114 protein-coding genes, 1 other RNA gene, 1 pseudogene and 1 riboswitch (1 of these 117 only partly in view) are annotated in these 115,343 nt (G+C 36.7%); of the genes and pseudogenes, 50 read left to right on the top strand and 66 right to left on the bottom strand.

Annotation, left to right across the window (positions count from 1 at the left end; genetic code table 11):
* Positions 1-167: 167 nt before the first annotated feature.
* The 4 genes from asnS to B7E07_RS08670 all read left to right on the top strand — a co-directional run bounded on the left by asnS (position 168) and on the right by B7E07_RS08670 (position 3,523).
* Entirely contained in the window at positions 168-1,460 is a 1,293-nt protein-coding gene (gene asnS / locus B7E07_RS08655; protein WP_176215291.1) for an asparagine--tRNA ligase, read from the top strand.
* Between the two features lie 134 nt (positions 1,461-1,594).
* Positions 1,595-2,302 (top strand): DnaD domain-containing protein, encoded by a 708-nt coding sequence (locus B7E07_RS08660; RefSeq protein ID WP_080845487.1) that lies wholly within the window; start codon positions 1,595-1,597, stop codon positions 2,300-2,302.
* A gap of 29 nt (positions 2,303-2,331) precedes the next feature.
* A complete protein-coding gene (gene nth / locus B7E07_RS08665; protein WP_080845488.1) occupies positions 2,332-2,991 on the top strand; it encodes an endonuclease III in 660 nt (219 codons plus the stop codon).
* Positions 2,984-3,523, top strand: a complete 540-nt coding sequence (locus B7E07_RS08670; protein ID WP_139785596.1) for a YpoC family protein — start codon at positions 2,984-2,986, stop codon at positions 3,521-3,523. The genes nth and B7E07_RS08670 overlap by 8 nt, the downstream gene beginning before the upstream one ends.
* A gap of 502 nt (positions 3,524-4,025) precedes the next feature.
* On the opposite strand, the gene B7E07_RS08675 is transcribed toward B7E07_RS08670, so the two are convergent.
* Positions 4,026-5,249, bottom strand: a complete 1,224-nt coding sequence (locus B7E07_RS08675; RefSeq protein ID WP_080845490.1) for an IS110 family RNA-guided transposase — start codon at positions 5,247-5,249, stop codon at positions 4,026-4,028.
* Positions 5,250-5,511: 262 nt separating this feature from the next.
* Here B7E07_RS08675 and B7E07_RS23580 point away from each other — a divergent pair.
* Positions 5,512-5,784: pseudogene (locus tag B7E07_RS23580) on the top strand (YpoC family protein); the annotation flags it as partial.
* Positions 5,785-6,286: 502 nt separating this feature from the next.
* Here the strand turns inward: B7E07_RS23580 and B7E07_RS08685 are convergent.
* From B7E07_RS08685 to recU, 3 genes are all read right to left on the bottom strand, one after another.
* On the bottom strand, positions 6,287-7,510 hold the full coding sequence (locus tag B7E07_RS08685; RefSeq protein WP_080845490.1) for an IS110 family RNA-guided transposase: 1,224 nt from the start codon (positions 7,508-7,510) through the stop codon (positions 6,287-6,289).
* A gap of 257 nt (positions 7,511-7,767) precedes the next feature.
* Positions 7,768-10,452: a penicillin-binding protein 1A gene (locus B7E07_RS08690; protein WP_080845492.1), complete on the bottom strand. Its 2,685-nt coding sequence runs from the start codon at positions 10,450-10,452 to the stop codon at positions 7,768-7,770.
* A 140-nt stretch (positions 10,453-10,592) separates the two neighbouring features.
* Positions 10,593-11,207 carry a Holliday junction resolvase RecU gene (recU, locus tag B7E07_RS08700; protein ID WP_080845494.1) on the bottom strand — a complete coding sequence of 205 codons (615 nt, stop codon included), beginning with the start codon at positions 11,205-11,207 and terminating at the stop codon, positions 10,593-10,595.
* A gap of 117 nt (positions 11,208-11,324) precedes the next feature.
* Here recU and B7E07_RS08705 point away from each other — a divergent pair, with 117 nt between their 5' ends.
* From B7E07_RS08705 to B7E07_RS08715, 3 genes are all read left to right on the top strand, one after another.
* Positions 11,325-12,329, top strand: a complete 1,005-nt coding sequence (locus B7E07_RS08705) for a DUF2515 family protein (protein ID WP_139785598.1) — start codon at positions 11,325-11,327, stop codon at positions 12,327-12,329.
* Between the two features lie 441 nt (positions 12,330-12,770).
* The gene (locus tag B7E07_RS08710; protein WP_080845495.1) at positions 12,771-13,025 is read left to right on the top strand and encodes a hypothetical protein; all 255 of its coding nucleotides are present in this window, start codon (positions 12,771-12,773) and stop codon (positions 13,023-13,025) included.
* A 391-nt stretch (positions 13,026-13,416) separates the two neighbouring features.
* Positions 13,417-13,782, top strand: a complete 366-nt coding sequence (locus B7E07_RS08715; protein ID WP_257391418.1) for a YppE family protein — start codon at positions 13,417-13,419, stop codon at positions 13,780-13,782.
* Between the two features lie 130 nt (positions 13,783-13,912).
* Here the strand turns inward: B7E07_RS08715 and yppF are convergent, their stop codons facing one another.
* Positions 13,913-14,128: a YppF family protein gene (gene yppF / locus B7E07_RS08720; protein WP_373886048.1), complete on the bottom strand. Its 216-nt coding sequence runs from the start codon at positions 14,126-14,128 to the stop codon at positions 13,913-13,915.
* A gap of 256 nt (positions 14,129-14,384) precedes the next feature.
* Between yppF and B7E07_RS24425 the strand changes: the two genes are divergently transcribed.
* From B7E07_RS24425 to B7E07_RS08735, 3 genes are all read left to right on the top strand, one after another.
* Positions 14,385-14,957, top strand: coding sequence for a YppG family protein (locus B7E07_RS24425; RefSeq protein ID WP_257391419.1), 573 nt, complete (start codon positions 14,385-14,387; stop codon positions 14,955-14,957).
* Between the two features lie 243 nt (positions 14,958-15,200).
* Complete coding sequence (locus B7E07_RS08730) at positions 15,201-16,064, top strand: ABC transporter permease subunit (RefSeq protein ID WP_080845496.1); 864 nt, start codon at positions 15,201-15,203, stop codon at positions 16,062-16,064.
* The gene (locus B7E07_RS08735) at positions 16,057-17,118 is read left to right on the top strand and encodes an ABC transporter permease (RefSeq protein WP_080845497.1); all 1,062 of its coding nucleotides are present in this window, start codon (positions 16,057-16,059) and stop codon (positions 17,116-17,118) included. Before B7E07_RS08730 ends, B7E07_RS08735 begins: the two co-directional genes overlap by 8 nt.
* A gap of 308 nt (positions 17,119-17,426) precedes the next feature.
* Here B7E07_RS08735 and B7E07_RS08740 read toward each other — a convergent pair whose 3' ends face one another.
* Positions 17,427-17,888: an Hsp20/alpha crystallin family protein gene (locus B7E07_RS08740; RefSeq protein ID WP_080845498.1), complete on the bottom strand. Its 462-nt coding sequence runs from the start codon at positions 17,886-17,888 to the stop codon at positions 17,427-17,429.
* A gap of 248 nt (positions 17,889-18,136) precedes the next feature.
* Between B7E07_RS08740 and hcp the strand changes: the two genes are divergently transcribed.
* The gene (hcp, locus tag B7E07_RS08745) at positions 18,137-19,429 is read left to right on the top strand and encodes a hydroxylamine reductase (RefSeq protein WP_080845499.1); all 1,293 of its coding nucleotides are present in this window, start codon (positions 18,137-18,139) and stop codon (positions 19,427-19,429) included.
* Between the two features lie 145 nt (positions 19,430-19,574).
* A complete protein-coding gene (locus B7E07_RS08750; protein WP_373886070.1) occupies positions 19,575-20,417 on the top strand; it encodes a pentapeptide repeat-containing protein in 843 nt (280 codons plus the stop codon).
* Between the two features lie 543 nt (positions 20,418-20,960).
* Here the strand turns inward: B7E07_RS08750 and B7E07_RS08755 are convergent.
* Positions 20,961-21,638, bottom strand: a complete 678-nt coding sequence (locus tag B7E07_RS08755) for a Crp/Fnr family transcriptional regulator (protein ID WP_080845500.1) — start codon at positions 21,636-21,638, stop codon at positions 20,961-20,963.
* Positions 21,623-21,865: a hypothetical protein gene (locus tag B7E07_RS23900; protein WP_080845501.1), complete on the bottom strand. Its 243-nt coding sequence runs from the start codon at positions 21,863-21,865 to the stop codon at positions 21,623-21,625. Before B7E07_RS23900 ends, B7E07_RS08755 begins: the two co-directional genes overlap by 16 nt.
* A gap of 106 nt (positions 21,866-21,971) precedes the next feature.
* Here B7E07_RS23900 and B7E07_RS08765 point away from each other — a divergent pair, with 106 nt between their 5' ends.
* From B7E07_RS08765 to B7E07_RS08800, 9 genes are all read left to right on the top strand, one after another.
* Positions 21,972-24,257, top strand: a complete 2,286-nt coding sequence (locus B7E07_RS08765; protein WP_080845502.1) for a DEAD/DEAH box helicase — start codon at positions 21,972-21,974, stop codon at positions 24,255-24,257.
* Positions 24,247-25,527, top strand: a complete 1,281-nt coding sequence (locus B7E07_RS08770) for a ribonuclease H-like domain-containing protein (protein WP_080845503.1) — start codon at positions 24,247-24,249, stop codon at positions 25,525-25,527. Before B7E07_RS08765 ends, B7E07_RS08770 begins: the two co-directional genes overlap by 11 nt.
* A 310-nt stretch (positions 25,528-25,837) precedes the next feature.
* Positions 25,838-26,212, top strand: a complete 375-nt coding sequence (locus B7E07_RS08775; protein ID WP_080845504.1) for a CotD family spore coat protein — start codon at positions 25,838-25,840, stop codon at positions 26,210-26,212.
* A gap of 435 nt (positions 26,213-26,647) precedes the next feature.
* Positions 26,648-27,217: an SLOG family protein gene (locus B7E07_RS08780; RefSeq protein WP_080845505.1), complete on the top strand. Its 570-nt coding sequence runs from the start codon at positions 26,648-26,650 to the stop codon at positions 27,215-27,217.
* 67 nt (positions 27,218-27,284) lie between these two features.
* Positions 27,285-27,587, top strand: coding sequence for a cell division regulator GpsB (gpsB, locus tag B7E07_RS08785; RefSeq protein WP_080845506.1), 303 nt, complete (start codon positions 27,285-27,287; stop codon positions 27,585-27,587).
* A 79-nt stretch (positions 27,588-27,666) separates the two neighbouring features.
* Positions 27,667-28,047, top strand: an RNA gene (gene rnpB, locus B7E07_RS08790) — RNase P RNA component class B.
* A gap of 144 nt (positions 28,048-28,191) precedes the next feature.
* Positions 28,192-29,334: a THUMP domain-containing class I SAM-dependent RNA methyltransferase gene (locus B7E07_RS08795; RefSeq protein ID WP_080845507.1), complete on the top strand. Its 1,143-nt coding sequence runs from the start codon at positions 28,192-28,194 to the stop codon at positions 29,332-29,334.
* 88 nt (positions 29,335-29,422) lie between these two features.
* On the top strand, positions 29,423-29,593 hold the full coding sequence (locus tag B7E07_RS23585) for a hypothetical protein (RefSeq protein WP_176215135.1): 171 nt from the start codon (positions 29,423-29,425) through the stop codon (positions 29,591-29,593).
* A 574-nt stretch (positions 29,594-30,167) separates the two neighbouring features.
* Positions 30,168-32,087, top strand: coding sequence for an ATP-dependent DNA helicase (locus B7E07_RS08800; RefSeq protein ID WP_080845508.1), 1,920 nt, complete (start codon positions 30,168-30,170; stop codon positions 32,085-32,087).
* Between the two features lie 29 nt (positions 32,088-32,116).
* Here B7E07_RS08800 and B7E07_RS08805 read toward each other — a convergent pair whose 3' ends face one another.
* Positions 32,117-33,253: an MFS transporter gene (locus tag B7E07_RS08805; RefSeq protein ID WP_080845509.1), complete on the bottom strand. Its 1,137-nt coding sequence runs from the start codon at positions 33,251-33,253 to the stop codon at positions 32,117-32,119.
* A 407-nt stretch (positions 33,254-33,660) separates the two neighbouring features.
* Here B7E07_RS08805 and B7E07_RS08810 point away from each other — a divergent pair, with 407 nt between their 5' ends.
* Both B7E07_RS08810 and B7E07_RS08815 read left to right on the top strand, forming a co-directional pair.
* Positions 33,661-35,175: a carboxypeptidase M32 gene (locus tag B7E07_RS08810; protein ID WP_080845510.1), complete on the top strand. Its 1,515-nt coding sequence runs from the start codon at positions 33,661-33,663 to the stop codon at positions 35,173-35,175.
* Between the two features lie 57 nt (positions 35,176-35,232).
* Positions 35,233-36,147 (top strand): DMT family transporter, encoded by a 915-nt coding sequence (locus B7E07_RS08815; RefSeq protein WP_306807551.1) that lies wholly within the window; start codon positions 35,233-35,235, stop codon positions 36,145-36,147.
* A 60-nt stretch (positions 36,148-36,207) separates the two neighbouring features.
* On the opposite strand, the gene B7E07_RS08820 is transcribed toward B7E07_RS08815, so the two are convergent.
* From B7E07_RS08820 to B7E07_RS08830, 3 genes are read right to left on the bottom strand one after another with little or no spacing between them, the layout of a single operon-like run.
* Entirely contained in the window at positions 36,208-37,866 is a 1,659-nt protein-coding gene (locus tag B7E07_RS08820; protein ID WP_080845512.1) for a b(o/a)3-type cytochrome-c oxidase subunit 1, read from the bottom strand.
* A complete protein-coding gene (locus B7E07_RS08825; RefSeq protein ID WP_080845513.1) occupies positions 37,863-38,342 on the bottom strand; it encodes a cytochrome c oxidase subunit II in 480 nt (159 codons plus the stop codon). The genes B7E07_RS08820 and B7E07_RS08825 overlap by 4 nt, the downstream gene beginning before the upstream one ends.
* Positions 38,343-38,365: 23 nt before the next feature.
* On the bottom strand, positions 38,366-38,515 hold the full coding sequence (locus B7E07_RS08830) for a cytochrome c oxidase subunit 2A (RefSeq protein ID WP_080845514.1): 150 nt from the start codon (positions 38,513-38,515) through the stop codon (positions 38,366-38,368).
* 381 nt (positions 38,516-38,896) lie between these two features.
* Positions 38,897-38,998: riboswitch (purine riboswitch) on the top strand.
* 138 nt (positions 38,999-39,136) lie between these two features.
* On the opposite strand from B7E07_RS08830, the gene B7E07_RS08835 reads away from it, so the two are divergent.
* The 8 genes from B7E07_RS08835 (at position 39,137) to B7E07_RS08865 (ending at position 49,326) form a co-directional block, all read left to right on the top strand.
* Entirely contained in the window at positions 39,137-39,733 is a 597-nt protein-coding gene (locus B7E07_RS08835; protein WP_080845515.1) for a xanthine phosphoribosyltransferase, read from the top strand.
* Positions 39,730-41,043, top strand: a complete 1,314-nt coding sequence (locus tag B7E07_RS08840; RefSeq protein WP_080845516.1) for a nucleobase:cation symporter-2 family protein — start codon at positions 39,730-39,732, stop codon at positions 41,041-41,043. Before B7E07_RS08835 ends, B7E07_RS08840 begins: the two co-directional genes overlap by 4 nt.
* Positions 41,044-41,216: 173 nt before the next feature.
* Positions 41,217-41,363: a hypothetical protein gene (locus B7E07_RS23590; protein WP_176215136.1), complete on the top strand. Its 147-nt coding sequence runs from the start codon at positions 41,217-41,219 to the stop codon at positions 41,361-41,363.
* 179 nt (positions 41,364-41,542) lie between these two features.
* A complete protein-coding gene (locus B7E07_RS08845) occupies positions 41,543-42,625 on the top strand; it encodes a type III polyketide synthase (protein WP_080845517.1) in 1,083 nt (360 codons plus the stop codon).
* A gap of 4 nt (positions 42,626-42,629) precedes the next feature.
* Positions 42,630-43,151, top strand: coding sequence for an isoprenylcysteine carboxyl methyltransferase family protein (locus B7E07_RS08850; protein ID WP_306807552.1), 522 nt, complete (start codon positions 42,630-42,632; stop codon positions 43,149-43,151).
* Between the two features lie 382 nt (positions 43,152-43,533).
* Positions 43,534-47,172 (top strand): dynamin family protein, encoded by a 3,639-nt coding sequence (locus B7E07_RS08855; RefSeq protein ID WP_080845518.1) that lies wholly within the window; start codon positions 43,534-43,536, stop codon positions 47,170-47,172.
* Between the two features lie 103 nt (positions 47,173-47,275).
* A complete protein-coding gene (locus tag B7E07_RS08860) occupies positions 47,276-48,121 on the top strand; it encodes a sulfurtransferase (RefSeq protein WP_257391421.1) in 846 nt (281 codons plus the stop codon).
* Between the two features lie 314 nt (positions 48,122-48,435).
* Positions 48,436-49,326 (top strand): 5'-3' exonuclease, encoded by an 891-nt coding sequence (locus B7E07_RS08865; RefSeq protein ID WP_080845520.1) that lies wholly within the window; start codon positions 48,436-48,438, stop codon positions 49,324-49,326.
* 65 nt (positions 49,327-49,391) lie between these two features.
* Here B7E07_RS08865 and sspL read toward each other — a convergent pair whose 3' ends face one another.
* Positions 49,392-49,529 (bottom strand): small, acid-soluble spore protein L, encoded by a 138-nt coding sequence (gene sspL / locus B7E07_RS08870; protein WP_080845521.1) that lies wholly within the window; start codon positions 49,527-49,529, stop codon positions 49,392-49,394.
* A gap of 98 nt (positions 49,530-49,627) precedes the next feature.
* Here sspL and B7E07_RS08875 point away from each other — a divergent pair, with 98 nt between their 5' ends.
* Positions 49,628-50,089 (top strand): divergent PAP2 family protein, encoded by a 462-nt coding sequence (locus B7E07_RS08875; protein WP_066444376.1) that lies wholly within the window; start codon positions 49,628-49,630, stop codon positions 50,087-50,089.
* A 60-nt stretch (positions 50,090-50,149) separates the two neighbouring features.
* Positions 50,150-50,431 carry a DUF6123 family protein gene (locus tag B7E07_RS08880; RefSeq protein ID WP_066444380.1) on the top strand — a complete coding sequence of 94 codons (282 nt, stop codon included), beginning with the start codon at positions 50,150-50,152 and terminating at the stop codon, positions 50,429-50,431.
* Positions 50,432-50,565: 134 nt separating this feature from the next.
* Here B7E07_RS08880 and B7E07_RS08885 read toward each other — a convergent pair whose 3' ends face one another.
* Positions 50,566-51,474: a DMT family transporter gene (locus B7E07_RS08885; protein WP_080849150.1), complete on the bottom strand. Its 909-nt coding sequence runs from the start codon at positions 51,472-51,474 to the stop codon at positions 50,566-50,568.
* Positions 51,474-51,881: a reverse transcriptase-like protein gene (locus B7E07_RS08890; protein ID WP_066444383.1), complete on the bottom strand. Its 408-nt coding sequence runs from the start codon at positions 51,879-51,881 to the stop codon at positions 51,474-51,476. The genes B7E07_RS08885 and B7E07_RS08890 overlap by 1 nt, the downstream gene beginning before the upstream one ends.
* 115 nt (positions 51,882-51,996) lie before the next feature.
* Here B7E07_RS08890 and B7E07_RS08895 point away from each other — a divergent pair, with 115 nt between their 5' ends.
* Together B7E07_RS08895 and B7E07_RS08900 are read left to right on the top strand one after the other, a co-directional pair.
* A complete protein-coding gene (locus tag B7E07_RS08895) occupies positions 51,997-52,653 on the top strand; it encodes a ribonuclease H family protein (RefSeq protein ID WP_080845522.1) in 657 nt (218 codons plus the stop codon).
* A 20-nt stretch (positions 52,654-52,673) separates the two neighbouring features.
* Positions 52,674-52,850, top strand: coding sequence for a zinc-finger domain-containing protein (locus B7E07_RS08900; RefSeq protein WP_080845523.1), 177 nt, complete (start codon positions 52,674-52,676; stop codon positions 52,848-52,850).
* Positions 52,851-52,920: 70 nt separating this feature from the next.
* On the opposite strand, the gene cspD is transcribed toward B7E07_RS08900, so the two are convergent.
* The gene (gene cspD, locus B7E07_RS08905; protein ID WP_057771282.1) at positions 52,921-53,121 is read right to left on the bottom strand and encodes a cold-shock protein CspD; all 201 of its coding nucleotides are present in this window, start codon (positions 53,119-53,121) and stop codon (positions 52,921-52,923) included.
* A gap of 279 nt (positions 53,122-53,400) precedes the next feature.
* Between cspD and B7E07_RS08910 the strand changes: the two genes are divergently transcribed.
* The 10 genes from B7E07_RS08910 to B7E07_RS08960 all read left to right on the top strand — a co-directional run bounded on the left by B7E07_RS08910 (position 53,401) and on the right by B7E07_RS08960 (position 62,998).
* Positions 53,401-53,694: a hypothetical protein gene (locus tag B7E07_RS08910; protein ID WP_080845524.1), complete on the top strand. Its 294-nt coding sequence runs from the start codon at positions 53,401-53,403 to the stop codon at positions 53,692-53,694.
* 237 nt (positions 53,695-53,931) lie between these two features.
* Positions 53,932-54,867, top strand: coding sequence for a metal ABC transporter solute-binding protein, Zn/Mn family (locus B7E07_RS08915; RefSeq protein WP_080845525.1), 936 nt, complete (start codon positions 53,932-53,934; stop codon positions 54,865-54,867).
* A gap of 12 nt (positions 54,868-54,879) precedes the next feature.
* Entirely contained in the window at positions 54,880-55,629 is a 750-nt protein-coding gene (locus B7E07_RS08920; RefSeq protein WP_080845526.1) for a metal ABC transporter ATP-binding protein, read from the top strand.
* Between the two features lie 10 nt (positions 55,630-55,639).
* The gene (locus B7E07_RS08925) at positions 55,640-56,572 is read left to right on the top strand and encodes a metal ABC transporter permease (protein WP_080845527.1); all 933 of its coding nucleotides are present in this window, start codon (positions 55,640-55,642) and stop codon (positions 56,570-56,572) included.
* Entirely contained in the window at positions 56,569-57,456 is an 888-nt protein-coding gene (locus B7E07_RS08930; RefSeq protein WP_080845528.1) for a metal ABC transporter permease, read from the top strand. The genes B7E07_RS08925 and B7E07_RS08930 overlap by 4 nt, the downstream gene beginning before the upstream one ends.
* Before the next feature lie 129 nt (positions 57,457-57,585).
* The gene (locus B7E07_RS08935; protein WP_080845529.1) at positions 57,586-59,745 is read left to right on the top strand and encodes a DNA topoisomerase III; all 2,160 of its coding nucleotides are present in this window, start codon (positions 57,586-57,588) and stop codon (positions 59,743-59,745) included.
* 310 nt (positions 59,746-60,055) lie between these two features.
* Entirely contained in the window at positions 60,056-60,478 is a 423-nt protein-coding gene (gene mntR, locus B7E07_RS08945) for a transcriptional regulator MntR (protein WP_066444398.1), read from the top strand.
* Between the two features lie 97 nt (positions 60,479-60,575).
* On the top strand, positions 60,576-61,139 hold the full coding sequence (locus tag B7E07_RS08950) for a sugar O-acetyltransferase (RefSeq protein ID WP_080845531.1): 564 nt from the start codon (positions 60,576-60,578) through the stop codon (positions 61,137-61,139).
* A gap of 472 nt (positions 61,140-61,611) precedes the next feature.
* Positions 61,612-62,322, top strand: coding sequence for a class I SAM-dependent methyltransferase (locus tag B7E07_RS08955; RefSeq protein WP_080845532.1), 711 nt, complete (start codon positions 61,612-61,614; stop codon positions 62,320-62,322).
* Positions 62,303-62,998, top strand: coding sequence for an AIM24 family protein (locus B7E07_RS08960; protein ID WP_080845533.1), 696 nt, complete (start codon positions 62,303-62,305; stop codon positions 62,996-62,998). The genes B7E07_RS08955 and B7E07_RS08960 overlap by 20 nt, the downstream gene beginning before the upstream one ends.
* Before the next feature lie 8 nt (positions 62,999-63,006).
* On the opposite strand, the gene B7E07_RS08965 is transcribed toward B7E07_RS08960, so the two are convergent.
* From B7E07_RS08965 to B7E07_RS09050, 20 genes are all read right to left on the bottom strand, one after another.
* Positions 63,007-64,629 (bottom strand): recombinase family protein, encoded by a 1,623-nt coding sequence (locus B7E07_RS08965; RefSeq protein WP_080845534.1) that lies wholly within the window; start codon positions 64,627-64,629, stop codon positions 63,007-63,009.
* Positions 64,630-64,952: 323 nt separating this feature from the next.
* Entirely contained in the window at positions 64,953-65,951 is a 999-nt protein-coding gene (locus B7E07_RS08970) for a peptidoglycan recognition protein family protein (protein WP_176215137.1), read from the bottom strand.
* 58 nt (positions 65,952-66,009) lie between these two features.
* Positions 66,010-66,240 carry a phage holin gene (locus B7E07_RS08975; RefSeq protein WP_080845536.1) on the bottom strand — a complete coding sequence of 77 codons (231 nt, stop codon included), beginning with the start codon at positions 66,238-66,240 and terminating at the stop codon, positions 66,010-66,012.
* A gap of 19 nt (positions 66,241-66,259) precedes the next feature.
* On the bottom strand, positions 66,260-66,631 hold the full coding sequence (locus tag B7E07_RS08980) for a hypothetical protein (RefSeq protein ID WP_080845537.1): 372 nt from the start codon (positions 66,629-66,631) through the stop codon (positions 66,260-66,262).
* Positions 66,632-66,933: 302 nt separating this feature from the next.
* Entirely contained in the window at positions 66,934-67,086 is a 153-nt protein-coding gene (locus tag B7E07_RS23595) for a hypothetical protein (protein ID WP_176215138.1), read from the bottom strand.
* 88 nt (positions 67,087-67,174) lie between these two features.
* A complete protein-coding gene (locus B7E07_RS08985; protein ID WP_080845538.1) occupies positions 67,175-70,003 on the bottom strand; it encodes a polysaccharide deacetylase family protein in 2,829 nt (942 codons plus the stop codon).
* A 31-nt stretch (positions 70,004-70,034) separates the two neighbouring features.
* Positions 70,035-71,525: a hypothetical protein gene (locus tag B7E07_RS08990; protein WP_080845539.1), complete on the bottom strand. Its 1,491-nt coding sequence runs from the start codon at positions 71,523-71,525 to the stop codon at positions 70,035-70,037.
* Positions 71,526-71,568: 43 nt separating this feature from the next.
* Positions 71,569-71,706, bottom strand: coding sequence for a hypothetical protein (locus B7E07_RS23600; protein ID WP_176215139.1), 138 nt, complete (start codon positions 71,704-71,706; stop codon positions 71,569-71,571).
* A gap of 3 nt (positions 71,707-71,709) precedes the next feature.
* On the bottom strand, positions 71,710-72,039 hold the full coding sequence (locus tag B7E07_RS08995; RefSeq protein ID WP_080845540.1) for a hypothetical protein: 330 nt from the start codon (positions 72,037-72,039) through the stop codon (positions 71,710-71,712).
* Between the two features lie 9 nt (positions 72,040-72,048).
* Positions 72,049-76,290 carry a DUF7359 domain-containing protein gene (locus tag B7E07_RS09000; RefSeq protein WP_080845541.1) on the bottom strand — a complete coding sequence of 1,414 codons (4,242 nt, stop codon included), beginning with the start codon at positions 76,288-76,290 and terminating at the stop codon, positions 72,049-72,051.
* A gap of 12 nt (positions 76,291-76,302) precedes the next feature.
* A complete protein-coding gene (locus B7E07_RS09005) occupies positions 76,303-77,061 on the bottom strand; it encodes a phage tail domain-containing protein (protein ID WP_080845542.1) in 759 nt (252 codons plus the stop codon).
* A 59-nt stretch (positions 77,062-77,120) separates the two neighbouring features.
* Positions 77,121-81,371: a phage tail tip lysozyme gene (locus B7E07_RS09010; RefSeq protein WP_139785599.1), complete on the bottom strand. Its 4,251-nt coding sequence runs from the start codon at positions 81,369-81,371 to the stop codon at positions 77,121-77,123.
* Positions 81,372-81,620: 249 nt separating this feature from the next.
* Positions 81,621-81,890, bottom strand: coding sequence for a phage tail tape measure protein (locus tag B7E07_RS09015; RefSeq protein ID WP_080845544.1), 270 nt, complete (start codon positions 81,888-81,890; stop codon positions 81,621-81,623).
* A 185-nt stretch (positions 81,891-82,075) separates the two neighbouring features.
* Positions 82,076-82,279 (bottom strand): hypothetical protein, encoded by a 204-nt coding sequence (locus B7E07_RS23905; RefSeq protein ID WP_218970405.1) that lies wholly within the window; start codon positions 82,277-82,279, stop codon positions 82,076-82,078.
* 265 nt (positions 82,280-82,544) lie between these two features.
* Entirely contained in the window at positions 82,545-83,978 is a 1,434-nt protein-coding gene (locus tag B7E07_RS09025) for a phage tail tape measure protein (RefSeq protein WP_080845546.1), read from the bottom strand.
* A gap of 51 nt (positions 83,979-84,029) precedes the next feature.
* Positions 84,030-84,695, bottom strand: coding sequence for a hypothetical protein (locus B7E07_RS09030; protein ID WP_080845547.1), 666 nt, complete (start codon positions 84,693-84,695; stop codon positions 84,030-84,032).
* Positions 84,696-84,815: 120 nt separating this feature from the next.
* Positions 84,816-85,403, bottom strand: a complete 588-nt coding sequence (locus B7E07_RS09035; protein ID WP_080845548.1) for a nucleotidyltransferase — start codon at positions 85,401-85,403, stop codon at positions 84,816-84,818.
* Positions 85,404-85,424: 21 nt separating this feature from the next.
* Positions 85,425-85,622 carry a hypothetical protein gene (locus tag B7E07_RS09040; protein ID WP_218970406.1) on the bottom strand — a complete coding sequence of 66 codons (198 nt, stop codon included), beginning with the start codon at positions 85,620-85,622 and terminating at the stop codon, positions 85,425-85,427.
* 166 nt (positions 85,623-85,788) lie between these two features.
* Positions 85,789-87,081 (bottom strand): PDDEXK family nuclease, encoded by a 1,293-nt coding sequence (locus tag B7E07_RS09045; protein ID WP_080845550.1) that lies wholly within the window; start codon positions 87,079-87,081, stop codon positions 85,789-85,791.
* Positions 87,082-87,229: 148 nt separating this feature from the next.
* Positions 87,230-87,442: a hypothetical protein gene (locus B7E07_RS09050; protein WP_080845551.1), complete on the bottom strand. Its 213-nt coding sequence runs from the start codon at positions 87,440-87,442 to the stop codon at positions 87,230-87,232.
* Positions 87,443-87,639: 197 nt separating this feature from the next.
* Between B7E07_RS09050 and B7E07_RS09055 the strand changes: the two genes are divergently transcribed.
* Positions 87,640-88,008, top strand: coding sequence for a helix-turn-helix domain-containing protein (locus tag B7E07_RS09055; RefSeq protein WP_257391539.1), 369 nt, complete (start codon positions 87,640-87,642; stop codon positions 88,006-88,008).
* A 315-nt stretch (positions 88,009-88,323) separates the two neighbouring features.
* Here B7E07_RS09055 and B7E07_RS09060 read toward each other — a convergent pair whose 3' ends face one another.
* From B7E07_RS09060 to B7E07_RS09200, 30 genes are all read right to left on the bottom strand, one after another.
* Complete coding sequence (locus B7E07_RS09060; protein WP_139785602.1) at positions 88,324-89,460, bottom strand: homing endonuclease associated repeat-containing protein; 1,137 nt, start codon at positions 89,458-89,460, stop codon at positions 88,324-88,326.
* Between the two features lie 64 nt (positions 89,461-89,524).
* On the bottom strand, positions 89,525-90,553 hold the full coding sequence (locus tag B7E07_RS09065) for a tyrosine-type recombinase/integrase (RefSeq protein ID WP_080845553.1): 1,029 nt from the start codon (positions 90,551-90,553) through the stop codon (positions 89,525-89,527).
* Positions 90,554-90,582: 29 nt separating this feature from the next.
* Positions 90,583-91,005 (bottom strand): hypothetical protein, encoded by a 423-nt coding sequence (locus B7E07_RS09070; RefSeq protein WP_080845554.1) that lies wholly within the window; start codon positions 91,003-91,005, stop codon positions 90,583-90,585.
* Between the two features lie 15 nt (positions 91,006-91,020).
* Entirely contained in the window at positions 91,021-91,503 is a 483-nt protein-coding gene (locus B7E07_RS09075; protein ID WP_080845555.1) for a hypothetical protein, read from the bottom strand.
* A gap of 105 nt (positions 91,504-91,608) precedes the next feature.
* On the bottom strand, positions 91,609-92,346 hold the full coding sequence (locus tag B7E07_RS09080; RefSeq protein ID WP_080845556.1) for a hypothetical protein: 738 nt from the start codon (positions 92,344-92,346) through the stop codon (positions 91,609-91,611).
* A gap of 48 nt (positions 92,347-92,394) precedes the next feature.
* Positions 92,395-93,111: a hypothetical protein gene (locus B7E07_RS09085; RefSeq protein WP_080845557.1), complete on the bottom strand. Its 717-nt coding sequence runs from the start codon at positions 93,109-93,111 to the stop codon at positions 92,395-92,397.
* Positions 93,108-93,611: a hypothetical protein gene (locus B7E07_RS09090; RefSeq protein WP_139785603.1), complete on the bottom strand. Its 504-nt coding sequence runs from the start codon at positions 93,609-93,611 to the stop codon at positions 93,108-93,110. The genes B7E07_RS09085 and B7E07_RS09090 overlap by 4 nt, the downstream gene beginning before the upstream one ends.
* A gap of 6 nt (positions 93,612-93,617) precedes the next feature.
* Entirely contained in the window at positions 93,618-94,274 is a 657-nt protein-coding gene (locus tag B7E07_RS09095; RefSeq protein ID WP_080845559.1) for a hypothetical protein, read from the bottom strand.
* On the bottom strand, positions 94,261-94,506 hold the full coding sequence (locus B7E07_RS09100; protein ID WP_080845560.1) for a hypothetical protein: 246 nt from the start codon (positions 94,504-94,506) through the stop codon (positions 94,261-94,263). The genes B7E07_RS09095 and B7E07_RS09100 overlap by 14 nt, the downstream gene beginning before the upstream one ends.
* Complete coding sequence (locus B7E07_RS09105; RefSeq protein WP_080845561.1) at positions 94,503-94,898, bottom strand: hypothetical protein; 396 nt, start codon at positions 94,896-94,898, stop codon at positions 94,503-94,505. Before B7E07_RS09105 ends, B7E07_RS09100 begins: the two co-directional genes overlap by 4 nt.
* A 13-nt stretch (positions 94,899-94,911) precedes the next feature.
* A complete protein-coding gene (locus B7E07_RS09110) occupies positions 94,912-95,376 on the bottom strand; it encodes a hypothetical protein (protein ID WP_080845562.1) in 465 nt (154 codons plus the stop codon).
* Between the two features lie 72 nt (positions 95,377-95,448).
* The gene (locus B7E07_RS09115) at positions 95,449-96,465 is read right to left on the bottom strand and encodes a hypothetical protein (protein WP_080845563.1); all 1,017 of its coding nucleotides are present in this window, start codon (positions 96,463-96,465) and stop codon (positions 95,449-95,451) included.
* Between the two features lie 35 nt (positions 96,466-96,500).
* A complete protein-coding gene (locus tag B7E07_RS09120) occupies positions 96,501-97,016 on the bottom strand; it encodes a hypothetical protein (protein WP_080845564.1) in 516 nt (171 codons plus the stop codon).
* A 28-nt stretch (positions 97,017-97,044) separates the two neighbouring features.
* Positions 97,045-98,469, bottom strand: coding sequence for a prefoldin domain-containing protein (locus B7E07_RS09125; protein ID WP_257391423.1), 1,425 nt, complete (start codon positions 98,467-98,469; stop codon positions 97,045-97,047).
* 32 nt (positions 98,470-98,501) lie between these two features.
* On the bottom strand, positions 98,502-100,028 hold the full coding sequence (locus B7E07_RS09130) for a hypothetical protein (protein WP_080845566.1): 1,527 nt from the start codon (positions 100,026-100,028) through the stop codon (positions 98,502-98,504).
* A gap of 16 nt (positions 100,029-100,044) precedes the next feature.
* The gene (locus B7E07_RS23910; RefSeq protein ID WP_139785604.1) at positions 100,045-101,838 is read right to left on the bottom strand and encodes a hypothetical protein; all 1,794 of its coding nucleotides are present in this window, start codon (positions 101,836-101,838) and stop codon (positions 100,045-100,047) included.
* Positions 101,822-102,751 carry a hypothetical protein gene (locus tag B7E07_RS09140; protein ID WP_080845567.1) on the bottom strand — a complete coding sequence of 310 codons (930 nt, stop codon included), beginning with the start codon at positions 102,749-102,751 and terminating at the stop codon, positions 101,822-101,824. Before B7E07_RS09140 ends, B7E07_RS23910 begins: the two co-directional genes overlap by 17 nt.
* A gap of 175 nt (positions 102,752-102,926) precedes the next feature.
* The gene (locus tag B7E07_RS09145) at positions 102,927-103,202 is read right to left on the bottom strand and encodes a hypothetical protein (RefSeq protein WP_080845568.1); all 276 of its coding nucleotides are present in this window, start codon (positions 103,200-103,202) and stop codon (positions 102,927-102,929) included.
* 149 nt (positions 103,203-103,351) lie between these two features.
* Positions 103,352-103,687, bottom strand: a complete 336-nt coding sequence (locus B7E07_RS09150) for a hypothetical protein (RefSeq protein ID WP_080845569.1) — start codon at positions 103,685-103,687, stop codon at positions 103,352-103,354.
* A 30-nt stretch (positions 103,688-103,717) separates the two neighbouring features.
* Entirely contained in the window at positions 103,718-104,956 is a 1,239-nt protein-coding gene (locus tag B7E07_RS09155) for a hypothetical protein (RefSeq protein ID WP_080845570.1), read from the bottom strand.
* A 3-nt stretch (positions 104,957-104,959) separates the two neighbouring features.
* Positions 104,960-105,169: a YonK family protein gene (locus tag B7E07_RS09160; protein WP_080845571.1), complete on the bottom strand. Its 210-nt coding sequence runs from the start codon at positions 105,167-105,169 to the stop codon at positions 104,960-104,962.
* 129 nt (positions 105,170-105,298) lie between these two features.
* Positions 105,299-105,955 (bottom strand): PhoH family protein, encoded by a 657-nt coding sequence (locus B7E07_RS09165; protein ID WP_080845572.1) that lies wholly within the window; start codon positions 105,953-105,955, stop codon positions 105,299-105,301.
* Between the two features lie 122 nt (positions 105,956-106,077).
* A complete protein-coding gene (locus B7E07_RS09170) occupies positions 106,078-106,350 on the bottom strand; it encodes an HU family DNA-binding protein (RefSeq protein WP_080845573.1) in 273 nt (90 codons plus the stop codon).
* Positions 106,351-106,425: 75 nt separating this feature from the next.
* Positions 106,426-106,623 (bottom strand): hypothetical protein, encoded by a 198-nt coding sequence (locus B7E07_RS23615; RefSeq protein WP_218970407.1) that lies wholly within the window; start codon positions 106,621-106,623, stop codon positions 106,426-106,428.
* A gap of 60 nt (positions 106,624-106,683) precedes the next feature.
* The gene (locus B7E07_RS09175) at positions 106,684-107,502 is read right to left on the bottom strand and encodes a hypothetical protein (RefSeq protein ID WP_080845574.1); all 819 of its coding nucleotides are present in this window, start codon (positions 107,500-107,502) and stop codon (positions 106,684-106,686) included.
* Complete coding sequence (locus B7E07_RS09180) at positions 107,492-110,272, bottom strand: RNA dependent RNA polymerase (RefSeq protein ID WP_080845575.1); 2,781 nt, start codon at positions 110,270-110,272, stop codon at positions 107,492-107,494. Before B7E07_RS09180 ends, B7E07_RS09175 begins: the two co-directional genes overlap by 11 nt.
* Before the next feature lie 13 nt (positions 110,273-110,285).
* Positions 110,286-112,133 (bottom strand): competence protein CoiA family protein, encoded by a 1,848-nt coding sequence (locus B7E07_RS09185; protein WP_080845576.1) that lies wholly within the window; start codon positions 112,131-112,133, stop codon positions 110,286-110,288.
* A 168-nt stretch (positions 112,134-112,301) separates the two neighbouring features.
* Positions 112,302-112,589 (bottom strand): hypothetical protein, encoded by a 288-nt coding sequence (locus B7E07_RS09190; protein ID WP_080845577.1) that lies wholly within the window; start codon positions 112,587-112,589, stop codon positions 112,302-112,304.
* Between the two features lie 157 nt (positions 112,590-112,746).
* A complete protein-coding gene (locus B7E07_RS09195; protein ID WP_080845578.1) occupies positions 112,747-112,944 on the bottom strand; it encodes a hypothetical protein in 198 nt (65 codons plus the stop codon).
* A gap of 106 nt (positions 112,945-113,050) precedes the next feature.
* Positions 113,051-113,263, bottom strand: a complete 213-nt coding sequence (locus tag B7E07_RS09200) for a helix-turn-helix transcriptional regulator (RefSeq protein WP_080845579.1) — start codon at positions 113,261-113,263, stop codon at positions 113,051-113,053.
* 215 nt (positions 113,264-113,478) lie between these two features.
* Here B7E07_RS09200 and B7E07_RS09205 point away from each other — a divergent pair, with 215 nt between their 5' ends.
* The 3 genes from B7E07_RS09205 to B7E07_RS09215 form a co-directional block, all read left to right on the top strand.
* The gene (locus B7E07_RS09205; RefSeq protein ID WP_080845580.1) at positions 113,479-113,763 is read left to right on the top strand and encodes a hypothetical protein; all 285 of its coding nucleotides are present in this window, start codon (positions 113,479-113,481) and stop codon (positions 113,761-113,763) included.
* Positions 113,763-114,887 carry an FtsZ/tubulin family protein gene (locus tag B7E07_RS09210; RefSeq protein WP_080845581.1) on the top strand — a complete coding sequence of 375 codons (1,125 nt, stop codon included), beginning with the start codon at positions 113,763-113,765 and terminating at the stop codon, positions 114,885-114,887. The genes B7E07_RS09205 and B7E07_RS09210 overlap by 1 nt, the downstream gene beginning before the upstream one ends.
* A 191-nt stretch (positions 114,888-115,078) precedes the next feature.
* Positions 115,079-115,343 carry the 5' end (the start) of a M23 family metallopeptidase gene (locus B7E07_RS09215; RefSeq protein WP_080845582.1) on the top strand. Its footprint extends 317 nt past the window's final position, so the window shows 265 of its 582 coding nt (coding positions 1-265); it begins with the start codon at positions 115,079-115,081; the stop codon falls past the right edge of the window.

Raw genomic sequence — 115,343 nt, forward strand, 5'->3', positions numbered from 1 at the left:
AAGCCCGCCATAAGCTAGAAATGGTTTATGGCGGGAATCTTGTAAATAGCAAGGCTAAAGACAGGTAATCACAGGCTGAACTGAGCAAAGCATTGCTTGAGTTCACTGCGAAAGGTATAATATATTACGATACATAAGAGCGTTTCGTTTTGGAGGGAACATTAGTGATAAAAACAACAATATCAGAAGTGTACAAGCACGTAGAAAAAGAAGTTAAAATTGGCGCTTGGATTGCGAACAAACGGTCCAGCGGTAAAATAGCATTTTTACAGCTTCGCGATGGATCTGGATTTATTCAAGGGGTTGTCGTGAAAGCGGATGTAGCTGAGGAAGTATTCCAAACAGCTAAAACGGTTACACAAGAATCATCTGTTTATGTAACAGGTGTTGTCCAAAAGGATGAGCGTTCTCCATTAGGATTTGAGTTGCTTGTCACAGGTGTTGAAGTATTACATAACGCAGTGGATTATCCGATTACTCCTAAAGAGCATGGCACAGAATTCTTAATGGATAACCGTCATTTATGGCTGCGTTCACGCAGACAGCATGCGGTAATGAAGGTTCGTAATGAAATTATTCGAGCGACTTATGAATTCTTTAATGAAAATGGCTTCTCAAAAGTGGATCCGCCTATTTTAACTGGCAGTGCACCTGAGGGAACGTCTGAACTATTCGCAACAAAATATTTCGATGAAGACGCCTATCTTTCTCAAAGCGGCCAATTGTATATGGAAGCCGCAGCAATGGCATTAGGAAAGGTTTTTTCTTTTGGACCAACCTTCCGTGCGGAAAAATCAAAAACTCGACGTCATTTAATTGAATTCTGGATGATTGAACCAGAGATGGCCTTCACTGAATTTGATGAAAACCTTGAAGTGCAGGAACAATATGTAGCATATATTGTACAAGCTGTTCTAAAGAATTGTCAGCTGGAACTAAAAACATTAGGACGCGACACAGAGAAGCTTGAAAAGATTACAGCTCCATTCCCGCGTATCACTTATGATGATGCGATTAAATTCTTGCAGGAAAAAGGCTTTGATGATATTGAATGGGGAGACGATTTCGGCGCTCCACATGAAACGGCTATAGCTGAAAGCTACGATAAGCCTGTTTTTATTACACATTATCCAACTTCGCTAAAACCATTTTATATGCAGCCTGATCCAAACAGAGATGATGTTGTATTATGTGCAGATTTGATTGCTCCAGAAGGATATGGAGAAATTATTGGGGGATCTGAAAGGATTCATGATTTTGAATTGCTGAAACAGCGTTTAGAAGAGCATAACCTTGAAATGGATGCCTACAAATGGTATCTAGAGCTCCGTCAATACGGTTCAGTTCCGCATTCAGGTTTTGGTCTCGGCTTAGAAAGAACAGTAGCTTGGATCAGCGGCGTGGAGCATGTGCGCGAAAGCATTCCATTCCCGCGTTTATTAAACCGTTTATATCCATAATCCACATAGACAAAATGAAAATCCGCCAATGCGGATTTTTCATTTTTTACAGACCTTACTGAAAAAACTTACCTATATTTCTAACAACCAGTATGTAAATCTTCGTGATATACTAATAGGGAGGTGTCCTATTCATGGCAAAAGAACATTTAATTAAATGGCTTCAGGAAGGAAATATAACTATTCCTGCTGTCTTGCTTTCCAATTATAAGGATTTAAATTTGAACGAATGTGAATTAGTGTTAATGCTCCAAGTTATAGCTTATATCGAAAAAGGAAATGATTTTCCTACCCCTGTTGAGTTATCCTCTAGAATGACGATTTCCGTTTCAGAATGTACAGATCAATTAAGGAAACTCATTCAAAAGGGCTGCATAGAAATAAAAGATGAAATTTCAAAAGATGGAATCCGTTATGAAAAATATGATATAGAACCTCTTTGGGGAAAGCTTATTGAGCTTTTTCTGCAGAAAGAGAAAAGAGATAGCCATCTTAAACATCAGCAGGATGAAACAGATCTATATACTTGTTTTGAACGAGAATTTGGTCGTCCGTTATCTCCTTTTGAAATTGAGTCTCTAACGTTATGGCTTGATGATGATCATCATGATCCTCATATTATTAAAGCAGCTTTAAGAGAAGCAGTTATGTCCGGAAAGCTTAATTTCAGATATATTGATCGCATATTATTTGAATGGAAGCGAAATGGCATTAAAACGATTGAACAAGCGAAAAGCTATGGGAAAAAGTTTAGACAAAACCAGCAGCAGACAAGCCGCCAAGAAAAAGATTCTTCCGTACAAGCTAAATCAGTCCCATTTTACAACTGGCTTGAGCAATAGCGTATAAAGAAATTGAAGTGGTGAGAGTTATGTTAAATAAAACTGAAATAAGATACTGTCTGAATACATTTGGTGAAATGTTTCCAGAAGCTCATTGCGAACTTGTCCATGAAAATCCATTTGAATTGGTAATAGCTGTCGCGCTTTCTGCACAGTGTACCGATGTACTTGTGAACAAAGTGACAAAAAGCTTATTTAAGAAATACAAAACCCCTGAAGATTATTTGGAGGTTTCCTTAGAGGAACTGCAGCAGGATATCCGCTCGATTGGATTGTATCGCAATAAAGCTAAAAATATTCAAAAGTTATGCCGAATGTTAATTGATGATTATAATGGGGTCGTGCCTAAGACGAGAGATGAGCTTGTTAAGCTTCCTGGTGTTGGCAGAAAAACAGCCAATGTCGTCATGTCTGTAGCATTTGGAGTACCCGCGATTGCAGTTGATACGCATGTAGAGAGAGTGAGCAAAAGGTTAGCTTTTTGCAGATGGAAAGACTCTGTACTCGAAGTCGAAAAAACATTGATGAGGAAGATTCCAAAGGAAGAATGGTCGGATACGCATCACCGTCTGATTTTCTTTGGCCGTTATCATTGCAAGGCTCAAAACCCGCAATGCCCGCAATGTCCTTTACTGGAGATGTGTCGCGAGGGTAAAAAGAGAATGAAAGCAGCACGAGCAAGTGGCTGAAAGAATGGTTGAAATACCGCATCGATTTTGTCACCCTGTTGTATATAAAAAAGGAACGATCATTTCTGTTGTGAGAGACAAGACAACAGATTTGAGGGTTCCTTTTTTGGCGGATATTTTGTACATGGAAGGATTAACGGATCGCTTTCCTCCAGATCATGCTGCTAGGGATATTCCAGTCATGCTTAATCAATGGACATCCATTAAAGAAATACTGGCTGATAAGTTTGAACAGCGCCAGCTAAATGGAGCAGAAGAAGAGATGAGATTCGGAATTGCCTTTGCTATTCAATGGATTCATTGGATGAATGGAAAAACAGTAGATATGGAGAATATCCAGCATTTTGATCAATGGAAAGTACACCCAGTCAATTGCTCGGAAAGAATTCAATTTATCCTGTCAAGACCTGTCTTATATCATTCATATGTTCAGCTTTGTGAATTAATAGAAGAGTTGGAAAAACAATTCTATAAACTCATAGCTATAAAAGGAATTAGAAAAGCACCTTCTGCAGTGAATAAAGAGGATTGATAGATACACAAAGGAAAAAAGAGGCTGGGACAAAACGAAACTACTATTTGTAAAACACGAATGTTCATTTTCAAGGTTAACGTGTTTACACAAGCCCGTTCCATTGCGCTCCAGACCCTCGCTTTCCGTTGGGAGGAAGCTGAGCCTCCTCGGAGCAAGCTCCTGCGGGGTCTCACCTTTTCCTCTATTGCCCAAAGGAGTCGAGTGTCCTCCGCTCCATTTCACTCATGCTAATAAAACACATTTTATAATCGTAAAAAAACCGAATGATTAGAAAGATGACTTCCTAACCATTCGGTTCTATGAGAGTGTTAAATACTTATGTCCCAGCCTCTTTCTTACCTCCAGTCAATAGTTTTTTTAAAAATTATTTGCTCGAGGTTATGTTTTTTGTCTAGCAGGGGGACAGCCCTCTAGTAAATAAATCATGTGTATGACAAAAAGACCTAACGAGTTTACTTTTTTTCGCAAGGCCATTGTGCTATAGTTTAATTATCCTTACTTACGATTTTTGAGCTGGTAGTGCGGACTCATAGTCGTATAATATGCCGTGTGTAATAAGATGAAATGCGACTTTCAAAAACTTATTCATACACGCTACAATCGCAACCTTATGGGGCTTACCTTGAGGTTGCTTTTTTAGTTTGTAGTAATAGTCAACGAGATGATTAGGCACTTTTTTTCTCATAAGCATTGTTTTCATCATAAAGAAAAGAATCTTTCTTAATTTCTTATTCCCTCGCTTATTGATACGATCTTGATAATGTGTATTCCCAGATTGATACCGCATGATATCGATCCCAACATAAGCGTTTATTTGCTTCGAGTTTTTAAAGCGTCTAATATCACCTAGCTCCCCAATTAATCGGCATGCCGTTGCGTCACCAATTCCAGGAATAGAACGTAAAATCTTAAACTCCTTTCTTTTCATAGATAGCTCAGCCATTTGTCTAATGAGCTGTTCCTTTTTGTCCTTTAAATCCGCAATCCGACGTGCGTAATCTCTTACCTGCTCACAGCGAATGTCACTGGATTCAATTGCCGGATACGAATGTTGTGCAGCTTCAAGTAAAACAATGGCTTTTTTCTCAGCACGTTCTGCAGATAAGTTCTTTTGTGTATTCCTCTTTAAGTTATTTTTGATGACTGTTTTTGAATGGGCCAACAATAATGCCGGATGTGGGTACAGCTGGACAAAATTTAAAAACAGAGCTGATTTAGGTGTAATTAGCCGTTCCAATTCTGGAAATGATAATTGTAAAATTGCATGCATTCGGCTGCGTAAGTAGGTCATCTCTTCAGCTGTTTCATCATAATACCGTGTTATTGCACGCATTTGTTCATAATACTCATCTTGCGTATAGGTTTTCTCGCGTTCCATTTTAAAATGTGATTTGGCAAGTTCGTGTGCATCATTGATATCTGTTTTATGGCGACGCATTGTAGCCATTTGTAAGTTCGCTTCTAGTGGATTCATTCGGTAATAGGTATAACCGTAATCACAAAGGAACTTTTCTATCGGTTTTGAATACACGCCTGTTGCTTCAAACACGATTTCAGGTTGTTCCCCATCGAGAGAAGATAGCTCCTCAATACGACTTTGAAGGCGTTCAAAATCAGCACGTGTATGATGTATTTCTCCTTCAAATTCACAGCGCTTATAACGGTTGTAAATGACAAAATGACTTTTGCCTTTACTTATATCTAAAGCGATGACATGTTGCATAAAACCTTCTCCTTTTTAGCCAATCATAGAAGTCTTCACATTGCCTTACCGATTCCATTTTCTTATACACGATCTCTATGGACCCAACATACTAAACTGATTCAAATAAGGGTGTGAAGTTGGTCTGTTTTTAATACGGACTCTTATGTGGCCCCAGAGGCTGTTCGACCTTCCTTCACTTCTACTATATAAAAATAGTAGCACAAACCATGGCCTTGGTCTGTGCTACTAATCTTAGTATGTTTNAAATGGAGCAGAAGAAGAGATGAGATTCGGAATTGCCTTTGCTATTCAATGGATTCATTGGATGAATGGAAAAACAGTAGATATGGAGAATATCCAGCATTTTGATCAATGGAAAGTACACCCAGTCAATTGCTCGGAAAGAATTCAATTTATCCTGTCAAGACCTGTCTTATATCATTCATATGTTCAGCTTTGTGAATTAATAGAAGAGTTGGAAAAACAATTCTATAAACTCATAGCTATAAAAGGAATTAGAAAAGCACCTTCTGCAGTGAATAAAGAGGATTGATAGATACACAAAGGAAAAAAGAGGCTGGGACAAAACGAAACTACTATTTGTAAAACACGAATGTTCATTTTCAAGGTTAACGTGTTTACACAAGCCCGTTCCATTGCGCTCCAGACCCTCGCTTTCCGTTGGGAGGAAGCTGAGCCTCCTCGGAGCAAGCTCCTGCGGGGTCTCACCTTTTCCTCTATTGCCCAAAGGAGTCGAGTGTCCTCCGCTCCATTTCACTCATGCTAATAAAACACATTTTATAATCGTAAAAAAACCGAATGATTAGAAAGATGACTTCCTAACCATTCGGTTCTATGAGAGTGTTAAATACTTATGTCCCAGCCTCTTTCTTACCTCCAGTCAATAGTTTTTTTAAAAATTATTTGCTCGAGGTTATGTTTTTTGTCTAGCAGGGGGACAGCCCTCTAGTAAATAAATCATGTGTATGACAAAAAGACCTAACGAGTTTACTTTTTTTCGCAAGGCCATTGTGCTATAGTTTAATTATCCTTACTTACGATTTTTGAGCTGGTAGTGCGGACTCATAGTCGTATAATATGCCGTGTGTAATAAGATGAAATGCGACTTTCAAAAACTTATTCATACACGCTACAATCGCAACCTTATGGGGCTTACCTTGAGGTTGCTTTTTTAGTTTGTAGTAATAGTCAACGAGATGATTAGGCACTTTTTTTCTCATAAGCATTGTTTTCATCATAAAGAAAAGAATCTTTCTTAATTTCTTATTCCCTCGCTTATTGATACGATCTTGATAATGTGTATTCCCAGATTGATACCGCATGATATCGATCCCAACATAAGCGTTTATTTGCTTCGAGTTTTTAAAGCGTCTAATATCACCTAGCTCCCCAATTAATCGGCATGCCGTTGCGTCACCAATTCCAGGAATAGAACGTAAAATCTTAAACTCCTTTCTTTTCATAGATAGCTCAGCCATTTGTCTAATGAGCTGTTCCTTTTTGTCCTTTAAATCCGCAATCCGACGTGCGTAATCTCTTACCTGCTCACAGCGAATGTCACTGGATTCAATTGCCGGATACGAATGTTGTGCAGCTTCAAGTAAAACAATGGCTTTTTTCTCAGCACGTTCTGCAGATAAGTTCTTTTGTGTATTCCTCTTTAAGTTATTTTTGATGACTGTTTTTGAATGGGCCAACAATAATGCCGGATGTGGGTACAGCTGGACAAAATTTAAAAACAGAGCTGATTTAGGTGTAATTAGCCGTTCCAATTCTGGAAATGATAATTGTAAAATTGCATGCATTCGGCTGCGTAAGTAGGTCATCTCTTCAGCTGTTTCATCATAATACCGTGTTATTGCACGCATTTGTTCATAATACTCATCTTGCGTATAGGTTTTCTCGCGTTCCATTTTAAAATGTGATTTGGCAAGTTCGTGTGCATCATTGATATCTGTTTTATGGCGACGCATTGTAGCCATTTGTAAGTTCGCTTCTAGTGGATTCATTCGGTAATAGGTATAACCGTAATCACAAAGGAACTTTTCTATCGGTTTTGAATACACGCCTGTTGCTTCAAACACGATTTCAGGTTGTTCCCCATCGAGAGAAGATAGCTCCTCAATACGACTTTGAAGGCGTTCAAAATCAGCACGTGTATGATGTATTTCTCCTTCAAATTCACAGCGCTTATAACGGTTGTAAATGACAAAATGACTTTTGCCTTTACTTATATCTAAAGCGATGACATGTTGCATAAAACCTTCTCCTTTTTAGCCAATCATAGAAGTCTTCACATTGCCTTACCGATTCCATTTTCTTATACACGATCTCTATGGACCCAACATACTAAACTGATTCAAATAAGGGTGTGAAGTTGGTCTGTTTTTAATACGGACTCTTATGTGGCCCCAGAGGCTGTTCGACCTTCCTTCACTTCTACTATATAAAAATAGTAGCACAAACCATGGCCTTGGTCTGTGCTACTAATCTTAGTATGTTTTTAAAATACGGATTATTGTCCACCACGGTTATTGCTTCCTTGCTGGTTGTTGGAGCCGCTATTATCTCCTCCACCTGAGTTGCCGGTGTTTTCGCCACCTTCATTTCCGGCTCCATCTTCTGATCCATTTTGGTCTTCTTCACCATTACCGGATCCTTCTTCATTCTCATCTTCATTTCCCGATTCATTGCCGTTCCCATTGCCATTTCCATTCCCATTTCCATTCCCATTGCCATTTCCATTCCCATTACCGTTCCCATTGCCGTTACCTGGGTTTTCCCCATTTTGATCACCAGGATTTTCACCTTCATCTTCTGAACCCTGATCATTTTCATTTGTTTCGGCTTGTGGAATTTCAATGCTGGTAGCAGCCGGGTCACTTTGCAGCGACTCACGTATTGCTCTGACCGTGAAACGATAAATCGAGCCAGGTTCAATGTCTTGAAGTGTTAATGATGTGTCGGATATGGTACCGATCTGCTGTTCTGCACCTTCATTTAATGATACGCGTATATCAAATTCCACACCTTCCAGCTCTTCTGGATAGGTCCAAGACACATTTATCTGATTTGTTTCAGCGTCATACTGAGCGTCAAGTCCGCTAGGTGCATCCAGTTTCTCGAATTTATCAGATACCTCATTTGGTGCCGAACCTTTTACAGCATATTCATAAATAATTTGATTTTCCGGAGTGAAATCACTTGCACGTTTAGCAGGATTGCTTCCTTTTTCAATGGCAACACGTTCCACACTGCTCGGTTGTTCAAAATCAGGCGTTTCAATTCCTTCTGACACATAGCTCATAATATTTCTGAACAGCTGCTGTGCAATTCTTTGGTCATTGCCCGCTTTAATAAAGTTCTTTCGTTCTGTATATCCAGTCCAGATCGCAGCAGTATAATTGGTTGTATAACCTGCAAACCATGCGTCTGGAACTCCGCCATTTGTGACCCCGTATTCACTGATCTCTTGAGCCGTATAGTTTGTAGTACCTGTTTTTCCTGCTACAGGCAAACCAGAGACGTTTGCTTCACGACCTGTACCATATGAAGAATTGACTACACTTTTCAGCATATCGCTTATCATAAATGCCGTATAATCTTTCATCACAACTTCGGATTCAGGTTTTAAATCAATTTTTGTTCCGTCACGCATCTCAATTTCTTTCACAGAATATGGTTCTGTATAGAATCCATTATTGCCAAAAGCACTATATGCTCCTGCCATCTGCAACGGTGAAACCTCAAAGGCACCTATTGAATAAGATTCTAGCATCGTTTCAATTGGAATGCCGAGATTATTTGCAAATTCCTTTGATTGATCAAGACCAACTTCCTGTAATGCCTTTAAGGCAGGAATATTACGAGAGCGGGCAAGTGCTTCACGCATGGACATTGGCCCAAGGTGGCGGTTATCCCAGTTATTAATGGCAGTGCCGCCTGAATACGTGTATGGCTCATCTACAATGGTTTCATATGTGCCCCATTGTTTATATTCAATAACAGGTCCATAATCCACGATCGGTTTAAATGTTGAGCCAGCATGCCTTCTCAAATCGACGGCATAGTTAAATCCGCGTTTGACTTCCAGATTTCTGCCGCCGCCAATTGCTTTAATTTGCCCAGTTTTCGTATCCAGCAATGTGATTCCTGCCTGGAATTCGTCATCTGGATATTGGATAACGTCATTTCCATTCAGCAATCCTTCAACATGCTTCTGTGCATTTACATCAAGTGTCGTGTAAATTTTTAAGCCGTCAGAGAAAATATCTAAATCAGGATATTTGTCTTCCACTTCATCAATCACAACATCAACAAATGAATCATAAGGCATGTCATCTGTTTCCCGCTGGTCCTCTGGTACAAGAGAGCTTTCAACAGGTATTTCCTGTGCTGCTTTCATCTCTTGTTCGTTAATAAAACCATGCTGGTTCATTAATGAAAGAACAATGTTTCGGCGCTGTTCAGCGCGATCTGGATGTTTAAATGGATTGTAATTTTCAGGACTTTGCGGCATTCCTGCCAATAATGCCGCTTCATGAAGTTCTAGCTCATTTAAGTCTTTGTTAAAATAAATTCTTGATGCTGTCAGAACACCATGGCTGCCTTGTGACATCCAAATTTTATTTACATACATCTCAAAGATTTCTTGTTTTGTATATTTGCGCTCCAGCTGAAATGCCAGCCATGCTTCTTGAGCTTTACGGCTAATCGTCTTTTCATTATTTAAAAATGAATTTTTGACAACCTGCTGGGTGATGGTACTTGCACCCTCAGAGCCAAAGCCATCTGTAACGTTGGCAATTACAGCTCCGCCTAAACGGATTAAGTCCATGCCGTTATGTTTATAGAAGCGGACATCCTCTGTTGCAAGAAATGCATTTTCAACTAAATCAGGAATATCCTCGTAATTCACATAGTCCAATTTTCCAGATCCAACCTTAGCAATTGTATTACCTTCGCTATCGAAAATTTCAGAAGGTATTGGATCTTTTAAGGCGGATTCATCAAGTGGAGGTGTATCCTTTACCATAAATGCAAAAGTAGCAGCACCAGCAATCATGCCCACAATACCAAGGACAACTAAAGCGAGAAAGATCCTCTTAAATATGTTTTTTGGATTCTTTTTGCCCTTGTTTTTTGGCTTGGAGGTAAGCCCTTTGCGACGTTCCTCCCTAGATTGGAATTTTTCTGCCATATATGTTCATCCTTTCTTACAAAAGCCGAATGTTTTTCATAAGAATATTAAAAATGTTGATCGTTATCTTATGGCCCTGTTTGCACCTTTTAACTCTAATGCTCTCAGTGCGAAGCTAGGCGTATTAGCTTTTCTTCCTATTAAAGGTTATAAATATAATCTATTATTTTAATATAGTCAATTGTCGGGTGAAAACCAAGCGGAATGGATTGACCTATTTCCTCGATTTCTTCTTTTTTAATCGATTTTCTTCCTCCATTTAACATTCTGTCCCAAAATCCTAGTAAATAGGTGGCGTCTAGAAAGAATACTTCGTTTGTTTGAGAGAAACGAAGCAGCACAAAACAAATTCCGTTTTGATCTAAAACTTTCTTCATATGAATAATTTGGTGTTCATGAAAGTTTTTTAATGGAAATGAAGTTGTATTTTGTGTTTCTTTAGCCTCAAAATCAATGTATTTCCCTTTGTAAACACCGTTATAATCCGTCGTAGATGCTTGCTTAAAGTATGCTTCTTTAATAACGGCTGCGCTTCGTTTAGGATAGTCGACCTGAACAATTTGAAGAGGTGTTGGTTTTTTGTGAATGCACGCAATTCCATGTGCTAAATAGTATTCATTTGATTGATTAATATCTTCCTCCAATGTCATTCCTCTGTTGCTATAAGACCATTTTTTTTCTTTATGAGCTAAAGGTTTCGCCGTTTTTTTTGCAGCTGGCACATATCGTTTCCCATTAGGATAATGAAAGCTCATTGTTGATCACCTCACAAACTACTACCTATCATACCAAATGTGCAGTAGGTTTGGGTGAATAAATAGCACTATTAAGCAAACGCTAAACACATAAACCAAACATCAGGAGGGAAAGTTTTGCTGATCAATGGAAACTCAGCCTTGGATCTAACAGATCATGAGATCATTCGGATCATAAAAAACCAAACGGATCGCTGGAACCTGGATAATATTTCAAGAACCAATGCTTACTTGAATTACTATCTTCAGCACCAAGACATGCAGTGGGCTTTTCTGGCCAGTATGGTTTCCCGCAATGCAGGCTGGAATATGTGCGATTTAGAAGGTGACCTTTTCACTGACCTGCTGAGTGCAACTTTTCGAGTCAGATTGTTTTTAACTTATGAAAGAGCAAATTGGCTTATATTTCAAGATGCATACCCACAACTCCTCCTCTATCATTATTCGACGAAAATAGGGAAGCCTTTGTTTCATTTATTGCGAAATTTTCATGTATCTTCCTTTATGGAGGAGGAATGGATGCTGTATTGGCACCATTCTAATAAGCTGAGATTGATGACCTCATTAATTATTAATGAACAAAATGTCATTCAAAGACCTGTTATTGAATATGGTGTATATCGGGAAAAAGTTTTTGACTCTATCCTCTTTTCTTTACAGGATTGGTTTCATTTCAGTGTTGTCCTATTTCCTACCATTAGGGGAGAGCTGTATGGAGCTAGTGTACACGGATTTAAAGCACCAAGTAACCGAATTGAATTAGGGAAAAACCTGGCTTCTATTTTGTTCAGCCCTGAACAGTACGACAATTTTCTTGATTTTGCACTAAGAACAGAACATACAGGTTCTAGGTACGATTATGAAAGATATATTCCCTATATGTCTAATCGGAAAACGCCGATGCTGAGACTGACGTTTCCGTTTGTAGAACATCATCGGCATCAATACGAGGACTGGAGAAAAACTACGGTGGTAAAGGCGAAATGGGGCAGAGAAATTGTAAAAGGTGCATCTTCAAAATCATTAACAGAATGGTATTTCTCTAAACAAAACCAGCTTGAATTTGCACATGCTTGCAAAAAAATCATGTTTCCCTTTTTGAGCAGGCAAAGAAAGAGATGATTTTCACTTGTTATCAAAAAAAGCAAGGAGGAATGTTCTCCTTGCTGCTTTGGTGATAGGCGATTATGTAGAGGGACGGTCTGGGCCTTCTAATTTTTTGTCGCCGTATCCTGCTTTTTGTTCATTTAATTTTTTGGGCTGGGTTTTATTTTGCTTTTCTTGTTTTGCCATTGTCTTACACCTCCGTTTATAGCTTTATAAGGTTGTTTAATTGTATGACTAATTACATGGATGAACAGGGACTCATCATCCGTCATCGATATTATTTTGTGCAAGTCCTCTTTTTTCATACGCGGAATCTGTGTCGAAATTAAAAGGCTGATCTTGGAGGATTAGTTCTTTCTTTGCCGAATCAGTTCTAGTTTTGTCATGGTGCAAGGATTTAAAAGATAATCAACGAAAACTAATAGTCTAAGGTTAAAGTAATTGGAGGGTTAATTAATGAACAAAAATGATATGGTAAAAGAAGAGCTCCTCACAATGCTTTCTGAAATTTGTGGACAGCTGGATGAACTTGAAGGACTTTTAGAAAAAAATGCAGCTCGTACACGTGAAAAATTAATGAACCAACAAGCTGAGCACATGATCTCCTCTTATGAGAAGATGAATGACCTTGAAGAAAAACTGAATACAAACACAGCCGACCAAACAGCATTCGCAAACCACCGCAGCCTAAAACTTGAACTTGGCTACTAATTTGCATAGAATAAGGTTTATATTGTAAGTTGGCTGGACATAAGAATTCAACAGATGATATAACTGAACGAATATGAAGGACTTTAATAGCGGTCTTATAAGCTTATACGCTTCTGAATTGAATACGACTCTTAAAACGCGTGAAATGGAGCGGAGGGTACTCGACTCCTGTGGGAAATAGAGGAAAGGATGAGACCCCGCAGGCTTGCCGAGGAGGCTCAGCTTCCTCCCCGAGGAAAGCGAGTGTCCGTAGCGCAATGGAACATACTTGTTCTTATAGCTATCTGGTTTTCAACATGAATGTATTGAAACAGCATGTTGAGAAGACTCTTCATTAAAAAATGATTTTTTGGGATATGTAACAGCCGCTTTCTCGTGGAGTGATTATATAGTGGAAATACAAAGGCTTTTGCAGCAAACAGAGAAACTTATTGAATATGTCAACAGAGCAGATGAAAAATATAAGGAAATTAAAATTAGCGGAGAAAAAGGCGACTTTTATACAGAAGTAAAACCTTTTGCGGACGAAGTTAAAGAAGTAAATGATGAATGGAAACAAACGGTCATTCAATGGATTCAAACAGAAAGACCAAAAAACATTCATGAACAGCAAATTGACTCATGTCATGAACATATTGAAATCATTTCCATTCAATCGTTTTTCCCTGAGACAAGCAGAACTAGATTTAAAAATTTAGTGAGTTCATCCATCTATGTTCTTCAAACCATTGTACTGGCATTAGACAATGAAGATTGAGTCGTAAGGAGCAAAACCAATTATATAACCGAATGATTAGAAATTCCCTCTAATCATTCGGTTTTTTTGTTGCGATTGAATATAGGAATGGTTAATTCAACATACAGCCTATTTACTCTATAGAATGAACTTAATTAGAACCAATGAGGGGATTGTCCTCCAGCTGGTTAGGAAGTTTTGCACCCTGTGCTTCAAGCTCCCGCACAAGATTTCGATACACATCAATTGAAATTTCATTTTGAATATACGCTCTTTTTGAGAAATCTAATAATTCATTGACATGCTCAGGATCACAATCCCGAAGCTGTTGATATTTCTGTTTTAGCTCGTGAATATTCATCATCATTTTTGATGCCCTCCTCAAAGTCTATTACGCATATTAGATGTCCCTGCGCAGGTCTTGATGACTGTACAGGTTTTCTTTATGGTAACACGGAATAAAAATTTCCATCGTTTTTACAAAATTTAAACTTCCGACAAAAAACATCATTATCTGACAGGCTCGCGGTGATACATAAGCAAATAATTTTGACTGATTATCACCAGCTGGGCAGGTTCATCATATTTTGTAGTATAGAAACAATAAAGGAGGATGTCTGCCTATGTTTGGACGAAAAAGGCAAATGGTCCAATACCCTCAGCACCGAACAGTATGGAATCATGTTAATCCATATGCACCTTCAGCTTTTGATATGTCTCAGAGCAGACAATCAAATCATCAGTCCTATAATCAGCAAGCATTTTATGGAGGTATGAACCCTTACTTAACCTCATTTCAGCAGCAGCAGTCCCCGATATTTCAGCAAAATGGATATGATATGCAAAATTATGGCGGAATGGGCTATCTGCCATCGGGGCAGGGATATTATCAAAATCATCAAGCAATGATGAATAATAATACCAGCATTTTTCAAAATCCCCTTGATCTGCCGCAAGAGAACAGTTATCAGAATCAGAACTATCATATGCAGCAAAACCCTTATCAAAATCCGTATCCAAAACAGTCTTTCATCCAAAAGAAGCCTTCAGGTGTTCAATCGATTATGAATTCCTTTAAAGGGCAGGACGGTTCGCTCGATTTTAATAAGATGATGGATACAGCAGGACAAATGATGAATGCAGTAAGTCAAGTTTCAAATATGGTTAAAGGTGTTGGCGGAATGTTTAAAGTGTAATAGAAAAGCAAAAGTCCCGATGAGGGGCTTTTTTTATAGAGCTAAAATAACAAGTGAATGTTTCAGTTTGAACAACAAGAGTGCAGATGTTTTTTAAAAAATGGATCGATGGTAAACATTGTTTTTGAAATTTTAATCAGCACGCTCTCTCTAAGAAAAGAAAGTATAATGGAAAATTTATATTGACAATTATTTTAGAATAGTGAAAAAATACATAAAGGAATGTCATTAGGAGGAAAAGGTATGTGGCGGGTTGCTCAGCAGGTTATCATTATTTTGCTTCTCATTATTTTCTTGGCATCTTTCCCAATGATGATTTTGGTGGATTCAGAGAGCCAAGCGATCAAACTAAATATTCAGCAGTTGCCTGAAGTTTATGGGCAGTTTTTGACAGAATTATCAAGAGGCAGTTTAGGTACATATCAGCTTGGTTATCAGGAACGATCGATAGCAGCAGATATAGGAGATAATTTTTTTACTAGTTTTTCAATTATGCTCATAGGTGTGAATGCAGCGGTTATTATTAGTATTATTTTTGGCATTTTTATCAGCAGATTTAAAATTACGAGAGTTTTTAGTGCTGTTATAAATATATTAGCAGCGATACCTGACTTTATCATTATTCTTATATCTATGATTTTAGCAGTCAATTTTTATAAAATGACAGGCATACGAATCATTTCAATGAGACCGGAATCCGGTGCTCTTAATCTTTGGTTTCCCATTATTCTTGTTGGATTTGCGCCAACACTCTATTTATTTAAACTGATCGCGGTGAAATATTACCAAACAGGAGGAGAAGATTATATTCGCACCGCTGTAGCCAAGGGGATGGGCCTGAATTATATCAATTTCCAGCATGTGTTTAAAAACATAGAACCATTCATTGCTGCAGAGCTTGTAAAAGTGATCTCTCTAGGTATTGGGAATCTATTCATAATTGAATATTTATTAAATGTGCCAGGCATCACGAAATTTATTTTCCAAAGTGCAGAAATTCAGCCTATTGCTATTGGATTAATATGTATGCTGGTTATTTCTTTAATCGTGTTTATGTCTGTGAAGCTTGTATTCTTATTATTTAAAAGAGGTTTTATCTATGAATAAATTAAAGACCATTAATTACTCTTATTACCTGGGCTTAATCTTAGTAGCTGTTATCTTGTTTTTATGTATGTTTGGACCGTTCATGACACCTCATTCTTTGACTGTTACATTGGAAACACAGTATCGGGACGGCAAGGTTCTGGCCCCGCCGCTTGAGCCATTTGAAAACACAGACTTCCTCTTTGGTACAGATCGCTGGGGATACGATCTTCTCTCTATGATCCTTTTTGGCATCCGGTATACGGTCTTTATTGCTCTCGCGGTTACGGTGATAAAAATGCTGGCAGGGACATTAATTGGTTTGTATGCAGGAACAATGAAAAAAACGCCCACAATTATTACAGCTTTTGAGAAGGCGTGGAGCTATATTCCGTTATTTTTAATTCTTTATTTTTTTCTCATGCCCATCACTGTTAACAGTGTACTTGAATCAAGTACTCTAGTCGTTTATTTTATTTTAGTTGCGGCGATTATCAGTATTCCAAGTGTTGCATCCTCAGTCAGACTGAAGACGATGGAAGTACATAAATCGACTTATATAGAGGCTGCGAGAACCCTAGGTGCAAAGAAAAACAGACTGATCTGGAAGCATATATTTCCGCAGCTGAAGGAATCGCTATTGGTGATGTTCATTTTGGAAGTTGTGTATGTTATTACGATTATGGGGCAGCTGGCTTTAATGAACATTTTTGTTGGCGGTACTATTATGCGCTTTGATCCGACCATTTATTTATCCGTTACAAAAGAGCTGGCGGGGCTTGTAGGACAGGCACAAGGCAATATTTATGGCAATACTCATATTTTATATGTCCCTCTTGCTGTATTGCTTTTTACAACGATTTCCTTTAGTTTACTTGCAAACGGCTTGAAGAATAAATTTCAGTCAGATTACCAGCGAACTCCTTGGATTAAGACCGGACAGGATCCGCGGGTTCGTCCAGCTAGAAAGCAGTATGGCTCACAGAGCTGGAAAAGTGTTACCGTTAATAAAATTATATTTTCTATTCTATTGCTGTTCTTTGCAGGAGCAGGAGCGTATGTATATTTAACATAGGGTTTGTCAGGAAAGACATTCCAATGATGAAATTCAGCTTAAATGATAAGGATTGAAGAATTACTGTTTCTTCTAAACTAGTTATTTCAGTCACTGTCACGTTAAAAGTAAATAAGTATGTAATTCAATCCAGCCAACCAAGAACAGGCTCAAAGATGAATAGGCTATATGTGACCTGCATGAAATATGCAGCCATATAACCTTGTATGGACAAATATTGCACAACAACTTATGTTGCGTTATTTTCATATCGCGGTTTGCTTTCGTGGTTGCGTTCGGTTCATCAAGCATTTGTCAGTAATACTTACTCATTCGTCTTCTAGTAAAATGGTTTTTCCTTTTTGTTTAGGAACTTTAATTTGCAGGAGACCATTTGTATAGCTTGCTTTTACTTTTTTTTCATTGATTGGCTGCGGAAGCGGAATGGTTCTGCTTGAACGCTGGAATGATTGCTGCCTCCTTGTAATTTGTCTATTCTCATCCTCATCAGTGATGCTATCTAACTTGTTTACAGTAATGGTAATGTAGTTATCAAGTACATCGAGCTGTATTTGTTCTTTGTTTACACCTGGAAGCTCTGCTGAAATGATATGGTAATCATCTTTCTCTGATACTTCCACATGGAATTGTGCAGCAGGAAATGGATTCTTAAAAAAGTCATCCATCGTTTGTAAAAATCCTCTAACAGGCTTTTCGTGGAATAATTGATTCATTGATTTCATAATGTCGCCAAAAGGTTCATTGCGATCTTTCTTTTTGTTATCGCTCATACAGTCAGATGCCCTCCCTTGCAGTTAATTCATCTTATCGTATGCAGGAAGCCTGGGAATGGTTCAAAGCAATTGAAGATTATGAACAGTTTGTGACAATACGCTATCAAGTGATTTACGTCACTATATGCATATTGAAATCCCGATAAGCTAAGTAAATAATGCAAGTAGCGATCGTTCTATTAAGGCTAATGGAATGTACGCGGTATTTGGGTGTGCTATTTACAATATAGAGGGGGATGAAGGAAATGTTCTGTCATCAATGTGAACAAACACCAGCAGGCGGCTGTAAAATCATTGGAGTTTGTGGAAAAGATGAAACCATTGCAAGTTTGCAGGATACCATTATATTTGCGCTGAAAGGGATTGCGGCTTACCGGACGCACGCGAATCAGCTTGGCTGCACCGACCCTTTTGTAGACACAGTTACACATGAAGCACTCTATATGACTTTAACGAATTCAAATTTTAATGTTCAAGAGCATATAGATATGGCAATGAAGGTAGGTCAGTCCGCTGTTCGTGTCATGGAAATGCTTGATGAAGCTCATACCAAAAAATTAGGCATTCCAGAGCCTATTAAGGTGTCACAAAATAAAATAGAAGGAAAATGCATTGTGGTTACAGGGCATAACTTATATGCATTAGAAGAACTGCTTAAACAAACAGAAGGATTAGGCATTAATATATACACACATTCGGAAATGCTTCCCGCTCATGGCTACCCTGCCCTAAAGAAATTTCCCCATCTTAAAGGGAATATTGGGAAAGCTTGGTATGATCAGCGAAGACTATTTGAAAAATTCCCTGGTGCTATTTTAGCAACCACCAACTGTGTGATGCCGATTAAAGGCTCATATGCAGATCGAATGTTCACATATGAGGTGGCAGGGCTTGAAAATGTTCAAAAAATTGAAGGTGACGATTTCAGTGCACTTATAAAAAGAGCACTGGAATTGCCTGAAGCAGCGATAGATTCCGATGAAACACTTTTAACCGGTTTCCACCATGAAACGGTTTTAGGCTTGGCACCAGAAGTGATAGCAGCAGTGAAGGAAGGGAAAATAAAGAGGTTTTTTGTGATAGCAGGCTGTGATGCTCCAGGAAAAGGCGGAGAATATTATCGTGAGTTAGCAACATCGCTGCCGCCTGAAACAGTTATTCTGACAACCTCCTGTGGGAAATTCCGATTTAATGATGTCGATTATGGGACAGTACCTGGTACAGATATTCCAAGATATATCGATTTAGGGCAGTGCAATAACTCCGGTTCCACAGTGAAAATTGCCCTAGCTTTAGCAGAAGCATTTGAATGTGAAGTAAATGAATTGCCAGTAAGCATTGTGCTGTCCTGGTTTGAACAAAAAGCAGTGGCGATTCTTTTAGGGCTTTTCAGCTTAGGTATTCAAGATATCCGCATTGGACCAAAACCGCCAGAATTTATTTCTGACGGAGTAATGAATGTTCTCCAGGAAACATTTGGCTTAAAGTTAATTGGAACTGCACAAGAGGATATGGAGGAAATGTTGAAACTATCATAAAAGGAGATAGGCTGGAATCTTAAATGGTTTCAGCTTTTTCAATTTTCGTTTTTAAATGCAAGCAGATTCGGTCTTTAACAACCAAAAATATGTTAATATGGTAATAGAAAAACAGTTTGGGATGATCAGGGAGAAGTGGCGAAATTTGACAGATAGAACAGTTTTAAATGATGCAGCAGAAAAAGAATATAAAGCAGATTGTTTGACTTGCTTTGGGCTTTGCTGTGTAGCATTGCCATATGCAAAGTCAGCTGACTTTGCTTACAATAAAGATGCAGGCACGCCTTGCCGGAATTTGCAGGGTGATTTTTTGTGCAGTATTCACGAAAATTTACGAGGAAGCAAGTTTCGGGGCTGTGCCGTATATGAATGTTTTGGAGCAGGTCAAAAAGTTTCACAAGTGACATTTGGAGGAAGGGACTGGAGGCAAAATCAAGAGCTTGCAGATGAAATGTTTCAAGTGTTTCCGATCATGCAGCAGCTTCATGAAATGCTAATGTATGTTACGGAGGCTTTATCTTTTACAGAAAATCGCTCACTGCATTCCTCCTTGCTAGAAGTTCAGTCTGAAACAGAAAGTATCACTTTTTTAGCCCCGAAAGAATTGCTGAAAATAAATATAGATGAACATCGTGCTGAAGTGAATGAACTGCTGCTGAAATCAAGCAAGATGGTGCGCTCTAAATTTCTGCCCAAAGATGGACAAGAGCAGCAGGTTAGAGGGATGGAGTTTATTGGTGCCAAGCTGGCAGGCAAAAAATTTAGAGGCAAGAGTTTCCGTGGAGCCCTATTAATTGCTGCTGATTTAAGAAATGCTGACCTTCGCATGACAGATATGATTGGTGCTGATCTTCGTGATGCAGATCTCAGTGGAGCAAATCTAACAGGCAGTTTCTTTCTTACACAGGCACAGTTGAATGCTGCAATTGGCAATAAACAAACCCTGCTGCCGAAAGGACTTGAAATGCCTGAACATTGGAGGCGTTAATTGGGAAGATGTGAGTTTCTCGTTAACATAAAAAGGGCAGGGGCGTGGTTAAGCCCGGAAGCTGGAGAATCTAGCAGAGCTGGGTAGTTAAAAAGGAAAGTAAACGACCGAAGCCGGAGAATCTAGTAGAGCTGGGTGGTTAAAAAGGAAAATAAACGACCGAAGCCGGAGAATCTGGCAGAGCTGGGTGGTTAAAAAGGAAAATAAACGACCGAAGCCGGAGAATCTAGCAGAGCTGGGTAGTTAAAAAGCAAAGTAAACGACCGAAGCCGGAGAATCTAGGAGAGCTGGGTGGTTAAAAAGGAAAATAAACGACCGAAGCCGGAGAATCTAGCAGAGCTGGGTGGTTAAAAAGGAAAGTAAACGACCGAAGCCGGAGAATCTAGCAGAGCTGGGTAGTTAAAAAGGAAAGTAAACGACCAAAGCCGGAGAATTTAGCAGAGCTGGGTGGTTAAAAAGGAAGGTTACCCCCGCCCAAAAAGGTCGATCCAGCGGAGATCGGTCGTTTATACATAAAAACCTCACTCTCACAAATCCATAGCATTAATCCATTGCTGCAAGGAGTCGATCTGGTTCTATTATAATTCCGCCGGTGTTATGTTCTAAAATGATCTCTTCTCTTTTCATTTTGGTTAACGTTCTGCTTATGGTTTCTCTAGATGTGCCAATCATTTGAGCGATTTCCTTATTTGTCATTTTTAATTTCAGCAGGTACATCCCTTTATCGATCATTTTTCCTTCTTTTTTGGCGAGCATGATCAGCAGTTTTACAAGCTGCATATTCGAATTATCCAAAACTTGCGCTTCCAGTCTTTCCTGAAGGTCAACTATTTTTTCTCCCAGCACCTTCAGCATTTTGACCGCAAGCTCGGGATTTGTTGTTAATATTTTTTCGAATTTTGCATTGGGTACGACAATTAGCTGAGCTGCTTCAATGACCTCTGCAAAGGCTGGATACTCTCCTCCTCTAAAAAAACCAACATGAGGAAACATATCTCCTGCTTTTAGCATATTTACAATTTGTTCCTTCCCGCCGCTATCACATTTATAAATTTTAATGCGTCCTCTTTTAATAAAATATACATTCTCCAGTTGCTCACCTTGCATAAAAACATGACTGCCTTTATTCCATTCTCTTATGATTGAAATCTCGTTAATTTTATTAAGTTCATTTGCATCAAGCTGTTTAAAAACCGAAAATTGAGTCAGAAAATCTTCCATCTCATTTCACTTCCTTTTCGCGGAGCCCTGGCAGCCTGGTGATCTATTTGCTCAAGGTGGTTTCCCCTATAGTTAGCATAACAAAAATGACTGAGGTAAGAAGCTGGACTTTTGTCTATTAAATGAACTTTTAATGTAGCAATAAAATGTCCTTTCACTGTAACTAAGCAGGCATGAATAACGGAAATGGTCAAAGTAATCCCCAAACCAGATGGTCTTTTATCCATACTGTAAAACAGCTCCTGCTTTTCCTGCTGGAAATAAAATTTTTATGTTAAGCTCTTTTGCAACGAACGTTTATTCGCTAAAATAGATGGAAGAGGGGTGAGTGTTATGAAACTCAAGAAAAGTTTGCAGGATATTTTAAGAGATTTAAATTCTTCGAGTCAATTCAATGAAAATATTGTTCATTGGAAAACGATTGAGGAGAAGGAAGCAAAGACCGCCCACCTTCCAAATGATTTGCATCCATCACTTCAAAAGGCATTGCAGGAACGTGGGATTTCAAATTTATATACACATCAAAAATCAGCATATGATGCTGTGATGCAAGGAAAAAGTATTGTTGCGGTGACCCCGACTGCATCTGGTAAAACACTATGCTATAACCTGCCTGTGCTTCAGACGATTATAAATGACGATCATGCAAGAGCTTTGTATATGTTTCCGACAAAGGCACTCGCACAAGATCAGAAAACAGAAATAAATGAATTGATTGCTGGAACAGGCTTAAATATAAACAGTTATACATATGACGGAGATACGTCTCCAGGGATCCGGCAAAAGGTACGAAAAGCAGGACATGTTGTTATTACGAATCCAGATATGCTGCATAGTGCCATTTTGCCTCATCATACAAAATGGGTTTCTCTGTTTGAAAACCTTAAATATGTGGTTATTGATGAGCTGCATATTTATCGCGGAGTTTTTGGAAGTCATGTAGCCAATGTGATTAGACGGCTGAAGAGGATTTGCCGTTTTTATGGAAGCGATCCTATTTTTATATGTACCTCTGCAACGATAGCCAATCCTCAGGAACTTGCCGAAGAGCTGACTGAAAATAAAGTTCAGCTTATTGATAATAATGGAGCGCCAAGCGGCAAGAAACATTTTGTTTTTTATAATCCGCCTGTTGTGAACATCCCGCTTAATATAAGGCGAAGTGCAACACTGGAGGTTCGAAAGCTGGCTGGAACACTGCTGCAGAATAAAATACAAACCATCGTCTTTGCAAGAAGCCGGGTAAGAGTAGAAATATTGCTAACGTACCTGCAGGAACTGGTAAAGCATAAGCTTGGTCCTAAAGCGATTAGAGGGTATCGTGGCGGATATTTGCCAACGGAGAGAAGAGAAATAGAGAAAGGCTTACGTTCTGGAGATATTTATGGTGTGGTCAGCACAAATGCACTTGAACTTGGAGTGGATATTGGTCAGCTGCAGGTTTGCATCATGACAGGATATCCCGGTTCCATTGCCAGTTCATGGCAGCAGGCTGGTCGAGCAGGCAGAAGACATGAAGAGTCGCTGGTCATCATGGTGGCAAGCTCTAGTCCGCTAGATCAGTTTGTGATCAGCAATCCAGATTACTTTTTTAGTAAAAGTCCTGAAACGGCTCGTATTCATGCTAACAATCTTGTGATATTAATTGATCACATGAAATGCGCTGCTTTTGAACTGCCTTTCAAACTCGGCGACACTTTTGGCAGCTTTGAAGCAGATGAGGTTCTTGACTATTTAGCGGAAGAACGTGTACTGCATCAAAATGGAGATAAATTTTATTGGATGAATGATGCTTTTCCTGCTCATAATGTCAGTCTCCGTTCAGCATCTCAGGAAAATGTCGTGATTATTGATCAAAGCGATATTGCCAATGTCAGGGTAATCGGCGAAATGGACCGTTTTTCAGCGATGACCTTGCTTCACGATGAGGCTATTTATTTGCATCAGGGCAGACAATTCCAAGTAGAGCTTCTTGATTGGGAGGAAAAGAAGGCGTTTGTTAGAGAAGTGAACGCTGATTACTTTACGGATGCAAATCTTGCTGTAGAGCTTAAGGTGCTTGAACAGGACAAATCCAGAAATGGAGGATATGGCGAGATTGGTTACGGCGATGTAAGTGTCAGAGCCATGGCAACTATCTTCAAAAAAATAAAATTTGAAACCCATGAAAACATTGGATCAGGGCCAATTACGCTTCCAGAGGAAGAGCTTCACACGAATGCAGCCTGGATTTCATTGCAGGAGGACTTGTTTCAAAGCGATCAAAATCGTCTTGAACAGAGCTTGATCGGGCTCGCGCATGCTATTAAACATATTGTACCGTTATTTGTTATGTGTGACCCGCAGGATGTACATGTTGTGCCGCAGGTAAAGGCAACTCATAATCAGCTTCCTGTCGTCTTTTTTTACGATCGTTATCCTGGCGGTGTTGGATTAAGTGAAAAAATCTACGACAATATCGAACAAATCATGAACGAAACGAAGGGACTTATAACAAGATGTCAATGTGAAAGCGGATGTCCTTCATGTATTGGGATGGATATAACGTCTTCCTCTGCAAAAATGGATGTGCTAACCCTTATCCAAACGGTTCAATTGGGTGAAAAATATGAGCCTTAAAAATAAACTAAATAGACTTAAACCTCATCTTGGTGCAGGTCAGTCTCAAAAAGAGCCTGTAAAGATGGCTCATCAACATGCTGAGGATGAAATTCCATTTCAATCGGAATGGCAAGAAGCGGGATTTAAGCCTTTTTATTTTGATCAATCCTATTGCCTTGTCAGAGAGAAAAGATATCATCTCAAAGAAAAACATGGTACGTATTCTCTGTATGAATTTATAGATGCAGTTAAGGCCTGGAACCAGTCAGAAATAAATCATCCATTGTCGGCTGCTGGCCATAAGCCAAGTGATCTTTTCTTTTTTGATACAGAGACGACAGGACTAGGCGGCGGGGCAGGGAACACGATCTTTTTGCTGGGGCATGCTAGCATAGCGGGAGATGAAGTAATCGTTAAACAGCATGTTCTCCCTCATCCAGGTGCGGAGGTCGCTTTGTATCAAAGCTTTTTAACAAGTGTTGATTATACAACCATGGTGACATATAACGGGAAGGCATTTGACTGGCCGCAAGTGAAAACACGTCACACTTTAATTCGTGATCAGGTGCCTAAGCTGCCTCCTTTTGGTCATTTTGATTTATATCATGGTGCAAGAAGATTATGGAAGCATCAGCTGGAACGCATGAAGCTATCTATAGTAGAAAAAGACATTCTTGGAATTCAGCGTCAAGATGACATTCCTGGTTACCTGGCTCCGATGATCTACTATGATTTTCTGGAAAGTAAAAACCCAGAAGGCATGCTGGGCATTATTCGCCATAATGAAATAGATATTTTATCTTTAATTAGCTTATATACTCACCTATCGTTTCAGCTGCTTCATTTTGAAAGAGAGCAAACAGCCCAAACAGCATATGAAACAGGCAGATGGTATGCTTCACTTGGAGAAACAACTGCGGCAGAATCTGCATTTAAACAGCTGCTTGAAGGCGATTCACCGGAAAAGTATAAAGCAAAGCATGAATTAGCCAAGCAGTATAAAAAGGATGGAAAGATACAGGAGGCTTTGCCGCTTTGGAGAGAAGTTGCAGAGTTTGGCGAGCTTAAACAAAAATTTGCAGCGTGTATTGAATTGGCAAAGTACTATGAACATAAAGAGAAACAATACACAGAAGCAAGCCATTATGCACATAAAGCCAATATGCTATTAAGTGCAAATCAGCAATTCCACATCGCTAATAATGAAAACATTCAAAAGCGTCTTAACCGCCTGGAAGCAAAAATGTTGAAAAGGCAATCGGCATTTAACTCACCGGACAAAAAATGACAATTTTCTTTCATTATCCACAATTTCCTAGTTGTCTGTACATCTATATGGCTGTAAAATGATATGTATAATGAGTAAACTTGGAAAAGTGAGTGAACTGCCCATATGTATAAAGCGATTTTATTTTTGTTTTTTGCTGTGATTATTTTTACTGCGCTTCTGCTTTCCGGCATGAAGGATAGTTTTTATAGCTTGCTTTAATTGGCAAATTGGGTTCAAATTAGGTTTTTTCATTAGTACAAGATACCCGGCTTCATCATAGATTATTATTGTAAAGAAAATAAAACATGATGAAAGGGGATCTTCACTTATGCATTGCGGTCCAAAGAAAACGAATGTTTTACCTGCAGTTGTGCATCCGACGAAGTGCTGTGTGAACAACACATATCAAAATAATGTGGTGCCACATATCCATCCAACTCATACTACGAATGTTAACCATGTTAACTACGATCACGTTCATTACTTCCCGCAGACTCAGTCTACGGTTAACGAAGTAACAAACCAGCAATTTGTAGCAGGACCAGGTCCAGTACCGGCTCCAGCTCCAGCTTTTGGAGGTGCTCAAGGATTTGGCGTGCCAGCACCAGGCGGATTTGGTACTCCAGGTCCAGGATTCGGCGCTCCAGGACCAGGTTTTGGTGGACCAGGATTTGGCGCTCCTGGTTTCGGTTTCCGTAAATAAGCTTTACGATTTAAGGAGCTGGGATATAAGTAGTTAACACAACCATAGAACCGAATGGTTAGGAAGTAAATCTTTCTAATCATTCGGTTTTTATTTATGAATTTAAATATCTCTTTTTAAACATGAGTAAAATGGAATGGGTTGGTTTAGTTACTCAAAACATTACATTGAATATTTGGCTTTAAGGATATTTTTAAGTTTTGTTTCAGCCACCTTCTTTTAAAAAATATGCATTATGCTGACCAATTGCTAACCGCTAATAAGTGTCCGTAAATATGCTCAAAATAAGGTTTTTTCAGAATAGAAAATTTACAGGAGATCTTCATCTTCAGATCTTCAAATAATTTTCTTATAAAAAGAAGTTAGGTTATGGTAAAATAAAGTCAATACATATTTCCTGGTCTCCACAGGCGAACAAGTAGGGAGCTTTTTTATTTGGCTAAAGTTGCATTGATATCAGGATATAAGCCATTTGAACTTGGGATTTTTCAAATGGATCATCCTTCCGTAAAATTTATTAAGCAGGCACTAAAAAAACAGATCCTGCATTTAGCAGATGAAGGGTTAGAGTGGGTCTTGATCAGCGGACAGCTTGGCACAGAATTGTGGGCAGCTGAGGTCGTTTTTGATTTGCAGCTTGAAGGATATCACCAACTGCAGCTTGCAGTCATCACTCCATTTTACGAGCAAGAACAAAACTGGAGTGACAAAAATAAAGAATGGTATGAATCGGTGCTTGCCGGTGCAGATTTCATTGAATCTGTATCCCATAAACCATATGAGGGGCCACACCAGCTACGGCTTAAAAATCAATTTGTGATTGAAAAAAGTGATATTTTGATTTTGTTTTATGATCCGGAAAAAGAGGGCAGTCCGAAATTTATATATGAGGCTGCAAAACAAAAGGACGAAGCAGGAAGCTACGAAATCCGGCAAATTACTTTTTATGACCTGCAAGTTCTTGTTGAAGAAGAACAGATGAATTCAAATGACAGCTATGATTAAAATTGACAAAAGACTATAGATTTGAAAAAATATAAAGAATGATTGGCGATATACTGAGGTGAAGATGATGTTGGAGCAAAAGTTTAATTTAAGTGCTAAGGATATACTGGAAAAAGAATTTAAGACATCAATGAGAGGATATAAACCAGAAGATGTAGATAAATTTCTTGATGTCATTATTAAGGACTACGAAACGTTTTTTACCATGATTGATGATTTGCAGCAGGAAAATATGAGATTGAAAAAGCAAGCAGAGGAAGCACCGCGCCGTGCTGCCGCACCACAAACTGCTGGTACAACCAATTTTGATATTTTAAAGCGTCTCTCTAACCTTGAGAAGCATGTATTTGGAAACAAGCTGTACGATTGACAGTATTTCACTAGATTTCTTGTAAAAACCATTGCTATTGCATAACATATTTCATATAATACTATTTGTGTCATTAATAACGTTCGGGTAATCGCTGCAATTTTTATTGTAGAGGAAAGTCCATGCTCGCACTGGCTGAGATGCCGGTAGTGTTCGTGCCTAGCGAAGTCATAAGCTAGGGCAGTGTGAAAGCTGACGGCAGGGAAAACACCTAAGTCAATCATTGATATGGTGTGAATACCTTGAAAGTGCCACAGTGACGTAGCCTTTTCAGAAATGAAAAGGGTGGAACGAGGTAAACCCCACGAGCGAGAAACCCAAATAATGGTAGGGGCACTTTCTCTGAGAAAATGAACGAAGAGAAGGACAAACATGTAAGTGTTTGTAGATAGATGATTACCACCTATGTACGAGACTCTTGTCGTTTGCAGTACAATGGTACAAAACATGGCTTACAGAACGTTATTATTGCGATTTTTTTGGGAATAATTATAAAGGCTCTCCACACAGGAGAGCCTTTCTTGCAGTATGTGACTAATAATTAGGAAGAAAAATTTCATTATATAAAGATACATAGCAGAGAAAACGATGTTAGGGTGAGAATATGACGAAATATGATTTAATTGCTACATCTGCAATGGGGTTAGAAGCGATTGTAGCGAAGGAAGTGCGTGACCTTGGCTATGAGTGCGAGGTTGAGAATGGAAGAATAACCTTCAAAGGTGATGAAACAGCCATTGCGAGAAGCAATATGTGGCTTCGTACCGCTGATCGTATTAAAATTAAGATTGGTGAATTTAGAGCAACAAGTTTTGATGAGCTGTTTGAAAAAACAAAAAGCATTCCATGGGAAAGATATTTGCCGGCAAACGCAAATTTTCCGGTTTCCGGAAAGTCTGTTAAATCAAAACTTTTCAGTGTATCAGACTGTCAGGCAATCGTGAAGAAAGCAATTGTAGACCGCCTGAAAACGCATTATAAAATTCCGGGCTGGCTCGAAGAAAATGGGCCGATGTTTAAAATTGAAGTAGCTCTGCATAAAGATGTGGCACTCTTGACAATCGATGCCTCAGGAAGCGGCCTGCACAAGCGCGGGTACAGAGTGGACCAAGGGGAAGCACCTCTAAAGGAAACGTTGGCCGCTGCATTAGTAATGCTCACAAACTGGACGGCAGACAAGCCATTTGTTGACCCCTTCTGCGGATCTGGGACAATTCCGATTGAAGCTGCATTGATTGGGCAAAACATTGCTCCAGGTTTTAATCGTGAATTTATCTCTGAACAGTGGGACTGGATTTCTCAAGATGTTTGGGATAAAGTCCGCGAAGAAGTTGAGGACCTTGCTAAATATGATCAGCCGCTTGATATTACAGGCACTGACATTGACCACCGCTTAGTAAAAATGGCAGAAGAAAATGCTTTTGAAGCAGGTTTAGGCGATCTGATTCAATTTAAGCAAATGCAAGTTAGAGACTTCACAACCTCGAAAGAGTATGGTGTTATCATTGGTAATCCTCCTTATGGTGAACGTCTTGGAGATAAGCCAGATGTACAGAAGATGTATCGGGAAATGGGACAAGCACTTACTCCATATGACACATGGTCCATCTATATGCTGACTTCCGATGAAGAGTTTGAAACTCAATTTGGAAAAAAGGCAACGAAAAAGAGAAAGTTGTTTAATGGTTTTATTAAGACAGATTATTATCAATTCTGGGGTAAAAGGCCGCCGCGTCAGCAGCAATAGTTATTTAAGGAATTCACTGAAACAGAAAGAATAGACTAATCCTCTGCTGAATATAATAGTTATATTATATTCGGCAGGAGGAAAGACGATGAAAGACAGCAGAATAGATTTTACTAAAATCGCTCATGCAATAGAAGCATCAATGGGGAAAATCATTGAGGACGATGGACAGTCACACGTTGGTCTTGATAAACTCAAACATGCACAATTAGAACTGCAGCAGGCTATGACCTTCTCATTCTCAAAAAAGAGCAGTTAATTAGCAAGTCCTGCAAGGATGAAGACAGAGGCTTAGTTCCCCTTATACTACAATCCTAAAATGAGCCCCGATGTCGAGCTTTCAACAGTGCTGCTCATTTATATTTCTGTTAGTATAAAGAAAACTTGCCGACTGGGCAAGTCCTGCAAGGACGCAGACAGAGGCTTAGTTGCCCTTATACTACACTCTTAAAATGAGCCCCGACGTCGAGCTTTCAACAGTGCTGCTCATTTATATTTTCTGTTAGTATAAAGAAAACTTGCCGACTGGGCAAGTCCTGCAAGGACGCAGACAGAGGCTTAGTTGCCCTTATACTACATTCTTAAAATGAGCCCCGACGTCGAGCTTTCATCAGTGCTGCTCATTTATATTTTCTGTTAGTATAAAGAAAACTTGCCTTTCTGAGCTGCCCATTTATACTTTCAGGTAGTATAAAAAAAACATTGTCACATACGATATGAACTCCATCAACAAAAAAGGCGATCAAGAAAAACCATGCCGCAGTGCAAGGTTTTTTATTTGTTTAATGAAATTTAATTAAAAGAATATAGAGCAGATAATACGGAGGGGTAGCATGCAAAGCCGAATGCCATTTGCAATTGCAAAAACAGAATCTTTTTACGAAAAACTTAGTGAGTGGATAGGAGATGTCTTTTACGATATTCTTCCTGAAGCAGGCTTTGAAATGCGGGATGAGCAGATCTTTATGGCTTTCCAGCTTGAGAAGGCTTTTAAAGAAAGTAAAATTATCTTTGCTGAGGCAGGCGTAGGAACGGGGAAAACAATCGTTTATCTTTTATATGCGATTGCTTATGCAAGATATAAAAATAAACCAGCGATCATTGCTTGTGCAGATGAAAACTTAATTGAACAGCTTGTGAAAAAAGAAGGAGACATTGCTAAACTAGAAAAGGCATTAGAATTAAATATTGATGTCCGTTTAGCAAAATCCCGTGATCAGTATTTATGCTTAAATAAGCTTGATCAGCTTGTAGCAGCAAACGATAACGAAGTATACAACGAAGTGTTTGATGTGCTGCCTGATTTTGTTCATAGTGGTTCTTCTATGCAAAAGTTTAACAAATATGGAGATCGCAAGGATTACCCGCATCTAACAGATGAGCATTGGGAAAATGTTGCGTGGGATTCTTTGCAGGATTGCTTCACATGCGAGAAGCGTCACCGGTGCGGACAGACTTTGCATCGAGAGCATTATCGTAAAGCGAGTGATCTTATTATTTGCTCGCATGACTTTTATATGGAACATATATGGACAAAAGAATCACGTAAACGAGAAGGGCAGCTGCCGCTTCTGCCAGAGAGCTCTTGCGTTGTTTTTGATGAAGGACATTTACTAGAGTATGCATCTCAAAAGGCACTAACGTATCGTTTCACTGAGCAGATTTTAGAATCACTTCTTACACGCTTAATGGCAAATGATGTACGTGAAACAACATTAAATACAATCGAAGATACAATTTATCAGAATGAAGTGTTCTTTTCAGAATTGATTAATGCTTCTACTGAGGAACTTGGATCTGAAAAGCGTACGATTCAAAAAACACCGGCTGTTCTGGCGGAAGGAAAGAAACTTCTTGATTTAATCAGTACATTAGAAGAAGAGCTTGTATTCGAAAGCGAAATGTATGTCATTAATGAATATGATTTGAAAATTGTTGAAGAGTATTTAGAGCAAATCTCTTATTCACTGTCCTTATTTTTAAAAGAGTTAAAAGGTATTACATGGTTTGAAAATCATAACTTAGAACATACGCTGGTGATCATGCCAAAAATGGTGGAAGAAATTATGAAAGAAGAGGTTTTTTCACAGAAGCAGCCTTTTGTGTTTTCGTCTGCTACATTATCCGAAAACAAATCTTTTGAATATATGGCAAACAGCTTAGGAATGACAGACTATCTTTCTTTTTCGGTAGAATCCCCATTTGATTATGATGAAAGCATGACTATAAAGATGCCCGTATTTAAAGCAGATGATTTAGATGCGAAAATGGAATATACCTTGGCACAAATAGAGGAATCAGAAGGACGGGCGCTCGTTCTTTTTAACAATCAGGCAGAACTGGCAGCTTTTAAATCACACGCTGCCGAAAAGCTAAATTGGCCAATTTACTTTGAAGGTGAAAGTGAAATCAGTACATTGGTATCTAAATTCCAAAATGAGGAACAATCTGTTCTTTGTTCAACAAGCCTATGGGAAGGATTGGATATTCCTGGACGTTCACTCGAAAATGTGATTATTTTCTCTCTTCCGTATCCGCCGCATGATCCTGTTTTTACAGCGAAAAGAGAAGGAGCAGAGGATCCATTCAAAGAAGTGGACATGCCTTACATGATTCTTAGACTTCGCCAAGGCATAGGCAGGCTAATTCGAACTCACGAGGATCAGGGAACAGTTCACATTTTATTACATGAAAATGAAAACAAGGATGCCCTTTCAGTAATAGAAAAGGTAGTCCCTGTTAAACCGCAATAATATCATGGGAAAAATCCCCCTAAAACCAATTAGGGGGATTTTTTCCATTTGTTATACAAGGACATCCACAATGCATTTCCTAATAAAAGACATGCGGCAATAAAAAATCCGCTCTCAAAGCCAACTGTCAGAGCACCAGTGATGGCAGATCCGGCAACAGATCCTAGTGAGAAAAAGGCATAAAAATACCCAAAAGCTCTTCCTCTTGTTTCAGGCGATGTCTGATGAATCAATAGGGCAGAAATAGATGGGAACAGCCAGGCAAAGCCTAAGCCGTAATTAACCATCGATACATATAGCATAAGTAAGGTTGTACTATTGCTTAGGAGCAATAAAGCAAAGCCAATGACCGACATTCCCAAAATCATTAAATGAAAAGGTTTATACTTGTCATATAGCCTATTCGTTGGCAGTAAGAAAATACATATTGCTGTAATGCCAAATGTACTCAAAAGTGTTCCGCTTGCAGTAGAGCTGAATTGCAGCATTTCCACTTGAAGAGGCAGCATATATGCTAATACTCCTTGAGCAAACATCAGGCTAAAGGCACCGATAAAGCTGAATACCATTAACGCACTGATTGGTTGACCAGCTGGATTGTCAAGCTTCTTTTCAGAAGAGGCTCCGTTGTATCCCTGTTTTTTTATGAAAAATGGGACCGCGGCGGCTGTCAAAAGCATGAGAATACCGTTTACAATAAAGACTATCTGAACATTCTCAGAACCAGCAATTCCTCCAAAAGCTGGCCCGGCGATTGCGGCAATACCAACTGCTGCACCAGTAATGGCCATTGATTTACCTTGTGTCCCTGATTTGCTTCTATTCGCGATCATAGTAAAGGCCGCAGGTACAATAAATCCGCTGATAAAACCATGAAGAAAGCGAATACCCAATAATTGAGGAGGAGTAGCGGCAAAAGGATATAGAAAAAGAATCGCTCCGCATAAACCAAGTCCGATGATTAATATCGTCTTTCCGCGTCTGCGGTCAATATAGTAGCCCGCGAGCATATTACCGATCATATTTGAAAAAGAATACATTCCCACTATCATACCAATGAATGCAGAGCCAGCTCCTAAACCTTTTGCATATGTACTCATAATCGGCAACTGTGAAAACATGTCAAAGAAAGAAATAAACACAATGAATAAGATAAAAAATCTCATGAACGATACTTCCTTATTATTAATTTAAAGTGATATCCATAGAGTTACGGTCTCTTTAATTATAACGTACTAAAATGCCCTTTGACATATGTGCGAATGATTAGGAAGTGACTTTTTCTAATCATCCGGTTTTTTATTTGATTTAAAAATTGTGTGTGCAGCGCAGGTGGAACGGGCTATTATAAGCACGCAAACAATCAGAATGTATTCTTGTATTAGAAAGAGAATTTTCGTTTTGTCCTAGCCACCGCCTTTCCATTATTTTGTTAATAACTGAGCATGCCTTAGAGAAACTACTAAAATAGAATTAAATGAATGACAAAGTGATGATTAAGGTGGTATACTGCATTTTCAGAAAAATATGATAAGATGTAAGAAGTGAATATGAATACATAGGGGGACTATTGATGTCTATACAGCAAACAGAGCAAAAATTTCTTGAGTATGTAAAGAAAATGGAAGCATATAATGAAGCACTTTCTCTTATTTTTTGGGATTTGCGCACTGGAGCACCAAAACAGGGAGTAGAGCAGCGATCTGAAACGATTGGGGTGCTTTCTTCAGAGGTTTTTCACCTTTCAACTTCCGATGAAATGGCAGCATTCCTTCAAGCACTTTCTCAAGATGAAGTGAAAAAAGAACTGTCTGAACGAACAGTAAAAACAGTAGAACTATGTCAAAAAGAATATGACCGCAATAAAAAAATCCCAACTGAAGAGTATAAAGAATATGTTATTTTACAATCACAGGCAGAGAGTACTTGGGAAGAGGCAAAAGAGAAAGACGACTTTGACATGTTTAAACCATATTTAGAAAAGCTTGTCTCAATGAATAAGCGTTTTGTTGAGTATTGGGGTTATGAAGGAAATAAATATAACACATTACTGGACATGTACGAGCCAGGCATCACAGTTGAAACACTTGATGAAGTGTTTGGGAACTTGCGCGAGAAGATTGTTCCGCTTGTCAAGCAAATTGCAGAGGCAAAAGTAAAGCCACAGACAGATTCATTATACAAACATTTCCCAAAAGAAGCACAGCGAGAATTCAGCTTGGAAATTCTTGATCAAATGGGCTATAACTTTAAGGCAGGAAGACTGGATGAAACGGTACATCCATTTGCGATCGGACTAAGCCCTGGAGATGTAAGGGTTACGACAAAATACGATGAAAATGATTTTCGGACAGCCGTGTTTGGAACAATTCATGAAGGCGGCCATGCCTTATATGAGCAGAATATAAGCAAAGATTTAATTGGCACTCCGCTTTGTGATGGAACATCAATGGGCATTCATGAATCTCAATCGTTATTCTATGAAAATTTTGTTGGAAGAGATCTATCATTCTGGAAAAAGAACTATGATTTATTAAAGCAATATAGCAGTGGACAATTTGATGATGTTGCTGTAGAAGATTTCTATACAGCAATTAATGAAGCGAAGCCATCATTAATACGAATTGAAGCAGACGAACTAACATATCCGCTTCATATTATCATTCGTTATGAAATTGAAAAGGGACTTTTTAATGATGAAATTGAAGTAAAGGATCTGCCTGAAGTATGGAATGCAAAATATAAGGAATACCTGGGCATAGTGCCAGACAGCAATGCAAAAGGTGTATTACAGGATGTTCACTGGTCTGGCGGCAGCTTTGGCTATTTCCCTTCCTATGCACTTGGATACATGTATGCGGCTCAATTGAAAAATGCGATGCTGAAGGATCTGCCACACTTTGACCAGTTATTAGAGGAAGGAAACTTAACACCCATTAAAGAGTGGTTTACAGAGCATGTACATCAATTCGGCAAAATGAAAAAACCTCTGGAAATTCTTCAAGACGCGACAGGAGAAGGATTAAACGCACAGCATTTAGTAGAGTATTTATACGAAAAATATAATAAAGTTTATCAGTTAAACTAAGAAATCGGTATCTTCAAGGACATGTAAACGGCTCATCTCAATTAAAAAGGGATGTGAATGATGAAAAAATACAAACCTGCACTTTTCATTACATCAGGTGCTGCACTATGGGGGATCATTGCTTTATTTGTAAGAGAGCTGGGGGAACTTGGATTTTCTGCAATGGAAATAGTCACTGTTAGGGTAATGTCTGCTGCTTTCTTTCTGTTTTTCTTAGGCATCTTTTCTTACCGAAAAGAAATGAAATTATCTCAATGGTATGATATCCGTTATTTTATCGGCACTGGCATATTTAGTATTGCCTTTTTCAACTTTTGTTACTTTACAACGATGAATCAGGCAGGTGTTTCAATTGCGGTAATTCTGTTATACACCGCTCCTGCCTTTGTCACTGTACTATCATTTTTATTTTTAAAGGAAAAGTTAAATAGAAAAAAATTAATAGCTGTGCTCACAACCATAATAGGATGTGCTCTGATCACGGGCTTAAGCGGCAGCAATGCAAATTTAACCGCCATGAGTTTTCTGATCGGATTAGGATCTGGCTTTGGGTATGCTCTTTATACAATATTTGGAAAGTTTGCATTAAGAAAGTACTCATCCTACACAGTCACATTTTATACCTTTCTAGTTGCTTCAGCTGCATTAATCCCACTTACAAGAATTTGGGAGCGTATGGATTTATTTCTTACAGTAGATGCTTTGCTGCTTAGTCTGGGCTTAGGCTTAATACCAACTGTTGTTGCCTACATTTTATATACTAAGGGTCTGGAGAAAACGGAAGGAAGCAAGGCTGCGATTATAGCTACAATCGAACCTGTCGTTGCTTGTATCATTGGTGTAGCGATTTTTGGAGAATTTTTTGGATTTGCTCAAGCTTTAGGTGCTCTCTTTATTTTAGGATCTGTCATTGCCGTGAATGTGAATATTAAAAAGATGAGTGTTCCTAAAGATCGTGGAGTTCATTCATAATGGAAGAAAAAAAGCGTCTGCACTGTGCAGACGCTTTTTAAATGCCTATTCGCAGCTCTTTTACCAGAGGTTATCGTAGCCTTTGGAACCTGGAGGCGCATTTTGAATGAGATCGATAAACGGTATGGTATAGGCGAATAAGATTAATAATACCGTAATCCCCATCCAAATTTTCCAGTTTTCAAAAACCATAGGAGCCGGTTCAGCATGGCTGGACATTTCACCAATAGGGAATTCCTCTTCTCCTTTTGGAGCAAAGAATGCAAGATTTACAAAGATATAGAGCATAAGAATAATCGCTAAGAATAGAATGGAACCGCCGACTGCTTGTGCGACTTGATAGGGAATCCATTCAGCGGCTTGCGGGGCACCTCCGTATTCAGAAAAAGCTGAGCGGCGCGGTGCACCTAACAAGCCGGCAGCATGCATGGCACCAGACATAAACGTCATTCCAATTGCCCAGAGCACACCTTGAATGAGAGCTAATTTATTGATTGCTTTTGTTAATACACGTCCAGTTAGATGCGGAACTAACCAAAAAGTAATTCCAAAGAATGTTAAAACCACAGCGGTTGCGAGTGTTAAATGAAAGTGTCCTGTTACCCAGATGGTGTTGTGAACAACCTGGTTCATCTGGTTGGAAGCATTAATTAATCCACCTGCACCAGCGGGTATAAAGGAAAGCATTCCGATAAATGGAACGGAAAAACGTGCATCTTTCCAAGGAAGCATTTTAAACCATCCGAATAAGCCTTTTGCTCCTTTAGAACGGCCAAACGTCTCAAAAGTTGCAAAGAGTGAGAAGGCTGTCATCAAGGATGGGATAACCACCAGGAATGTTAAAACAACCTGAAGGAATTTCCATGCAGCGTCAATTCCCGGTTCTAATAACTGATGGTGAAACCCAACAGGTATGGAGAAAAGTAAAAACAAGATAAAGGACATACGTGCTAAGGAATCTGAGAAAATTTTGCCGCCAATGATTTTTGGAATGATGACATACCAGGCCATATAAGCAGGCAATAACCAGAAATAAACGAGCGGATGTCCAAAATACCAAAATAATGTACGGCTGACACCAACGTTAACGGTTTCTACTAATCCAAGTGACCATGGAAGAAGCTGAATTAAGACTGTTGCAGCAACACCAAGGGTCGCGACAATCCACATTAAAACATTCACTAGAGCCATAAATGTGAGCAGCGGACTAGGTGTATCTGGATTAGCACGGCGCCACTGTGCATATTTCATAATAATAGCTGCACTTCCCAGCCAGCTTCCTACTACGACGAATGTTAATCCAAGATAAAACAGGAAGTGGGCCTGAAGCGGAGCGTAGAAGGTGTAAAGCACGCTTGCTTCATTTAGAAGAATCATAACAGCCGCCATCACTGTTCCGATTGTCATTAGCCAAAAGCCAATCCATGCAATCATGCGCTGTTTATGTGTAAATGTTCCAGCTGTTTTACTTACACACGCCTGCATGAATCCCATAATAAAGAAGGTTGTTAATACGAGACCCAATACAACACCATGAACAGTTAAAATCTGATAATAGCCGATTCCTGCCGGCAGCTCGAATCTGCCTGAGCGAACAAGTACCTGCAATAATCCTGCAAGTCCTCCTATTAATAATGCAATAAAGGCAACATAGATCTGTGCCATAACTAATTTGCCGTCACGGCGGTCAACTTTCAGTTTGTCTGCTGAGTTGATCATGATTCAACCACCTCGATTTTGGAAGTCATTAAATGGTGACCTGCACCACAATATTCATTACAAAGAATTAAGAATTCACCTGTCTTATCAAATGTGGTGACATGTTCACTAATGTAGCCTGGCTCGAGCATCATATTGATGTTTGTGCCAGCAACTTCAAATCCGTGTATGACATCCTTTGTGGTTGCAATAATTTTCACTGTTGCACCAAGCGGAATTTCTACATCCCCCGGATTATAGTTAAATGCCTGTGCAACAAAGACAAGCTCATAATCCCATGCTTTTCCTTCTACTTTTTTCAAGCCAGGTTCATTAAATGGTGCCTGTGTTTCGACCTTTTCAGGATCAATCGTTGCCAAACAGCTAGGAGGCTGGTTTCCAAGATAGAATGCGCTTACACCTAAAACTGTTAGGAAGAAAAGCAATGTACTGACCCCAAAAATTAGCCAAATTTTTTCAAACTTATGCATATGCATGGCTATTTTCCCCTTTCAACTTCTTAAAAACGATCTAAAAATAAAAAGAACACACCTACCCATGAAACAATTAGGAAAAAACCTAATAAGAAAACGGAAGCTAACGTCCCTTTAAGAGAAGAGCTATCTTCCACTTCTGTTTTTACATTTTTCCTGAGTTCCGTCTTCGCCACCTTCGCCCACTCCTTTCAAAGCTTTGAAAAATGAATGATTACAACTCCATCATACAAGAGTAAATTTTAGAATCTAGATGGATTTTACCAGTTCACAAATTGTTCATTGGTAATATTTTCACTATGTTTATGATGTAAAATTGATATGCCAGTGATATATGTCACAATTCACAATGTTCAATTGTGAATAAAATGTGAAGAAGAAAAACAGAAATCAGACTTGGAAAAAAGAGAGGGCACATCGGGTATAATCAGATTGCTATGACATTTATCACAGTTCAATAATGATAAACACGAATATTCCGAATCTTATCGGTCTATAAAGTTCGTAAAATAATTGATTTACTATTGAAATCTCCCTTTGCGGTGTTATAATGTTAATACAATTAAAAATGAATCATTCATATAATAGCAGGGATATGGCCTGCGAGTTTCTACCGAATCACCGTAAAGGATTCGACTATGAGTGAGCAAAGAATAAGGGGAAAACTCTTATTTATTGTCTATTTTTTCAACGAAAACCTAAAGGCATTGCTTCACTCTTCATGTGAATGCAATTGCTTTTAGGTTTTTTTATTAGGCAGATTTCATTTTAAATACATAGACAACAGGGGGAGAACAATGGAGAGACTTAAAGCGAAAATTGAAGCAGAAGGAAACGTATTATCAAGTTCAGTACTGAAAGTTGACAGCTTTTTAAATCATCAAGTGGATCCGCAATTGATGATGGAAATCGGAAAAGAGTTTGCATCCCGCTTTAAAGATGCAGGCATTACAAAAATTTTAACCATTGAATCTTCTGGTATTGCTCCATCTGTTATGACAGGATTGCATTTAAATGTACCGGTCGTTTTTGCAAGAAAAAAGAAGTCACTTACACTTACCGAGGATTTGATTACGTCGTCCGTTTACTCTTTTACAAAGCAGGAAACAAACGAAATTTCTGTATCGAAGAAGTTTTTGCAAAATAACGATACAGTCCTCATTATCGATGATTTTCTTGCTAATGGGCAGGCCGCAGAGGGACTAGTTGAGATTGTTGAAAAGGCAAATGCAGCTGTTGCTGGCTTGGGAATTGTCATTGAAAAAGGTTTCCAGGACGGAGGTAAATTATTGCGTGATGCAGGAATTAGAATCGAATCTCTCGCAATTATTGAATCTCTTGAAAATGGAGAAGTCACTTTTAGAAATAAAGAATTGGAGGAAGTGGCACGATGAAACAGAATTCATTAAAGATTGCGTCATTAGGAATTCAGCATGTACTTGCTATGTATGCAGGTGCAGTCGTTGTCCCGCTTATTGTTGGCGGTGCGCTTGGTTTAACAGGAGAACAGCTAACCTACCTTGTATCAATTGATATTCTAATGTGTGGAGTTGCAACGATTCTACAAGTCTGGAAAAATAAGTTCTTTGGCGTAGGCCTGCCTGTTGTGTTGGGCTGTACATTTACTGCAGTTGCTCCCATGATTACCATTGGCGGAGAGTATGGAATATCCGCCATTTATGGAGCCATTATTGCTTCTGGTATATTTGTTTTACTAATTTCTACTTTTTTCGGAAAGCTCGTACGATTCTTTCCTCCAGTTGTAACAGGTTCAGTTGTAACGATCATTGGAATTACCTTAATACCTGTTGCAATGAATAATATGGCTGGCGGTGAAGGCAGCGCAGATTTTGGATCACTTGAAAATATTGGTTTAGCTTTTGGGACATTGCTCTTTATCATTATCTTATATAAATTTTCAAAAGGCTTTATCCGTTCAATTTCTATTTTATTAGGACTTGGAGCAGGTACTCTGGCTGCATTTTTCATGGGGATGGTTGATTTTTCAGAGGTTGGAGAAGCTTCTCTATTGCATATTCCGGCACCATTTTATTTTGGAATGCCAACATTTGAACTATCTGCTATCTTAACCATGATTTTAGTCGCAATGGTCAGCTTGGTTGAATCTACTGGTGTTTACTTTGCACTTGGCGATATTTGTGAAGAAAAACTGGATGAAAAGGATTTGGCAAGAGGATATCGTGCTGAAGGGCTTGCGATCGTGCTTGGCGGATTGTTTAATTCATTCCCATACACAACTTATTCCCAAAACGTCGGACTTATGCAATTATCTGGCGTCAAAACACGCAATGTTATTTATGTTGCAGGCGGAATGCTTGTATTGCTTGGGCTTGTACCGAAAATTGGTGCTCTTACAACGGTCATTCCTTCATCTGTTCTCGGCGGTGCAATGGTAGCTATGTTTGGTATGGTTATTGCTTACGGAATCAAAATGCTAAGCCAAGTGAATTTTGCTTCTCAAGAAAATCTTTTCATCATTGCATGCTCAATCGGGATGGGTCTTGGTGTAACGGTTGTGCCTGAAGTATTTGCTGAAATGCCAGCTGCCATTAGTGTTCTAACAGAAAACGGAATTGTAGCAGGCAGCTTAACAGCTATTCTATTAAATCTGATCTTTAACGAATTTGGCGTTAAAAAGTCAAAAGTAAAAGAGACAGAAATAGAAGTGCAGCAGGCTTCATAATCGTATCAGTTAGGAAGGAATGCAGCGAAATGAAACAGGATTATCTTAACCTTTTTATTTCGTTATATCCGAAAACTTTTTCTATCACAATTTAAAAATATCACACATAGTAAGCATCTTTTCGTCAATATACGAATATAATATCTCACAATCTTCTAGAATGTGGGGATCCTATGGAAAAATATTATTGTGACTATTGCAGGCAATTGTACAGTGAACCAATCATGTGTGAAAAATGCAAAACGCCTGTCAGTAAAAAAATCAAAATTGATGTGCAGCATCAGTCAACAGATAATTGGAAAAGATTATACAATGAATAGAAGATAAGAAGGATTTATAATAAAAGAGCACAACAACTCCTTCAAAACATTCGCTCCGTCCATTTTGGGCGGAGTTTTTTTATACACGAAATACCTGCTTAGCTTAACTTAATAACGCAAATGAATAATTTTAAATGGTTTGGAAAAATTAACCGCATTGGAGGAAAAGGAGCGGTTATATGCCATCAATTATTTCAGTTGCTGAGGCTAGTCCAAAGCATGTCGTCCATCAGAATGAAGTGATGAATTTTGCGAGAGATTTGTTCTCTGAATCCTATAAAGATCTTGAAAGATTATTAAAAGTATTTCAAAATGGCCAGATTGAAAAGAGGCATTTTGCAAAGGACTTGGATTGGTTTAAAAGAGACCATACCTTTCAAGAAAAGAATGATGCTTATATAGAATGTGCAGTTGAATTGGGAGCAGAAGCGATGAAAGCCTGCCTCACCAGCAAGGAATTTTTGGTTGAGGATATTCCTTTTGAAGAAATAGATGCGATTTTTACCATTTCGAGTACAGGCATTTCTACACCAAGCATTGAAGCAAGAATCATGAACATCCTGCCCTTTTCCGAACATACGAAACGAATCCCGATTTGGGGTCTTGGGTGTGCAGGAGGTGCATCGGGATTAGCGAGAGCTTATGAATATTGTCTTGCATACCCAAAAGCAAAGGTGCTTGTGCTGGCGATTGAGTTATGCAGTCTTACATTTCAGCGGAATGACTTTTCAAAAAGTAATCTGGTAGGGACTTCTCTTTTTGCCGATGGTGTTGCTTGTGTGCTTGTGACTGGGGACGAAGGAAAACCTTCTAAATTAATTAAGGAGTCAGCACCTAGAGTGATTGCAACACAATCTACTACCATGAAACATTCAACAGATGTGATGGGCTGGGATGTTAAAAATGATGGATTATATGTCATTTTTTCAAGAGATATCCCATCGATTGTTGAAAAGTGGCTGAAACCAAATGCACTGGGATTTCTGGAGAATAATCATATAAAGCTGGAGCAAATTACTCATTTTATTGCACACCCAGGAGGCAGAAAAGTAATTGAAGCCTATCAGGAGTCACTTGATTTCAAACCAGAGATGACTGAGATATCCCTTCAGGTTTTAAAAGAATACGGAAATATGTCCTCCAGTACAATTCTTTATGTACTGAGAAGGTTCATGCATAGCGGGAAAAAAGGAGATATAGGGCTTGCAGCTGCATTGGGACCAGGCTTTAGCTCCGAATTGCTGTTGCTGGAATGGAGTTGACGTCATGAACATGTTTTATACCGTTTTTAGCTTAATTGTGCTTCAAAGATTATGCGAGCTTTACGTTGCAAAACACAATGAAAAGTGGATGAAAGAAAGAGGAGCTTTGGAATTTGGACAAGCTCATTATCCGTACATAGTTCTTCTCCACACCGCTTTTTTTATTAGCTTGCTTGGAGAAACAGTTCTCTTGGAAAACTCGGTTTCGGCTCTTTGGAAATTCTTATTGCCGATGTTTATTTTTTTGCAGGCAGGAAGGATATGGGCGCTTTTTTCATTAGGCCGCTATTGGAATACAAAAATTATTGTGTTGCCTAATGCAGAAGCAGTTCGAAAGGGTCCATACAAGTGGATCAAACATCCGAATTATGTCATCGTAGCATTAGAATTAATGGTCATTCCACTATTATTTCAAGCATACATTACATTTGTTTTGTTCACTTTATTAAATATTGGGATGATGATGATCCGTATCCCAGCAGAGGAAAAGGCATTGCTGAATCTTACAGGAGAAAATCGCTTGTAAGAGAGAGAGTAAAATGTGTGAAAATTTCATGAACATATTGAAAATGATTCTCGTTCTATGTTAGAATCCTAATTGAGGTTGAAAATTATTATCAATAAAGGATTTTAATAAGGAAGGTGTTGTTACATATGACAACCGTCTTAGTTATTGGCACCATCGCCGCATATTCGATCGTAATGAAACACGTATTAAATAATGTAGTGAAACCAAACATATAAGAAATACAAAACCAGGACTTGCAGTAAAGTCCTGGTTTTTTTATTGTCTAATTTTATAGGTCCTTTTTGAGTGCAAAAAGTTTGAAAAATCAAAAGACATACATAGGAAAAGTGATAAAAATCATATACAATAATAACAATACAGATGGCAAGGGGAACTTAATATGATTCAAACGGAACTTCAGCAGTTAGACAAAAATCAATTAATAGAACGAATTACCTCATTTTATCAATATGTTCATGATAAAGCTGATGTCAAAACAGCAGAAAGAGCGAAAGACCTAGCGCAAAAACTTCATAAGGAAGAGTATGCCATAGCGTTTTGCGGCCATTTTTCCGCCGGGAAATCAAGCATGATCAATTCAGTTGCAGGAGAGAATCTTCTTCCTTCAAGTCCGATACCAACGAGTGCTAATTTAGTGAAAATTAAAGCAGGCGATGACTATGCAAAAGTGTATTTTAAAAGTGGTGCGATTAAAGTTTATGAAGCTCCATATGATTATGAAAAAATAAAAAAATACAGCAAAGATGGCGATCAAATTCAATCAGTTGAGATAAGTCATTCTCAGACATCACTTCCTGCTCATGCAATTGTAATGGATACACCTGGTATTGATTCAACGGATGATGCTCATCGAATCGCAACTGAATCAGCGATGCATCTGGCTGATGTTGTTTTTTATGTGATGGATTATAACCATGTTCAAGCTGAATTAAATTTCTTGTTTACTAAAGAACTTGTCAATGCAGGCAAAAAGGTGTATTTAGTTATCAATCAAATTGATAAGCATAGGGAAGAAGAGCTAAGCTTTGAACAGTTTCAAAATGGTGTAAGAGATTCGTTTGCATCATGGGGGGTTATTCCCGAGAGGATTTTTTATACGACTTTAAAAGAAGAAGATCATCCACATAATGAATATACCGATTTACAGAACAATCTGCAGCACTTATTAAAAGATGGAAGAAAGCAGCTGCCGCAGTCTATTTATCATTCTTTAGAAAAACTAATGAAAGATCACCATATATGGATGGAGGAACAAAGCGCGGATCAGTTAGATTCATATGAGCGTGTATTAGCAGATTTAAATGAAGATGAGCGAGCGCTCGTTCCCGAAAAGCTGCAGGAAATAAATAAGATTATCGATGAGAAAAAGAAAGCGGCTACAATAATTGAAGTGAACTTAAATGACCAGGTAGATGAAATTCTTAAAAGTGCTTATATGATGCCGTTTCAGACAAGAGAACTCGCTGAAAACTACCTGAGGGCAGAGCAGCCTGATTTCAAAGTAGGACTGTTTTTTTCCAAACAAAAGACTATGGCTGAAAAAGAACAGCGGCTAACACAGTTTTATGATGACTTTTCTGATAAGGTAAACGCCCAGATTAATTGGCATCTGCGTCAGTTTTTGCAGAAGACACTGAAGGAGCAGGAAATCAATAGTGATACTCTTTATGAACAGGCTCAGCAGTTTGAAGTGAAGTTTGATAAAAGTCTGTTATCAAATACCGTTAAAACTGGCGCAAGATTATCTGGTGATTATGTGCTTCAATATACGAATGATGTGGCCGAAAATATTAAAAAAATAGCAAAATCTGAGTATCGCATGATGAAAGATAAAATCATAGCTTCTATCGAAAAGAAGGGTGAAAAACAGCTTCTTCAACTATCTGCAGACCTTGCCGAACTAAACCGCTATGATGAAGCCTTAAAGGAAGTAAACACCGTCAAAGAACAATTAAAGCAAGCAAAGTCCTATATGATTGATCTTTTAACTGGAGCAGCTTCACCAGACAATATTCAGATCACATGGGGTGATCTAATAGCAGATGAAGAAGCAAATGTAGAAATCGTTACGGAAGAATATGCTATAAAGGAAGAAAAGAAACACTTTAAAAAGGTAATCGATCAGCCTGAAGCAGAAAAAGCTGCAGTCAGTCAGCAGGAAACATCAGCATTGGTTGAAAAGCTTTTGCATACTTCAACTTTACTAGCTGACGTACCTGGGTTTAAAACCATATCAGAGCAGCTGATCATAAAAGCAGACCGAATTAAAAATCAGCAGTTCACAGTAGCACTATTTGGGGCCTTTAGTGCAGGGAAATCATCTTTTGCCAATGCATTAATAGGCGAGAAGGTTCTGCCGGTTTCACCAAACCCCACAACTGCAGCCATCAATAAGATTATGCCAATTGATACAGACCATGGGCACGGAACTGTTTTGGTATATGTTAAAAAAGAAGACATCCTCTTTCAGGATATTAATGAATCATTAAAGGTTTTTGGTTTGTCTGCAGTCAATTTGAGTGATGCTCTGCAGAAAATTGATAAGATTTTTCAGCCTGAACAACAAATTGAGGCATATGAGAAAACACATTTTGCCTTTTTGAAAGCATTTTCACAAGGTTTTTCAGAATTTCAAAACAATCTTGGGGAAATGATCACAACCAATCTTAGCGAACTGGCAGATTATGTTGCGAAGGAAGAAAAATCCTGTTTTGTTGACTTAATAGAAGTGTACTATGACTGCCCGCTGACAAGAAGCGGTATTACGCTTGTTGATACTCCAGGAGCAGATTCGATTAATGCCCGTCATACTGGAGTGGCGTTTAATTATATTAAAAATTCAGATGCAATCCTGTTCGTAACCTACTATAATCATGCCTTCTCAAAAGCGGATCGGGAATTTCTCATTCAGCTTGGCCGTGTAAAGGATTCCTTTGAGCTTGATAAGATGTTTTTTATCGTTAACGCTATTGATCTTGCCAACAATGAAGAAGAGCTTGAAGACGTTCGGACATATGTTAAGGAACAGCTGACGCAATATGGAGTACGCCTTCCTTCTGTATATGGTGTATCAAGTTTACAGGCATTAGAGCAAAAGAAAAATAATGGTTCATTACATGAGGGAATGCAGCACTTTGAAGAGCGTTTCTATTCATTTATACATCATGACCTAATGAACATATCGATCTTAAGTGCTAAACGTGAACAAGAAAGATCAAAAGAGCAGCTGAAGGCATTTATTTCGTCTTCAATGGAAGATCAGTCATTAAAAGAGCAAAAAATTCAAGCTTTGGCAGCAGAGCAGCAGCGAATGCAGCATCTTCTCAAAGAACAAAGAACGGATTTGCTGCAGAAAAGATTTACTCAAGAAGCCGACGAGCTAACCTTTTATATAAACCAGAGAGTATTCTTGAGATTTAGTGACTTTGTCAAAGAATCGTTTAATCCCTCCCTGCTAAAAGATGATGGCAGAAATTTAAAACGTGCATTAGGAACAGCTTTAGAAGACTTTCTAAAAAGCTTTGGGTTTGATTTTGCACAAGAAATGAGGGCCACCTCTTTAAGAGCAGAAGTTTTTATAGGAAAAATACTGCAGGAGCAGCATGAACGTTTAATGAATGAACTGAAAGAAATCAATCAAAATATCTCTTTTACTTCATTTGAAAAAGCACAGTTTGAACCTATAGAATTTACAACTGCTTTCTCAGATCTAGATCAGCAGATGTTTAAGAAAGCATTATCTTATTTTAAAAATCCTAAAGCATTTTTTGAGAAAAATGAGCGGAAGCTTCTGGCAGATGAATTGCAGGCTGCAATGGAGGATCCCGCAGATGCATACTTACAAAGGGAAGGGGAGAGGCTGAAAAATCATTATCAACCGCTGTTGACTAATGAATATAGCCGTATAGCAGACTCAATGCTCGAGCAAACCAATGAATATTATAACGGCTTACTTTCTGCGCTTTCTAACCAATATCCAATAGAGAAGTTATATGAAATTGAAAAGCAAATTTCATGATTTTTAGAGGGGTTTTGGAAACAAAATCCCTCTTTCTTATAAGCTTTTTGCTAAAATGACAGCATACTGCAAAAGAAACACAGGAAATGGAGGAGGATTTCAGTTGAGAACAATTGATGCTAACTGGCTTAAACAGCACTTGAATGATGAAAAACTCGTTATCGCAGATTGCCGATTTCATTTAAGTGATCCGGAGGAAGGTGCAAAGTTATATAAAAAAGATCATATTCCTGGTGCGCTTTATTTTGATCTGGAAAAGGATTTATCAGTTCCAGTTCAGCAGCATGGCGGAAGACACCCATTGCCGCCAATGAATAACTTTATCGGGTTATTGGAGCGTTCGGGCATCGACCGGGCAACAACTGTTGTTGCATATGACGGCGGGCAAGGTGCTTTTGCTTCGCGTTTGTGGTGGATGCTTACATATGTCGGTCATGAAAAGGTATATATTTTAAATGGCGGTTATGAAAATTGGAAGAAACAAGATGGTGTCGTAACTGACGAAATTCCAACTCCAGCACCTGTCAGCTATAGTCCGGCCTACAAGCATGACATGATTGCTACATACGAAGAAGTAAAAGAAGCTGTCAGTGAAAAGCTAAATAATATAGTAATGATTGACTCACGTGAGGAGAAAAGATACTTAGGAATAGAAGAGCCAATAGACAAAAAGGCAGGAAGAATACCTGGGGCCATAAACAAAGTTTGGTTTGAAGGACTGGAGAATGGAAGCTTTAAAAATGCAAAAGAACAGCAAAAGAGATTCACAGACATCGACCCTTCTAAAACACTAATCGTCTACTGCGGTTCAGGCGTCACCGCCGCACCAAACTACATTGCCCTAAAAGAAGCTGGCTACCCACATGTCAAACTATACCCAGGCAGCTTCAGCGACTGGATCTCATATGAAGAAAATGAAGTGGAAACGGGTCCATTTAAAGGACTTTAATAGCGTCAATTGTAAAACTGAAGCTTAAAGAGAAGTAAGTATTTATGCTGTATTAAATAGAAGTATCGTTTGATTTCCACTCCATGGTACTCGCTTTCCTGCGGGGGGGGTGCTGAGCCTCCTCGTCGCGCCGAGGAGGCTCAGCTTCCTCCCCTCGGAAAGTGAGTGTCCGCAGCGCAATGGAACGGACTCGTATAAGAGATAATTGAATAACCGTATAAAACGCCTTTTTTGGTATTTTATATCCAGTTTTTAAAGAACTTATTAACCTATGCTATAATAGTATCTACGCAGTTTTCCAAGGAGGAATATAAATGAAAGAAGATAAATCTACTCTACTATTAGTCGACGGAATGGCCCTTTTATTCAGAGCCTATTTTGCAACAGCAGTCAGCGGTCAATTTATGATCAATTCAAAAGGAGTTCCAACCAATGCAGTCTATGGCTTTGTGAAACACTTTTTAACCGCTATGTCTTCATTTAACCCAAGCCATGTAGCTGTGTGCTGGGATATGGGCAGTAAAACATTTAGAACAGAAATGTTTGATGGGTATAAATCTAACAGACCAGAGGCTCCAATTGAGCTTCAGCCACAATTTGAACTTGTAAAAGACGTGGTAGAAGCTTTTGATGTTCCGAACATCGGCTTATCAGGCTACGAAGCAGATGATTGTATCGGCACCATAGCAAGAAGTGCTTCCAAGGAATGCAATGTCATAATCTTGACTGGTGACCAAGATATTTTACAGCTATTAGATGAACAGATCTCAGTTGTTCTTCTCCAAAAGGGATATGGTAATTATAAAGTTCATACAAAAGATACATTCTTCGAGGAAAAAGGCATTACACCCAAGCAGATGATTGATCTAAAGGCTTTTATGGGGGATACAAGTGATAACTATCCTGGTGTTAAAGGAATTGGAGAAAAAACAGCATTAAAGCTGCTTCAGCAGTACGAGCATATTGAAGGAGTACTTGCTCATTTAACAGAGCTTCCAAAAGGGCAAAGAACGAAAATCGAACAAGATCTTGAAATGCTTCACTTAAGCAGACAGTTAGCGGAAATTAAATGCGATGTTCCTGTTACGTGTACACTAGAACAATCGCACTATAAAATAAATCGCGAAAAAGTTCTTGCTAAGTTTACAGAAGTCGAATTCCGCGGACTCCATAAATTCATACAGGAAGAACAGCAATACGCTTAAAATAAATACCAAGATAAAGTGCGTATTAGAAAAAGGCCGACCAGTGATCGGCCTTTTTACTTTTTTTATTTTGTGTTTTTCTTCTTCGCTGCATTCTCAAGCTTGCTTTTAGGCTCCTCAGTAAATTCAGCGTCCTGTCCGTAGCCTTGCGGATTTACACCAGATGCTTTTGTGCCACGGTTATCATTGCCTCTTCTGCTCATCTCTTCATTCACCTCTCTTTTATGATCGATGTTTAGTAGTATGACCGAAAAGGAATAATTACACTACACAAACTCCAAAATAAACAGGAGGTGATGATATGAATAAAGGAGTCTACATAGCACTCTTAAGTATAGGACTTGCTCAAGGGTTAAAAATTCCGATCCATTATGCAAAAGAAAAAGAATTGCGGCCAGAACTCTTTTTTCAAACAGGAGGGATGCCTAGTTCACATTCAGCTGGAGTCTCCTCTCTGACGACATTCATTGCATTACAAAGAGGAGTTCCAACAGTTGATTTTGCGCTATCCCTAGTTTACGGACTTATTGTCATGTATGATGCACAGGGGATCCGCCGTCAAACGGGCGAACTTACACTAAAGGTAAATAGCCTTGGTGAACTAGTCGATAAAATCAATGCAGATGATACAGTTGAATTTAAAGAGGAAAAGCCAAAGAAGCTAAAAGAAATGCTGGGACATCAGCCTCAGGAGGTAATTGGTGGAGCGATACTCGGAGTTATTACAGGTACAATCGGCTATTATTTGACCAAAAAAAGGTAGATAATTGTCGAAATTTACGGTAATATTTGAGGAGGAATGCTTTGTCAATTAGGGAGAGGAATGAATATGACTGTAAAAACAGTGGAAGAATATGTTCGTTTTTTAGAAAGCAAAGGCTTTCAGCTGAAAGAAGATGCCATTGGTTTTATCTACTTCGGCAAGCATTATACGAATGCTGGGGATGAACTTGTGAATGCAGCTTTAGAACTTACTCTAAAAATACAAAAGTCATTTGATGGCAGTTTTTATATGTCCTTACTTGAAATGCTCACAACTCATGGTATAAAAAATAGGCAGGAAGCCATACAATTTGTAAAAGAAAAGCATTTGCTTGCCATATAATTGAATAAAGACTAAGAAGGCGTGCAACCACACGCCTTTTCTTTTTTATCCATGTGCCATAAGGCTTTAACAGAACAGGTCCTGAGCCTATATTAAGGCTCATTTTTAAAATGTTGAGTGCACAATAAAGATCTTTAAGCTTCGAGCTGTGCTTTATTGCTTTTTTTCGGAATCTCAGCAAAAATCATCCCGGCAAAAATGAATCCGCAGCCAATAACGGCGGTTGAAGCTAATCGTTCATCATTCCATAAATAGCCTGCTAAAGCTGCAAAAACCGGTTCAGTCGCAAATATTAGCGCAACTCTTGCTGGTGTCGTATATTGCTGAAATGCTGTTTGTGCTAAAAACGCAAGAGCAGTAGCAAATACGGATGTAATCAGGAGCGCCATTATAACATCCACATTAAACATAATTGATGGGTTTAGAACAGTTTGCCAATCTTCTGTCACTATAGAAAAAATCATAGAGAGCAGAGAAACAAACAGCAATTGCACAATCGTTAAAGGAAGCACGGCATGCTTGCTGCTGTATTTTCCGGTCATAATAATATGCATGGCAAAGCCAATTGCGCATATAAATATGTAACCATCACCGATATTTAAGGAAACGGTATCCGTCATAGTCAGTAAATATAATCCCCCTGCAGCAACGATAGCACCGATTAAAGCATTTCTGCCAGGGTTTAATTTGAATAGCAAACATGAAAACAAGGGCACAAGCACAACGCTTAAACCAGTAATAAAGCCTGCTTTTGAAGAAGTGGTGTAAAGAAGGCCGACTGTTTGAAAAGCATAGCCAATAAATAACCAAAATCCAATTTTCATACCTGCAGCAATCAAATTTTTATTAAAATGGACCAGTTTGTTTCTATTAAAAACAATCTGTAAGAGGAATAATAATAATCCTGCTATAAAAAATCGGATTGCATTGAATGTAAAAGGCTCTAAAAAAGCAATCGCATTTTGGACAACAACAAATGTCAGGCCCCATACGAAGGCTACAAGAAGAAGTGAGATATGGGCAACACTATGTTTATTATTAATCACTGTTCAATATCCTTTGTATTATTTTTTCGAATGGCAGCGCGAGCTAAATCATCAGCACTTTTATTTTCAGAGCTAGGCACCCATTTTATAAAAAAAAGCGGCAGCTGCTTGCTTAACAGTAATGCCTGTTCTAATAATGGGGAATATCTTTTATTTTTTACAAATTCTTTCTCCATTGCAGCGTTAACAAGCTGTGAGTCGGTGCGAAATGAAACCGTCTGATAATTTTTCTGAATACAAATTTCCAGAGCTTTTATTAACGCATGATATTCTGCTTCGTGATTCTCCATAATACCTAATGGAATCGAGTGCCTTTCAACATTGCCATTGGCTTTTATAAATATGCCAGCACCGCTGGGTCCAGGGTTCCCGGCACTTGCTCCGTCAATATATACTTCAATCATTCATGATCCTCCATCAAATCCTGTAAATTATGTAAGCTAAAAATAAGTGTATCATAAAAGTATCACCACCTAAACTACATGATTTGCTTCAAATTAGGAAGAAAGGATAAAATAAATGAAATATAAATTAGAATGGAATTATAAATTAAAAGGAAATTCAAATGTATTTTTTACATCAGATTGGCTGACAGGTGAATTGGCTCTTTTAACAGGAGAAGAACTTACTAAGTCTGGCCGGGCTTCAGATATGGTATATTATGATGAACGCGGTACATCCTGGACGTTAAAGGAACTGGGAAAACTGCTGGAAGAAATTGAGGAAGAACCCCATGATATCGTCGTTTATTTTGATGGGGGCTATGATAAACAGGAACAGCTGGCAGGATTAGGGGCTGTGATTTATTATAAACAGGGCAAAAAAAAATACCGTCTGCGTGCTAATGAATTGCTGCATGAGATTGATGATAATAATGAAGCTGAATATGCAGCATTTTATTTTTGTGTTAATATGCTTGAAGAAATGGGTGTCCGCCATATGAGCTGTGAATTTAAAGGTGACTCACAAGTCGTTTTGAATCAGCTGGCTGGCGAGTGGCCGTGCTATGAAGAAAATTTAAATCGATGGCTCGACCGCATCGAAGCAAAAATAAAGAAACTTGGATTAATACCAGCATATTCGCCGGTAGGAAGAAATGAAAATAAAGAGGCAGATAAACTTGCCACTCAAGCAATTGAAGGGAAAAGCATCCACAGCAAAATACAAATGATATAAGGAGCGGAGGTGTAAGGGTTATGGAAAGAAAAAAAGTGATCCAAGAGGCAGAATCCATTATGGAAGCATATTGTAAAGGCTGTTTCTTGCATCAGCATCATAAGGAGGAAAAAGGAAGGCGCTTTGCACACCGCTTCTGCATCACACAGTGTACAGTGGGGAAGAAAATAAAATCAATTGGAAAAGAATTGTGCTGATTCACCAGAAGTTGAAAGTCCTAAAGAATGACAAAAGGCTGGCACAAGGCCAGCCTAGTTTATTATAAGATTATAGTTTTACTACGTTAGCAGCTTGAGGTCCGCGATTTCCTTCAACGATTTCGAAAGAAACTTCTTGACCTTCTTCTAAAGATTTGAAACCGTCACCTGTGATAGCTGTGAAGTGAACGAATACATCGTCTCCGCCCTCAACTTCGATAAAACCGAAACCTTTTTCATTGTTGAACCATTTTACTTTACCGTTTTGCATGTTAACTTTTCCTCCTAAACCTTAGAAGACACCTATGTGCCTAAGATAAATATTATCACTCAACTTAAACATATTACAAATAAATTGTATATATTCTGTTAAATGATGATTATAATATACACGAATGCCTGGCCACAGTCAAGGTTCAAGACCGCAAAAATTGGAAAAAAACCTAAAATATTAACAAAATTTAAAAAATAATATTTTTGATGAAAATGCACATAAAAATCTTCCTTCCTCATACTAATATTTTAAACTCTGAGAAGAGGGTGAGAGAATATGTTCAGGTTTTCAATTGATGATTTAGAATGGATTTTAAGATTTTCTCCAAACTTTCATCTTGATGAAGATATTAAACAAGCAATAATCAACTCTATTCGGCTGATAGGAAAAGAGATCCTGGCATACTCTCATGGCGATTCTTTTATTATCATGAATGATCGAGTTGGATTAATTGTGTTTCATGTTGAAAAAATCCCATCTCACATTCTAACCGTAGCAAATGTTGTCAGTATGAATCGCTTTTATGTGCTTGAACATATGACGATCACTCCTTTTAAAAAGAATGGTTAAAAGCAGCAAAGTTTTTATAAAAGAATAAGGTTCTAATGTAAAAATCGGCTAATGGCCGATTTTTTTTCTTTTGAATTGACAAATAACTAAAAACAGTTAAAATGTTGCACTAAGGAAACAATTATTGCTTAATAAAAAAAACGTGTCTTATGTTAAAATGTGTGCACTAAGCATAAAATTGTGCATATACTCATCTAAGACTGAACTAAATAATTTCCAAAGGGAGATGGGGAGAAAATGAAAAAGCTGTTAGGGTTAACTATTGCAATGCTTGTAATGATTTTGGCGGCGTGTTCAGGTGAGTCAGCATCGGAGGATTCAACACAATCAGACGGTGAAAAGCTAACTGTGACAACAACGATTGGGCAAATAGCTGATGGAGTAAAAAATATTGGCGGAGACAAAGTGGAAGTTATTAGTTTAATGGGACCTGGAACAGATCCTCATCTTTATAAGGCAACACAGGGCGATATCGCAAAGTTTGAAGAAGCAGATGTTATCTTTTATAACGGATTGCACCTGGAAGGTAAAATCTTAGAAGTCCTTGAAAAAATGAATGCTGATAAGCCAACATATGCAATCGCTGAAAATGTCAGTGAAGGCGAATTGCTTGAAGATGCTGAAGATAGCTCAGCTGCGGATCCCCATGTATGGTTTGATATTGATCTGTGGAAGCAGGCCTTAAAGAAGGTTGAAGAAGGGCTTATAGAGGTAGACCCGGATAACCAGGCATATTATGAAGAAAATGCTCAGAAATATTATGCTGAATTGGATGATTTAAAAGAATTTGCTGCAGAAGAAATGTCAAGCATTCCTGAAGATCAACGAGTTCTTGTAACTGCTCATGATGCATTTGGCTACTTTGGAAATGCTTACGATATGGAAGTAATGGGTTTACAAGGCATTAGCACAGAATCTGAATATGGTCTAGGGGACGTACAATCATTAGTAGATACATTAACAGAGCGTGAAATTAAGGCAGTATTTGTTGAGTCCAGTATTTCTGAGAAATCAATTAACGCTGTTATTGAAGGTGCAAAAGACAAAGGGCACACAGTAACGATTGGCGGAGAGCTATACTCTGATGCAATGGGCGAAGAAGGTACAGAAGAAGGAACGTATATCGGCATGTATAGACATAATGTTGAAACGATCGCTGATGCACTGAAATAAGGAGTGGAAATGATGAATCCAGTCGTTGTAAAAGGATTAACTGTCGCATATCAAGAAAAACCAGTTCTAAAGGATATAAACTTTGAGGTGCCAGAAGGAAAGCTAATTGGAATAATTGGGCCAAATGGAGCTGGCAAATCAACGTTAATAAAAGCCATTTTGGGGTTAATTCCTAAGGCGTCAGGACAGATTCAAATCTACAATAAACCGTATCGGGCGAAGGATCGGATTGTAGGGTATGTTCCGCAGAGAGGATCTGTTGATTGGGATTTCCCGACTAATGCACTTGATGTTGTGCTGATGGGCAGATATGGTCATGTTGGCTGGTTTAAAAGACCAGGCAAAAAAGATGAAGCTTTTGCTCTGGAATGTTTAAGGAAAGTCGGAATGGCTGATTTTGCAGACCGCCAAATTAGCCAGCTTTCAGGCGGGCAGCAGCAGAGAGTATTTCTTGCTAGAGCACTGGCACAAGAGGCAAAGGTTTACTTTATGGATGAACCATTTGTTGGTGTCGATGCAGCAACGGAACGTGCGATTATTGATTTATTAAATGATTTGAAAAACCAAGGGAAAACAGTGCTTGTTGTTCATCATGACCTGCAGACTGTAAAAGAGTACTTCGATCATGTTCTGCTTTTAAATGTTGAAGCAATTGCGTCAGGGCCGACAGAAAGCACTTTTACAATGGAAAACCTTCATCAAACATACGGAGGGAAGCTGGCGTTTTTAGAGAAAGGCCAGGTCATGGTAGAACAAAAATGAGGTGCCTGCAATGAATGATTTGATGAATATGGTCTTGAATAACGCTAATACGCAATGGGTACTGCTCGCAACCATGTTGTTAGGCATTGCGAGCGGTGTCCTTGGCAGCATCGCTTTATTAAGGAAGCAAAGTTTAATCGGAGATGCAGTTGCACATGCCGCTTTGCCGGGAATTTGTATTGCCTTTATGTTTACAGGGGAAAAATCATTAATTACTTTACTGATCGGTGCAACGATTACAGGGCTTTTAGCAGCCTACTGCATTCAATTTGTGGTCTCCAATTCTATTATTAAAGAAGATACAGCAATCTGTTTAATTCTTTCCGTCTTTTTTGGCTTTGGCATTGTGCTGTTAACAAAAGTAACGCAATCTCCGGCAGGCAATAAAAGCGGATTAAGCGATTTTATTTTCGGGCAGGCAGCATCACTTGTTGGCAGTGATGTTAAAATGATGGCCATTACAGCTGCTGCATTAATTGTCATCACTGCCTTAATCTTTAAAGAGTTAAAGGTACTGACATTTGATCCGGAATTTGCAAAAGGACTTGGCCTTCCGGCTGGATTTCTTAATCTGGTATTTTTATCTTTATTGGTGGCTGTCATTGTAATCGGTATTCAGGCAGTAGGTGTTATTTTAATGGCGGCATTGCTTATTACTCCTGCAGTTGCTGCGCGCTATTGGACGGATTCTTTAGGTAAAATGATTGTTATATCCGGAATCTTTGGAGCGATCTCGGGTGTGGCTGGCACATTAATCAGCACCTTGGGAGAAGGCCTTGCTACCGGACCGTTTATTGTTGTAACAGCAACGGCATTATTCTTATTCTCTATGTTCTTTGCACCAGGAAGAGGCATTGTAACGAAAGCCATTAAGAGACAATTAAATCATAAGAAGATTAATAGAGAACTGACAATGCAAAAGGAAAGAGGCGAGTACCTATGAGTTACGAGGCATGGATCATTCTAATCGGATCAATGGCTGGCATTACTTGTGGGATTACAGGCTGCTTTCTCATTTTGCGGAAACTTTCAATGCTGGCGGATGCCATTAGTCATACAGTTTTGCTTGGGATTGTGCTGGCCTTTTTAATAAGTCAAAGCATGAATGGAATTTATATGCTCATTGGAGCAGCAGTTGTTGGACTGTTAACAGCTGTTTTTGTTCAGCTGCTCCACAGCAGCGGTGTACAGGAGGATGCCTCTATCGGAGTGGTATTTACGTTCCTATTCGCAATAGGTGTTATATTAATTACCCTCTATGCAGGTGATGTGCATCTCGATGTGGATCATGCACTAATGGGAGAAATCGCATTTGTGCCATGGGATACAGTGCAAATTGGTTTTCTGCCGGAACTTCCGAAGGCGTTTTTAATGTTATCAGCAGTATTGCTGATCGTTCTAGGTATTATTTTCCTTTTCTATAAGGAACTGAAAATTACATCTTTTGATCCTGCTATGGCCGCTGCAATTGGAATCCCAGTACTATTCATTCATTATTTGCTGATGGGAATGGTTTCTCTTACAACAGTCGCATCCTTTGATAGTGTCGGTGCCATTCTCGTTGTTGCCATGCTGATCGCACCAGGGGCTTCTGCCTATTTATTAACAGATAAAATGAGTGTGATGCTTATTTTAAGTGGAGTGTTTGGAGTAGCTGCAGCTATAATAGGATACTATGCTGCTATGCTGTTTAACGTATCCATCTCTGGAAGCATGGCCGCAGTCAATGGAATATTATTTGCTCTCGTCTTCTTCTTTTCTCCAACAAAAGGGTATCTATTTAAAAAATTTGCATTAAAAAAAGTAAAATATGGTTCCGAACAATAAAGGTTAAATAAATGAATAATAGTTTAATTGTAAAGAACGACAAAAAATAGTCGTTCTTTTTTCCTTTCGCTTCAGCTCAATTACAGGTAAAATAGAAACTATTATTAGAACACTTGGAAGTGAAACGCTATGAAACTTATCATTGCTGAAAAACCAGATCAAGGTTTAACTCTAGCCTCAATCTTCAAAATGAAAAAACACCAAGGATTTGTTGAAATCCTCCCTGCTGATCTATTCCCCGAAGGAGCCCTTGTCACATGGGCAGTTGGCCATTTATGCCAGCTGTCAGCTCCAGAAAAATACCATTCATCCTGGAAAAAATGGTCACTAATAAATCTGCCTATTATTCCTGAGCAGTTTCAGTATGAAGTAACAAAGGATAAGGCGAAACAATTTAATGTCATAAAAAAACTCGTACAGGATAAGCGAGTAACAGAAATTATTCATGCTGGTGATGCTGGGAGAGAAGGAGAATTGATCATCCGAAATGTGCTTCGTGTTGCAGGTGCAAAGCAGCCCATGAAACGATTGTGGATTTCTTCCTTAACACCCAAATCTATAAGAGAAGGCTTTTCATCATTACGATCAGAGTCAGATACGCGTAACCTCTATTATGAAGCCTATACGAGAGCATGTGCTGATTGGGTAGTAGGGATGAATGCGTCTAGACTTTATAGTCTTCTGCTCAAAGAAAAAGGCTTTTCTGACGTCTTTTCTGTCGGCAGAGTGCAGACACCAACATTAGCTTTAATCGTGAAAAGAGAAAAGGAGATTGAACGTTTTGTTTCAGAACCTTTTTGGGAAGTAACTGCCGAGTTTAACATGAATGGCAAAACATATCAGGGGAAATGGGAAAAGGATGGAGAGTCCAGAGCAAAATCTAAAGAGCTCGCTGAAAAAATTGCTGCTTTTTGCAAGGGGAAAAACGCAGAAATAACAGAAGTGAAAAAGGAAAAGAAGGAATATTTGCCTCCTATGCTATTTAATTTATCTGCATTACAGGCCGATGCAAACCGCAAATATAAATATCCTCCCAAAAAAACACTTGATATTCTGCAAAAACTTTATCAAAAAGGTTTTGTTTCCTATCCTCGTTCCGATTCACGGCATGTAACAGCTGGAGAAGCAGAAATGTTTCCGGACATCTTAGCGAAACTGTCAGGTTTACAGGAACTCAATGCCTATTTTCCTCTGCCAAAAAAAACGCTTTTAGGCAACAAACGATATGTCGATGATAAAAAAGTAACCGATCACTATGCAATCATTCCGACTGAACAGGTTCCTTCAATCGAAAAGCTTTCTTCTGATGAACAAAAGATTTATATGATGATTGCGCGCAGTTTAATTGCTGCATTTCATGAAAAGTCTGTGGTGGAATATACAGAGGTTGCAACGCTTGTAGATGCAAGAGCAATGTTTAAATCAAAAGGAAAAGTACAGCAGGAACTTGGCTGGCGAAAGGTCATCCCATTAGTGGAGAAAGATAAGGAGCCAAAGCTGCCAATTTTATCGACTGCTGAAAAAGGACAGGTTCTAAAAACAGAAGTTAAAGAAGGCAAGACACAGCCGCCCAAAAGATATACAGAAGGACAGTTGATTACATTAATGAAAACGGCAGGCAAGCATCTGGAAGATAAAGAGCTTGAACAGATGCTGAACAAAACAGAGGGCCTAGGCACAGAGGCAACAAGGGCAGGGATTATTACCATGTTAAAGGATCGTGGCTATATTGATATCCAAAAAAATATTGTCTATGCTACCTCTAAAGCGAAAATCCTAATTAGTGCAATCGGTGAAGAGATACTGGCTTCACCAGAAATGACGGCTAAATGGGAAACGAGACTTCAGCAGATTTCTGAAGGAACCGCGTCACCTAAACAATTTATGGAACAAACAAATAAAATGGTCCTTCACCTGATTCAGGCATCATCCGAGAATAAAGAAAAATGGAAATTTGCACAAGAGGACCAAGATAATTTCACTCCAAGAACATATAAGCAAAAAAGAACCGTTTCACTAGGGAAATGCTTGCTTTGTGATGGAAAAGTAGTTGATAAAGGTTCCTTTTATGGATGTTCCAATTATAAGAAAAGCAAATGCAGCTTTAGTTTATCAAAAAAAATCTTAAATAAAACGATTACCCAAAAGAACATCAAATTGATATTGAAGGATGGCCAGACAGAATTGATTGAGGGGTTTACCAGCAAGGAAAAAGTGTTTTCAGCCAAGCTGGCATGGGATCAGAAAGAGCATAAGCTGAAATTTATTTTTGATAAGAGCCCGGTATGATTGTGAGCAGGTGTTATGCATCTCTGCTTGATTGTAATTTTGGCTCATTTCTAATTTGCAAAAACCTAATTTTTAGACATAAGCTTGTCTGTTATCACCATCTTGTAGTAAACTTTTTAAAGGCAATTGTTATATTTGCCATACATCTTATTCTGATGATTGCATTAAAAATGATTGAAATGGCTTAGTGTGTATAATTACATCGAGCTACAAATATAAATGAGAAATAGACAAGTTATTTCAGCGTCCAGTATCTCAGGAATGACGGTACTAATCATGGCGCTAGCGTTTTTCTTTTAGGAGGTACCCTATGCCAACACCGAGTATGGAAGATTATATTGAGCAAATATATATCTTAATTGAAGATAAAGGATATGCCCGTGTATCCGATATAGCAGAAGCGTTATCCGTTCATCCATCGTCTGTTACCAAGATGGTTCAGAAATTGGATAAAGATGAATATTTAGTATATGAAAAGTATAGAGGTCTCGTTTTAACAGCAAAAGGCAAAAAAATTGGCAAGCGGTTAGTGTACAGGCATGAATTACTTGAACAGCTTCTCAAAATCATCGGTGTGAAAGACGAAAATATCTATCAGGATGTTGAAGGAATTGAACACCATTTAAGCTGGGACGCAATAGACCGCATTGGGGATCTCGTCCAATATTTTGAAGAAGATGAAAATCGAATAAATGCACTAAGAATTGTTCAAAAAAATAATGAAAATGCATAAAAATTGAAAAATGCACAGAACCCTTGTGTATTTTTTTATTTTAATCATTTGAGAAAAGGCTTACAATTGAAACAAATAAAAGGGAGTGGTTGAGAAGATGCGAACAGAAAAAGAGAAAATGTTGGCTGGGGAAATGTATGACCCATTTGATCCTGAATTGCTGCATGCCCGTACAGAGGCCCGAAAAAAGGTGCGTCTTTATAATCTTTCATTAGAATTTGAGCATGAAGAAAGAATGCTCATGTTAAAAGAATTGCTAGGTTCTACAGGAGAGAATTTGTATATGGAACCCAATATTCGCTTTGATTATGGCAGCAATACGCATGTTGGCGAAAACTTTTTTGCTAATTTTGATTGTGTCATTCTTGATGTTTGTGAGGTCAAAATTGGTGATAACTGCATGATGGCACCTGGTGTACATATTTATACGGCCACACATCCTCTTGATCCAGCTGAAAGGAACTCGGGCAAAGAATACGGCAAACCAGTAACAATCGGCAATAATGTGTGGATAGGCGGAGGAGCGATCATCAATCCTGGCGTAACAATTGGAGACAACGCTGTCATCGCATCTGGTGCGGTTGTTACAAAACATGTTCCTTCCAATACTGTCGTTGGAGGAAATCCTGCAGTAATAATTAAACAGTTGGATTTATCATGAAAAAGAGGGTGGGACATAAGTATTTAACACAACCACAGAACCGAATGATTAGGAAGTGAATCTTTCTAACCATTCGGTTTTTTATTTGTTTAACATTTAATTTTTTAAACATGAGTGAATTGGAACGGAGGACCCTCGACTCCTATGGGCAATAGAGGATAAGCTGAGACTTTGCTCCGAGGAGGCTCAGCTTCCTCCCCATGGAAAGCGAGAGTCCGGAACACAGATGGAACGGACTTGTGTAAACACGTAAACCTTGAAAATGAACATTCGTGTTTTAGTAATAGTAGTTTCGTTTTGTCCCAGCTCTTTTTATTATGCTGTTTATTTTTACCTTATAAGGGCTAATGATTAAATAAATAGTTTTATATCAGACATAGATAGGATTGTTATGAATAAGTCTAGAATGTACATAGGATGAAACTTTTGAGCAGGAATATCGTATATAAATGGGAAGATGGTGAGAAATGATATGAAAAAATGGAGCGAAGAGTCAGAGAAACAGTGGAATAGACGATCTTCCACCTGGCATGCAAGCAGCAAAACGATGTGGGAAGAAGGCAGCCGAAAAGATATTATCCCCTTTTTTTGCGAATCGGTGCCTGAATTTTCAAAAGTGTGTGATCTCGGCTGCGGAGATGGATTTGGTTCGTTGAAACTAGCAGAAAAAGGCTATGAAGTGACAGGCTATGACGTCTCAGAAGAAATGATACATAGAGCAAAAGAAACAAATAAACAAAATCACGCTCAATTCATTAAAGGTGATATCACTGAGCTGCAATTACCAGAAAATTCATATGATGCCGTCATCGCAATTAATTCGCTGGAATGGACTGAGGATCCATTGCGGGTTTTAATGCATATCAAACATATGGTAAAGCGTGGAGGTTATGCTTGTGTTGGTGTATTAGGACCAACAGCAGGCCCGAGAAACAGCAGTTTTCGAAGATTGTATGGCGATCAGGTGATCTGCAATACTATGATGCCCTGGGAATTTGAAGCCTTAGCTCAGGAAAATGGATGGGAAAAAGCTGCGGAACTGCCTGTGTATAAAAAAGCAGCAGATCAGGTACCCAAGGGTTCACTTCCAGTCGAACTTAAGCAGGCACTTTCTTTCATGTGGGTGTTTATGCTTAAAAATAGAAAAGAGGAGGAAATTGAAAATGAGCAGATATTCGATTGACGAATTTGTAAATCAAACAAAGCAAGAGGACAAAGGGGAAGGTTTGTTTGAATTAGAGACCCCTAGAATGCTGGAAATCAACTTATCCAATCAAATTTGGGCAAAATCGGGTGCGATGATTTCTTATCGGGGTCAAATTAAATTTGAGCGTGAAGGTATTCTAGAGCACGGATTAGGAAAAATGTTTAAAAAAGCGTTAACAGGTGAAGGAACTTCTTTAATGAAGGCAACTGGGAACGGAAAATTGTATTTAGCCGATCAAGGAAAAAAGATCTCAATATTACAACTCAATGGCGAATCTATTTTTGTCAATGGGAATGATTTGCTCGCTTTTGAACCATCAATTGACTGGGATATTAAATTGATGAGAAAAATTGCGGGAATGATGAGCGGAGGTTTATTTAATGTCCGTCTTGAAGGTGCAGGGATGGTGGCTATTACCTCTCATTATGAGCCATTAACATTGCTTGTCACGCCGGATAATCCTGTTTATACAGATCCGAACGCCACAGTCGCTTGGTCTGGAAATCTTCAGCCGGAATTTGTTACAGATGTATCCTTTAAAACATTCATCGGCAGAGGAAGCGGAGAATCGATTCAAATGAAGTTCGAAGGAAACGGATTTGTTGTGGTGCAGCCGTTCGAGGAAGTTTACTTAGGGGAACAACAAAAATAAGCTCCCCTTTAATTGTCTTTAAAATAACGTTTATTAAACACAACATCAATATTAAACTTAGCGTCTTCTGCTCGATTACCTTTATCAATTATACCAACTGTTACATCATCAAAAACATTTTTTAATATTTGATTACACAGTTTAAAGTTTTTATCCTCTGATGCAGACTTATATATTTCATAGGCATTCAGAAGCAAACTAGAAAAGTCTTTAAGTGTTATTTTTAAATTATCCTCATTGTTATTAGCAGGTAGGGATGAGCTTTGTACGGATTTAATTTTCTTTATTTCATCCTCAAGCTTATCTCTTCTTTTTATAAATTCATTATCATCATAGATACCTGACTCATATTTCTCATAAACAAAATCTAATCTGTTTTGCAAGGCTTTCAGTTCTTTTTCAGTGTTAGTGCTTATCACATCATACACTTCAATATTATTATCACTCTCACTAAAAATTGAGTCATATAGCTTACGGTACTGTTCTATATCTATATTTGAAAATTGATACATAGCTTCAACTAATGCTTCTTCTACACTTCTGTATTCGAGACTGCCACAATCATTAGTGTAATAGTTTGAGCATCTTACTCGCTCAACGTACCTTGTTGATATTTCACCGTTCTTCTTTTTCCAATGACGAGTATATAAATTAGCAGTCATTTTATATCCACATGCTGCACATCTAACAATACCTGTCAATTCCTTCTCTTCTTGATTTTCATTTAGCGAAGGTTTCTTTTTAACACTCTTCATTTTTGATTGAGTAGTTTCCCATAGTTCTTCAGATACGATAGCTTCATGAGCTTCTTTAACAATAATATGCTCATCTTCGGGTCTTGCTGTTTTCTTACCGTTTTTACTCTGAGTCGTTCTGTAGCGAATTTCTCCTTTGTAAACTGGGTTCGTTAATATGTTTTTGACAGCACCAATTGTCCAAGTAGACTTGCCACTTGCTGTTTTTATGCCCATCTTAGAAAGGTAAGTGGATATGGATCTGATTCCCTTCGGTCTGCCACCGTTTAATCCATTGTTGTAAAGTTCATAAATCAAGCGAACAATTTTTGCTTTCTCTTCATTAGGAATAAGTATCATTTTCTGTTCATCAACGTCATATCCATAGGCTGAATTTCCACCCATAAACTTTCCTTGCATTGAATAGGTATGCTTTGCTCCAATCATTCTTGAACGAATGCTCTCAAACTCTTCACGAGATAAAAACATTTCGAAGCGTATTTGCCTTAAGTCACTTTCATTTTTAGGATCATAAATTTTATAAGGAGTTATAATATAGATTCGATGCTCTATTATTAGATCATAAATTACACCCATATCACTCATTGAACCACGACCAAGACGAGAAATCTCTTTCACTGCTATTGCATCATAAATTCCATTTTTTAATTCATTGATAATCTCCTGAAACACTGGTCTAGTAGATATTTTATCTCCACTGCCTATTTCCTGTTTCTGGGTATATGGAATTCCCATACCATCCAAAACATTTGTCATTAAAGCTTTTTGTTCCGATAGAGTATCTTCTCCGGTTCTTTTTTCTCTCTCTTCGTCTTTTCTTGATCTTCTAAGATAATTGATGATTTTAGTAAATGCGACTTCGCTTTTATGGTTCATAAAGGTCTCCTTTGTGTATAATAGTTTTGCTAGTTATTATACAACAAAAGATTTAAGTTGTGGTAGGGTAAAATGATAGGAAAGATAGGAGGGGTTGAGGGAAGGGTAAATGGTAGTTAATATTTATACGAAATTACATCAAAATATACAATAATATGCGTCATTTATTCACTCTTTATACACTAATTTCACTATAAAATTTGTCTTTTAATCGAAGTATAATGAAAGAAACTTAGGGTAAGATATAATTACACCATTGAACTCACATCCAATGGAAACAGAAGAGAGACAACCTCTCTATTTCGTCTCTCTTCTATCAAATGTTAATTGATTTGTGATATAGAACCATCGCTATTAACTGTTACAGATTGTACCTCTAATTGAGCATTTTGTGCCATTTTACCATTAGGATTAAAGAAATACCATTTACCATCTACGCACAACCAACCAGTAATCATAACTCCACTACGATGCAAATAGTACGATGTATTTTTATGCTTCAGCCATCCAGTTTTCATGCTGCCATCATTGTCAAAGAAGTACCACTGACCATCAATTACTTTCCAACCTACAACCATATCTCCAGAAGGATTCAGATAATACCATTTACTCTTATCTTTTACCCAACCAGTTTGCATTGTTCCATTAGCAGCTAAGAAGTACCATTTTCCTTTGTCTTTAATCCAACCTGTAGCCATTTCAGGTTTTAAATAATACCACATGCTTTTATCTTTATGCCAACCAGTCTTTGCTACATTGTTGGCATAATAGAACCATGTGCTATTCTCTTTTAACCATCCATTTTTCTTAGCGGTAGCAATAAATTTACCTGCGACAACATCTTTATAACTCCAGTTGTCACCCGGACAATTTTTCCAAGAGTATCCCGGACATTCTTGGTGTCCTAGTATACGAGTTAACTTAGGTAAGGCTCTTTGTAGTTCTTTAATCAGTAAGTAGAGGGAGAGTATCTGTGCATCTGTAGGTTTTTCTTTACCTTTGCGAAAATCACCAGCTACACAGATTCCAATGGAACGAGTATTAGTATTGCCAGCATGGTAAGTTCTGCGGTCTAAATCATCTGTTTGCCAAATAGTCCCCTCCCATGTGATAACAAAAGGGTATGCGCACCCATGCCAACCGTTTTTATCAATGTGTGTATTTGCAAATGCTTGTGGAGTAGATCCTGCTAATTTCATTGCAGTTAGAGAGTGATGAATTACAATTGTATCTTTACATGCTGTACCAACATAGGGATAACGACCATTACGTCTGATAGTATTTCTTATATCTTTGTACTTTGGCAAATCTTTAATAGCCAATTTGATCATCTCCTTGTAAAATAAAAAAAGACTGCCCAAGAGGACAGTCCATGTAGTATTACTTATTATTAAGTTCTTTTAACACTTCATCTGCTTTTTGTGCATTCCGGCTAAAACTATTGTTCTTCCACCAACTCCAAATTGACGCTACTACTGTAAATAATGCCGACACTCCTTGCTCAACCTGTGCATCATCAAACGGCAGGGGAGATAAACCTGACATTACTAACACCTGATTGAGTAAAGCAACAGCCAATACGATTGTACGAATTAATACCATTTTATCCATTATGTATTCCTCCTTGAATTTAAATTCCAGTGATTAACTTAGCAACATCTACACCAGCAATTGATGCTCCAGAAAGAATTAAAATTATAATCAAAATGATTTTGATAATCTTTCCAAATCCGTCACTAAGAAAAGATTGATACCAAGTTGTATGTAATTTTGAACTATCTTGTACTTCTTGACGTAATCCGGCAATATCATTGTTAACTTGAGTAAATTGTCTTTCTTGATTTCTTAATATTTCAGTTTGTTGAATTGAATTCTCTTTTAGAGAATCGATTACATCTCTAAAGTATTTATTATTTTCTTTGGCTTCTTCTTTAATTTCCTTGATGTCTTCTTCAATATGTTCAATTCTTACATTTAGGGCATCAGTGCTAACCTGATTCATAATAAACACTCCTAGTTATTAATTTATTTAACAATTGAAAATAACCACCTCCTAACGTATAATTAAGTTGTGGTATTAACCATAAGAAAAGACACTATCGCTCTTAGTAGGGGAGATAGTGTCTTTTTTGTTTTGCTTAAGTTTAGACATAATAAAAAAGTTTGTGAAAAGTTAGCTTTTAACCCCCTTGATATATAAGGGTTTCTATCTGAATTTCACAAACTTTTTCTTATTTTTTCCAATAAAATGACTGTTTCATTGTTCAAACAAAAGAAAAAGACACTCGATATTTTAGAGTGTCTTTATACATCATATAGGGCATGTAGCTTTCTACGAGCTTCTTTTTCTTCATCTGCAGTTAATTCTTCGTCATCTAATTTAAATTCATAATGTTGAACCAAGATGCCGTACAACTCGCCTTCTTCAATGCCACAACGCTTTAATAATTCTTCCAAATCAGCCACCTCCATATTTGTTAATTTATTTTATGAAGATGGCTGATTGTCTTATAACAATTACCGCGCAATTTCCTCCAATTGACTATTAACCAAATACAGAATCATATAAGAATTTTAGATGTTCTGCTACAGTTTTTTCTCTTGGGGTTTCCGTTACAAGTGCATTTTTGAGTTTAATATAACTTGTAGTGTCTGGGAATGTGTTAAAAACAGTGTAGTCCTCAATGTAAATCTTACACTCAAAATCACTTGTCGTATTCCATGAAACTTTGGAAACATTTCTAAAGCCATTTACCATTACAAGGTCGTTACTTATCTGATCTCCACTTGTTGAAGAATATATTGCCCATTTGCCTGATGCGCTTTTCTTTATATAAAGGTTTGTGAAGGATGTTCCCATTGTTTGACGAAGTTCTATCCTTAGTCCAGTATTTTTCAGTACTGCATAATTAGGGTCATTTTTATCAATAGAACCACGTAGAATAGTGACAGGCTTTTTCATTACATAGTTATCTTCAGTTAATTCAAACACTGATTTATTAAGAGATTTATTCTTTGTAAACTCAGTTACGGAGAAGTTTTCGATAGGATAGTATGTGCTCCCGGAAGGAACAGCATCAAGTACCGAATAGTCTTTTATTGTAATCAATGCTTTCATCTTTCGTGCGCTTAAATATCCGCCCTCGCTCATTGTTTGCTGACCGTTTTTTAAAGGTATTGCGTAAGATACTGAATCACCAGTAAGAGCATCAAAGAAGTACCATTTGTTATCGGCTAATTTTTTCAAGAATAGACTTCCTGTGCTTGTTCCTGTGGTATATATTACCTCACAACGGAAACCACTATTTTTAATTGGATCATTTACAGGTAGATTAGATAAATATCCTAATGGTACAGGAATATTGGAGAGATAGGATAAACGCAAATCTTCTGGAACAAGTTTAGAGAGAATGTATTCACCCATCTTCTTCTGACCGTATTCATTCGGATGATCAGCATCTAAAAAGTAACCGTCCGTTTCTTCCCATGATTTCCAAACATTTTCAGCAACATTGATGTAACCATATCCATAAGAATCAGTAAGCTCCTTATATACGATGGGAAGTTTATAAAATTCTGTGCTGTTTCGGATATTCGGCGATGTTAGGTTGATAATGACATCAGGTCTACTAGCTTTAATAATCTCAATACCTGCCTGTATATAGCCTTTTATTGCATCTACCGTATCGTTGTTATCGTTGATACCTAAACAAATGTCAACTATAGTAGTTGCACCAGTTCCAGGTATTCTAGATATTAGATCGATGGCTTGAGGATAGCCAGGTTGTACCGAAGTATCGCTATTACCCCAGTGTTTTGCTCTCAACCCACTTCTTGCAGAAAGATACGTTGTGGCATTCAATGCCTGTAAAACAGGGGAGACCATCTCATAAATATAAGAACCGTTACTTGCTCTAGTACTATCTCCGACCATTATATAATTTACATCAGATAACCTATCCTTTGCAGTTCTCAAAAGGTTGCTTATTTTTGAGTTAGTAAAAGTTGGAGTATTTGTGTCGATATATGTTCCTAATTGAGTTCCAGCCACATTGAATTCTCCGTTCGGAGTTATGAGTGCTTTACCATTGATTTCAAGCTTGTTTGCTCTTAATGCATAGGCATCAGAAGCACTTAGAATTTTAACTCCTAACCCTTTAATATAGTCAATTATTTGTGATAATAGTGTATCTTGTTGGGCATCTTGAGCATAAACGTGAAGCATAAATACTAACCATGTTTTCTTACTTACACAAGTATCAACAATGGCTTTATAGTAGTCAAAATCGTGAACCTCAGCATCTTCGAAATTTGATCCGAACGGAATTCTCTTTATGCCGTACGTAGTTAATTCTCCGGGAAGATTTTGCCCTACGTTATCAAAGGCACATTTCGCATATTTTTTCGTGATCGCAAATCCCGGATCAGATTGTCCTTTAGGGTATACAAATATATCGTGAGTATATCCGTTGTTGTATAAATCCTCTCGCCCTTTCTTGATTTGTCTTTCCCATTCTTCAGCCCCTACTTCAAGATAAGCAGCGTGACCAGAGTTGTGATTTATAATTTCATGACCGTTATCGTGCATCTCTTTGATTTGTGTTGCTGTCATGTAATTATTCATTCCCACGTAATCGCTACAAATTGCAGCAACAAGAGGAGCTCCTTTTTCTTGGAATATCGGAAATAGTCTGGAATATACTTCACTTCTACCATCATCATCGATAAAAGTTACAATTGGTTCTTCAGCATTACCACTATAAAAGTTAATGCTATCTACATTAGGCAGTCCTTTGTTACTGTAACTATCACTTTTAATTACTTTCTGCGAAGTTTGTGTCAATTGCGTGGTAAACTCAGTGTTCTTTTCATTTAAAATTCCAATTTCATTTTGAATTTCTGGTAAACGTGATACTTCATGTGAAACTTCAGTTAGTCTTGAATCAAATTGAACCGCATCAACTTGAGATAAGCGTTCAGTTTCAGATGAAACATTATCAACTAAATCCTGAAGCGATGTTTCAACGTCTTGACCACCTTCCAGCCAAACACGCTCGGAAGGGAAGGAGACATAACCTGTGCCATAGTATTCATTATCAATTAGTTGTCCTTCTCTGCTTGAATGAAAATAGACAATGCCTGTAGAATAATCGACTCTGAATTGGTTTTCTTCTATAGTGGTAAGTTCGGTTTCTTCAAGAGGGTTTCCTTCATAGAATACTTTCAAAGCATCTTTAAAACTTGGAATCTCCCTAAGTGTTATCTTGTTATTTCTAACTTTAAATGATTCCTTCCTAAGTAGAAAAGGGTCATCCTCAGTTCCTTTTCTCTTATATATGTAAGCAGGGTCTACATTCGGAAAATAAAAAGCCATATATTCACATCCTTTTTAGTCAATAAATTTATTAACCATCTTGCCAAATTTTCACTACTCTGAGGTAAGCAGCTCCTTCAATTCCCGATTTAGACATTTGTAAATAAAACTGATGTTCAGCCATCGTAGGAGTTCCTAGGTCTATAGTTATTTTTAATTCTTCACCATAGAAGGGAGTAGAGTTACTAAAAGTAGTTTCATAGTAGTTAGAAGTCTCTGAACCTCGTCTAAGTCTTAGTTTTCCAATTACACCACTGTCGCTGACTTTATGTGCTAAATTGAGTTTTAAATATCTTCCAGTATGTCTAAAGCTATAAAAGTTAGCAGATGCCCAAGTTTCAGAAGTTGTTTTACAATAAATTCCGTCTAGTTCAATGGGTGCTTCCATGAATGGAGGGTAGGCTGGTTGAACGTTATATTCAAAACTTGCAATACCATTATCAATTAACTTTGCTCCGTCAGGTCGTTCAATCGTAAAAGCTCCACCTTTAGCATAGAATCCATCCTGATTCATTCTTGCAAATTTACTAGGATCGCTTGTGTAAGCTGTAATTCCGTTTTCATCCATCTTTACGCTTGTAGGTAGCGAACCTTCTAAATTTAAATTTGCAGCACTTATGGCTTCTGAAACTTTTGCATAAGTTTCATCATCTAAGTCATTGATTGTAATTTGACCAGTTAAATCAATTCTTTTACCAGATATCATAACGCCTTCTGGAGTCAGTTCGATTAAGGCAATTAACTTTTCACCATTGAAGTCTTCTGAGTCTACTTTTAAAGTCAGCCTACCTTCAACTGACTCGATATTTTCTTCAAATCCACTGATGCGACTATCGAAATCGTTAATACGATCCTTGAGGGAAGGGTAGGTAGTACCTTTACCATCGTCCATAGCGTCTTCAACTTCTTTTTGATTTGCATCTATGCGCCCTTTAAGGGAAGGATACTCTCTACCATTTAAATCAACTTGAGCGTTTTCCACATTCTCTTGATTGCTATCTAATCTATCCTTAGCAGTATTGAACACTTTACCATTTCTATCTATCCGTTGATCTACAACTTCAGAAGGTTGGGGAACAGAGCGAATAAGCTCATCGACTCTTGATTTCTGCTCTTCAGATAACCTGTCAACATCCTTGAGTTTATCTGATAGACTTGGAAATTTATTATCTTTAGTTAAGTAAATTCTTGAGTCAGGGAAGTAGTGAGCACCAGTTCCAGTGTAATTGTATGTTAATTGTTTCTTATCATGGATAGCATTAAAGTAAACTAAACCTTCAACATAGTTGACTATATATCCATTCTCAGGTATTTCTTCAACATTGCCGTCTAGAATCTCAAACCAATCAATTCCTTCACCAGTAACTTCAACCTCGTCAAAACGTTCAGGAACTTCTCTTAGTTGAGCTTTGGCTCCAACAATCATAGGACTTTCGGTTATTCTTTTTCTAGGGTCTTCTGGTGTTCCTTTACGGACTTTGAATACTACTGGGTCATTGTAAATATTTTGAGGAGAATCCACTTTTACGCCTCCTTATAATTAATTTTGAACAAAAATATAAGCCTTACTCGGCTTCCTGTTGAGGTGTTGCTAGAATTTGTTGAGCTTCTTTTGGAGTAATTAAGCCTTTATTTCCGTAGTTAGTTACTTGCTGTTCGCTTACTTTTCTAAAAACCCACATATTTAAAATAAACTGATACATTTATCATTCGCCTCCCATTGTTGTGAAAATATCTAATAAATCTACAATCGCCAATTCAGTTGCTCCTAATCTCTCTTTTAATTCTTCATTTTCTTTCTTTAATACTTCATTCTCATTAACATACAGACAATTGTTTGTTTGATCTAACAGTTTCATATCATCAGTAACCGTTTCTCCAATTTCTACATTGTCATCTAAAAGTAAAAAGGGAAGGTTAACCCCTCCCATAAATCCTGCTTCCCACGATATGTCTTTCTCTTTAACAGTAGGGGAGACAACCCCCTCAATTACATTTGTAACTTTACTTTCATTGTTATATAGGACTAATTTCAAAATTTTCACCTACCTAAAAGTAGCTTCAACCCAACACGATGTTTCCATGATGGAGTAAAATTGGCTGTCAGTAGAGTTAGCCCATAATCCAATTCCCTTAGCAGAGCCATCTGAGAATGCTGTTAGGAAAGATTGAGGGAGAGTAACCCATGCGCCTTCACCCCAACCTAATTCGATTCTTGCACTAGCAGAGGACATAGTTGGCTGTCCACTTGGTCTTGATGTGTAGTTATGATAGCGTACATAAATTGGAGTCTTAGAACTTCTACCACCTGAACTTCGCCTTTGAACCCAAACTCTCATGCTGTTAATTGTCTTACCTTGCAAAGCACTACTTAAGTTTGTACCAAAGTCAAAATAACCAGTTCGTTGTCCGTAACCATAGTTTCCAGTTTTTACTTGATTTAATTCCCAACCGTACATAGTTCCCCAGTTATGACCATTGCTGACACTCCATTGTCTCGTTTGAGTAGGAGGGGGGACTGTACCTTTAACTCCATTATCTACAGTTGCTCCATTGAGCGAGATTGTCCCACCAGAGTCCGTATAGGTGTCAGTCATTTGTCCTCCGGGATATGTTTGATAGATTATTACCCATGAGCCAAACTGAGCAACTACTCCTCTGCCATTGGCAAAACCCTTACAACCTTGTGCAAAACAATCTGAACGATATTGAGCAGCTATTACAAATTCACAGTCATAAGCTTCGCAATTGACCAAGTATAAATTTGTACCTTGTCTAGCAGCGAACCCTGCAATAGCTCGATTCTGACCATAAACCCAAACATTTTGGCAATATACATATGTACATGCAATTGCAGTAACACCGTTACCTTGATTATCAGCAGTGTAGTTAATCGTAAAGTCTCTTATGTACACTCTGTTTGTACAACTCACAGCCATAATTCGTCCGTTAATATAATTCCACCAATTCTGACCATCAATGATGATTTCACCAGAGCCAGTGATGCCGTTTAAATTCAAGTCACCGTAATAGTTTTGCCTAGTTCCAACAACTGGAGCTTTGCAGTATATAGTGACGACTCCGTTATTTACAGGAGGTATTAAATCTATAGCAGCTTGAATTGTTTGTTTAGGTGTACTTGCTGACAGACCATTATTACTGTCATTCCCATTAGGGTCAACGTATATATTCATATTGGATCTATTTATATTAGGAACAGTAGGGCTAAAGAAATCTCCACCTACTCTAAGGTTGTCAAATCCATGTTGCTGTCCATCAAGAATCATAATAGGGTCACCATTAGGATTTAAAACTTCCATTTTCCCATACTGGTCATCTATTCCACCTAGTCTTAATGTTCCTCCTTGAAGCCTATCGAACAACATTTGCCCAACTGTAATTAAATCTGCAGTGATTCCTTGAGCAGTAATAGCAGTACGATAAACACCGTCTTTACCAGTTGTACTTACACCTATACCGTAAGGAGTTAACTTCAATACAAAGTTAGAATTCTGTGGATCAACAAAGTAAATGTTTCCTTCAACATCTGATTCAACTGTTCCATCGGCATTGCTAAGGATATTATTTGCAAGGTTTATAGCACCTTCTAGCGAACTTGAAGGGACTTTTACATCTCCATCGGCAATAGCATTTTTAGCATTTTCCTCTGCTTCCGTAGCTTTCCATTCTGTGATATCATCAATTGCTTGTTCTAAGACAATGGATAGTTCTTTAAACTTTACTCGATACGATTCAAAGGCAGTGTCAACTTGTGCTTTTTCTTCGAGTGTTGTTTTCCCATCTGAAATTGCAATATTGATAGTATCAATTAAGTTTGTGTGAGCATCATCAAATAACAATTTATTTTCAATCAGTAACTCTTTAATGCTAGTTGTACGCAAATATTGATTAGATACCGTTGAGTCATATTTAGTATCTATATCTGCTTTTTCTGTCTGAAGGGAATTGATATAACTCGCAATTACTTTAGCTTCAGATTCTTCAATAATTCCATCTTTAAATGATGAATCTACGTATTCACCCAAACCATCTAACTGCTCGCTTACATCTTCAATATCTGCAATGAGTTCCGTTTTAGCATTGTCGGTATATTGTTTTGATATCTCAATGGAACGGTCATTCTTCCAGAAGTCTCCACTGTAAATATTTGATTTTCCAGTAATTGAATTAATCCAAATATCATTCTCATTAGGATTGTCATGAGGCTTTTCACCAACAGACATTTTTACACCATTTATTGTGCCCTTGAAATCCACATTAGTATTTGGCAAATATGGGTTATCACTTGATAGGGAAGAGGTAGCAATGTCCGATAATAAAATGCCGTCAGAGTTAATATCTTCATCTACGCTGCGATAAGCTTGAATTCCTAAAGTATAATATCGGTTAGAAGGGATGCTTTGGAATGTATATTGTCTTACTTCATTAAACACTCCAACTTTAGTTTCGTTAGTCATCTGCGAACCGAAAACATACTTTTCTCCAGTTGTGTCAGAGAATAGATAAAGAACAAAACCGTCAATGTTATCCTTATTTTTATTTGTCTCGGAGTAGTTAGGATAATCCCACTTGAGGCTTAAATTGATTGAGCCATTATCGTTTTCAACGTGAGAAATGTCCTTAACAATCGGGATAGTAGGAGTTTCTGAGATACGGTCATTTCTTAAATTGAAATTAGTGGTGATTTTATTCCAGTCAGTCTTCCTGTGGTTGTAGTCAGTATTGATTTTGTCTACAGTATAAAATGCTCGTTTTATTTGGTCTTTAACACTTAAGAGATTTCTAGTATTCGTGATACTTACATCTATGTTTGCACCATCAAAATCAAACACTAATTGCTCAACAGTTGATTCAATCCATATTCTTAACCTGTCGTGCTTTACCTTAATAATGTCGCCAATATTCAATTGATTCCAATTGTGCTGTTCTGATACAACTTGGAAAAAGTCAACAATACCCATTTTGACATTTATCGGAGGACTATTCACTATTTGCAAATGTTCCATACCTGCTTCATATAGGTCATTAGGGTCGATTTGGTTGTCGTCAGACCATTCTTCAACTTGGATGTATCCTGTTAATTCCTCTAAAAGCTCATCGCTTAAATGAGATTCCATCTTTAAATCAGTTTTTAAATTATTTATGTTATCATCTATAGATTGAATATCGCTTTCAATGTCGCTAACTGATGACTTTTGATTACTTATTTCGATTTCTTTTGCATCTCGTTGAGAGTTCAGTTCTGCTAAAGACTGTCCATTTTGACGAGCAATCTCAATATTATCTAAAATGATTTTTAGCTCATTATTTAACCTAGAGAGGGTGATATTAGCTTCAAATAATTCTTGCTGCTTTTCTGATTTATCTTTGAGTAATTCAGCAAATTCTCCTTTTCGGGAGGATACGTAAGCGTTATATTTAACAAGAGCTAGAGACAATTCATCACTCATAAAATCACTTGATTTTATAATTTCACCTTGCTCATTGACCTCGAAAGGGTAGAGGAAATATGAGAAGTCGTCTATGTATGACTGACCTGTAGGATTGACACTAGTAATAGTTAAGTTATCGTCTCCAGTTACAAATAATCTTGTAACTATTTGATCAGAATCAATTTCTTCTTCAATAGTGTCTAGATATTGTCCGTATGATGCCCAGAAGCCCTTATATTTTGAAACATCTTCTCTTTTATAAATATTAACCAGTTTATTCTCAGTATCAAAAAATACTACTCCACCAAATGTTTCAGCAATCTTATAAAGAAAATCAAGCTTTGTTACACTTGATTCGCTAAAACTTCTCATTTTAAAGTTAAATGATGGATCTATAAAGCCAACTTTCCAACCTGTTCCTTTTAAGCAGTCATTCGTCACTTGTAAGCAATTGTAGGAGGTAGCCTCATAGCCAATCATTTTTTGAAAACGCAATTGATATCCTAATGAATAGCACTGTACAGTAAACATATTTTCATCATTTGCTACTTTGTTGATCTTTGAAATGAAAAACCATTCTGTGATATTTCCAAACTTCATTTTTGTGAAATATTTTTCTTTAATTTCATCAATTATGGGATTAGGAACAAGCTTTCCACGTACATTAACCTGATAAGGGACAGAGAAGGATAGTTCATTTATTTTTCCAAAATTAAGTGTTAGCTTGCGATTACTAATATGCTTTAGTTTGCTTATAACGGTACGATTTTTATTCGGTTTTGCGAGTGATAAATCTATTTTTCTAGGTTTTTTGTTCTTGTCGAAATAACCCAAGCTAACACCTCCTTATGTAAATATGAATCTGTATCCAAACTTTATATTTGCATTCCCTTTGACAAGAAGTCTATTTCTACCATATGGAAGCTCTAATACTTCATCATTAAAATCATCGTGTCTGAATACGTCTGGTATGTTGGTTTCAATCCGTTCATTAATGCAGTCCATATATAGATTTTCATTGTCTTTAAGATTAGTAAATTTAGTAGAACGTCCGCCATTTGAATAATTTATAATTTCAATATCACCGTCACCAATTTTATTTATCCAAATTTCAGGAAAGAGGGAATAGTGACCAAGATTTTTAATTTCAACTTTTTTACTTCCCCTTACTTCATATAGAGGAGTTACTTTATCACGACTGTATGAACGGGGTGAGTCGCATTTCATGTTTAGAGTTAAGTATCCTTGCTTTAGTCCGTTATGTATTAATTGAATACTGTCAATTGGCATAGCATAAAAAACCCTGTCAATATTTTCACTGAATGATAATGGTTCGTAATAGCCTACATTTAACCATCTGATCACTTCGTCAATTTGATTATCGTTCCATGTTTCTAGGAATGAAAAGTGTAATTGAAAAGGGACTGCTTCTTCAGTTGTGTCAATAAAATAGGGGATAGGATTGCCACGTACAATTCTTTCGTTTACAGACTTAGCTGCAGTTATTGATTCATCAAATAAACCACCTGTAATACTGACATTGTATATGCCAAAATCTGTTGATTTTCTATTTGCAAAAGAGAAATATAGACTTTCTTTAATCAACTAAATTCACCTCCTAACAAAATAAAAGAGCCGATGGTTTACACCGACTCCTTGTATAATTAAGCTCTTAAATTACCACCCATTGCTCCAACGCCATTAAACACATCTTTGAAAGTCCTCTCAATAGTTATCTCTGCAACCTTTTCCATAGTAGACTTTAAGTTAGAGTCTCCATTAATGTTACCAATAGAAACATTCACATTAATTCCACCAGATTGACCTGCCCCTTGAAGAGTAGGCTGATTTATTCTAGGCATAGGAATATTAGGTACAATAGATGGAAGTTTCATATTCTTTAATGCATCCACAAGCTTAGTTGACATTTGCATAGATTGCAATAAAGGTTTTACGTCTTGTTTCTTTGTAATCAATTCACCTTCATGTACAACCATTGACTTACCTTGATTACCCCAATGAGGTAGTAGTCCGCCATTTCTCGCTTGAGCAACTTTAATAGGCTTGTATTCTTTTCCGTTCAGATAGCGATTAGCTTGATTAATTAAGTCAATTAGATTCTCACTCAAAGCCTTGCCAAGTAAATTCGTGTTGGATTTAATATTCGCATAATACTTATCAAGGTCTTTCTTAATCTGAGCAGTATTTGCATTGATGATATCAGAACGCATTTGAGCAAATTTACGCTCATCATTTACAAGATTCTCGTAGTCTGTTTCAATCTGTTCCTTTTGCTCATTTAGATTGTCGATACGGTCATTTCTTGCTTTTTCATCTTCCATATCGAATATAGACTCATCTTGTTCTTGAAGCTCCTTAGTTAATTCAGCAATGCGTTTCTTAGCCCAATCAGAATCATCTATAGACAACTCGGATATTTCGTCTAACAATTCTTGACGATCCTTTTGTGCATCCTTCAATCTCTTCGCATAGTCTGCTTCTTCGGCTTCCTCGTTGATGCCATTTATAATATCGTCAATTACCTTAATTGCTGCATTCTTTTGAGCTTCTGCAGCTTTCTTGTAAGAGTCGATAATTTGTTCAGCCATTGAAATACGCTCATCCATTAAGTTAGATTCCAAGGAGTACAATTCTTGATATCTGTCTACAAGTTTATCCTCTAATAATGCTTTCTGAGATGCAGTTAAATCCTTGTTGAGTTTAACTTGGTCTTCAAGGAATTTAATAGCTTGCTTTTCTTGTTCAACTTGTTTGGCTAGGATCGTTTCTTTCTGTTCTTGAGCCTTAATCCATTCATTAGATGTAGAAATTTCCTTACGTTGAATAAGGTCAATTTTAGCCAAATCATCAGCATAGTGATTCTTTACTCTGTCGAACGCAGCTAATTGTGAATCGATAATATCCATGAACACTTGTTGCATCTGTGACTCGATGGATAAGATATCTTGTTCAAGTTGTAAAAGTTCAGATTTAGCTTGGTCAACTGATTGTAACTGTTGAGCATAATCTCTAGATGCATCGGCAGAAGATTCAGTAGGAACATATGAGCCACCTGAGCCAGCAAACTGGTTTAAGTATTGATTAGCATATTGCTGACGTTGTGGAACATGAGTGCCTTCAGAACGTTCAAATAACTTATCAAACATTGCTGCCATTTGAGATGCAGAAGCGTTAGGATTAGATTTAATCCAGTTCATAGTACGTTTCTCAGTTGTTTGCAATTCTTGCCATAAGAAATCAAGTTGAGTAGACAGATTGCTAGAAGACGAACCTCTTGAACGTGCAAAAGAGTTTAAGGAATTCTTACGACCACCTAACCATTGAGCAATACCAAATGCACCGGATGAACGATTAAGCGCGTTAGGATTAAGGTTAGATTCCATACGTAAGTTACCCATGATACCAGCGACAATTGAATCAGAGAAACCTTTAGACTTAAAGAAATTCCAAATAGTTGCACCGTTTCCTCCACCAGTTGCTACAGATGATGTAGATGGGGAAGAGGAGGGAGCAGATTGCGTTATGATACCTGTTTGTTGAATCTTACCAGAGCTAATTTGTGCGTTAAGTGACTTGGCTTGATCCTGTAATAATTTCTTCTTTTGTTCTAAAAGTTTAAGCTCATTCTTTAGTGCTGATTGATACTCTTTTGAGTGCTGAGGAAACTTGGCTTGGATTGCTTCTTGGCGTTCGAGTTCTAAGTTGAGAGCTTCAAGTGCTGATTTGAATTTGTCGGATACGTAGATTGAGTTTTCGTATTCCTTGCTGAGTTTTTCGTTGGCTTTCTTAGCAGCTTCACTAGCCCTACCGTGATAATCGATTGCACTGGCAACTGCATCAATTTGTGCTTCAAAGTTAGGGAACTCTAGGTTGATGTCTTCTGTTAATTGTCGAGAACGTTGATGCGCTCTAGTTGCTAATTTTTCTTGCTCAAGAGTGTTAGCGTTATCTGCAAGTTCTTTAGACATCTCATTAAATCTACGTACAATTTCCTGTTGTGCTGCTAATTCTTGCTTAAGGATGTCAATACGTTTTTTAGCTTGCATAGCAGTAGTGACAGTTTTAGCTTGTTCAGTGGTGAGTGTGCCTTTTAGTAGGTCTTCGGTAGCTTTAAGTAAAATATCTTGTACTTTTATTTCTTGGTTTATTGCTTCGATATGTACTTCTTTTCCCTTAACTAGATGCGGGTACATGTCCGCAAGTTGGCTTGTTATATCTGCTAATTGCTCATTTTGTTCTTGACTGCGACCTTCCATTTGGGAAAGGAGCTGGTATGCTCCGATCAGTTCATAAGCAGAATCAACATGGTCGCTATTTAAACCGATTAAGCGTTCAATTACTGAAATTTTTTCCTCTTCAACATCAACTAGCTCTTCAGATGTATCGCTGTATATTAAAGTAGAACCTGTAGTTTCATCGACACCTGTCTTTAGCAAATTCATTATAGAAGTAACTTCGTTGCTCTTAATTCCAACCTTCGATAATTTATCTTCGTACTGATCCCAATCCGAGTTTCCATTCTTCATTGCATTAGACATTTCATTGAACACAGCTACAGCGTCGTGATTGTATTTAACCATTGTTTCAAGACGGTTAGTATCAAACAGATCGCCTGAAACGCTACGGATTTCTCCGACAGCACCTATGTAAGATTTAACTTGAGTTTCTACATCTTTGATACCTTTTTTAGAATCAAGCAGCTTGCTATTTTTATCAACTAAAGTATCAATATACTTTACATCTTCATCAGTTAAGCTAGATTGTACTCCATAGTATTCAGCATAAGATTTGCCTAGCTCTTGAAATAATCTTTTTCTTTCCTCTAATTTAGCTTCAATATCACGTCTTCCTATGACACTATTAGCCATATCTTCAAGTTGAGCACGTTCACGGAGACCAAATATAGGAGCAATACCTTGATAATCGCTATCCTGACGATTTTGTATCTCATCTAATTCATTTTGGGTATTTGAGATTTCTTTGTTTAAATCAGACAATTTTGATTGAAAGTTGGTAATAAAAGCTTCTGCATCAACTCTTGATAATTCTTTGATGTAACCTAACTCTTGACGAATAGCATCTGCAGAGCGTAAGTGCGCCTGACCTTTTTCATCAACCGACTCAGCGACACTTGGAAGCAGTTCGTAAAGCTTTTGTTGAGTTTGTAGATATTCGTCATCAGTTTCAGATAATGACCCCGATTTAACTTGATTGTCTAATTGTTCATACTTGGAAACCAATCCTTCAATTTGTGTTTCATTATCTTTATAGGATTTGGTTAAAGAATCAATTTCATCCTGTACAGCTTTTGTCTCTTGTCTGTTTTCTACAAATTTATTTGTTACATATGATATTCCAGCTCCTAATGCAGCAAATCCAGCAATAGGTAGTATCGCACGAGATAAAAATGTAAAGACTCCATTTGCAACAGTTCCCATTGTAGACATGGCTGCAGTTGTAGCACGTCCAGCAAGAGTTAAGTTGTACATTTGTTGTTGTAGTAATCTAGCACGACCAGTAGTAATTGTCATTGAGTCCCCAGTGCGAACTAAACTTGTTGATAGGAGACCATTTTGTACAATTGAATTTCGAGTATGGCTATTTAAAGCTAAAAATGCCCCACCTGCAATAGCAAAGAGGGGAGGGAGGATACCAACTGTATCAACAACTGTTGAAGTTGTATTTGTAAAGTCTGCCAAACCTTCACTGACTACAACAATTGCACTGCCTAAAAAACTTTCTTGCATTGTGGTAGCAAAAGCTGTCCATGAATTAGATAGTTGATTAAGTTTTGCTTGATAGCTATCTAAAAAAGCTTGGTTCTCATTGTATGCAGACCCTTCAGATTCGAGGGCAGATGTAGAAGCTTTCTGCGCTTCCTCAAACTGATCCATAAGCACGAGAAATCTGGAAAGCTGATATCTCAAATATCTGTTACTTTCACTCTTTATTAGAGTTACTGACCAACAAATGGGTTGGCGGCTAATCATTTCTGATTAGCTCTATACCTTCATGTCTTGCAGGTTATAAGTATAGATCGGACTGTACCTTCGCCCTCAGCTTATCTGTTAGGGTGGGTGATGGCAGTCTCTAGCAGTCCTTCTTTAAAGAAGTTTCTGTCGGTATTGTCCACCTCTGGATTTTCACCGATATACACCGTTGTTTTCTAACTGTTTCCAATTAGGCTGGCAGATAAAATTTTCACCAGCAATTTGCAATCCCAGATTCTGCTGTTGCTCTTTGGAAAGATATGACCACTTAGAGCTAAGGTTTGTCAAAATTTCCTCTACCCTTATCATTTCTCCAGCAGAGTTCTTAACATTAACACCAATCTCAGCCAGTCCATCAATAGCAGGCTGGATACTTGTTAGCCTAGAATAAATACTCTTTAGTGAATTCCCGATAATGCTCAATAATACCCCTGTTTTCACAGTATTTTATAGGGTTTAGACTATACCATCATCCCAGTAGGATGTCCTTATTATAGTCGTTGAACGTCCTTCTATTTTTATAGAAGTTTCGCTGCTGATTATCCAATTCAATTAATTTTCAAACATTCACGCATACCATTGCTAGTTACGTTGTAGTTTAATTGACTCTAAGGACTTTCCAGCAATTTAAAGGATACACCTGCTATTATTGCTAATAGAGGGGGCAAAAATTTACCACTTTCTCGGGTCACTTGTCCAATAGCTGTCGCAAATCCTAGTGTGTTTTCTAATGAAACTCCATAAACATTTGCAGCTCCGGCACTTTTCATTAGTGCAGTAGATAAATCTTGAGTTGTACAAAAATACCCCATCTTTCGATGTACTTTAACACTTGATATCAAGTGGGTTTAGACTATCTCATTATCCTTAGTAGAGATTATTAAGGATACTCAGCACTTCGAATGGCAGCTCATTGTCCATCCTACAATTAGTCGTTACACCTTCATGAATTATTAAATTCAAGCTTGGCACGGTATTGTCATATCCTTACGGACTTAGAGTTTCACCGTTAGCATCTTAAAAAGACACACCCATGAGCAATATGGTTCACTGAGTTATCACTAATACATTACTGTATTAGGCGACAAAAACTATCGCGAAATTGTTATCTACTTCGTTGAGGGCATTTATAACGTGCAAACTATCCTCAATCTCTAAATTTAAGCCCTTTACAGCAGCTGTAATAGTAGATGCTGAATCCTCGACTGACATATCAGAAATATTTCCTAATAAAGTCGCATACTCTGCCATCAATGTTAAATCTTGTCCACGGAAACCTTGGCGGCTGAAGGCTATAAAGCCCTCGTTAACTTGCTGGATTTTATTACCTAGTTCACTTGCCAGATTAATACTGTCTTGAAGAGTCTGGTTAATATCAATTTGACCATTAGAAACCCTCTCTAAAACTGTTAATTGAGAATCGATCTCAATTATTTGTTGAAGAGCATCCTTAAGTCCATTCAACGGCAAATAATAAGAAGACATCCCTATACTCCATAGGGGTATACGTTGCATCGCTATAGCTAACTGTTGTCCAAAAGAAACTACATGACTTGTAGCAGCCCGAACGTTTGCACCGACTTCTCTATAATTCATTGCCAGTTGTTGCATTTGCCTATTAAGATTTGGTGTTTGAGTAGTTAGACGGTTAACCACTTGTAAGTAAGTATTCAATGCTCTTGTGTCGTTCTCAGATAAGGAACTACCATATCTGCGTTGAAGATTTTGAACATTAATTTTAGCCTGTTGTTGATACAGTTTTAATTGATGTTCTAATTCCTTCGTTTTTTCTCTTGCTTTTGAGTTATTATCAACACGGCTCAAAGCTTGTGATATTCTATTTAGTTCTTTCTCTGTTTGAGCACCATTAATGGCGTTACTTAATCTAGATAGGGAGGAGTTAGTGACGATTCCAGCATTGTTTAATTGATTAAGTTTTTGTCTAACTCTTTCAATTGCAAGTTCTTGCTGTCTTAGATTCTCAACGGTTCTCTGACTAGTAACTTGATTATTTTGATCATAGTTGTATGTAGTATTTTTAAATCTGTCACCGTAATTAACTGAACCACCAGAAAAATTACCTTGTGCGTTTTGCTTAGTTACTTTCTTTTGCGCTTCGCCTAACTTGTTTACTTGGTCAATTAATTTACTAGTTTCTTGCGCTTGTTGCTGCGTAGCCTTAGTTTGTTGGTTGGTCTTTTTAATTTCTCGATCAATGATTTCACCACTTTTGAGATGCTGACGAATCTTCTCCTTTATTGTGCCGTCAGCTTCTTTGGTAACAGTTTTTTCTTCCTTTACAACTCGATTTAAATCTTGCGCTATTTTCTTGTGATTCTCCATAGCTTTAGATAAATCAGAAAGGCTTTTACTAATACGTTCATCCATTTGAACATTTATCTTTAATTTATTTACCTTCTTTTCAATACCTTTAATGGCTGTATTGATCTCACCTATGGTCGAACCAATGTTCAAAGTTCCTACTATGCGAATTTTTAATTGGTCATTCATAAAAGCACTCCTTTCTATGCAAAATAAAAAGGAGTGCCAAAATGACACTCCTTAACCGTTAGCGACTTTATTCTGTTGTTTAATTATAATATCCATGATTCCTTGCCAACGCTCTATATGATTTAATGCTGCTTTGACTTTACTACTATCTGTTGAGTATCCGTTCTTGTCAATCTGACCAGTGTAAGGGTCAACGTTCGATAAAAACTTAACTTTATAAGATGGGGAAGAGGTGTCTGCAATAGAAACCTTTAGTTGAATACTTCTTACTTTTGTTTCCTTAGTTTTGTTACCGGATAGACCTCCGATTATTGCTCCAATTCCACCTAAAGCAAAACCTCCAACTGCAGCACCTAATAACTGACTGCCTCTTTGAGTTTTATATATTGACTTATCATCAACAATTATCTCTGATTGAAAGACTTGATTTGCTTTATATTTATTATAATTATATTCAAAAGTACCATCATCATTGGTAAACTTCTTAGAAATAAACAGTATCTCGTTATTTTTCTCATCAAAAACTATACCATTCTGATAATCATTTGAAATGTACTTTTTGCAATCGTATATTTCTTTGCTTCTGAGATACGCATATAATTTATTTTGATTTGCAATCAATGTGTTTTTAATTTGTTTGTCATTGTCTTTACTAGACTGTCCATTGATTAGAAAGTAGGCAATAATAGCAACAGCTACAAGCATTAATACTTCCATATGATAGCACCACCCACAAAGGTATTTGCTACCAATTATATCACAATTCTGTCAAATTTATAATCCCTTATTTCCGCACAACGAAAAAGACCTCCAACGCTAGGGAAGGAGGTCTATAAATTATTCTTCTCCGGCTGCAACTGGCGCTTCTTCAAGTTTAGCAAGCCATTGAGATAGTACATTGGATTCTTTTGCAACTTCACAGGTTCTAAACATGTAGTCTACATCTAATCTGCTTATATTTGCTAATAATAACCTGAAACCCCAAATCTCATCTTCTTCATTATTATTTAGACAATGAGATCTTAGTCTATCCATTATTATATCTTCAATAGATATAATATTTATGTAAGTATCAGGACTAATTTGCAATCTAACAACTTTATCAGGGTCTCCGGCTAAAAAATTATCTGGAAATTCTACTGCAACTTCTATTTCTCTATGATAGAAGTGTCTTCCATCTTTTTCGAAGCCCACGTCTAATAATATTTCTGTTATTACTTGGAACCCATCAGCAACGAAATCTATGTCTCTAGTAGCATAGTCATTTTGCGTATAGATATCCACTGATAACCCACCAACAACTATAGGCTTTACACCTTTGGTTTCTAATAATGATGTTATTACCCCGGCAGTTTGAACCATAGCAACATACTTTTCTTGATCTTTTAAAGATAGTAGTTTATCTTTTGCTTCGTCTAGTTTCAAATAATACACCGTCACTATCTATTATTTTTTTGAAAACATAGAAAGAATCTTAGCTTCTGTAGGATGTTTAGGTCTTACTCTACCTTTAACAGTATTCTTAGACTTGGCAGTCTTCTCAAATTTAGACAAAACTGAGCCATACTTGGCATTATTAGATCTAACACTGCTCTCTAATTCAGCTAAAGTCATAATATCACCCTTTTTACGTTTTTTCATCATACACACTCCTCAACTGTTTGAGAAATGTATATGACTCTATTAATAGAATTATAACATAAAAGTTGAAAAGTGATAGATTTAATCTAGTTTTTTGTTTCCCTAGCTTTAATAGAGATAAACCTCCATTCCGATTATTTGAAAAGGGAAAATTGGAATGGAAGGTGGGTTAGATGTCTGAAACCTTCTGGTATTTTGTATTTGCTCTCATGAAATACGGTAAAATTATTGTTTCGTTTAGTGTTAATTTATTGTCTATAAGCGAGTAGTTAAAACTATGATAATTATCTAATGTGCCTTTGGTATCTACATATTTAACTATTATTTTTTCACATAAATCAATATTATTGTTTATGTCCCTCTCCCAAAGATAAAGAATGTTCAAGTTTCGATTCTTCTTAAAGTATGTTTTCTTGGATTTGTCCCTCTTTATATCTTTCTTTTGAATGTCATGAAGAGAATCGTAGTCAGTGTATCTTAGTGGATTAGCGTGCCAATAATCACCCATAACTTCAATTGCTAAGTTGTTCTTAGTATCATAAAAGTCCAATACATAGTATTTATCTGGAATTTCTTCATCAAAAGACAAACCTAGTTTTTCAAGTGTATTCCTTATTAGAATTTGAATTGACGTGCTTGTCTGTGGAATTCTTCCTTCTGCAATCATCTTAGAGGTATTTAATCTCATCTGCTCTATTTGTTCTGGAGACTTTTTCGTTCCAAATTGCGGATGATTTTCTCCAGAATAAAATTTAGACCTATAAGAATAATAGCACTCTTTTGAACAAAAAGTATTTTTTGTATTCTCTTGATATGATTTAGTAATTTTAACTTCTTTATTGCAATAGTCACACTTAGAAGTAATACCCTGATAATTGTGTACCTTGTCTCCAATAAAGTGTACCCTTCTAAATTCTGAATAACACTCTCTTGAGCAGAATGACCATGTATTACTCTTCAATTTGGATTCATGAACTTTATATAGGCGGTTGCAATGATTACATTTTGTTTCAATTTTGTCTTTAGTGCTTGCAATACCGTTTTTATAAACATTTTCTTTACCCATGCATTTACGGGAACAATAATGCAGACCATGACCCTTAAATTCAGATGGAATCTTGTCAATGTCACTATCGCATACCTTGCATTTTGTTTTGATTTTAGTTTTTAATAAATCAGATGCTTTTCTTCCTTCTTCAGACTTAGACCTCCATTGACCATAACACTTTGAGCTACAGAAGTGATTACCATTTAAATCGATATCGCATATGCGTTTCATTTTTTCGTTGTTACACCAATCACATGTTATCATTACTTTTGCATGTGAATTCTCAGATAAATGTTCAAATGATACTTCTAACTCGTCTCCCATTTTTGTGTAATTATAACCAAGTGATTCTAATGACTTTTTGGTGCTAGATGACCATTTAACCCTAACCTTCTGACCCTCAACAATCGCCATCCCCGCAACTCCTCCAATCTCCCAATCTATATTCCTCAAAAAGAAAGGCAGATAAAGCAGGGAAGAGGTAGCGTATCTGCCGATATGAAATTTCATTTATGTAATTCCGTTGCTGTATACAATCTCTATATGTATCTGATAATCTACTTTATTGTGCTTCTACGAACTCAACGAGTTTCGCATCTAATTCCATAATAGGTGACAGTGTTTCTTTTCCTTGGCAGCACATTAATGATATTTCCTGTTTAATGTTCAGACCTTGATCCAGTTTGTATCCTGCTTCAATTACTGCTAAATCTTCCGTTTCTGCATCTACAGGAACTAGGAACTCGACTTCTGCTGTGACTTTTACATAATTCATCTCGTTTTCCTCCTTTGTATTATTATGTTGTCTCTTGTTGTTAGATTAATAATACAATATACAATAATGTATAGTCAATATAAATATTCGTATAATCGAATTATCTTAATTTAATCTTTAAATATCAATATTTAATTGCATTGACTATATGCAATAGTGCATAATGTATTCTGAAAGGAGTGTTTTGTTTGCTAACTGTGAAGCCTAAGCTAAATAAAATATTAAAAGAGCGAAAAATGACACAAACTGAACTAGCAGAGAAGACAGGTATTAACCAACCTGTAATTTCTAGATTCGATAAGAGTAAGCAGCATCAAGATATTCACTTGGTATTGATATCTAGAGCGTTAGATTTAAGTATAGAAGATTTATTTGAAATTGAAGATTTATATGAAACTTTAGACGCTTCCTTTCCGACTATGAAAGTTGCTGAGAGCCAACCCGAAGAGGATGACTTATTTTACAACAATATTAGAAATGATATTAATGAAATGCTTGAAAAAAGAATTAAAGAACTTATAGATGAAAAAGTTAATAAAAAGAAAAATGACCAAAGTGCCAAATAAAGTAGTCCAACACAAACAACTCCACACTCATCCCGTGGAGTTTTATTCATTCTATTTCAAGCAAGCAGCCGAAGGGGGGGGAGAGTCGGTCTGCTTAATTCAAAGAGAATAGAAAATAAATTGATTTAGTCAAAGAAAGAATATGCTATTCAAAATAAATTGTAATTTACTTATATTGAAAATAAGTTAACGTAGAAATAAAATATTTCATTTCTAAAAAAATAGAGTGCCGATTGTACGGTCAGCACTCTGAATGTTTTGGGCTAATAATGAATTAAGCTCATTATTAGGATCGATCCAAATTGATAAACTTAATTATACTAAGGCGATAACTTTATCTTTTACTGTTGCATGCAAAGGTGACAATATTTCATCTATAGAATGAGACTTGAAATCAGTAGGGTAGATTTCGACAAGATGAATATTACTCTGTCTACACAAGTTGATCTTATCTTCAGTCTTAATGTAGTAATCATCCTTACCAACAATTCCAAAGATTTCAATAAATATGTTCTCTCCTTTACTTTCCACCATAAAATCAAAACGATAATTTCTTTTTGTATCAATATAATCAGAGTACCTAACCTCTTTACGATAATTGAATTTTTTATCATACAAATAATTTGCAATTATTAATTCATAGTAGGATAAACACGCATCGCCATTTTTTGAATAGTATTGTCTTTTGTTAGTGCTTAGACCCGCTTCTATTAACGCATTATTCCATGATCCAAAATAATTTAAATAAGTTGACGCTTTGAATACATTACTAAACTTCGGTAATTCGACCATTAACGGAGATCTTCCTAATTCTTCACTCATTCTTACTAAGTCTTTTAACATTTTGTCTTTATCTATTTTTCTTAGAACAGTGGGGTTCACCTGACTTAAAAGTTGTAATTCATTAATACTACCAAAGTTATCAGTGTATGCTTTTACAGAGTATCCAAAACCGTCTTTTTTAGCCTTAGCTATGTCTCTGCTAGTTGGAGTTCTTTGCAATGAAGCAGCAAGTTCCTTATATTTTTCTAGCATGCTCTTTCTTTTTCTATCAGTGTCTGCTTGTTTTTGTATGCCAATATCATATCCGATCATTTTTAAGGCATTGTAATAGCTACCAAACCTTCTTTCGTAAACACTTAAGGAGGGAGACATTCCAATTCTGACCTCGTTATTGTAAGGTATTCTTTCTTTTGAAGAGATGAAGATTCTTAATTTTTCTAATAAAGCCTCGTCTGAATAATCACCATGTTTTCTCTTATTGTCCTTTTTCAATTCGTATAGTCCAGCCGCCTTTAAAGCATTTTTATATGAGCCAAACTTAGATATAAAAGGGGATTGGCTAGGAAGATTACTGTCATTATTAATTTCATCTACACTAGGCACTTTGTCATATTTTATATAATACTCTTGAAGCACTTTAATTAGTTCAAGAGGTGAAATAGCTTTCATATATTCTTCACTCCAATACAAAAAAGCAACCAACAAGTGTTGATTGCCTAGAAACTTTATTAATTTAAATTTCATCCAAAGCTTTCTTTTCAACTTTCTTAATTCCACTTTCAGTAAAGAACTTAGCAAAGTCATCTTCGGCTTCGTTGTCATCATAAATTTCGATCATATCAATGGACTCCCAACCAAAGAAATCCTTAATAATTTTATCCGGTATATTATTTGCTCTAAGTTTAGTAGTCAAATAGTGTCGCATACTATGGAAATAGAAATCTGTTTCAAGAATCTTAGAAAACTGCAATTTCCAACTTTGAAGGGTAGTGTCAGTTGCTGGAATCCATTCTCCATTTCTTCTTGTTACGAAAATCTCATTGTTATGTATTCCTAAGCGTTCACGTTCTTCCATCCATAAGTCGAAGTATTCACGGAAGCCGTTCTTCAGTACAAATTTGTGCTTCTCAGCCCCATTTTTTCCGCGCCCTTTAATTCTGACCTTTTCTGGAGTCTTATAGTAAGCATTGTTAATCAAATTCTTTTCCTCAAAGAAATTCACTTTAAATCTAACTAATTCACTCAACCTTGCTCCAGAGTTAGCAGCTAAAGCAAATACACAAGCTTTCTGATATTGATTACTATCAACCAATGTCTTTAACACCATTTCAACTTGCTCATTTGATAAGACTGTTTTTTCTCGGACAGGTTTTTTCTGTGGAGATTCAATTTTGTTAACAATATTCCTAAAGTCAGGGTAGAGGTCATCCATGATATTCTCAATAAAGTTACAAAGACTGCTTAAACAAGATTTAATACGTCTTGTCCTGTTAGAACTGTGACTCCAAGCATTAATTGAATAACCTTGGAAGGCAATAATGTCACGCTTATTTAAATCTCCAATAAATCGGTTTCCACAGTTCTTAAGGAGAAAAATAAATATGATACGCATATCATTCTCATATTGCTTTATTGTTCCTTCTGATTTGTCAGTAGACATTAAGTAAGTTTTCCATTCTTGGAGTAATTGTTTATTCTGAGGATTGACTTCGTTCCAATCTGCTTCATTATAAATTCTGTTATATACCGTTTTCCTTCCCATAACATTCACCTCCTAGAAGTAATTTATTTCTATTCAATATCAGCACCAAGCGATTTAAGATCCTGTTTGAGCGCATTAGTTAATTTACTGCTGCCATTCAATACTTTCTTCGTGTTTTGGATGAATGGGCGTGGCTTTTCATAATCATAACCATATCCTGTATAATCATAATTGCGACCATATTCAACTGTATCAACAATGTCTTTACCTGTTTCTTCATCTTTACGAGTATTAAAAACTGCAATCCCATCTGCAGTACTTTCAACTTCCCATGATTCTCTTAGCTTTCCAGTACGATCATATTGATTAGGTGTATACGTATAGACGGTCTGATCAACCTGTTTCTTTCCTTCATTGATAACAGCGTTCTTAGTTGCGCTACCTTTAGACATTGCTTGTTTTGCTAATCTATTCACATATTTATCTAAGTCTTTGAAATCTATAGTAGGCAAGGGGATCAGCTCCGTTTAATTAACTAGATTGTCTTGCACATCTAAAACAATATTTTCAACTTTTTCAGTGGATAAATTTTCTTTATCTCTATCTAAAACTTCAAAAACTCCTTGTTGGAATCTCATAAAGTAATTTTCAAATTCCTTAATGCTTTCTTTAGGGAATGCTTCAATCAAGTCACCAAAGTGTTTCCAGTCAACTAATAGTTGGAAAGCTTGGACTTTTTTCTTAATTTCACTTGGAATACCTAGATCGGCAAATTTGTAAATAATACTGTACAGTGACCAGTCAGTTAAATTGATCTTCTCAAAATCAATTCCAGCTTCTTTTGCACGGATAGCATCAGTGGCTAATTCTTTGCTTAGTTCAGCCATTTTAGTAGGGGAGAAGTGCGGATAGATAAATACATGAGAATCATCTGACAGTTCTACACGTTTCTTTTGAGAGTAAGCCTTATTATCATTTTTAATATCAGTTAAAGTAATTTTCTTTGACATTTTTAAACATCTCCTTTTATTCATATGAAATTGTGATTTTATGAAACTAAAAAAAATAGAGTAGGGGAGGGGAGTCCGCCTACTCAAAGGTTAATTTATTTATAATTAAACACGGTCAACTTCAATAATACGACCAATCTTACTGGAGTTAGGAGCTGTTAAGCAATCGAAAACAAACTCAGGTGCAATAGCAGTTCCATTTTCTAGTGCTAATTCAAAATCTCCGTTTGGAACAACGTGGTCTAATTGAATGTAAATATCTTTAACCACTTTGTTTGTAGCTGGATCAAATCCAATTGTATGGTATTCAATAGTGAATGCCTCTCCAAACTTATCAGATTCTAATTCTACAATATCGCCAGTAACTGCTTCTTGATAAACAACGCTTACCATTTCTCCAGCTAATGCGTGACCATCTGGAATCGCTACTACTTTTTCAGTTAAAGTAGCTTGTTCTGTTTCTCCTTTGCCATTTACCACATGCGCAGTTGTGCCGACAGGAGTTCCAGTAACTGTTACCTCAAGTTGACCCACATTATCAACAACTGTAAGCTCTTTTTCACGATTATAAATTGTCGCAGCGCCATCTTCTTCAACAGATACACCTTGTGTCATCGCCAAAAATTCTTTATCATAAAAGGCATTTCGGATTGTAGTAGTTACATCTTTTTGTCCCTTCATAATTGCAAGAGCCTTGTTTCCGATTCCACCGTAGATTTTTTCATTAATTCCAAGTGACTGACTGATAGAAGCTAATTGTGCCTCAGCCGATGCGAATAAATGGTTATCTGATTTTCTTTTGATTGTTACATCAGCAGTATCAATGATTAATAATTTGGACATTTGTGTTATTCCTCCTAATATAGAATAAAAAAAATACGACTAAATTAATTAGTCGTTTACAGTAGTTCCTATTGCATTATTAAACTCGTCTTGAGTTATTGCATATTTTTCATCTTCATAAAGATTGATATGCTTGCTCCAACTGTCAATCTTAATTTTGTCAGCAGACACTGTAGCAAAAAGGGTAGTAGTATCATAATTCTTAAACTGGGCAATGCGGTAATAAGTCATATATAACTGATACAGTGAAAACTCGTTTATATCACTATAAGTAAGACCGTTATAACCAACTACACTTGTTACAATATCAGAGAACTCAAGTTTTTCACCTTCTTGAGATTTCACTCTTCGACTTCTTTCTATGGCTGCTTGTATTTCTGGGTTAGGGTTTATTACCTCTTCTTTAAGGCAATTCATTGTCATAACTAATTTGCGATAATAGTCAAAGTTTTCCTTAGTAACTTCAAGTAGGATGTTCTCATCATTGAAAAGCTTAATGAATAGTTTCAAATAAGCTTCATGTATTTCAGGAATTCCCATTGCTATCTCAAACATATCCGAATTTCTAAGTTCAACCATAAACTCATCGAGAGAACCGTCTTTATTTAACTCAGAATATTTACTAACGATGTGATTTTTAGTTAATCCAACTATTTGCAATGGCATGAAGTAGTCTGGATAATCTTTGACTTTGAGAAAGGTACAATGTCCAATTGGAGTGTCGACAGGTAGACCAAGTATGTAAAACTCTTTCATGTCCATCATGACTTTGTTCCTCCAAACTCAAACACATGTCCATATCCAACATATTGAGCAGGAACTCTAACTAAATTACCTCGTGAATAATCAGTTTTACCCAGTCCACTAATCCTATTCAGAGCAAATAAATCATTGATTCGATCTGCTATCCTATTGCTCCTAAAGTCGCCATTTTCATAGTCCTCATGACATATGATGTCAAAGTGAATCTCTTGAGTAACCGTATGGAAGCTTCTAAAATGTGCTGCTGGCATTCTGTTACCAAGGTAGATGTATAGACGGCAAATTTTCTTATCTGCTAGATCGTCACTTTTGGGAGTTTTCTTAATGAGTTCGTCTTGTAGCTCATAAAGCTCTAATGGATTCATGTCGAGAATATTGGGAAGGCTGGGGTCTAGTGGATCAGGAATATTCAATGCTCTGTTTTTTGGAAGATAGTGTAGGAGCCTATGTAATTCTTCGTCATTCCAAATTACTTCAAATGTTTTTTTAATATCGTCAAACATTCCCACTTAGTTCACCAACCTTTCACCAGTCAATGTCATTACTCCGACACCATTAATAACTTTGGAGAAGTCCGTGAAGATAATTCTGAATCTAGAATTATACATATCAAACTCACTATTTATCTGCAATGATTTGCTCTCTTGATATCTTAAAGTAACTAGGATTTTATCTTCCGGTAATCTAATTTGTTCGGTTTGTTGGCTTAGAGCAGGGCGAGTTTCAACTACACAAGGTTCTAACTTTTTTTCTCCACCAGACTCAATAGGGATAGGTCTCCCATAGTCATCACGAATTAAATTGCCATTTTCATCTCTCAATAAATCTGGAATTTTATCCGAAGTAATAGGGAAGAGGGCATTGCATAGTTTCATCTCTGCTTTTCTATAAACCTTATTATCTTCTGGGAAGGTTGTGATCAACCAATTCAGCCCATCAATCTTAAGAATATTACCTTGAACAATATCTGAGATATGACCGATTACTTTCTTGGTTTCACTGTTAGCATCCCATTTTTGATACATTAAAACTTTCGCCTCAACTGTATCATTGATTAATGCATCATAACCTTCAAATCCATTTAGTGATTTTTGAAGTAGCAGTAAACCATCGTGAGTTAGCTTTTCATGATCATTTAAGCCGTGATAATTACTATAATCCTTCATCTGTTTCACCACTTTCGATGACTAACAGATTGTGTAGTTTAGTAATATCAGCACTAACAGTCAATAAAATATCTCTAATCTCAGTGAGTTGAGGATCTTCTAACAATTTTCTGCCTAAATAAGATTCAAGCAAATAAAGCACAGAATTGTTTCGCTTACTCAACCTTGAACAATATGTATAAAAGCTTTCTAATTCATTAGAATGAGGATTTTTCACTTTAATATCAATCATAGAAAATCCTCCTCTGTGTACATAATAAGAGTATCAATCATTCTTTCTTGTTCATAGATAGAGGTGTTTAATGATCTTAATTGAGTGCTAAAATTTCTTAATCCTACATCACTAGAGAAGGGTTGCCACAGTGACTCAAAGTAGGTTCTTTGATTAATCAAGAAAATTAGACGAATGTAGTTTGCTAGAATTAACAAATCATCATCTGATAATTCTTGGTTCAATGTTTCAGTTGCATCATCGCAAACTATTCCTTTTCTTAGTCGATTATTAAAGTACATTGCAGCGTTTCTAATCTGCTCATAGATTTTCTCAGGCTCTTGAGGTAAATCAATATCAGACACTTTACAGTTGTTTAAGAATGTCTGCCAAATAGCGTCATAAGAGGTCATTTACATTCACCCCTTAGCCGAATAAGATGTCAGAATCTACACCCATCCACTCAGATAAGAAATCTAATTTCCCTTTGGTTAGGTCGTCTTTAAATGTGGAAGCTACTTCGATTACAAATTGTTTTTCAGCATCAACAGTAATCTTTCCAAGCTCTTTCTTCATTCTATTGACATTTCCAGTTAAAAGAGATTCAATTTCTTCTTTAGAGTGTGTGTTATTCTCATATGTTTCAATTTCAACAATTCCATCTTTAACTTCTTTTGTTTCTTCATTATCTTCAACGATAACCAATTCACCTTTGTCGAAGCAGATACTATTCATCTGTAGCCATTCTACAACCTCTTTAGGGACTGCTTTAATGTCAATCTTTCCATTTCGACTTCCAGCCCAAGACCATTGACGATTTGAACCATCTGCATCATATTTAACAAAGTAAGAAGTATTTCTATGTCTTGCCAATTTAATTTTATCTGCCATTTTAAAATCTCCTCCTAATATCCTTAATAGGCGATAAGAATTATCCTATCGCCTAATGTATTAATTTATTTTTTATAAACTTACAGCAGCTTGCTCTTCGATGACGCCGATTGCTTCACCAAATACAAGGTTGATAGAAACATCTTGAGTAATTTTCATTTTCACACGCTCGTCTTCGATATCTTGTTCAGTTTGTTGACGTAATCCACCATACTCGATTACAGAGAATGGTTTTTGTTCAACTCCACCAGCAAACATGTAACCTTTGTTTACAGGAAGTTCAACTTTAGAGTTAGAAGCATCTGTGAATGGGTTAACAAGGTTTACTGCAGTAGTACGTGCAATACGAGTAGGGTTAAGAGCAGTTAACAACTCATCCTTAATGCCGTCTGTAAGAAGATTCTTGAATGTGCTGTCAGTAGCTTGTTGCATTGCAAAGTAGTCGATAAGCAAAGAGTCACCAACGAACACTGGACGACCACCATAACGTTGAAGAACAGAAGCTACTTTATTGAATTCTGCAATAGTGATGTTAGATCCAGTTTTAACGTTAGCTGCAGGGATTTTTCCACTTGCAATTGCTTGAGCAGTTAAAGCATTAATTTTATCAAGGTAAAGGCGTACTTTAGCGTTAGCAACATCATTAACTAATTTGCGGAAATACTCCTCGGATTCCTTAACAAGATCAAGTGGCTCATAGTAGAAACCAGTAGATAGGTGGGCAGGTACAGCAAAAATAGACTTTTTACCTTCTACACGAACTAAATCTACACCTGAACCAGTAGCAGACCAAACAACTTTAGCTTTGTTCTTTTGAGGGATTTTTAATTCTTTAATATTCCCACGAGTTTCAGAATCAACATTAGCAAAAATGCTAAGAAGGTTAGTTACCATTGGTTTTGCAATTTCATCAGCAGTTTCAACTACAAGTTGGTTGAATTGGTGAAGCATAGAAGGATCTGGGTTAGCAGAACCATCACCGAATACTTTTGTAATATAAGCTTTAATATCAGCAGAATCAGTTTCTTCCATTTTGCTGTTGTAAACACGGCTAAATAAGCCTTTTAATTTAAGATTGTCTAATTTCATTTTCAATTAACTCCTTCTATGTAATTTATTTTTAATTAAGCTTCGATTACTTCAAGACGAACCATTGGTGCGCCAAGAGTGTATTCCATATCATCTTCATTAGAAACAACAAGGAATTTAGCAGATGCAGTAGCATAATCAGCATGAGCACCATCATGAATTAAGAATTTCTTAGTTACAGGGTCAAAGTGAGCAAATTTACCATTCTCAGGTGTACCAGTAAATGCAGAAGTATCAAAACGAGTATAAGCTTCTTCAAGAATTACGATTCTTGCACGGTCTCCAACTGCATTATAGAAATCAGCCATCGCTTCGCCAAGGTAGCGAGTTTCTGGAGCAGCAATTAAATATGCTTTCTTGTCAACAGCAGAAAGTTGTTTTGCAACACGCTCACCATCTGCATTAAATCCTAATTCAACCAATGTAAAGTTATCTACATCTGCACCTTCAATAAGTGCTCCGTTTGCTACTGTTTTAACCTTAAGACTATTTAAATTTCCTACTGCATGAGTTCCAACTTCTTGTAAAGCTTTTAAAATACGACTTGCCATGTTATTTTCCTCCTAATAATTAATTTGTTTAAATTGAAAATCTGCTTTCAAAGTCTTTACCGGCAGGGATAAGGTTTTCACGCTTGCTAGAAAATTCTCTGATTACAGGTTCTTCATTTTTAGTTTCTTTTTCAACAGTTACCATTTCAACAAGCATAGAGTTTAATTGAAGAATTGCATTTTTACCTTCTTCATTATCAAAGACTGTCTTTTCAACTAATCCTTGAACTTCTTCTGTTTCAAATTTCTCTGCAGCCTTTAAAGCACTGAACTTAGCAGAGTAAAACTCTTTCTTTTCATTGAGCGCTTTTTCAAACTTTTCTTGTTCTACCTGCTCTTTGAAAGGAGTTAACTCTTCTACAACAGAATTTAATTGAACTAGCTTTTCACTAACATCATTAAACTGAGTCTCAAGACCAGATTTTTCTTCTGATACAGAATTTAATTGTGTTTCAAGATCATTAATTTTTTGATCTTTTTCGTTAAGTTGTGTCTGTACTTCTTCAGGAACAACTTCTTCCCAATTACGTTTCAGAAATACTTCTTTCTTAGTATCGAAATCAATAGTTACTGAATTTTCTTCTTTAACGTAATTGAATTTAAAATATTTATCATACTCATTTCCTTCAGAATAGCTATAAATATTAGCAACAAAAGTAGTATCATAGACATCTACAATATATGAATATGCATTTTCTAAAGTAGGATCTAAAGCTGAATATAATAATGAACGAATGTCATCATGTGATAATTCAAATACTTTCTTAAACTTTTCCACTTTTTCAACCTCCTTGTTACTCAATTGTTTGTTCTCTAATTCAATGGCTTGAGCAACTAATTTTGTTAGCTTGGATTCATCATAAGCAGGATATACCTTCTTATGATTTCCTCTTTCTTGAGAATTCAGAATGCAATGACCTTCATAAACATAACTCAATATTTCAGTAATGCCTTCTTCGACTTTATAACTGTCAAATAGTATTTCCATACTTGAAACAACAGGAATTCCTTCATCGACCCATTCTTTTAATAGACCAATTACATTTGGAAATCTAGAGGCCCATAATATTCCTTTACCAGCAACTACTTCTTTTTCATTTCCTTCGCTGTCTGTCACTGTTGTTATATAGGCATCTTCAGTAAAAACACCAATAGGAACAGTTCCCATAGCAACAATGTCATCACCAGTAGTTCGATCAGTATCTAAATACATTTCATGACTCCCAAGTGCATCATCATTTGCATTAGGTTCTGATTTTTTATGGTATCTCGCCACAATAGGCATACCCTTTAAAGTATGTAATGTTTTTCCGGCAGTCTCTTTAGTGATAAAAGCATAGTTGTGAGATATGTCAAAACCATGAAGTATAAACTCACAGTCTTTTTTAGTAGGGTTGTCTGAATCGTAAATTGCATTTAGTTGTATCTCAAATAAATGTCTCTTTTTATCCAATATCTCACCTCCTTTAAAGAGCGACTAATAGATTAAGATGGAATATCATTTCCACCTGTAGTCAAAGAGTTAATGGTGTTCTCATTGTCTGGATTCTCGTTACTTGGTCTTCCGGCTTCTTCACCATTCATTGTATGACTAGTCTTATAAGGCTTAATCTTATCCTGTAATTTAAGCTCATCGGTCTCATAAAGGGTTTGTTCCAGATACGACTCCCATGAAATTCCTGCTACATTATCAATGACATGCTTTGTAGACCAACCTTTATCATTCATTTTTGACAAGATATCAACCTTTTCTTTTAATGAGAGAGGAGGCTCTTTGTCATAAGCGATGTAGTAGTTGTCCTTTTGACTAGAAGGTAAGACTAAATTTATTAGTTTTTGATAAATCTCCTGTTCAACATCTTCAAGTAATACTGCGATTCTTTTATAAATTGTTTCAAGATTTATCTTTGTGGTTGCAAAGTTACCGCCATTTCCATTTAGAATTGAACCAGACAATCCATATGCAGATTGAATATCTCCATTGATGTGCTCAAACTTTTTACCGTCAAGACCATCGGCTTTGACGTCTGGAAATTCCAATTTGGCGAAGTCAGGTATTGTAACAACCGTTACTCCACTTTTGTTGTTCTTTTCCAATGCTGCCTTTACGCCAGAGTGAACCTTTTGCTTAACAGGTTTAGGTAACTTTAAGTTTGTTAAATCACTGTACTTGTCGTTGCCGTTTACCCCGACTGTTAGAACTGCTACGGCATTTATTATTTTATTTGCAATGGAGCGCTCAACATCTTTTAGAGTTTTCTTGTGCTGAACATCAAATAGTCCTGCTGTAACCCATGAAGTCCCAAGTCCTTGGTTTCTTTTTAGAGTTCCTGTTCTCAAAATAAATGTTCTATCTTGAGGCAATTCTATATATTTATTGTTAACTATATCTTTTTGATATTTGTCATAATCTTGTTGAGTTACGAAAGGGGAGAGGTTCATCAATTGTTCTTTACGGAATTCTTCAGTAAGTTTTGAGAAGTATTCCAAATCAATTACGCATTGCCAATCGCCATTTTTTCGGTAAGCAGGGAAGACTAATTTCATATCATCAAATATATAAGGGTAGGGGTTTGTCTTATCTCCAAGCCAAATGCCAATAAATGTGCCTGCGGTTGCAGCTTGTTTGATAGAATCCCTCGTTAATCGTTTATGTTTAACTTTGTGGAGTGATTTATTTATAATACCAATGTACTTGTCATTGTTCTTAGGTTTATCATGCGAATCTACTTTATAGTTAAGAGTAGGTAAGGCTTCTATTAGCTCAAACAACTGATGAATTTCAGCAGAAGAGATATAATAATACTGTGCTAGATCTTCAATTTCTTTTTGAAAAGTATCTGGACTAGCAAAATATTGTTTTAACTTTTCAGCATCAACTTCAGTGATTATTCCTTGCGAGAATAGATTACTGACAAATCCACTTACAAAAGTAGAGGTATAATCTTGATAATCATTTATCATCCTTTGATACTCTTCAGATTCTTGGTCAATTTTGATTGTTTCTGTCATTGTTTCACCCCCTGTTTTAGAAATAAACTAGATCATCATCTAGGTCATAGACTTCCTCGGTTTCTTCTTTTTCCATAAATAAAAATATGTAATAAAGAGCATACGCCAAAGCTGAATATCTATCTTTATCTATCTTCTTTAAGACCTGCTTTACAGTAATTGACTTTTGAGTTGATTCTAACTTCAAGTTAGAAATCTCATCTATTAAATACTGAGTATGTATTCTTGCTTTATCTTCCTCTAAGTTGACGTTAGAGTTGACGGATTTACCCTTAATATCATCATTTATTTTTAATAACTTTAATTTTTCTGTTTCAACATAATCAATAAATGTGCGAATAATCTCTCCATTAATACCCTGTGCAGTCAAATCATATACCACTTCAATTGCTGGAGAGACATCGGGCTTCTGGTCTGTATTAATAGTGTCGAAACATCCTAATTCCTCATTTGTATCTGGGTCTGTGTGATCTTCTAATAGCCTGTCAATCAAGCCTTTACCAATTACGTTTCCATCAACTACTATTGCCTTAACTCTAGATTTGAACATGTCCGAGTTACCGCCATACGCATAAAATAGCCTTTTGACCATCAAACTTTGCTCTTTAAAGCTAAGACCGTTAGGGGGTTCAACAATATTTACAGCCTGAATTTGACGAATTGTACCTGTTTTATTTCTAATAATCTTTAACACTACGATTGCTGTTTTGTTGTTGCTTTGAGAGTTACTACGTGCTACGTCAACTCCAAAAATATATTCATTGAGTTCAAAGTTGCCCCGTTTGTCTTTTGGACAGTTTAACTCTGGTTTATCGATTGTTCTAATCTTTAATAATTTAGATATATTAACAAGAGCACCGTCTGTAGCACCAACCCACTTACTTTCATAGTTCATTGCGAAAGCAGTAGCAGAAGTGGTAGGGTCATTCTTTTTTGCTAACAATTGATTTCTAGTTTCTCCACGACCATAATGACACGGTAGCTCCCAACTTGCGCCAAGAACCATCTTTCCTTTAAGGTTTGCCGTTTCCTTAATCATATTTAAGATACGGTTGAATTCGTCTGAGCCTCTATATCCTGAAGTGGTTACAAAGTTAATCATCCCATTAAGTTCAAAGGGACTGATAACTGACATTTCACCAATGGTTCTTCTAGGAACGTTAACAACGGGTTCAAGAGCATCTTTAAATAATTCATTATTTAATAGGGCAGATTCTTCAATGTTCAGCCTGTGTCTACGCTGACCTTTTGTACTTTGAGCATTTGCTAAAATGGAATAAGTAGAACCAGATTTGAAAATTACCTCAGCGCTGTCCTTAGAAAAACTAGGTTTAACTATTTCATTTTGAAGAAGGGGGAACTTTTTCATAAGTTCCTTATGTTTGTCCTCACTGATTGAAGCAGCATTTTCTTTTGTTTGAGCCGACATAGCCACATTTATATCAGCAAAGAAAATGCAAGTATGGTAAATTGACATTAACTCAAGCATTGTCTTACCAAATCCACGAGGGAATACTCCATAAGTGCTGACAAATCTACTCATGCATCGAAGAAAAACACGCTGATCTAAATCAAGTCTCATTCCACCTTTTTCTGGCTTAATTAGGTCATAAAAAAGGTCTGGAAACCATCTAGCCCACTGTAAAAACTCAACCCAAGTTTCAAAGTTATCTTCAAAACTGTCTTTCTTTAAGTCACTAATTTTAACTTGACTATTGAATGCAGGATTGTCAGCTACTAACCTTGAAGATTCTTTAGTGAATTTAAAATTATCATCTTGGAAATTTTTGTAGCTACTCATCTTCTTCATTCACCTGCATTTCAGGAGAAGAATCCAATTCTTGAGATTCATAATCTTGTCTTCTTACTTCATAGAACTCGTAAATATCTTTATATGCTGCTTCCGGTAAACCTTCAAGATCACGAATATAATTGACATACAGCCACAAAGTAACATCAACTTTATCTTTTGGCTGTTCTGTAAACTTAGGGAGAAGAGGAATAATGTCCCTATGTTCTTCAACCATCCTAGATAATTGCCCAAAGCCATCTAGCCCCTTAGATAGATCAGCTTTACTCATCTGAGAGGGTTTAAGTTTTCCTGCTTCCGCAGCTTCTTTAGCCATAATTGACCATTCTTTTGCTTCTTTGAATTCACCTTTAGATTTAGCCAAAGTTTCTTTTACCTTATTAACGCAATACTCACGCAAATATTCTTCATGCATAGTTGTAGGAAGTTGGAAGCTTGGTTTTAGTTTTCTAAATTTTTTCTCGAATAGAATATATTCTTCATCTGGGTATCCATGTCCATAAATTTCCTTTAATTCCTTTAGTTCATCTAGCGGAACATCAGTTTCCACTACGTCAACAGAAGAGGAGGGAACAGGTGCTTTATTTTCTGTGTGTTGCTTTATTTCACTATCATTCATGCTATCTGCCCATGTGAGGTGACGAAAGTCCTTCATGTTTATCAGCTTAAAATAGGAACCGATTGGACTACCTTGTGTAAGCGATGATTGCCACAGACTAGCTACAAATGGCTTGTCTAACATCCTCAGCATGTTCTTTAAACTTTCAATATTATTAATATCAACCATTTCTTGAACACAAGATTTGCAAATTCTTAAACGCTCATCTGCATCAAGTGGACTATATGATTTATAAAATTCAGCCAATCTTTTAGGCGTTGTGCATTTTGAACAAGGCTTTTTGCCAGTTTCCATAATATTTATCCTCCTTTTTAGAGAATCTTTTTATTGGTACTCATCATCCTAAGAAAAAGGAGAGGGAGAAAACTTAGAAGATAAGTACCCATAAAAAGATTCTTAAACAAATCAAAAAGACACCCAACAAATTGTCAGGTGTCCATATAAAATCAGTATTTTAAATTATGTATTATTAAAATTCCTCTTCAAAATCATCATCAACATCGAGCATTTCTGCTATTTCTTCTTCCTGTATTATCTCTAACTGTCTTAAATTTTCTTTAGTTTGGTCAATTAGAAGTTCTCTACAAGACCAACGATTAACATCCTCGAAAAACATATATAATACTTCTTCCAAGGGAATTCCACGATCCAAGTTATAATGAATCATAGCAACATAATCCTCTACAATTTCCTCTGGAGTTTCCCGATTAGAAGGGATAATCACTACATTTGGACAATCTTCCATAATAAATAACCTCCAACTTATAAATGGGGAGGAAGAGGATTACATTTAGTAATCATACCTATTATTTCAATTTATTTTGTAAATTGTAAGCAAAACTGTATGACTTAATGTAAATCCAAACAAAACCGTACATTAGCCAATAGTTGATTTTATTCTTCACAGTCATCGCAACACTCACTGCAACCACAAGCAACTTTATCATCAATATCTTCTTGAATTTCTTCAATAAGCTCTACATGATTTTGAACGGTATCTTTAAGTGATTGCTGATATCCGATATCATAAGCCACTTCAAATCCATCATCGAAACCTTCTTGCATACCACAAGCAAATGCTTCATTAGTTAATTCACTTAGGATGGAATACAACTCTTCTTCAGATTCCGAATTAGCTATTGCATCAATATACGCAGTAACAAGGTCACAAAGAGGACAAATTGTTCCTTCTTGTTCTTCTAATTGTTTAAATTTAATAATTTTAGTCATGTGATCTCCTTTAGGGATAATTTATTTTTATTAAATATAATAAATCGCTTCTAGAGCAGAAGGGGAGTATTCAAACAATTGGAATCTCTTATGAGCACCTACAAACCCATTATCATCGTGCCAATCATCTGTCTTGCCTTTAGTTGATAATGTACGAACTAATACGCCAAACTTATCTTTAGCTGCTTCAGTATGTAAATGTCCAGTATGTATTTCAACTACTTTTGCATTAGCCATTGGCTTACCAAAATCAGAAAGAAAATTTTCATGAATACGATTAGCACCTTTGTGACCATGAGAGTATCCTAGGAAAATATCATTCCATATATAAGCCTTGCGAACCTTTTTGCTTGTGTCAAACTCAATGTCTGGGAATTTTACCTCTAAAGTTTTAACTAAAGCCCAACTCATTGAGTCATCATGGTTTGCGATTGAGTAACTACAGTCCACTTTATTAGCTTTAACCTGTGCTTCATCGATTAACTCAGCATAGAACCTAAACGCATCATCCCAAGCCTTATCCATATCAACTTTTTCAATAGGAGTGCCACTTGAAGTCTTCCCATCAAATCCGTTGTTGTGAAGGAGATCCTGTCCAATTATGAATAAAATTCGATCCCATTTCTTGCTTAAAATCTTGTCATAAATCTTATCTCTGACTGGAATATAATCTTCATATGTATTTACACCAAAATGCATATCAAACAGGGGAATCTCTAATAATCCTTCACCGTCTGTATTAATTGTTTCAATATGTACAGGAGTGATCTCTTGTTTAGCTTTCGCAAGGAACTTATCAATATCGAAACCTACAACTTTAGGTTTAACGGTAATTTTACTAGAGTATAGAGTCTGAACGCCATCTTGTTTACTATGTACATTCCAGATATTATTACGAGCATTAACCAATTCCCAAGCTTTAGAATCAAATCCATGAGCAGAGAGGAGGTAGTCAACATCTTTAGATTGTTCAGCATTCATGCGAATTAGTTTATCTGACTTATGAGAACCGTCAGCAAGTATTTCAGTAGTTTCTTTATACTGAACATTCTCATCCTCTGACATTCTTTCTAATTCTTTTGCTTCCTCTTCGATTTTCCATCCTGCTGCATACTTTCTTAAGCTTTCAGCAGAGTGTTGGAATTCAAACATTTCCTTAATATCTAACCAATCCGTATTGTGGAGCTTATTTAGTTTATCAATTGCTACTCTTTTCAGATGACTGAACGCAGTTTCGCCTTGTAATCTATCGAAATTGTATTCTGTCATAGATTAATCCTCATCGCCTTCGGGGAAGTGTTCGGATACCTCATTGAAAGTGATATCTACTCGTCTGTTTTCACCTGCGAATCGAGCAAGTTCAGTCATTAAGTCAAATTCTCTTTCTTCTTCATCTTTCTTCTTAGGCATCTCTGTTAGAGTCATTTCCTCTAAATCAATAACTACATTGCTATATTTTCGGTTTAAAGTATCTTTAGCCATATCGTAAATCCATCTCCTTTTAATCTAACACTTTAATTTATTTTTATTGTGAGAGTAGAACGCTGCGAGCGCATAGTTTTAGCCATGCACTATATGTATCAATGGTTTAATTCGAAGCAACGCAAATTATTACCATTTTAATTCATCTGCATGTTGAGCTAACTGACCTCTAAAATTAACAGTTAGATTACACACTTTTGCATAAGGTTCATTTTCAAAATGATTGAGGTAGGGGATAAATCCTGACTTTTTAGGATCTTTTAAATCACACTGACCGTCGTGACCAATCATTACAACTTTCACATCATTATGTATTCTGGTTAATACTTTCTTCAATTCACCGCGAGTAAAGTTTTGAGTTTCATCGATAATGACTAATTTATTTCCTTTTATGTTTGTTCCTCTGGCAAATGTGTGAGACATTGCTTGAACCCATGCATTGCCATTCTTTACGTTATCGATGTTGTCTTCATAAACTAAAGAGCGCTCTGGATCTTCGTCAATCTCATATAAAGCATCCTTTAAAGGTACAATGTACTTCGCTTCTTTTTCTTCAACCGTTCCCGGAGTATATCCAAGTGTTTTCTCTTCAACAGGGGAGAAGATATAAACTAATTCTCTTTCAAGAAATCTTGCAGCCATTACAGCTAAAGTTGTTTTTCCTGTACCAGCTTTAGCGTTAACGATTGTTAATTGATTATCAATAATTGAATCGACATAATCCTTCTGTTCATTTGTAAGCTTACTTGCGTATCCAAAGAACAGGTTGTTTTTAGGGAGTGGCATATGATTTCCTCCGATACCATAAGGTAGATTTTATGAGACAATATAAAAAGAGCAGGGAAGAGGACTCCCTACTCAAAACGACAATGTTTCACGTGAAACATTAATTTATTTACAATATAAAATTATAGAACTAATTCTTTCAGGTGTTTAGATGGCTTAAATGCTGGAGTTTTCTTAGCCGGAATTACAATCTTTTCTTTAGTTTGAGGATTAACTCCATTTCTTTCTGCACGTTCAACAACTACAAGTTTACCTAAGTCAGCAAGAGGAACTTCTCCATGTTCAACTAAAGCGTCTTCGATAAGTTGAAACACTTCCTGTAAACGCTGTTCTGCTTCTTTCTGTGATACCTCTAATTTTTCTGCTGCAAACTTCTTAAATTCTGTTTTGTTCATGTGTTAATATCTCCTTTTATATCAATTTATTTTTAATTAAAAATATAAAACTGCTTTTTTATTGCGTTATGTATGTTAATTTTCCTTGATAAAATACTTTTTCTTAGGCTTTTCAACAACACCAAATTGTCCAATGAAGGTAGGACGCTTCAGATACTCGTTAATTTTCTCATTGGTTATGTATTCTTGTTTGGGTGTTTCGGCTTTTTGTTTCATGACATTGATAGCAATCCTCCTTAGTTTCTCATGATAGAATAGTGTTTTCTCTATCATAGTAACAGAAAAACTAAAAATGGCTGAAACCCTTGGGAGAGTAAGCTCTGTTGGGTTCTTCTAACGGTGGTTAATTCTAGTTTTGTTGTATTTTCTATACTTTTCAAGCTCATTTTGTTTAGAACAAACCTTGCAAAATTCTTGTCTGTTTCCATTGGGTCGAATTGGCACTCCACAACTTTCACATTCTTTAACTCTATTCTCGCCATGAAACAAATCATAATAATAGCCAATCTCATTGTACTCTTTAACTATAATTCCATTGCTATCATCAGTCGGAATATCATACATAAACAGCAATTTAATGTTACCGTTATTAGCAATCTCAACAATCTCTTTTTCATGGAGCAGCCTAACTAAGTCATGAATATTCTTTACTTTCGATTTCTTTCTCTTATCAAAAGTAATCTTTGCTACAGAAACTAGATCTCTATAATTCTTATATCCTCCAAAATAATACTCGTTACTCTTGGTTTCTCCATCTTTGATTTGCAGGTAACTTCTAAATAATCTTTGCAAGACGAGAAGGGTAAAAACTACTCGTTTATATTCATGTGACAATTCTAAGGTATCTATATAATTTAATTCTGGTAGGGATACTGTTAAACTATCAATCTGAACAATTTTATTATGTTCATTCATTCCATGAGATACTGCATTATTAATGATTTTATAATGAATAGCCGGGTTGTACTTTTTCATCCCACGCTTACAAAATTCATGCAATCTATTTTTGATTTCAACTTCATTGCATCCTAATTCTCGATAATGTCTTGAGAGCAGTTTTAATTCTGTGCTGAAAAACTTAGAGGTAAACTTTTTTGCATTTAGTATGTCCGTTATGTAATCTCTATCCTTATATTGGTACTTATTCAACATCTAATTCCACCTTTCTCATAGTGTAGCGATTGTTCAGGTACTCTATTTCTCCTGAGTTAGAAGGGAAGGGAAGATACACACTTCCTGTTTTGACCTTTAAATTTTCTACAATCTCTTCACCATACATAGACCACAAGACTTCTTTGCTAATCGCTCCATTATCCTCATAAGCCATTTTGATTAAGTAATCGACTAATTCCTGTTGATTAACACAGATGGGAAGGAGACTTTTCTTAAGATTCTCATATGCTTCGGAAATTTTTCTTTTCAATTCTTCATTCTGTTCGTCTCTGTTACTTTCTGTATTTGTAGATGCTTCTTCTTCACTAGATTTTCTAAATGTGTTTAATTTCTTTAAAATTTCAGCGACTTTTTTATCATCCAATATTATATTACCATTATTCATTAATCTTTTATGTATTTCTGGATCTTCTTCATTGCCAACAACATTTCTAATTCCGAAATCAATTGACTCTATGTATCTGCAAATCTTGTTCATTGTGCAATCACTGTCAATAACGGGGGAGTATTGCTTATATTTTCTTAGAAACTCTATTTGCTCAGGTGTTTTTCTGGGCAAGTTTTTCAATTCTTCAATACCTATTCCAAACAATTGCCTACAAGTAGTGTCTTGATTGTTGTGATATTTCTTATATTTTCTGCGTGTATTTTTATAAAGATAGGTAAAGAAGTAGGGATGCTTATGTAATAGAACCTTATTTAAAAACTCTTTTTCTTTTCTAACTTCATCTGAGTCAGTATCTTCGACTCTATTGTATTTGAGCCATATATTTGGTATAGATTTAACTTTTCGACCTATCTTAGCTTTATCGATTTGCGCCGACTGTAGCTTAGTGCTCATCTGAATTCTCTTTAGTGTTGTTTCAAATTCAGGAGTGCCTTCATCAAGTTGAGCAAGCAAAGCATATCCACTTGTACTCTTGTTGGTAATCTGACCAATTTCAGATCCAAATGAATGCAAATCAGCGTTATATAAATCTCTCTCTTTGAAGTTAATCGCATTTGACTTAGGTGGAGTATAAGTTATTGGCAATTCATCTTGATACACTCCATTGACGATATTTTGTTCCGAAGTAGTAGCAATGATGTCAAAATCAAAGTCGCTGCCAGCCCAGTTCATTGTTTCATGTCCATGAACATTTACAATAATTCCAGTGGTGTTGTATTTGTACCAATAATCCAATTCTTCTTTCTGCATAAGATTCAACACAACATGTTCGCTTCGATAGGTGAGAGGTGCTCTCATGGAATCAACCTTTTTAACTCCTTTTTGATTCCAGTAATTAGCGTAATATTCTCTTTTGCCAAGCAATCCTGTGACCTCTTGACCGCAAACATGCTGCATCATTGCGTATGGATCTGATACGATGACTTGAAAGTTACCATCGACCAACACTTCTCCCAAGCAAGCTCGTTTGATTTTCTTCTTAATCAAGTCGTAGATTTTTCTTTTAATCCATTTGTCACTGATAAGAGCATTGTCCAACATTAAAGCCTTACCCCAATGATTCTCACTATCTTTTATGTATCCTAAGACTTTATCTTCCGTTATTTCTTTGCCAAGAAGGAAGAGGAGGGTGTAATTTATATCTTTGGATGTTACGCCAGTGAGCCAGTCAACAGTCTTTTTACACAGTGATTCAATCTGAGAATCATTAAGCTTTACAGTTTGCAAAAACTGATAATTCATCTTGAGAATATCTTTGTCTTTCTTTGGACTGACTAATGAGATTCCCCAATCTAATTTATTTATATTACAATTTTCCTGATACTCCTCAATACTCGAAAATGACTTCCATAGCTTAAATTGACTTTCTGAAATAATTACATCTATTTTAGAAAGATCGGCTAAAATCGGCTCACCATTCTCATCCTTATAGGATGTTTTAATTATGTAATTTCCATTGTTCTTTTGCTCACAAAATGCCTTTATGTCGAAAGTTGAAAGCATTCCCTTTATGTAATTCTGCCTAATACACCACTGAGAGGGGATATAGTCTAGACCTAGCTCTTCAGCCCATTTAGTTGCCATTTCAATACTTATGATACCTTGTCCGTCAAACCGATTAAACATTTCAGTGATAGTCTTTTCTCCAATAATGTCATCTTTATTTATTTCTGTTTCAGTAACAAAGTTAACTTTTACATCGGTAGGGCTTTCATAGTCCGGCACTAGACAGAATCTAGGTGTAGATACAACTGACGTTGAACTTGTCACCAATCCTTTGTATGCGTTGAATTTGGAAGGTACTAACTTTACATCTTTATTTCTACCGTTATCAAATATTTCATCAAGTTTATCTGCCATGTTAGTTTCACAGAAGATAACCGTAGAAGATCTAGCTTGACCAGCAGAGCAGGTGAGTCTTCTGTATTTCAATCCATTTAATTTCAATTTATTTCTGAATAAGTACCTGTAATGTGCTTTGTTTTCAATTACAATGCTTACAATTTCAGGGACGTAGAGCATTTCATTGATTTTCGTTTGCAATTCTTTAATTTTTGTTAAGTTTTCTTCGGAGTGGTTCTGCCTCTTTAGAAACTTGAGCTGCTTCTTTAATCTTTCAAGTACTTCATGGTCAAAAACTTGTTCTTTGATATTTCGTAAAGATCTAAACAATTGACTATCAAACATTGAAATGACTTCTTTGTTTGCTTTGGCTTGGTCAAATGTTAGGTTAATATCATAGTTGAATTCTGCCAATCTTGATGACTTGAATTTATATGTATAGAAAATTTGTTTTTGCAATAAGTTGTCCTCCTTATCTAATCTGATTTTTTCTTTTTATTCTACAAGCTTTACATCTCTTCGGTATCTCAAAGTCCTTATTTAGAAAGAATCGTATCTCGCCTCTTGAAAGATTTAATTTTCGTGAGCAATCAACGCAATTATATCGATTTAATATATCGAAGATTATATTAGCAATCATATCTGTAAAGTACTCGAACATCGACTCTGGACTTTCTTGAATTTTAATGACGCTTTTATTCCATGTTTCTTTGTCTTCTAATTTGAGATTCTCACTAATGGGGATTAGTACGTTGTTATAGATAAAATATTCTTTCGTGACAGGTTCAATTCGACTATCTCCGGATCTCGCCTCAAATTTTATTCTAATTGCTTCTTCAGATTCGAATCTATAAGAAAAATATACATCGAGGTATTTTTTCTTTTTTTTCATACCTATATAGCCTGATGGGACATAGTATACATCTGTCCTAATGGTTTTCCTGTTGTATCTAACTTCTAATTCTCTTAAGACTTCTGAAAATCTTCTTTCCAATCTCAAATTAGAACTTCCTAAAACTAGCTTTTCAATTTCGCTAGTTAAGTATACTTGAATGTAATTATAGTCATTTGAATAAACTATATCATCTTTAATATAGAGGTCTTTTTTTCTTCCCCCAAGACTCAAATCTACATACGTTTTTTGAAGATGGTAACTGTTTAAATAAATTGAATAACAAGAATCATAGTTCCTATATTTACTTCTTAAGTTATCGATTACCTCGTTTAATGTGGAATTATTTTTAGCGTCATTATGTCTTTTACGATCTAAATAATCAGCTTTTAATTGTTTTATTTTCCCACTTACTATTTGTGTAGCACTATTTGCATCATGTCGCATAGTGTCAATTTCAAAGGAACTTGATCGTGACACATAGTCAAACACATAATCGAATCGAATAACTTTGGTTTGTAATTTTTTCCACTTTATAATATCAATTAATTGTACTGTAAACATTTCACTTTTGTTATTTTCTTCTAAGTAGTTTACTATAATATTAAATAGTTCTTCAGCTTTAAGTTTTATGTAGTCTTCAAAAATATTACTACATTCTTGTTTTCTGAGTATTTTCTTTACGATTTCTAAGTCATCTTTTTCTATGATTTTGATAATATTTACTATGTCAAGTATATTTCTTGAGTTCTCCTTGTATTTAATTAATTCGTCCCAAAACCAGTCTAATTTTTTAAGTCTTTCTTTTGTTGTGGTATTAGTTTCACTACTCAATTCTTCTTTGTGTTGCCCAATATTACTATAATAAGCGTCATTTTTCTTTATGTTAAAGCACTTACCACTGTAGAAGAGTGCTTTAAATGTTAAGTCGCTATTCTTATTTATTAACTGTTTAATGTCGATCTCAACTACAATATTTCTCAGTTCTAGCCAAATGTCTAAATAATCCCTAATCTTCTTTTTGTTACTAAATGCCATTTCAATATAAATTGTATTTCCACACTCAGTCAGTATTGTTATATCAGGTCTGTAAATCTGATCTCCAACTTTGTATGATTTTTCAATCAAAATATCTTTTACTATATAATTTCTTTCTTTATCAGAAACAACAGTAAACTTATCACCCTGTTCTAGAAATTTATTTTTAAACCAGAAGTGCATTTGAGACTCCGAATTACATTTAGTCGCATCAATATGAGCAAAGTGGGGAGTAATTCGTTTAGATTCAATTGCTTTTGGATTTAAACTTGAACCACAAACAGGGCAGTTATATGTACTTTTCTTATTGGATTCATTTATTTCGTCAATTGTAATGATGTCTCCATTGTCATTCTTGGCAAACCACAGTTTTACATTTTCATAATTCATTTAGATCCTCCCAATATTAATTTCCCCCTTAATCGTTTCTAAACTCAATTTCCTTTATCAGCTCTTATAATTTCTTTAACGAGATATCTCCCTAGACTATACCTATTCAAATATTGTTATATAATTTATTTATTATAATTAATCAACAAAACTAAACTTAAAATCGATTCACTTATTCTTATGTAAATTCTTCATTCTTTCCGAAGCAGCCAGACGTTGTTCCTCACTCATTTCTCTCTTTTCACCTTTACGGAAAGAAACTTGATTTCCTTTAAGTTCAAACTTGATTGAAAGGGGAGACTCACGACCATCTTCATATGTAGGAACAACATTATCAATCCCTAAAAGCTTCACAATCTTAGTAATATGGGGCGGAAAGCAACTGTATCCAATCCATTTACCTGTATCAGCTTCAAAAACCAAACTTGTTTCTTGTTCTTCTTTAGCAAATCCCATTAATTATTCCTCCTTAAATTTTAAAATCAATTCTAAGCTCATTTCCCTTACTCAACTCTTATAAAAATAACCCTAATAATCCAACCTAGACACTTAGTATTCAAAACCAATTAAATTTATTTTCCTAATTAAACAAACAGCAATTCTCACCAATCAATTAATATACTAATCTCATCTTTTTAACTAAACTCTTATATGTATATTTCAATTTATTTACGATGTGTAAGTTGTTAAAACTGCCATTCCATATGTATTCCTCATATAAAGACTGCTCATTTTCGTCTGCAAGGTTGTCCAATATTAACTGCTCCAGATAATAAATCACATCCTCATCTCTGAATTTGTGCTTTTCCATGTGTTTTCACCTCCGATTCCCTAAAATTTGTAACTTGTCTATTATAATATCAATTTATTTCTAATTAGTCAATATAGTTTCAAATAAAAATTGAGGGATAGGATAGTTATTCTTCTATATTTGTATGTAGATCATCGACCTTACAATTAAGATATTTTGCTATTTTATGTGCCCTCACCAAAGTTGGAAAGGAACGACCTGTAACCCAATTGGAGACAGTTTGTACATCAACGCCCAGTGCTTTTCCTAACTCTTCCTGACTTACTTCTTTAATAACCATTAGCTTTTTTAGATTTGACTTCAACAATTCCTTATTCACTCCTATTATATCCCTCCTTTCAAATATACCTTCTACGCTATATTATATCAATATTTGTCCAAATGACTACATAAAATTTATAAAATTATAAAAAATATTTATGATAATACTTGCATTATTTATAAAAATGGAAATATAATGAACCCATATCATTGAATATCAACAATTATCAGTAAACATTTTTGTCGATATTCAAGTATCAAGGAGGATATTCAATGGATAAATATTTCAACGCAATAGTCGATGGATTGAATCTACAAGACATTGAAGTTTTAAATGTTCTCACATCTACAAGAGCAACCTCATTATTATCTGCAATTACCCGAAAGGAAGTGAATGATAAAGTTTCTTATTCTGAAGCAATTTTTAGAAAGACTCTACAAAGATTAGAAGCTATTAAATTTGTAAATGTTGTGACTGGCAACAAAGAACATTCAATCTACGCAACTGAATTTGGTCAAAATGCAATCAATCTTATAGCAGAAAGGAATGAAGTGTAATGTTTATTTCATTAATCGGGTTAGGGCAAGCTGGAGGCAATGTCTGTGACTTAGCAGCACAAAGAGGAATGTATACTGCCGCAATAAACTTCTCACAAAAAGATCTTGATTCATTAGAAAGTGTAGAAAGAAAACTTAAATTAGTTGGCTCTGAAGGGATAGGGAAGAGAAGGGAAAATGCTCTAGAGTTAATGAACAATAATTATGATTTAATGATTAACTTTGTCAAAGAGAACTTCTCACACTCTTCAATAGAAATAATTGTTGTTCCGTTTTCAACTGCAGGAGGGAGTGGGGCAGGGATTGCACCTGTATTTCTAAGTTTGTTGATGAATGCAATGCCAGAAAAGGTTTTCGTAGCTATGCCGATTCTCCCTGATAAGAAAGAAGTTTATACCAGTCAGCGTAATAGTTTAGAGACATTTGATGATTTATCAAAATTAGATATTTTAGTTTTACCTTTAGATAATCATAAATCAAGAAAGATAACTCAATCTAACAGCAAAGCTACTTTATATAAGAAAGCTAATGAGTTTGTTATCGATCAATTTGAACGGATTAACAACTATTTTGAATTAAATTCCCAATATGGAATTGTAGACAAGAGAGATGTTAAAAATGCTTTCTCGCAAACAGGAGTAGCTACAATAGGTATTACCGATATATCGAAAGTATCTCTAAATATGGATATGAGTGAAAATGGCATTGCTAATAAGATAAAAGGATCTTGGATCACTTCACTGTTTGCTGATATTGATATGGAGAAGGTTACGAGTGCAGTATTTATTTTTGAGGGACAGGAAAGACTCATGGATTCAATCAACTTAGAAAAAGTGTTTGATGGATTTAAAAATAGAATGCCAGTTAATTTGTATGAAGGATATTACATTGGAGAAGGTGGGACAGTTTTAACTATTCTAACCGGATTGAGGTGGTGTAATTCACGATTAAAAGAGATAGATGATATCTTGCAAGATACAACTGGAATCTTAGACGCTGTTTCGGATAATGAAAAATATGAAGCAATTTCACTAAGGCAGTCAGCACCAAAGCAACAAGTCCAGTCAAAGTCCAAAGTACAAGATATTAGCTCCCTTATCGGTCAATTCAAACGTACTAATTAGTATTCTGAAAAACTTAAATTATATTACCCACTCATTACCCAAATAGCCAAATTTCATTACCCATTATCATTACCGCCCTGTGGGTAATGAAATTTCGTTACCCAGATATGATAATTATAAAAATACACTTTCTAATTTTTCGGTAACAAAACTATAAATTTAATTTTCTACAAAAATAAGGAGAGTTAGTCATGTATAAAATAACATCTAAGTTTCTGCAGCAAGAAGGCTTTCGTTCTTCCAGTCATAAAGGTATCGATTTTTCAATGCCGAATGGAACTCCACTTAAATCAATTAGAGATGGTATTTGTCACATAAGAGACTATGGCAGTACAAACGCTGGCAAAACTGTCCTAGTTGAATGGGAAGACGGTAAGACGGCTGTATACGGTCATCTAAGTGACTTTGCAGTCACGGAAGGGCAAAGGATTAGTGCAGGAGACTTGATTGGTTACA

The organism is Cytobacillus gottheilii (assembly GCF_900166665.1).
GTDB classification, from domain to species: domain Bacteria; phylum Bacillota; class Bacilli; order Bacillales; family Cytobacillaceae; genus Cytobacillus; species Cytobacillus gottheilii_A.

Excerpts from the sequence above, each read along its gene's own strand:
- B7E07_RS08890 (WP_066444383.1), bottom strand. The coding sequence starts at position 51,881 with ATGATTGAAGTATATATTGACGGAGCAAGTGCCGGGAACCCTGGACCC.
- B7E07_RS08735 (WP_080845497.1), top strand. The coding sequence starts at position 16,057 with ATGAATAAATTAAAGACCATTAATTACTCTTATTACCTGGGCTTAATC.
- B7E07_RS08710 (WP_080845495.1), top strand. The coding sequence starts at position 12,771 with ATGAACAAAAATGATATGGTAAAAGAAGAGCTCCTCACAATGCTTTCT.
- B7E07_RS09160 (WP_080845571.1), bottom strand. The coding sequence starts at position 105,169 with ATGGCTAAAGATACTTTAAACCGAAAATATAGCAATGTAGTTATTGAT.
- B7E07_RS08985 (WP_080845538.1), bottom strand. The coding sequence starts at position 70,003 with ATGGCTTTTTATTTTCCGAATGTAGACCCTGCTTACATATATAAGAGA.
- B7E07_RS08820 (WP_080845512.1), bottom strand. The coding sequence starts at position 37,866 with ATGATCAACTCAGCAGACAAACTGAAAGTTGACCGCCGTGACGGCAAA.
- B7E07_RS08675 (WP_080845490.1), bottom strand. The coding sequence starts at position 5,249 with ATGCAACATGTCATCGCTTTAGATATAAGTAAAGGCAAAAGTCATTTT.
- B7E07_RS23910 (WP_139785604.1), bottom strand. The coding sequence starts at position 101,838 with ATGAAGAAGATGAGTAGCTACAAAAATTTCCAAGATGATAATTTTAAA.
- B7E07_RS09170 (WP_080845573.1), bottom strand. The coding sequence starts at position 106,350 with ATGAACAAAACAGAATTTAAGAAGTTTGCAGCAGAAAAATTAGAGGTA.
- B7E07_RS08740 (WP_080845498.1), bottom strand. The coding sequence starts at position 17,888 with ATGAGCGATAACAAAAAGAAAGATCGCAATGAACCTTTTGGCGACATT.
- B7E07_RS09110 (WP_080845562.1), bottom strand. The coding sequence starts at position 95,376 with ATGGCAGATAAAATTAAATTGGCAAGACATAGAAATACTTCTTACTTT.
- B7E07_RS08935 (WP_080845529.1), top strand. The coding sequence starts at position 57,586 with ATGAAACTTATCATTGCTGAAAAACCAGATCAAGGTTTAACTCTAGCC.
- B7E07_RS08840 (WP_080845516.1), top strand. The coding sequence starts at position 39,730 with ATGAAACAGAATTCATTAAAGATTGCGTCATTAGGAATTCAGCATGTA.
- B7E07_RS09145 (WP_080845568.1), bottom strand. The coding sequence starts at position 103,202 with ATGGAAGATTGTCCAAATGTAGTGATTATCCCTTCTAATCGGGAAACT.
- B7E07_RS08690 (WP_080845492.1), bottom strand. The coding sequence starts at position 10,452 with ATGGCAGAAAAATTCCAATCTAGGGAGGAACGTCGCAAAGGGCTTACC.
- B7E07_RS08810 (WP_080845510.1), top strand. The coding sequence starts at position 33,661 with ATGTCTATACAGCAAACAGAGCAAAAATTTCTTGAGTATGTAAAGAAA.
- B7E07_RS09165 (WP_080845572.1), bottom strand. The coding sequence starts at position 105,955 with ATGCCACTCCCTAAAAACAACCTGTTCTTTGGATACGCAAGTAAGCTT.
- B7E07_RS08950 (WP_080845531.1), top strand. The coding sequence starts at position 60,576 with ATGCGAACAGAAAAAGAGAAAATGTTGGCTGGGGAAATGTATGACCCA.
- B7E07_RS09080 (WP_080845556.1), bottom strand. The coding sequence starts at position 92,346 with ATGTCCAAATTATTAATCATTGATACTGCTGATGTAACAATCAAAAGA.
- B7E07_RS24425 (WP_257391419.1), top strand. The coding sequence starts at position 14,385 with ATGTTTGGACGAAAAAGGCAAATGGTCCAATACCCTCAGCACCGAACA.
- B7E07_RS23585 (WP_176215135.1), top strand. The coding sequence starts at position 29,423 with ATGAAAGACAGCAGAATAGATTTTACTAAAATCGCTCATGCAATAGAA.
- nth (WP_080845488.1), top strand. The coding sequence starts at position 2,332 with ATGTTAAATAAAACTGAAATAAGATACTGTCTGAATACATTTGGTGAA.
- B7E07_RS08805 (WP_080845509.1), bottom strand. The coding sequence starts at position 33,253 with ATGAGATTTTTTATCTTATTCATTGTGTTTATTTCTTTCTTTGACATG.
- B7E07_RS08980 (WP_080845537.1), bottom strand. The coding sequence starts at position 66,631 with ATGAATCAGGTTAGCACTGATGCCCTAAATGTAAGAATTGAACATATT.
- B7E07_RS08730 (WP_080845496.1), top strand. The coding sequence starts at position 15,201 with ATGTGGCGGGTTGCTCAGCAGGTTATCATTATTTTGCTTCTCATTATT.
- B7E07_RS08930 (WP_080845528.1), top strand. The coding sequence starts at position 56,569 with ATGAGTTACGAGGCATGGATCATTCTAATCGGATCAATGGCTGGCATT.
- B7E07_RS08955 (WP_080845532.1), top strand. The coding sequence starts at position 61,612 with ATGAAAAAATGGAGCGAAGAGTCAGAGAAACAGTGGAATAGACGATCT.
- B7E07_RS09150 (WP_080845569.1), bottom strand. The coding sequence starts at position 103,687 with ATGACTAAAATTATTAAATTTAAACAATTAGAAGAACAAGAAGGAACA.
- B7E07_RS09190 (WP_080845577.1), bottom strand. The coding sequence starts at position 112,589 with ATGGGATTTGCTAAAGAAGAACAAGAAACAAGTTTGGTTTTTGAAGCT.
- mntR (WP_066444398.1), top strand. The coding sequence starts at position 60,056 with ATGCCAACACCGAGTATGGAAGATTATATTGAGCAAATATATATCTTA.
- B7E07_RS09050 (WP_080845551.1), bottom strand. The coding sequence starts at position 87,442 with ATGAATTATGTAAAAGTCACAGCAGAAGTCGAGTTCCTAGTTCCTGTA.
- B7E07_RS08895 (WP_080845522.1), top strand. The coding sequence starts at position 51,997 with ATGAAATATAAATTAGAATGGAATTATAAATTAAAAGGAAATTCAAAT.
- yppF (WP_373886048.1), bottom strand. The coding sequence starts at position 14,128 with ATGATGATGAATATTCACGAGCTAAAACAGAAATATCAACAGCTTCGG.
- B7E07_RS09100 (WP_080845560.1), bottom strand. The coding sequence starts at position 94,506 with ATGATTGATATTAAAGTGAAAAATCCTCATTCTAATGAATTAGAAAGC.
- B7E07_RS09075 (WP_080845555.1), bottom strand. The coding sequence starts at position 91,503 with ATGTCAAAGAAAATTACTTTAACTGATATTAAAAATGATAATAAGGCT.
- cspD (WP_057771282.1), bottom strand. The coding sequence starts at position 53,121 with ATGCAAAACGGTAAAGTAAAATGGTTCAACAATGAAAAAGGTTTCGGT.
- B7E07_RS08800 (WP_080845508.1), top strand. The coding sequence starts at position 30,168 with ATGCAAAGCCGAATGCCATTTGCAATTGCAAAAACAGAATCTTTTTAC.
- B7E07_RS09095 (WP_080845559.1), bottom strand. The coding sequence starts at position 94,274 with ATGAAGGATTATAGTAATTATCACGGCTTAAATGATCATGAAAAGCTA.
- B7E07_RS09060 (WP_139785602.1), bottom strand. The coding sequence starts at position 89,460 with ATGAAAGCTATTTCACCTCTTGAACTAATTAAAGTGCTTCAAGAGTAT.
- B7E07_RS08925 (WP_080845527.1), top strand. The coding sequence starts at position 55,640 with ATGAATGATTTGATGAATATGGTCTTGAATAACGCTAATACGCAATGG.
- B7E07_RS09105 (WP_080845561.1), bottom strand. The coding sequence starts at position 94,898 with ATGACCTCTTATGACGCTATTTGGCAGACATTCTTAAACAACTGTAAA.
- B7E07_RS08685 (WP_080845490.1), bottom strand. The coding sequence starts at position 7,510 with ATGCAACATGTCATCGCTTTAGATATAAGTAAAGGCAAAAGTCATTTT.
- B7E07_RS09185 (WP_080845576.1), bottom strand. The coding sequence starts at position 112,133 with ATGAATTATGAAAATGTAAAACTGTGGTTTGCCAAGAATGACAATGGA.
- B7E07_RS08795 (WP_080845507.1), top strand. The coding sequence starts at position 28,192 with ATGACGAAATATGATTTAATTGCTACATCTGCAATGGGGTTAGAAGCG.
- B7E07_RS08755 (WP_080845500.1), bottom strand. The coding sequence starts at position 21,638 with ATGGAAGATTTTCTGACTCAATTTTCGGTTTTTAAACAGCTTGATGCA.
- B7E07_RS09120 (WP_080845564.1), bottom strand. The coding sequence starts at position 97,016 with ATGGCAAGTCGTATTTTAAAAGCTTTACAAGAAGTTGGAACTCATGCA.
- B7E07_RS08875 (WP_066444376.1), top strand. The coding sequence starts at position 49,628 with ATGAATAAAGGAGTCTACATAGCACTCTTAAGTATAGGACTTGCTCAA.
- B7E07_RS09175 (WP_080845574.1), bottom strand. The coding sequence starts at position 107,502 with ATGTTGAATAAGTACCAATATAAGGATAGAGATTACATAACGGACATA.
- B7E07_RS09205 (WP_080845580.1), top strand. The coding sequence starts at position 113,479 with ATGGATAAATATTTCAACGCAATAGTCGATGGATTGAATCTACAAGAC.
- B7E07_RS09065 (WP_080845553.1), bottom strand. The coding sequence starts at position 90,553 with ATGGGAAGGAAAACGGTATATAACAGAATTTATAATGAAGCAGATTGG.
- B7E07_RS23590 (WP_176215136.1), top strand. The coding sequence starts at position 41,217 with ATGGAAAAATATTATTGTGACTATTGCAGGCAATTGTACAGTGAACCA.
- B7E07_RS08765 (WP_080845502.1), top strand. The coding sequence starts at position 21,972 with ATGAAACTCAAGAAAAGTTTGCAGGATATTTTAAGAGATTTAAATTCT.
- B7E07_RS23600 (WP_176215139.1), bottom strand. The coding sequence starts at position 71,706 with ATGTATCAGTTTATTTTAAATATGTGGGTTTTTAGAAAAGTAAGCGAA.
- B7E07_RS09195 (WP_080845578.1), bottom strand. The coding sequence starts at position 112,944 with ATGGAAAAGCACAAATTCAGAGATGAGGATGTGATTTATTATCTGGAG.
- B7E07_RS08960 (WP_080845533.1), top strand. The coding sequence starts at position 62,303 with ATGAGCAGATATTCGATTGACGAATTTGTAAATCAAACAAAGCAAGAG.
- B7E07_RS08815 (WP_306807551.1), top strand. The coding sequence starts at position 35,233 with ATGATGAAAAAATACAAACCTGCACTTTTCATTACATCAGGTGCTGCA.
- B7E07_RS09090 (WP_139785603.1), bottom strand. The coding sequence starts at position 93,611 with ATGTTTGACGATATTAAAAAAACATTTGAAGTAATTTGGAATGACGAA.
- B7E07_RS08965 (WP_080845534.1), bottom strand. The coding sequence starts at position 64,629 with ATGAACCATAAAAGCGAAGTCGCATTTACTAAAATCATCAATTATCTT.
- B7E07_RS23615 (WP_218970407.1), bottom strand. The coding sequence starts at position 106,623 with ATGATAGAGAAAACACTATTCTATCATGAGAAACTAAGGAGGATTGCT.
- gpsB (WP_080845506.1), top strand. The coding sequence starts at position 27,285 with ATGTTGGAGCAAAAGTTTAATTTAAGTGCTAAGGATATACTGGAAAAA.
- B7E07_RS08770 (WP_080845503.1), top strand. The coding sequence starts at position 24,247 with ATGAGCCTTAAAAATAAACTAAATAGACTTAAACCTCATCTTGGTGCA.
- recU (WP_080845494.1), bottom strand. The coding sequence starts at position 11,207 with ATGAGCTTTCATTATCCTAATGGGAAACGATATGTGCCAGCTGCAAAA.
- B7E07_RS08920 (WP_080845526.1), top strand. The coding sequence starts at position 54,880 with ATGAATCCAGTCGTTGTAAAAGGATTAACTGTCGCATATCAAGAAAAA.
- B7E07_RS09115 (WP_080845563.1), bottom strand. The coding sequence starts at position 96,465 with ATGAAATTAGACAATCTTAAATTAAAAGGCTTATTTAGCCGTGTTTAC.
- B7E07_RS09130 (WP_080845566.1), bottom strand. The coding sequence starts at position 100,028 with ATGACAGAAACAATCAAAATTGACCAAGAATCTGAAGAGTATCAAAGG.
- B7E07_RS08845 (WP_080845517.1), top strand. The coding sequence starts at position 41,543 with ATGCCATCAATTATTTCAGTTGCTGAGGCTAGTCCAAAGCATGTCGTC.
- B7E07_RS08975 (WP_080845536.1), bottom strand. The coding sequence starts at position 66,240 with ATGGATAAAATGGTATTAATTCGTACAATCGTATTGGCTGTTGCTTTA.
- hcp (WP_080845499.1), top strand. The coding sequence starts at position 18,137 with ATGTTCTGTCATCAATGTGAACAAACACCAGCAGGCGGCTGTAAAATC.
- B7E07_RS08910 (WP_080845524.1), top strand. The coding sequence starts at position 53,401 with ATGTTCAGGTTTTCAATTGATGATTTAGAATGGATTTTAAGATTTTCT.
- sspL (WP_080845521.1), bottom strand. The coding sequence starts at position 49,529 with ATGAGCAGAAGAGGCAATGATAACCGTGGCACAAAAGCATCTGGTGTA.
- B7E07_RS09040 (WP_218970406.1), bottom strand. The coding sequence starts at position 85,622 with ATGATGAAAAAACGTAAAAAGGGTGATATTATGACTTTAGCTGAATTA.
- B7E07_RS08900 (WP_080845523.1), top strand. The coding sequence starts at position 52,674 with ATGGAAAGAAAAAAAGTGATCCAAGAGGCAGAATCCATTATGGAAGCA.
- B7E07_RS23900 (WP_080845501.1), bottom strand. The coding sequence starts at position 21,865 with ATGGATAAAAGACCATCTGGTTTGGGGATTACTTTGACCATTTCCGTT.
- B7E07_RS08835 (WP_080845515.1), top strand. The coding sequence starts at position 39,137 with ATGGAGAGACTTAAAGCGAAAATTGAAGCAGAAGGAAACGTATTATCA.
- B7E07_RS08880 (WP_066444380.1), top strand. The coding sequence starts at position 50,150 with ATGAATATGACTGTAAAAACAGTGGAAGAATATGTTCGTTTTTTAGAA.
- B7E07_RS09155 (WP_080845570.1), bottom strand. The coding sequence starts at position 104,956 with ATGACAGAATACAATTTCGATAGATTACAAGGCGAAACTGCGTTCAGT.
- B7E07_RS09210 (WP_080845581.1), top strand. The coding sequence starts at position 113,763 with ATGTTTATTTCATTAATCGGGTTAGGGCAAGCTGGAGGCAATGTCTGT.
- B7E07_RS09085 (WP_080845557.1), bottom strand. The coding sequence starts at position 93,111 with ATGATGGACATGAAAGAGTTTTACATACTTGGTCTACCTGTCGACACT.
- B7E07_RS08775 (WP_080845504.1), top strand. The coding sequence starts at position 25,838 with ATGCATTGCGGTCCAAAGAAAACGAATGTTTTACCTGCAGTTGTGCAT.
- B7E07_RS23905 (WP_218970405.1), bottom strand. The coding sequence starts at position 82,279 with ATGGGGTATTTTTGTACAACTCAAGATTTATCTACTGCACTAATGAAA.
- B7E07_RS09140 (WP_080845567.1), bottom strand. The coding sequence starts at position 102,751 with ATGGAAACTGGCAAAAAGCCTTGTTCAAAATGCACAACGCCTAAAAGA.
- B7E07_RS08850 (WP_306807552.1), top strand. The coding sequence starts at position 42,630 with ATGAACATGTTTTATACCGTTTTTAGCTTAATTGTGCTTCAAAGATTA.
- B7E07_RS08865 (WP_080845520.1), top strand. The coding sequence starts at position 48,436 with ATGAAAGAAGATAAATCTACTCTACTATTAGTCGACGGAATGGCCCTT.
- B7E07_RS08915 (WP_080845525.1), top strand. The coding sequence starts at position 53,932 with ATGAAAAAGCTGTTAGGGTTAACTATTGCAATGCTTGTAATGATTTTG.
- B7E07_RS08855 (WP_080845518.1), top strand. The coding sequence starts at position 43,534 with ATGATTCAAACGGAACTTCAGCAGTTAGACAAAAATCAATTAATAGAA.
- B7E07_RS09010 (WP_139785599.1), bottom strand. The coding sequence starts at position 81,371 with ATGGATCAGTTTGAGGAAGCGCAGAAAGCTTCTACATCTGCCCTCGAA.
- B7E07_RS09045 (WP_080845550.1), bottom strand. The coding sequence starts at position 87,081 with ATGGCGATTGTTGAGGGTCAGAAGGTTAGGGTTAAATGGTCATCTAGC.
- B7E07_RS08825 (WP_080845513.1), bottom strand. The coding sequence starts at position 38,342 with ATGCATATGCATAAGTTTGAAAAAATTTGGCTAATTTTTGGGGTCAGT.
- B7E07_RS09025 (WP_080845546.1), bottom strand. The coding sequence starts at position 83,978 with ATGAATGACCAATTAAAAATTCGCATAGTAGGAACTTTGAACATTGGT.
- B7E07_RS09030 (WP_080845547.1), bottom strand. The coding sequence starts at position 84,695 with ATGGAAGTATTAATGCTTGTAGCTGTTGCTATTATTGCCTACTTTCTA.
- B7E07_RS08660 (WP_080845487.1), top strand. The coding sequence starts at position 1,595 with ATGGCAAAAGAACATTTAATTAAATGGCTTCAGGAAGGAAATATAACT.